The 112,602-nt window shown below is 71.6% G+C and carries 107 protein-coding genes and 1 pseudogene (2 of these 108 cut by a window edge); 59 read left to right on the forward strand and 49 right to left on the reverse strand.

The annotated features are described in order from the left end of the window. Positions 1 to 738 carry the 5' portion of a quinone oxidoreductase family protein gene (locus tag ACWED2_RS20925; RefSeq protein WP_449692136.1) on the reverse strand. The gene continues 225 nt to the left of window position 1, outside the view, so the window shows 738 of its 963 coding nt (coding positions 1–738); the start codon lies at positions 736 to 738; its stop codon lies beyond the left edge, outside the window. A gap of 82 nt (positions 739 to 820) precedes the next feature. Here ACWED2_RS20925 and ACWED2_RS20930 point away from each other — a divergent pair, with 82 nt between their 5' ends. Then, positions 821 to 1,123, forward strand: coding sequence for a hypothetical protein (locus tag ACWED2_RS20930; protein WP_449692137.1), 303 nt, complete (start codon positions 821 to 823; stop codon positions 1,121 to 1,123). Continuing rightward, on the forward strand, positions 1,120 to 1,983 hold the full coding sequence (locus ACWED2_RS20935; protein ID WP_449692138.1) for an ATP-grasp domain-containing protein: 864 nt from the start codon (positions 1,120 to 1,122) through the stop codon (positions 1,981 to 1,983). Before ACWED2_RS20930 ends, ACWED2_RS20935 begins: the two co-directional genes overlap by 4 nt. A 319-nt stretch (positions 1,984 to 2,302) precedes the next feature. On the opposite strand, the gene ACWED2_RS20940 is transcribed toward ACWED2_RS20935, so the two are convergent. From ACWED2_RS20940 to ACWED2_RS20955, 4 genes are all read right to left on the reverse strand, one after another. Beyond that, positions 2,303 to 2,536: a hypothetical protein gene (locus tag ACWED2_RS20940; protein WP_449692139.1), complete on the reverse strand. Its 234-nt coding sequence runs from the start codon at positions 2,534 to 2,536 to the stop codon at positions 2,303 to 2,305. An 84-nt stretch (positions 2,537 to 2,620) separates the two neighbouring features. Next, positions 2,621 to 3,538: an acyl-CoA desaturase gene (locus ACWED2_RS20945; RefSeq protein ID WP_449692140.1), complete on the reverse strand. Its 918-nt coding sequence runs from the start codon at positions 3,536 to 3,538 to the stop codon at positions 2,621 to 2,623. Between the two features lie 63 nt (positions 3,539 to 3,601). Continuing rightward, the gene (locus tag ACWED2_RS20950; protein ID WP_449692141.1) at positions 3,602 to 4,567 is read right to left on the reverse strand and encodes a COX15/CtaA family protein; all 966 of its coding nucleotides are present in this window, start codon (positions 4,565 to 4,567) and stop codon (positions 3,602 to 3,604) included. Between the two features lie 113 nt (positions 4,568 to 4,680). Continuing rightward, positions 4,681 to 4,971, reverse strand: coding sequence for a hypothetical protein (locus tag ACWED2_RS20955; RefSeq protein ID WP_449692142.1), 291 nt, complete (start codon positions 4,969 to 4,971; stop codon positions 4,681 to 4,683). Positions 4,972 to 5,117: 146 nt separating this feature from the next. On the opposite strand from ACWED2_RS20955, the gene ACWED2_RS20960 reads away from it, so the two are divergent. Beyond that, positions 5,118 to 5,999 carry a hypothetical protein gene (locus tag ACWED2_RS20960; protein ID WP_449692143.1) on the forward strand — a complete coding sequence of 294 codons (882 nt, stop codon included), beginning with the start codon at positions 5,118 to 5,120 and terminating at the stop codon, positions 5,997 to 5,999. Here ACWED2_RS20960 and ACWED2_RS20965 read toward each other — a convergent pair. From ACWED2_RS20965 to mptB, 3 genes are read right to left on the reverse strand one after another with little or no spacing between them, the layout of a single operon-like run. Next, complete coding sequence (locus tag ACWED2_RS20965; protein ID WP_449692144.1) at positions 5,992 to 6,774, reverse strand: ABC transporter permease; 783 nt, start codon at positions 6,772 to 6,774, stop codon at positions 5,992 to 5,994. The two genes, ACWED2_RS20960 and ACWED2_RS20965, sit on opposite strands and share 8 nt — an antisense overlap. Then, on the reverse strand, positions 6,771 to 7,697 hold the full coding sequence (locus ACWED2_RS20970) for an ABC transporter ATP-binding protein (protein WP_449692145.1): 927 nt from the start codon (positions 7,695 to 7,697) through the stop codon (positions 6,771 to 6,773). The genes ACWED2_RS20965 and ACWED2_RS20970 overlap by 4 nt, the downstream gene beginning before the upstream one ends. A gap of 6 nt (positions 7,698 to 7,703) precedes the next feature. Beyond that, complete coding sequence (mptB, locus tag ACWED2_RS20975) at positions 7,704 to 9,335, reverse strand: polyprenol phosphomannose-dependent alpha 1,6 mannosyltransferase MptB (protein ID WP_449692253.1); 1,632 nt, start codon at positions 9,333 to 9,335, stop codon at positions 7,704 to 7,706. Between the two features lie 160 nt (positions 9,336 to 9,495). Here mptB and ACWED2_RS20980 point away from each other — a divergent pair, with 160 nt between their 5' ends. From ACWED2_RS20980 to ACWED2_RS21030, 11 genes are all read left to right on the forward strand, one after another. Next, positions 9,496 to 10,275, forward strand: a complete 780-nt coding sequence (locus tag ACWED2_RS20980; RefSeq protein WP_449692254.1) for a helix-turn-helix transcriptional regulator — start codon at positions 9,496 to 9,498, stop codon at positions 10,273 to 10,275. Further along, on the forward strand, positions 10,272 to 11,720 hold the full coding sequence (gene sufB, locus ACWED2_RS20985) for a Fe-S cluster assembly protein SufB (protein ID WP_449692146.1): 1,449 nt from the start codon (positions 10,272 to 10,274) through the stop codon (positions 11,718 to 11,720). Before ACWED2_RS20980 ends, sufB begins: the two co-directional genes overlap by 4 nt. 2 nt (positions 11,721 to 11,722) lie before the next feature. Beyond that, a complete protein-coding gene (sufD, locus tag ACWED2_RS20990; RefSeq protein ID WP_449692147.1) occupies positions 11,723 to 12,895 on the forward strand; it encodes a Fe-S cluster assembly protein SufD in 1,173 nt (390 codons plus the stop codon). Positions 12,896 to 12,924: 29 nt separating this feature from the next. After that, entirely contained in the window at positions 12,925 to 13,695 is a 771-nt protein-coding gene (gene sufC / locus ACWED2_RS20995; RefSeq protein ID WP_449692148.1) for a Fe-S cluster assembly ATPase SufC, read from the forward strand. A 43-nt stretch (positions 13,696 to 13,738) separates the two neighbouring features. After that, on the forward strand, positions 13,739 to 15,028 hold the full coding sequence (locus tag ACWED2_RS21000; protein ID WP_449692149.1) for a cysteine desulfurase: 1,290 nt from the start codon (positions 13,739 to 13,741) through the stop codon (positions 15,026 to 15,028). Further along, positions 15,025 to 15,474 carry a Fe-S cluster assembly sulfur transfer protein SufU gene (sufU, locus tag ACWED2_RS21005; RefSeq protein WP_449692150.1) on the forward strand — a complete coding sequence of 150 codons (450 nt, stop codon included), beginning with the start codon at positions 15,025 to 15,027 and terminating at the stop codon, positions 15,472 to 15,474. The genes ACWED2_RS21000 and sufU overlap by 4 nt, the downstream gene beginning before the upstream one ends. Beyond that, the gene (locus ACWED2_RS21010; protein ID WP_449692151.1) at positions 15,471 to 15,866 is read left to right on the forward strand and encodes a metal-sulfur cluster assembly factor; all 396 of its coding nucleotides are present in this window, start codon (positions 15,471 to 15,473) and stop codon (positions 15,864 to 15,866) included. The genes sufU and ACWED2_RS21010 overlap by 4 nt, the downstream gene beginning before the upstream one ends. A gap of 96 nt (positions 15,867 to 15,962) precedes the next feature. Further along, the gene (locus ACWED2_RS21015) at positions 15,963 to 16,295 is read left to right on the forward strand and encodes a YnfA family protein (protein WP_449692152.1); all 333 of its coding nucleotides are present in this window, start codon (positions 15,963 to 15,965) and stop codon (positions 16,293 to 16,295) included. Positions 16,296 to 16,324: 29 nt separating this feature from the next. Further along, entirely contained in the window at positions 16,325 to 17,092 is a 768-nt protein-coding gene (gene lepB, locus ACWED2_RS21020; RefSeq protein ID WP_449692153.1) for a signal peptidase I, read from the forward strand. 127 nt (positions 17,093 to 17,219) lie between these two features. Then, the gene (locus tag ACWED2_RS21025) at positions 17,220 to 17,753 is read left to right on the forward strand and encodes a snapalysin family zinc-dependent metalloprotease (RefSeq protein WP_449692154.1); all 534 of its coding nucleotides are present in this window, start codon (positions 17,220 to 17,222) and stop codon (positions 17,751 to 17,753) included. A 126-nt stretch (positions 17,754 to 17,879) separates the two neighbouring features. Beyond that, positions 17,880 to 18,584 (forward strand): class I SAM-dependent methyltransferase, encoded by a 705-nt coding sequence (locus ACWED2_RS21030; RefSeq protein WP_449692155.1) that lies wholly within the window; start codon positions 17,880 to 17,882, stop codon positions 18,582 to 18,584. A gap of 3 nt (positions 18,585 to 18,587) precedes the next feature. Here ACWED2_RS21030 and ACWED2_RS21035 read toward each other — a convergent pair whose 3' ends face one another. From ACWED2_RS21035 to cysD, 4 genes and pseudogenes are all read right to left on the reverse strand, one after another. Continuing rightward, positions 18,588 to 18,959: a VOC family protein gene (locus tag ACWED2_RS21035; protein ID WP_449692156.1), complete on the reverse strand. Its 372-nt coding sequence runs from the start codon at positions 18,957 to 18,959 to the stop codon at positions 18,588 to 18,590. A gap of 38 nt (positions 18,960 to 18,997) precedes the next feature. Beyond that, positions 18,998 to 19,890: pseudogene (locus tag ACWED2_RS21040) on the reverse strand (IS982 family transposase). Positions 19,891 to 19,987: 97 nt separating this feature from the next. Continuing rightward, positions 19,988 to 21,799, reverse strand: coding sequence for an adenylyl-sulfate kinase (gene cysC / locus ACWED2_RS21045; protein WP_449692157.1), 1,812 nt, complete (start codon positions 21,797 to 21,799; stop codon positions 19,988 to 19,990). Further along, complete coding sequence (gene cysD, locus ACWED2_RS21050; RefSeq protein WP_449692158.1) at positions 21,799 to 22,731, reverse strand: sulfate adenylyltransferase subunit CysD; 933 nt, start codon at positions 22,729 to 22,731, stop codon at positions 21,799 to 21,801. The genes cysC and cysD overlap by 1 nt, the downstream gene beginning before the upstream one ends. Positions 22,732 to 22,770: 39 nt before the next feature. Between cysD and ACWED2_RS21055 the strand changes: the two genes are divergently transcribed. Genes ACWED2_RS21055 through ACWED2_RS21070 form a run of 4 tightly spaced genes read left to right on the forward strand, consistent with a single transcriptional unit; the run spans position 22,771 to position 26,391 of the window. Then, on the forward strand, positions 22,771 to 23,250 hold the full coding sequence (locus ACWED2_RS21055) for a nuclear transport factor 2 family protein (protein WP_449692159.1): 480 nt from the start codon (positions 22,771 to 22,773) through the stop codon (positions 23,248 to 23,250). Continuing rightward, complete coding sequence (locus tag ACWED2_RS21060) at positions 23,247 to 24,437, forward strand: hypothetical protein (RefSeq protein WP_449692160.1); 1,191 nt, start codon at positions 23,247 to 23,249, stop codon at positions 24,435 to 24,437. The genes ACWED2_RS21055 and ACWED2_RS21060 overlap by 4 nt, the downstream gene beginning before the upstream one ends. After that, complete coding sequence (locus ACWED2_RS21065) at positions 24,434 to 25,222, forward strand: SDR family oxidoreductase (protein ID WP_449692161.1); 789 nt, start codon at positions 24,434 to 24,436, stop codon at positions 25,220 to 25,222. Before ACWED2_RS21060 ends, ACWED2_RS21065 begins: the two co-directional genes overlap by 4 nt. Positions 25,223 to 25,230: 8 nt before the next feature. Further along, positions 25,231 to 26,391, forward strand: coding sequence for a sulfotransferase family protein (locus tag ACWED2_RS21070; RefSeq protein WP_449692162.1), 1,161 nt, complete (start codon positions 25,231 to 25,233; stop codon positions 26,389 to 26,391). A gap of 32 nt (positions 26,392 to 26,423) precedes the next feature. Here the strand turns inward: ACWED2_RS21070 and ACWED2_RS21075 are convergent, their stop codons facing one another. After that, entirely contained in the window at positions 26,424 to 27,638 is a 1,215-nt protein-coding gene (locus ACWED2_RS21075) for a glycosyltransferase (protein WP_449692163.1), read from the reverse strand. Positions 27,639 to 27,676: 38 nt separating this feature from the next. Here ACWED2_RS21075 and ACWED2_RS21080 point away from each other — a divergent pair, with 38 nt between their 5' ends. Beyond that, the gene (locus tag ACWED2_RS21080) at positions 27,677 to 28,297 is read left to right on the forward strand and encodes a TetR/AcrR family transcriptional regulator (protein WP_449692164.1); all 621 of its coding nucleotides are present in this window, start codon (positions 27,677 to 27,679) and stop codon (positions 28,295 to 28,297) included. A 1-nt stretch (position 28,298) separates the two neighbouring features. On the opposite strand, the gene ACWED2_RS21085 is transcribed toward ACWED2_RS21080, so the two are convergent. Further along, positions 28,299 to 29,966 (reverse strand): EAL domain-containing protein, encoded by a 1,668-nt coding sequence (locus tag ACWED2_RS21085; RefSeq protein WP_449692165.1) that lies wholly within the window; start codon positions 29,964 to 29,966, stop codon positions 28,299 to 28,301. 128 nt (positions 29,967 to 30,094) lie between these two features. Between ACWED2_RS21085 and ACWED2_RS21090 the strand changes: the two genes are divergently transcribed. From ACWED2_RS21090 to ACWED2_RS21120, 7 genes are all read left to right on the forward strand, one after another. Continuing rightward, entirely contained in the window at positions 30,095 to 30,442 is a 348-nt protein-coding gene (locus ACWED2_RS21090) for an ArsR/SmtB family transcription factor (protein ID WP_449692166.1), read from the forward strand. Further along, complete coding sequence (locus ACWED2_RS21095; protein ID WP_449692167.1) at positions 30,439 to 31,071, forward strand: SRPBCC family protein; 633 nt, start codon at positions 30,439 to 30,441, stop codon at positions 31,069 to 31,071. The genes ACWED2_RS21090 and ACWED2_RS21095 overlap by 4 nt, the downstream gene beginning before the upstream one ends. Before the next feature lie 193 nt (positions 31,072 to 31,264). Next, a complete protein-coding gene (locus ACWED2_RS21100) occupies positions 31,265 to 32,827 on the forward strand; it encodes a deoxyguanosinetriphosphate triphosphohydrolase family protein (RefSeq protein WP_449692168.1) in 1,563 nt (520 codons plus the stop codon). A 348-nt stretch (positions 32,828 to 33,175) separates the two neighbouring features. Continuing rightward, positions 33,176 to 36,061, forward strand: coding sequence for a S8 family serine peptidase (locus ACWED2_RS21105; RefSeq protein WP_449692169.1), 2,886 nt, complete (start codon positions 33,176 to 33,178; stop codon positions 36,059 to 36,061). Between the two features lie 57 nt (positions 36,062 to 36,118). Continuing rightward, positions 36,119 to 36,766, forward strand: coding sequence for an acVLRF1 family peptidyl-tRNA hydrolase (locus tag ACWED2_RS21110; protein ID WP_449692170.1), 648 nt, complete (start codon positions 36,119 to 36,121; stop codon positions 36,764 to 36,766). A gap of 138 nt (positions 36,767 to 36,904) precedes the next feature. After that, complete coding sequence (locus ACWED2_RS21115) at positions 36,905 to 38,533, forward strand: ABC-F family ATP-binding cassette domain-containing protein (protein ID WP_449692171.1); 1,629 nt, start codon at positions 36,905 to 36,907, stop codon at positions 38,531 to 38,533. Positions 38,534 to 38,710: 177 nt separating this feature from the next. Beyond that, the gene (locus ACWED2_RS21120; RefSeq protein WP_003071237.1) at positions 38,711 to 38,920 is read left to right on the forward strand and encodes a helix-turn-helix domain-containing protein; all 210 of its coding nucleotides are present in this window, start codon (positions 38,711 to 38,713) and stop codon (positions 38,918 to 38,920) included. Here the strand turns inward: ACWED2_RS21120 and ACWED2_RS21125 are convergent. Together ACWED2_RS21125 and ACWED2_RS21130 are read right to left on the reverse strand one after the other, a co-directional pair. Continuing rightward, entirely contained in the window at positions 38,907 to 40,259 is a 1,353-nt protein-coding gene (locus tag ACWED2_RS21125) for a hypothetical protein (protein ID WP_449692172.1), read from the reverse strand. The genes ACWED2_RS21120 and ACWED2_RS21125 overlap by 14 nt on opposite strands. Before the next feature lie 32 nt (positions 40,260 to 40,291). Next, the gene (locus ACWED2_RS21130; RefSeq protein WP_449692173.1) at positions 40,292 to 41,143 is read right to left on the reverse strand and encodes an LLM class flavin-dependent oxidoreductase; all 852 of its coding nucleotides are present in this window, start codon (positions 41,141 to 41,143) and stop codon (positions 40,292 to 40,294) included. A gap of 72 nt (positions 41,144 to 41,215) precedes the next feature. Here ACWED2_RS21130 and ACWED2_RS21135 point away from each other — a divergent pair, with 72 nt between their 5' ends. Both ACWED2_RS21135 and ACWED2_RS21140 read left to right on the forward strand, forming a co-directional pair. After that, the gene (locus tag ACWED2_RS21135; RefSeq protein ID WP_449692174.1) at positions 41,216 to 41,647 is read left to right on the forward strand and encodes a MarR family winged helix-turn-helix transcriptional regulator; all 432 of its coding nucleotides are present in this window, start codon (positions 41,216 to 41,218) and stop codon (positions 41,645 to 41,647) included. Positions 41,648 to 41,745: 98 nt separating this feature from the next. Beyond that, positions 41,746 to 43,617 carry an ABC transporter ATP-binding protein gene (locus ACWED2_RS21140; protein ID WP_449692175.1) on the forward strand — a complete coding sequence of 624 codons (1,872 nt, stop codon included), beginning with the start codon at positions 41,746 to 41,748 and terminating at the stop codon, positions 43,615 to 43,617. 136 nt (positions 43,618 to 43,753) lie between these two features. Here ACWED2_RS21140 and ACWED2_RS21145 read toward each other — a convergent pair whose 3' ends face one another. Both ACWED2_RS21145 and ACWED2_RS21150 read right to left on the reverse strand, forming a co-directional pair. Next, positions 43,754 to 44,920, reverse strand: coding sequence for a serine hydrolase domain-containing protein (locus ACWED2_RS21145; protein ID WP_449692176.1), 1,167 nt, complete (start codon positions 44,918 to 44,920; stop codon positions 43,754 to 43,756). A gap of 108 nt (positions 44,921 to 45,028) precedes the next feature. After that, entirely contained in the window at positions 45,029 to 45,757 is a 729-nt protein-coding gene (locus ACWED2_RS21150; RefSeq protein ID WP_449692177.1) for an SIS domain-containing protein, read from the reverse strand. Positions 45,758 to 45,872: 115 nt separating this feature from the next. On the opposite strand from ACWED2_RS21150, the gene ACWED2_RS21155 reads away from it, so the two are divergent. The 4 genes from ACWED2_RS21155 to ACWED2_RS21170 all read left to right on the forward strand — a co-directional run bounded on the left by ACWED2_RS21155 (position 45,873) and on the right by ACWED2_RS21170 (position 49,804). Then, positions 45,873 to 46,565, forward strand: coding sequence for an alpha/beta hydrolase (locus ACWED2_RS21155; RefSeq protein WP_449692178.1), 693 nt, complete (start codon positions 45,873 to 45,875; stop codon positions 46,563 to 46,565). A 95-nt stretch (positions 46,566 to 46,660) separates the two neighbouring features. Further along, entirely contained in the window at positions 46,661 to 47,914 is a 1,254-nt protein-coding gene (locus tag ACWED2_RS21160) for a class I SAM-dependent methyltransferase (protein ID WP_449692179.1), read from the forward strand. Between the two features lie 88 nt (positions 47,915 to 48,002). Beyond that, positions 48,003 to 49,211 (forward strand): LCP family protein, encoded by a 1,209-nt coding sequence (locus ACWED2_RS21165; RefSeq protein WP_449692180.1) that lies wholly within the window; start codon positions 48,003 to 48,005, stop codon positions 49,209 to 49,211. Positions 49,212 to 49,249: 38 nt separating this feature from the next. Beyond that, the gene (locus ACWED2_RS21170) at positions 49,250 to 49,804 is read left to right on the forward strand and encodes a GNAT family N-acetyltransferase (protein WP_449692181.1); all 555 of its coding nucleotides are present in this window, start codon (positions 49,250 to 49,252) and stop codon (positions 49,802 to 49,804) included. On the opposite strand, the gene ACWED2_RS21175 is transcribed toward ACWED2_RS21170, so the two are convergent. The 4 genes from ACWED2_RS21175 to ACWED2_RS21190 all read right to left on the reverse strand — a co-directional run bounded on the left by ACWED2_RS21175 (position 49,770) and on the right by ACWED2_RS21190 (position 54,812). Next, positions 49,770 to 50,231 (reverse strand): peroxiredoxin, encoded by a 462-nt coding sequence (locus ACWED2_RS21175; RefSeq protein WP_449692182.1) that lies wholly within the window; start codon positions 50,229 to 50,231, stop codon positions 49,770 to 49,772. The genes ACWED2_RS21170 and ACWED2_RS21175 overlap by 35 nt on opposite strands. A gap of 73 nt (positions 50,232 to 50,304) precedes the next feature. Continuing rightward, complete coding sequence (locus tag ACWED2_RS21180) at positions 50,305 to 52,122, reverse strand: putative bifunctional diguanylate cyclase/phosphodiesterase (protein WP_449692255.1); 1,818 nt, start codon at positions 52,120 to 52,122, stop codon at positions 50,305 to 50,307. Between the two features lie 237 nt (positions 52,123 to 52,359). Beyond that, positions 52,360 to 53,820: a cytochrome P450 gene (locus tag ACWED2_RS21185; RefSeq protein ID WP_449692183.1), complete on the reverse strand. Its 1,461-nt coding sequence runs from the start codon at positions 53,818 to 53,820 to the stop codon at positions 52,360 to 52,362. A 17-nt stretch (positions 53,821 to 53,837) separates the two neighbouring features. Continuing rightward, positions 53,838 to 54,812, reverse strand: coding sequence for an AraC family transcriptional regulator (locus ACWED2_RS21190; protein ID WP_449692184.1), 975 nt, complete (start codon positions 54,810 to 54,812; stop codon positions 53,838 to 53,840). 76 nt (positions 54,813 to 54,888) lie between these two features. Here ACWED2_RS21190 and ACWED2_RS21195 point away from each other — a divergent pair, with 76 nt between their 5' ends. Then, complete coding sequence (locus tag ACWED2_RS21195) at positions 54,889 to 55,293, forward strand: pyridoxamine 5'-phosphate oxidase family protein (RefSeq protein WP_449692185.1); 405 nt, start codon at positions 54,889 to 54,891, stop codon at positions 55,291 to 55,293. A gap of 13 nt (positions 55,294 to 55,306) precedes the next feature. On the opposite strand, the gene ACWED2_RS21200 is transcribed toward ACWED2_RS21195, so the two are convergent. The 6 genes from ACWED2_RS21200 to ACWED2_RS21225 form a co-directional block, all read right to left on the reverse strand. Then, on the reverse strand, positions 55,307 to 55,801 hold the full coding sequence (locus ACWED2_RS21200) for a hypothetical protein (protein ID WP_449692186.1): 495 nt from the start codon (positions 55,799 to 55,801) through the stop codon (positions 55,307 to 55,309). A gap of 8 nt (positions 55,802 to 55,809) precedes the next feature. After that, the gene (locus ACWED2_RS21205; protein ID WP_449692187.1) at positions 55,810 to 59,361 is read right to left on the reverse strand and encodes a hypothetical protein; all 3,552 of its coding nucleotides are present in this window, start codon (positions 59,359 to 59,361) and stop codon (positions 55,810 to 55,812) included. 166 nt (positions 59,362 to 59,527) lie between these two features. Then, a complete protein-coding gene (locus ACWED2_RS21210; RefSeq protein ID WP_449692188.1) occupies positions 59,528 to 60,601 on the reverse strand; it encodes a ribonucleotide-diphosphate reductase subunit beta in 1,074 nt (357 codons plus the stop codon). 16 nt (positions 60,602 to 60,617) lie between these two features. After that, a complete protein-coding gene (locus ACWED2_RS21215) occupies positions 60,618 to 63,515 on the reverse strand; it encodes a ribonucleoside-diphosphate reductase subunit alpha (RefSeq protein WP_449692189.1) in 2,898 nt (965 codons plus the stop codon). Between the two features lie 224 nt (positions 63,516 to 63,739). Beyond that, positions 63,740 to 64,324 (reverse strand): acetoacetate decarboxylase family protein, encoded by a 585-nt coding sequence (locus tag ACWED2_RS21220; RefSeq protein ID WP_449692190.1) that lies wholly within the window; start codon positions 64,322 to 64,324, stop codon positions 63,740 to 63,742. Further along, positions 64,321 to 65,160, reverse strand: a complete 840-nt coding sequence (locus ACWED2_RS21225) for an enoyl-CoA hydratase-related protein (RefSeq protein WP_449692191.1) — start codon at positions 65,158 to 65,160, stop codon at positions 64,321 to 64,323. Before ACWED2_RS21225 ends, ACWED2_RS21220 begins: the two co-directional genes overlap by 4 nt. A gap of 140 nt (positions 65,161 to 65,300) precedes the next feature. On the opposite strand from ACWED2_RS21225, the gene ACWED2_RS21230 reads away from it, so the two are divergent. The 11 genes from ACWED2_RS21230 (at position 65,301) to ACWED2_RS21280 (ending at position 78,301) form a co-directional block, all read left to right on the forward strand. Continuing rightward, positions 65,301 to 66,092 (forward strand): TIGR03084 family metal-binding protein, encoded by a 792-nt coding sequence (locus tag ACWED2_RS21230; protein WP_449692192.1) that lies wholly within the window; start codon positions 65,301 to 65,303, stop codon positions 66,090 to 66,092. After that, complete coding sequence (locus ACWED2_RS21235; RefSeq protein WP_449692193.1) at positions 66,089 to 67,777, forward strand: acyclic terpene utilization AtuA family protein; 1,689 nt, start codon at positions 66,089 to 66,091, stop codon at positions 67,775 to 67,777. The genes ACWED2_RS21230 and ACWED2_RS21235 overlap by 4 nt, the downstream gene beginning before the upstream one ends. Beyond that, positions 67,774 to 68,922, forward strand: a complete 1,149-nt coding sequence (locus ACWED2_RS21240; protein WP_449692194.1) for an acyl-CoA dehydrogenase family protein — start codon at positions 67,774 to 67,776, stop codon at positions 68,920 to 68,922. The genes ACWED2_RS21235 and ACWED2_RS21240 overlap by 4 nt, the downstream gene beginning before the upstream one ends. Beyond that, positions 68,919 to 70,517 (forward strand): acyl-CoA carboxylase subunit beta, encoded by a 1,599-nt coding sequence (locus tag ACWED2_RS21245; RefSeq protein ID WP_449692195.1) that lies wholly within the window; start codon positions 68,919 to 68,921, stop codon positions 70,515 to 70,517. Before ACWED2_RS21240 ends, ACWED2_RS21245 begins: the two co-directional genes overlap by 4 nt. 7 nt (positions 70,518 to 70,524) lie before the next feature. Further along, entirely contained in the window at positions 70,525 to 72,501 is a 1,977-nt protein-coding gene (locus ACWED2_RS21250; protein ID WP_449692196.1) for an ATP-binding protein, read from the forward strand. Then, entirely contained in the window at positions 72,498 to 73,664 is a 1,167-nt protein-coding gene (locus tag ACWED2_RS21255) for an acyl-CoA dehydrogenase family protein (protein ID WP_449692197.1), read from the forward strand. Before ACWED2_RS21250 ends, ACWED2_RS21255 begins: the two co-directional genes overlap by 4 nt. Before the next feature lie 8 nt (positions 73,665 to 73,672). Further along, positions 73,673 to 74,509, forward strand: a complete 837-nt coding sequence (locus tag ACWED2_RS21260; protein ID WP_449692198.1) for an SDR family oxidoreductase — start codon at positions 73,673 to 73,675, stop codon at positions 74,507 to 74,509. Further along, entirely contained in the window at positions 74,506 to 75,144 is a 639-nt protein-coding gene (locus ACWED2_RS21265; RefSeq protein ID WP_449692199.1) for a TetR/AcrR family transcriptional regulator, read from the forward strand. Before ACWED2_RS21260 ends, ACWED2_RS21265 begins: the two co-directional genes overlap by 4 nt. 385 nt (positions 75,145 to 75,529) lie before the next feature. Then, complete coding sequence (locus tag ACWED2_RS21270) at positions 75,530 to 75,787, forward strand: hypothetical protein (RefSeq protein ID WP_449692200.1); 258 nt, start codon at positions 75,530 to 75,532, stop codon at positions 75,785 to 75,787. A 75-nt stretch (positions 75,788 to 75,862) separates the two neighbouring features. Next, complete coding sequence (gene murJ / locus ACWED2_RS21275) at positions 75,863 to 77,644, forward strand: murein biosynthesis integral membrane protein MurJ (RefSeq protein ID WP_449692201.1); 1,782 nt, start codon at positions 75,863 to 75,865, stop codon at positions 77,642 to 77,644. Between the two features lie 156 nt (positions 77,645 to 77,800). Next, on the forward strand, positions 77,801 to 78,301 hold the full coding sequence (locus ACWED2_RS21280; protein WP_449692202.1) for a hypothetical protein: 501 nt from the start codon (positions 77,801 to 77,803) through the stop codon (positions 78,299 to 78,301). Positions 78,302 to 78,383: 82 nt separating this feature from the next. Here ACWED2_RS21280 and ACWED2_RS21285 read toward each other — a convergent pair whose 3' ends face one another. Further along, the gene (locus ACWED2_RS21285) at positions 78,384 to 79,343 is read right to left on the reverse strand and encodes a chitinase (protein WP_449692203.1); all 960 of its coding nucleotides are present in this window, start codon (positions 79,341 to 79,343) and stop codon (positions 78,384 to 78,386) included. Between the two features lie 217 nt (positions 79,344 to 79,560). Here ACWED2_RS21285 and ACWED2_RS21290 point away from each other — a divergent pair, with 217 nt between their 5' ends. Beyond that, positions 79,561 to 80,847 (forward strand): diguanylate cyclase, encoded by a 1,287-nt coding sequence (locus tag ACWED2_RS21290; protein ID WP_449692204.1) that lies wholly within the window; start codon positions 79,561 to 79,563, stop codon positions 80,845 to 80,847. A 37-nt stretch (positions 80,848 to 80,884) separates the two neighbouring features. Here the strand turns inward: ACWED2_RS21290 and ACWED2_RS21295 are convergent, their stop codons facing one another. Beyond that, on the reverse strand, positions 80,885 to 81,847 hold the full coding sequence (locus tag ACWED2_RS21295; RefSeq protein WP_449692205.1) for an isopenicillin N synthase family dioxygenase: 963 nt from the start codon (positions 81,845 to 81,847) through the stop codon (positions 80,885 to 80,887). Positions 81,848 to 81,899: 52 nt separating this feature from the next. After that, positions 81,900 to 82,358 (reverse strand): nucleoside deaminase, encoded by a 459-nt coding sequence (locus ACWED2_RS21300; protein WP_449692206.1) that lies wholly within the window; start codon positions 82,356 to 82,358, stop codon positions 81,900 to 81,902. Between the two features lie 111 nt (positions 82,359 to 82,469). On the opposite strand from ACWED2_RS21300, the gene ACWED2_RS21305 reads away from it, so the two are divergent. After that, on the forward strand, positions 82,470 to 83,426 hold the full coding sequence (locus ACWED2_RS21305; protein ID WP_449692207.1) for a helix-turn-helix transcriptional regulator: 957 nt from the start codon (positions 82,470 to 82,472) through the stop codon (positions 83,424 to 83,426). 169 nt (positions 83,427 to 83,595) lie between these two features. Here ACWED2_RS21305 and ACWED2_RS21310 read toward each other — a convergent pair whose 3' ends face one another. The 3 genes from ACWED2_RS21310 to ACWED2_RS21320 form a co-directional block, all read right to left on the reverse strand. Next, entirely contained in the window at positions 83,596 to 84,687 is a 1,092-nt protein-coding gene (locus ACWED2_RS21310; RefSeq protein WP_449692208.1) for a winged helix DNA-binding domain-containing protein, read from the reverse strand. A 39-nt stretch (positions 84,688 to 84,726) separates the two neighbouring features. Then, positions 84,727 to 85,341: a TetR/AcrR family transcriptional regulator gene (locus ACWED2_RS21315; RefSeq protein WP_449692209.1), complete on the reverse strand. Its 615-nt coding sequence runs from the start codon at positions 85,339 to 85,341 to the stop codon at positions 84,727 to 84,729. Between the two features lie 150 nt (positions 85,342 to 85,491). Next, the gene (locus tag ACWED2_RS21320; RefSeq protein WP_449692210.1) at positions 85,492 to 86,964 is read right to left on the reverse strand and encodes a non-reducing end alpha-L-arabinofuranosidase family hydrolase; all 1,473 of its coding nucleotides are present in this window, start codon (positions 86,962 to 86,964) and stop codon (positions 85,492 to 85,494) included. Positions 86,965 to 87,352: 388 nt separating this feature from the next. Here ACWED2_RS21320 and ACWED2_RS21325 point away from each other — a divergent pair, with 388 nt between their 5' ends. Then, positions 87,353 to 88,828, forward strand: coding sequence for an RICIN domain-containing protein (locus tag ACWED2_RS21325; RefSeq protein WP_449692211.1), 1,476 nt, complete (start codon positions 87,353 to 87,355; stop codon positions 88,826 to 88,828). 232 nt (positions 88,829 to 89,060) lie between these two features. Next, a complete protein-coding gene (locus ACWED2_RS21330) occupies positions 89,061 to 89,639 on the forward strand; it encodes a dihydrofolate reductase family protein (RefSeq protein WP_449692212.1) in 579 nt (192 codons plus the stop codon). On the opposite strand, the gene ACWED2_RS21335 is transcribed toward ACWED2_RS21330, so the two are convergent. Further along, positions 89,627 to 90,220: a hypothetical protein gene (locus ACWED2_RS21335; protein WP_449692213.1), complete on the reverse strand. Its 594-nt coding sequence runs from the start codon at positions 90,218 to 90,220 to the stop codon at positions 89,627 to 89,629. The two genes, ACWED2_RS21330 and ACWED2_RS21335, sit on opposite strands and share 13 nt — an antisense overlap. A gap of 211 nt (positions 90,221 to 90,431) precedes the next feature. Here ACWED2_RS21335 and ACWED2_RS21340 point away from each other — a divergent pair, with 211 nt between their 5' ends. Continuing rightward, entirely contained in the window at positions 90,432 to 91,655 is a 1,224-nt protein-coding gene (locus ACWED2_RS21340; protein WP_449692256.1) for an Ig-like domain-containing protein, read from the forward strand. A gap of 70 nt (positions 91,656 to 91,725) precedes the next feature. Here ACWED2_RS21340 and ACWED2_RS21345 read toward each other — a convergent pair whose 3' ends face one another. Further along, positions 91,726 to 92,235: a hypothetical protein gene (locus tag ACWED2_RS21345; RefSeq protein WP_449692214.1), complete on the reverse strand. Its 510-nt coding sequence runs from the start codon at positions 92,233 to 92,235 to the stop codon at positions 91,726 to 91,728. Between the two features lie 65 nt (positions 92,236 to 92,300). Between ACWED2_RS21345 and ACWED2_RS21350 the strand changes: the two genes are divergently transcribed. Next, entirely contained in the window at positions 92,301 to 93,116 is an 816-nt protein-coding gene (locus ACWED2_RS21350; RefSeq protein ID WP_449692215.1) for a hypothetical protein, read from the forward strand. On the opposite strand, the gene ACWED2_RS21355 is transcribed toward ACWED2_RS21350, so the two are convergent. Continuing rightward, the gene (locus tag ACWED2_RS21355) at positions 93,113 to 93,532 is read right to left on the reverse strand and encodes a hypothetical protein (RefSeq protein WP_449692216.1); all 420 of its coding nucleotides are present in this window, start codon (positions 93,530 to 93,532) and stop codon (positions 93,113 to 93,115) included. The two genes, ACWED2_RS21350 and ACWED2_RS21355, sit on opposite strands and share 4 nt — an antisense overlap. A 64-nt stretch (positions 93,533 to 93,596) precedes the next feature. Here ACWED2_RS21355 and ACWED2_RS21360 point away from each other — a divergent pair, with 64 nt between their 5' ends. Both ACWED2_RS21360 and ACWED2_RS21365 read left to right on the forward strand, forming a co-directional pair. Beyond that, positions 93,597 to 94,085 carry a MarR family winged helix-turn-helix transcriptional regulator gene (locus tag ACWED2_RS21360; protein WP_449692217.1) on the forward strand — a complete coding sequence of 163 codons (489 nt, stop codon included), beginning with the start codon at positions 93,597 to 93,599 and terminating at the stop codon, positions 94,083 to 94,085. Between the two features lie 89 nt (positions 94,086 to 94,174). Continuing rightward, the gene (locus tag ACWED2_RS21365; protein WP_449692218.1) at positions 94,175 to 94,414 is read left to right on the forward strand and encodes a hypothetical protein; all 240 of its coding nucleotides are present in this window, start codon (positions 94,175 to 94,177) and stop codon (positions 94,412 to 94,414) included. A 47-nt stretch (positions 94,415 to 94,461) separates the two neighbouring features. On the opposite strand, the gene ACWED2_RS21370 is transcribed toward ACWED2_RS21365, so the two are convergent. From ACWED2_RS21370 to ACWED2_RS21390, 5 genes are all read right to left on the reverse strand, one after another. Next, positions 94,462 to 96,543 (reverse strand): iron ABC transporter permease, encoded by a 2,082-nt coding sequence (locus ACWED2_RS21370; RefSeq protein WP_449692219.1) that lies wholly within the window; start codon positions 96,541 to 96,543, stop codon positions 94,462 to 94,464. Between the two features lies 1 nt (position 96,544). Then, complete coding sequence (locus ACWED2_RS21375; RefSeq protein ID WP_449692220.1) at positions 96,545 to 97,519, reverse strand: ABC transporter substrate-binding protein; 975 nt, start codon at positions 97,517 to 97,519, stop codon at positions 96,545 to 96,547. A 21-nt stretch (positions 97,520 to 97,540) separates the two neighbouring features. Continuing rightward, complete coding sequence (locus ACWED2_RS21380) at positions 97,541 to 98,359, reverse strand: ABC transporter ATP-binding protein (protein ID WP_449692221.1); 819 nt, start codon at positions 98,357 to 98,359, stop codon at positions 97,541 to 97,543. A gap of 98 nt (positions 98,360 to 98,457) precedes the next feature. Further along, positions 98,458 to 99,627: a hypothetical protein gene (locus ACWED2_RS21385; RefSeq protein WP_449692222.1), complete on the reverse strand. Its 1,170-nt coding sequence runs from the start codon at positions 99,625 to 99,627 to the stop codon at positions 98,458 to 98,460. Between the two features lie 252 nt (positions 99,628 to 99,879). Then, positions 99,880 to 100,398, reverse strand: a complete 519-nt coding sequence (locus ACWED2_RS21390) for a MauE/DoxX family redox-associated membrane protein (RefSeq protein WP_449692223.1) — start codon at positions 100,396 to 100,398, stop codon at positions 99,880 to 99,882. Positions 100,399 to 100,531: 133 nt separating this feature from the next. Between ACWED2_RS21390 and ACWED2_RS21395 the strand changes: the two genes are divergently transcribed. From ACWED2_RS21395 to ACWED2_RS21415, 5 genes are read left to right on the forward strand one after another with little or no spacing between them, the layout of a single operon-like run. Then, complete coding sequence (locus tag ACWED2_RS21395) at positions 100,532 to 101,215, forward strand: hypothetical protein (protein WP_449692224.1); 684 nt, start codon at positions 100,532 to 100,534, stop codon at positions 101,213 to 101,215. Beyond that, positions 101,212 to 101,727, forward strand: coding sequence for a hypothetical protein (locus ACWED2_RS21400; protein ID WP_449692225.1), 516 nt, complete (start codon positions 101,212 to 101,214; stop codon positions 101,725 to 101,727). Before ACWED2_RS21395 ends, ACWED2_RS21400 begins: the two co-directional genes overlap by 4 nt. Next, on the forward strand, positions 101,693 to 102,259 hold the full coding sequence (locus ACWED2_RS21405) for a hypothetical protein (RefSeq protein ID WP_449692226.1): 567 nt from the start codon (positions 101,693 to 101,695) through the stop codon (positions 102,257 to 102,259). The genes ACWED2_RS21400 and ACWED2_RS21405 overlap by 35 nt, the downstream gene beginning before the upstream one ends. Then, entirely contained in the window at positions 102,256 to 102,429 is a 174-nt protein-coding gene (locus ACWED2_RS21410) for a hypothetical protein (RefSeq protein ID WP_449692227.1), read from the forward strand. The genes ACWED2_RS21405 and ACWED2_RS21410 overlap by 4 nt, the downstream gene beginning before the upstream one ends. A gap of 18 nt (positions 102,430 to 102,447) precedes the next feature. Next, positions 102,448 to 103,011 carry a hypothetical protein gene (locus tag ACWED2_RS21415; protein WP_449692228.1) on the forward strand — a complete coding sequence of 188 codons (564 nt, stop codon included), beginning with the start codon at positions 102,448 to 102,450 and terminating at the stop codon, positions 103,009 to 103,011. Here ACWED2_RS21415 and ACWED2_RS21420 read toward each other — a convergent pair. The 3 genes from ACWED2_RS21420 to ACWED2_RS21430 form a co-directional block, all read right to left on the reverse strand. Then, entirely contained in the window at positions 102,986 to 106,303 is a 3,318-nt protein-coding gene (locus tag ACWED2_RS21420; protein WP_449692229.1) for a S8 family serine peptidase, read from the reverse strand. The two genes, ACWED2_RS21415 and ACWED2_RS21420, sit on opposite strands and share 26 nt — an antisense overlap. A 205-nt stretch (positions 106,304 to 106,508) precedes the next feature. Further along, complete coding sequence (locus tag ACWED2_RS21425) at positions 106,509 to 107,402, reverse strand: LacI family DNA-binding transcriptional regulator (protein ID WP_449692230.1); 894 nt, start codon at positions 107,400 to 107,402, stop codon at positions 106,509 to 106,511. A 146-nt stretch (positions 107,403 to 107,548) separates the two neighbouring features. Then, on the reverse strand, positions 107,549 to 108,418 hold the full coding sequence (locus ACWED2_RS21430; protein WP_449692231.1) for an alpha/beta fold hydrolase: 870 nt from the start codon (positions 108,416 to 108,418) through the stop codon (positions 107,549 to 107,551). A 138-nt stretch (positions 108,419 to 108,556) separates the two neighbouring features. Between ACWED2_RS21430 and ACWED2_RS21435 the strand changes: the two genes are divergently transcribed. After that, on the forward strand, positions 108,557 to 109,624 hold the full coding sequence (locus tag ACWED2_RS21435; RefSeq protein WP_449692232.1) for a 4Fe-4S binding protein: 1,068 nt from the start codon (positions 108,557 to 108,559) through the stop codon (positions 109,622 to 109,624). 6 nt (positions 109,625 to 109,630) lie between these two features. Here the strand turns inward: ACWED2_RS21435 and ACWED2_RS21440 are convergent, their stop codons facing one another. Further along, positions 109,631 to 110,200 (reverse strand): TetR/AcrR family transcriptional regulator, encoded by a 570-nt coding sequence (locus ACWED2_RS21440; protein WP_449692233.1) that lies wholly within the window; start codon positions 110,198 to 110,200, stop codon positions 109,631 to 109,633. 130 nt (positions 110,201 to 110,330) lie between these two features. After that, on the reverse strand, positions 110,331 to 110,963 hold the full coding sequence (locus ACWED2_RS21445) for a TetR/AcrR family transcriptional regulator (RefSeq protein WP_449692234.1): 633 nt from the start codon (positions 110,961 to 110,963) through the stop codon (positions 110,331 to 110,333). 77 nt (positions 110,964 to 111,040) lie between these two features. Here ACWED2_RS21445 and ACWED2_RS21450 point away from each other — a divergent pair, with 77 nt between their 5' ends. Further along, positions 111,041 to 111,844, forward strand: a complete 804-nt coding sequence (locus ACWED2_RS21450) for an SDR family NAD(P)-dependent oxidoreductase (protein ID WP_449692235.1) — start codon at positions 111,041 to 111,043, stop codon at positions 111,842 to 111,844. Between the two features lie 54 nt (positions 111,845 to 111,898). Here ACWED2_RS21450 and ACWED2_RS21455 read toward each other — a convergent pair whose 3' ends face one another. After that, positions 111,899 to 112,333, reverse strand: a complete 435-nt coding sequence (locus tag ACWED2_RS21455; protein ID WP_043788152.1) for an OsmC family peroxiredoxin — start codon at positions 112,331 to 112,333, stop codon at positions 111,899 to 111,901. Positions 112,334 to 112,358: 25 nt separating this feature from the next. Next, a protein-coding gene (locus ACWED2_RS21460) for a MarR family winged helix-turn-helix transcriptional regulator (RefSeq protein WP_449692236.1) crosses the window boundary here: on the reverse strand, positions 112,359 to 112,602 show its 3' portion. It continues 200 nt past the right edge of the window; only the last 244 of its 444 coding nucleotides appear in the window; its start codon lies beyond the right edge, outside the window — the gene reads right to left on this strand; it ends in the stop codon at positions 112,359 to 112,361.

Raw genomic sequence — 112,602 nt, forward strand, 5'->3', positions numbered from 1 at the left:
CTGCGGGTCCAGGGGCGGCACCGGGCCGCTGGAGGCGCCGAACAGCGCGAGCAGGCCGCGGACCTTCAGGCTGGCCAGGCTGCCGTCGACGGTGTCCTTGCCGACACCGTCGTAGACGACGTCGACGCCCTCGCCGTTCGTCAGCTCGCGGGTGAGCTTGGCGAAGTCGTCGCGGTCGTACCGGATGACCTCGTCGGCGCCGGCTTCGCGGGCGAGCTTCTCCTTCTCCTCCGTCGACACGGTGCCGATGACGCGGGCGCCGCGCGCCTTCGCCAGCTGCACCAGGAGCAGGCCGACACCGCCCGCGGCCGCGTGCACCAGCACGTCGTGGCCCGGCTTGACCTCGAAGGTCGAGGCGACCAGGTAGTGCGCGGTGATGCCCTGCAGCATGGTCGCGGCGGCGGTCTCGAGCGAGACGCCTTCCGGGACCTTCACGGCGACCGACGCGGGGACGAGCTTGCGGGCGGCGTAGCTGCCGATCGACCCCTGCCAGGCAACGCGGTCACCGGGTTCGAACCCGGCCGCGGCTTCGACGACCGTGCCGGCGCCTTCGAGGCCCGGCACGAACGGCAGCTCCATCGGGTAGATGCCCTGACGCTGGTAGGTGTCGATGTAGTTGACCCCGGCCGCGGCGACGTCGACCAGCAGCTCGCCGGCCTCGGGGGCGCGGACGTCCACTTCGGCCGGTTCGAGCACTTCCGGGCCGCCGGTCTTCGTCACCTGCACTGCGGTGGGCATGGGGCTCCTCCTCCGGGTCGGGTTCTCCCGGTGCAACTATGGCCGAGGCCACGCTGTTCCGCGTTCCGGCCGGTTCTTGGTTATGGTTCGGAGCGTGTCAGAGACAGTTTCGCCGACCAGCGCACAGCTGGGCGCGGCCCGCAAGTTCGTGAAGGCGCACGGCAAGCCGTCCCGCGCGGTGGTGGAGAACATCGGCCGCGCGGGCGCCCGGGTGGTCCTGGTCGGAGCCGACGGCGCTCTTGGTGACGTGGTGGTCCCTTCGGTGGAGACGGGCGAGGCGCTGATCGAGGCGGTCGAGGACCTGTCCCCGGCGACGTGGGACGCGGAGACGGTGCAGGCCACGAAGATCGGCCCGGAGCACCGCCGCAAGATGGCGGGCAAGTGAGCCGCACGGCGGTCCTGGTCAGCTGCGCGGAACTCCCCTCGGGCGACGGCGACGACGACGCTTTGCTGCCTGCTTTGTCGTCGCTGGGCTTTTCGGTCTCGTGGGCGCCGTGGGATTCTGCGTTCGACTTCGCCTCGGCGGACGCGGTGATCCTGCGCGCCACCTGGGATTATGCCTCCCGCCGCGCCGAGTTCCTGGCGTGGTGCGAGTCGGTGCCGTCACTGTTCAATCCGGCTGACGTGGTGCGGTGGAACACGGACAAGTCGTACCTCGTGGAGTTGCTGGACGCTGGGGTGGCGGTGGTGCCGACCTCGCTGGTCTTGCCGGGTTCTTCGGCGTCTTTTCCCGCTGGTGAGTTCGTGGTGAAGCCTTCGGTGGGCGCGGGTTCGCGGGGTGCGGCTCGGTTCGCCGGGGGTGATTCGGGTGCTGCCGCTCATGTGGCCGGGTTGCACGCCGAGGGACACACGGCGTTGATCCAGCCGTATCAGTCCAGTGTGGATAGTGCTGGTGAGCTGGCTTTGGTGTATCTGGGTGGGATCTACTCGCATGCGTTCACGAAGGGCGCGATGCTGGGGTCCACAATGGATGCTTCGGGGTTGTATCTTTCGGAGTCCTTGGCGCCGGCTTCGCCGCCTGAGGATGCGGTGGCGTTGGCTGAGGACGTCCTGGACGCGGCTTCGGCTTTGCTGGGGATCCTGCGGGCCGAGCTGTTGTACGCGCGGGTGGACGTGGTGCGCGGGGCGGACGGGAAGCCGTTGCTGCTGGAACTGGAGCTGACGGAGCCGTCACTGGGCTTCCGCCAGACGAATCCGGCGGCGGCGATGCGGTTCGCCTCGGCGGTGCGGCAGCAGCTGGCGTGAACGGGAATGAGGCCACACCGCGCCGATGTGGCCTCATTCTTACTGGAAGAGCCGGCGCCGGGCCGGTCTCAGTTCCCGGTGTTGCCCCCTCCGTCGATGCCCCGGCTTGGCGCCGACCGTTCAATCGACATCGCGCATCCTTCACTGGTGCTCTACCCACCCTTCTGTGTACTAGTACACCAAGTCGATATCGGTGACAAGTCGTGTGCGCGGGGAGCTGGTCGAGGGGGCCAGTGGATCAACGAGAAATCCCCGCCACCGAGCGAGTTCACGCTGGGTAACGGGGATTTCCGCTCGTCCGTTCGGCGGGCCGCCTCGTTCAGTCGCTGGTGTTGCCGCCGCCTTTGACCCCGTCGACGGACACGTCGTTGCCGGTGTTGCCGCTGAGGTCCACGCTGTTGCCGGTGTTGCCGCCGCCTCCCCCGAGGTCCTGGAAGTTTCCGGTGTTGCCGCCGCCTTCTCCGCCGCCCAATGCGATGACCGCGACCGCCAAGAACATCGTGGCCGCTCGCCTGGCGCGGCTGCCAACTTCTTCGCCGCAGTTGCGCTTCACTCGCCTTGTCCCTTCGCTGGTCGTAACGCGAAGTTACTGGACGGCTTCTGACACTCCAGAGACGGCCTCGGCTACTCAGGGTGATCAAATCCGCTTGGCGGCCAGCTTTTCCATCCGCGGCCACCGCACGTTCGTGGCCCAGCCGAACCGCTCGAACGCCCAGATCACCCGAGCTGAGATATCCACCTGCCCCCGCAGCACCCCGTGCCGCGCACACGTCGGATCAGCGTGGTGGGAGTTGTGCCACGACTCGCCCATCGACAGCAGCGCCAGCGGCCAGAAGTTCGCCGCCTTGTCGCGGCTGGCAAACGGCCTCTCGCCGATCAGGTGACACACCGAGTTCACCGACCACGTCACGTGGTGCAGGAACGCGATCCGCACCAGGCCCGCCCAGAAGAACGCCGTCACGACGCCCCACCAGGACCACGAGATCAGGCCACCGAGCACCGCCGGCAGCGCCAGGCTCAGCGTGATCCACAGCCAGAAGTAGCGGTTCACCCAGCGCACGTCCGAGTCCGCCACCAGGTCCGGCGCGAAGCGGTCCGCGTTGGTCACCTCGCGGCCGAACATCCAGCCCATGTGCGCGTGCCAGAACCCGCGCAGCAGCGCCGACGGTGACGTGCCGAACAGCCACGGCGAGTGCGGGTCGCCTTCGCGGTCTGCGAACGCGTGGTGCCGCCGGTGGCTCGCCACCCAGAAGATCACCGAGCCCTGCACCGCCATGCTGCCCGCGATGGCCAGCACCACCCGCAGGGGCCGGGACGCCTTGAACGCGCCGTGGGTGAAGTAGCGGTGGAAGCCCACCGTCACCCCGAGCGTGGCGAACACGTAGAACGCCGCCGCGAGGATCAGGTCTATCCAGCTCATGCCCCAGCCCCACACCAGGGGGACCGCGACGAGCAGCGCCAGGAACGGCACCAGCAGGAAGGTCTTGAGCACGATCATCTCGCCGGTGCCGCGGCGGTGGGAGATCAGCGGCTTGGGCGCGGTGCGCGACGTCATGGCGCGAACAGTAGCTCACGAACCGGACACCCACGCCGACGCCGAGTTAAGCGGGCGTTGCCTTCAGGCTGCGGTGAGCTCCCGCGGCGCGGCGGTCAGCGACGTCACCGGGCCGCGGTCGCGGCTGCCCGTCCACAGCGTCGCCGTGGCGATGATGACCGCCATCGCGCCCAGGACGTGGAACGACACCATCGCCTCCGGCACGCCCAGCGCGTACTGCAGCGAACCGAGCGCCCCCTGCGCGACGGCGACCACCCAGACCGCCGTGTAGCGCTGCCAGAGGCTCTTCGGGGCGCCGACGCGCAGCAGCTGGAGGCCGAACACCGCGAGCAGCAGCAGGTAGAGCACCAGCAGGCCGCCGTGGACCTGGGCGAGCGCCTCGACCGGGGCGTCGAGGCGGTGGGTGTTGATGTCGCCACTGTGCGGGCCGGCGCCGGTCACCGTGGTGCCCGCCGCCAGCACCAGCCACATCACGACGGCGAGCAGGACCAGGATCGTGCGGCCGGCCGCCGGGACCAGCAGGCGCGGGGTCTCGTCGCCTTCGCGGAACGCGCGCAGCAGCAGCACCGCCAGCCAGACGAGCGGGGTCGTCGCGAGGAAGTGGATCGCGACCGTCCACCACTCCAGCTTCGCGAGCACGGTGAGACCGCCGACGACGGCCTGCAGCACCACGCCGCCGGGCATCGTCCAGGCCAGCTTGACCAGGCGCTTGCGCTCCGGGTGGTCGATCTGCACGCGCCACGCCGTGACGACCGCGACGGCGGCGATGACGATGACGACGCCGGTGAGCAGCCGGTTGCCGAACTCGATCCACTGGTTGAGCGCGTCGATGCCGGAGTCGTGCTTCGGGACGAGGCTGCCGGCCACGCACTGGGGCCAGGTCGGGCAGCCGAGCCCGGACCCGGTGACGCGCACGATGGACCCGGTGACGCCGATCAGCGCCTGCGCGAGGACCGCGGCGATCCCGACGGCCCGCTGCACGGCGGCGGAGGGAAACGGCAGGCGGGCGACGAGGCTGGTGAACGGCACGGCATCGATGGTAGAGCGCGCGGAAAACGTGCTTCCGGCAGGTCCGGACGCTCAGAGTGCGGGGATGGCCGCAAGGGACCTTGGTCCTGACGGCGGAATCGGCGGGCATCCGTTCACCGCCGTTTCTTCGGGTCGCGTCCCGCACCTTTCCCGCGCCCGCGCGACCGGTCCGGGAGGACGTCGTTTCGCGGGTTCCCGGCCAAGAACGTCGCCACCGCCACCAGGGCGTTCAGCAGCGCTGCCATGGCTGCGCCGGAAGTCAGGACCGCGACGGTGAGCGATTCGCCGTCCAGCCAAGCGATAAGGCAGGCTGCCGAACCCAGTGACACGACGGCCGCCCCGCCGAAGGTGACCAAGGTTCGTGCTCGTGCGGTGCGCGACGAAGATCGGTTCGACTTGGGCATCGGGGTACTTCCTTGTTCGCAAACGACGTAGGCGAACAACGATGGCAGCAAACGTAAGATCAGGTGAAAAATCCACCGTTACGGCGGTTTACAGTAGTTTTACAGCGTCTTACGGTGGGCCGTCACACCCTGTGGGGAGGTGGCCCATGACGCCGGAAGAGCTACTCGCGGCGACGCTCCGGAAGCTGCACCTCAAGGCGGGAAAACCGAGCACCCGGACGATCGCCGCCGCCGTCGGCGGGGTCAGCCACACGACGGTCAACGAAATGCTGCGGGGGTCCCGGGTCCCGGCTTGGACGCTCGTCGAGAAGGTCGGCCGCTTCCTGGAGGGTGACGAGGCCGAGCTGCGAGCGCTGTGGATGGCGACGCAGAAGACACCGCTCCCGCGCGGGGAAGCGCACAACGACCTCTGGGACCCGGTGTACCTGGACCGCCTGGTCATCACCTCGTTCGTCAGCGGGAAGGGAACCCGGGAGGTCCGGACCGCCGAGCGGTGGATCAGGGCCACGAGCGACGGGGTCGACCGCTTCCGCGTCCGGGCGGCGGCGCTCCAGGGGATCTCTCACGCCGGAAGCGGCCGGGTCAACGTCGAGCCGTACCTCAACTGCACGATCGGCAAGGTCAAGCCCGTCAAGATCTCGGAAGAAGGCGACGCGTTGCTCGTCGACGTGCTGCTGGCCGTTCCGCTCGACGAAGGGGAGTACGGGTTCTTCGCCACCAGGAGCCGCTACGAACACCCCGCTCGCTTCACCAGCTACACCGAAACCACGATCACCTGCCAAGGAGCCCGGGAAGTGTTGGTCAGGGTGCAGTTCTCGAGCGACAGTGTGCCCTCGAAGTGCTGGCGCTACGTGGGATCATCCGAGATCGACATGCAGGAAGAGCCGCCGGCGGGCTCGCGGCGGATCCTGACGGTTTCGTCGTCGAGGTACGTCGACCTGAACGCCCGTAGCCTGCCGCCGGGGGCGCGGGTCGGGGTGGCTTGGAAGTGGGACCCGAAGACCGTGCCCGGACTGGTCGTCAGGTGAGCTTCGTCGTCCGCGAAGCCACCGCTCCGGCGACCACCGCCCACACCGCCAGAACGAGCATGGGGCCGGGCGCGAAAGCACCATCCACCAAAGCGGCGCGCATCCCCTCCGCCAGCGCCCCCGACGGCAGCAGCTCCACCACCCGAGCCAGCCCCGAAGGCAGTGACGACGGCGCCAGCAGGATCCCGCCCGCCAGCAGCAGCACGAACCACACGATGTTCGCCAGCGCCAGCACTGCCTCGGCCCGCAACGCCCCGCCCAGCAGCACACCCAGCGCCCCGAAGGCGAGCGTCCCCAAAACGAGCAGAACCACAGCCGACAGAAGACCCGAAAGCGAAGGCGACCACCCCAGGAAAGCCGCCACCACGCCGATGATCACCGACTGCAGGGCCACCACCACCAGCGCCGCCGCGAGCCGGCCCGCCACCAGCAGCCACCGCGGCAACGCCGTCGCCGACAAGCGCTTCAGCACGCCGTAACGCCGGTCGAAGCCCAACGCGATCGCCTGGCCGGTGAACGCCGACGACATCACCGCCAGCGCCAGGATCCGGGGCGTGATCCAGTCCACGCGCGGGACCGAACCCAGCGAAGACGCCGGCAGGATGTCCAACAGGGACAGCCCGATCAGCAGCGCCAGCGGGATCAGGAGCGTCAGCAGGACCTGCTCGCCGTGGCGCAACGTGAGACCGACCTCGATGCGCGCGTGCGTGCGCAACATGCGGCCCAGCGATCCCCGTCCGGGCGCCGGGGTGAACGTCCCAGGAGCAAAAGTCATGCCCGCAGCTCCCGTCCGGTCAGCTCCAGGAAGACCTCTTCCAGGGTCCGCTTGCCCACCTGCAGCTCCTCCGGCAGCACGCCCTGCTGGGCGCACCACGCCGTCACCGTCGACACCACCTGGGGGTCGACCGAGCCCACCACCACGTACGTGCCCGGCGCCGACTCGCGCACCGCGTAGCCCTCCGGCAGCGCCGCGGTCAGCAGGGCCGTGTCGAGCCGGGTGCGGGCCTTGAACCGCAGGCCCGCGCTGCCCGTCTCGTCCATCGTCAGCGACTGCGGCGCGCCGGACACGACGACCTTGCCGTGGTCCATGATCACCACCGTGTCGGCCAGCGCCTCGGCCTCCTCCATCAGGTGCGTGGTCAGCAGCACCGAGACGCCGTCGGCGCGCAGCGCGCCCAGCAGGTCCCACACCAGGCGGCGGGCCTGCGGGTCCATGCCCGCCGTCGGCTCGTCGAGGAACACCAGCTCCGGGCGCCCGACCAGGGCGCACGCCAGCGAAAGCCGCTGCTGCTGCCCGCCGGAGAGGCGCTTGAACGGCGTCCGGCGCACCGAAGCCAGCCCGAGGACCTCCAGCAGCCACGCCGGGTCGAGCGGGGCCGCCGCGCACGACGCCACCAGGCGGAGCATCTCGTCCGCCCGGACGCCCGGGTACGCGCCGCCGCCCTGGGGCATGATCCCGACGCGGGGACGCAGCGCCGAAGACTCGCGGACCGGGTCGAGGCCGAGGACCCGCACCGAACCGGCGTCAGCGCGGAGGAAGCCCTCGCAGAGCTCGACGGTGGTGGTCTTGCCGGCCCCGTTCGGGCCGAGCAGGGCGAGCAGGCTGCCGCGCTCCATCCGCAGGTCGAGGCCGTCGACCGCGCGGGTGGAGCCGTAGCTTTTGACCAGCCCGGTGATCTCGACGGCAGGGGCACTCACATCGGGTCACGATACGGCGTCGACCGGCTCGGGCAGCCGCGGGGACGGCTTGGCGAGCAACACCGGGGCGAGCCGCCGCACGATCAGCATCCCGCCGCCGCAGACGACGATCGCCGCGACGTAGGCGAACGGCAGCACGTACGGGCGGCCGTCGAAGGTGCTGCCGGTCGGCGGGAGCAGGAACGGCAAGGCCGCGCTGATCACCGTCGCGGCGACGCGGAACCTCGACGTCCCGGCCGCGGCGGCCAGCGGGATCACGGCCCAGAGCACGTACCAGGGCTGCAGGTTGATCTGCAGGATCATCACCGCTCCCATGGAGACGCCGAGCCCGATGATCGGCCGGTAGCGCCACTTGAAGCTGTCCCAGAGGAACTTGAAGGTGATCCCGACGGCGACCAGGTAGCCCAGCGCGCCGAGGATCGGGACCAGCGCGTTCGTGTGGTTGCCGAGCCCGAGCGCGATGCCGAGGACGCCGGAGAGGTTGGCCAGCTCGGCGGTGGGGGAGATCCAGGAGCGGACCAGGCCGGGGGTGTTGAACGTCGCCCCGAACCAGCCGAAGCCGAGGCCGGTGCCGAAGCAGACGGCCACCAGGACCACGCCGAACCACAGCGCCATCGGCACGCCGGCCACGAACAGGTCCTTGAGCCTGCCGTGCCAGCGCCGCGCCACCATCACCGCGAAGAACGGCAGCGCGAACACCGCGGGCAGCTTCACCGCGACGCCGAGGGTGATGATCGCGACGCCGAGCCCGATGTACAGCAGTTCGCCGCGGGCCAGCGGGGGTGGCGTGTCGCCCTTCACCCGGATCGGCAGCCGCCGGATGCCGATCTCCAGCCCGGCCAGCATCAGGCCGACGGCGAGCGAGTCGTTGTGGGCGCCGGCGACGAAGTGGAAGATCAGCAGCGGGTTCAGGGCGCCGAGCCACAGCGCGGTCGCGGGCTGGACGCCGAAGCGGCGGGCCAGCCGCGGCAGCGCCCAGACGATGAGCACCACCCCGGCGAGCGCGAGCAGCCGCTGCAGCAGCACGCCGACCGCGATGCTGTTGCCCGCCAAGGGCGCCAGCCAGCCGCCGAGGCGCAGCACCAGCGGCCCGTACGGCGCCGGCGTCTCGCGCCACATGTTCGACACGCCCGCGGTGAACGGGTCGGCGACGCCGAGCGCCTGCGCCGGGCCGAGGACGTACGGGTCCATCCCGCGGTGCACGATCTCGCTCTGCGCCAGGTAGCTGTAGACGTCGCGGGAGAACAGCGGCGGGATGACCAGCAGCGGCAGCACCCACAGCGCGGTGGTGCGCGCGAGCTGGCCCTGCGACGCCAGCCGCTCCCGGCTGGGCTGGGCGAACCGGCCGAGCATCAGCCAGCTCAGCACCAGGATGCCCATCCCGGAGATGGCGATGGCCAGCGACACCGTCGGGATCCGGGTGAACAGCCGCAGCACCGGGATCTCCTGCACCGGGTTGATCACCGGGGCGGCGCCGGCGCCGAGGGAGCCGAGCGCGAGGAACAGCGACCCGACCGTGCCGAAGCGGCGGACGACGTTCAGCCCGCGCTGCTCGTCGGCCTCCAGGGGGAGCGGTTCGCGGGGGCGGACGGGCGAGAGCGTCACCGGGTGGGCACTGCCGGTTTCGAGCCGTGCCACTTGCTGCTCCTGTTCGCCCACTGCCACGCGTGCAGGGTATCGGCCCCCCTGGCGAGTGAGTCGGGTCACTGCCGGACACCCCGCCTTTGCGGGTCACCCGGAAATAAGACACACTTGTGTTGTGAAAAAGACGGAGGCGGGTGACCAGGCGGGCGGCGACATGCCCCGCGCCGCACACCCGCACGTCCCGTCGCAGGTCAGCGCGGAGGGCAAGACCCGCCACGAGGTCGCCCGGCTGCTGCTGGAACAGGGTCCCATGACCGCCGTCGTGGTCGCCGAGCAGCTCGGGATCAGCCCCACCGCCGTCCGGCGGCACCTGGACGCGTTGCTCGCGGACGGCGAAGCCGAGACGCGGGACGCGCCGCGCCGTGGACCCCGAGGTCGGGGTCGTCCGGCCAAGCTCTTCCTGCTCACCGAGCCGGGCCGCGCCCGCTTCGGGCACGCCTACGACGACCTGGCCGTCTCCGCCATCCGCTTCCTGGCCGAGCACGCCGGGGAGGACGCCGTCCGCGCCTTCGCCGAGCGGCGCATCGAGAAGCTCGTCGGCCCGCACCGCTCGGCGATCACCGAACCGGGTGAGCCGGCGGCGCGCGCGGAGGCCCTCGCGGCCGCGCTGAGCAGGGAAGGCTACGCTGCGTCGACCCGCCAGGTCGGTGCCCCGGCACCAGGACAGAACGTGGGCGCGCAGCTCTGCCAGCACCACTGTCCGGTCGCGCACGTCGCCGCGGAGTTCCCGCAGCTGTGCGAGGCCGAGACGGAGGCGTTCGCGAAGCTGCTGGGCACCCACGTCCAGCGGCTGGCGACCATCGCACGCGGGGACTCCGCGTGCACCACCCACGTACCCGTCACGGCGGGTCAGCCGGCCCATCCCGAGCCGGCCAGAACGGTGTCCCCCGAGGGGCACACAGCACGGATCCCGAATGGAGGGAAACCCGCATGACTGCCGCTGCCGAGCAGCGCACTCCCACCACCGCGCCACTGAGCCAGGAAGAGACCATCGAGTCCCTTGGCAAGTACGCGTTCGGCTGGGCGGACTCCGACGAGGCGGGCGCCAGCGCCCGTCGCGGGCTGAACGAGGACGTCGTCACCGACATCTCCTCGAAGAAGTCCGAGCCGGAGTGGATGCGCGAAGCGCGACTGAAGGCGCTCAGGCTCTTCGAGAAGAAGCCCATGCCCAACTGGGGGGCCGACCTCTCCGGGATCGACTTCGACAACATCAAGTACTTCGTGCGGTCCACGGAGAAGCAGGCCACCTCCTGGGAGGAACTGCCCGAGGACATCAAGAACACGTACGACAAGCTCGGCATCCCCGAGGCGGAGAAGCAGCGCCTCGTGGCCGGCGTCGCCGCGCAGTACGAGTCCGAGGTCGTCTACCACCAGATCCGCGAGGACCTGGAGGAGCAGGGCGTCCTGTTCCTGGACACCGACTCCGCGCTCAAGGAGCACCCGGAGCTGTTCCAGGAGTACTTCGGCTCGGTCATCCCGGCCGGCGACAACAAGTTCTCCGCGCTGAACACGGCGGTGTGGTCCGGCGGCTCGTTCATCTACGTGCCGAAGGGCGTGCACGTCGAAATCCCGCTGCAGGCCTACTTCCGGATCAACACCGAGAACATGGGCCAGTTCGAGCGCACCCTGATCATCGTCGACGAAGGTGCGTACGTGCACTACGTCGAGGGTTGCACGGCGCCGATCTACCAGTCCGACTCGCTGCACTCGGCGGTCGTGGAGATCATCGTCAAGAAGGGCGCCCGCTGCCGCTACACGACCATCCAGAACTGGTCGAACAACGTCTACAACCTGGTCACCAAGCGCGCCAAGTGCGAAGAGGGCGCGACCATGGAATGGATCGACGGCAACATCGGTTCCAAGGTGACGATGAAGTACCCGTCGGTGTTCCTCATGGGCGAGCACGCCAAGGGCGAGGTCCTGTCGGTCGCGTTCGCGGGCGAGGGCCAGCACCAGGACGCGGGCGCCAAGATGGAGCACCTCGCGCCGTATACCTCTTCGACCATCGTGTCGAAGTCGGTGGCGCGCGGCGGCGGCCGGACGTCCTACCGCGGCCTGGTCAAGGTCGCGAAGCGGGCGCACCACTCGCGCTCCAGCGTGGTCTGCGACGCGCTGCTGGTGGACACCATCTCGCGCTCGGACACGTACCCGTACGTGGACATCCGCAACGACGAGGTGTCCATGGGCCACGAGGCCACGGTGTCCAAGGTCAGCGAGGACCAGCTGTTCTACCTGATGTCGCGCGGGCTCGACGAGGCCGAGGCGATGGCGATGATCGTGCGCGGCTTCGTGGAGCCGATCGCCCGTGAGCTGCCGATGGAGTACGCGCTCGAGCTGAACCGCCTGATCGAGCTCCAGATGGAAGGGTCCGTCGGCTAGTCATGTCGGTCACTGAGAACAACGTTTCCGAGGCTCTTCGCGAGGGGGCGGTCATTCCGGCCGCCTCCCGCGCGGAGCGCTTCACCTCCTACGACGTCGAGGCCTTCGAGGTCCCCGGCGGTCGTGAGGAGAACTGGCGCTTCACGCCGATGAAGCGCCTCCGCGGCCTGCACAACGGCACCGCCGCCGCCACCGGCGAGATCACCCTCGACGCCGAAGCCGCACCCGAGCTGAAGATCGAGTCGGTCGGCCGGGACGACGAGCGGCTGGGCGCCGCGGGTGTCCCGAGCGACCGGATCGCCGCGCAGGCGTACTCGGCGTTCACCAAGGCCACCGTCGTGACGGTGCCGAAGGAGACGAAGGCGTCGAAGCCGTCCGTGCTGCGGATCCACGGCCCGGGCGAGGGCGAGGTCGCCTACGGGCACCTCCAGGTCCGCGCCGAGGCCTTCGCCGAGGCCGTGATCGTGCTCGACCACGTCGGCTCCGGCACCTACGCCGACAACGTCGAGTTCGTCATCGGCGACGGCGCCAAGGTCACCGTGGTCAGCGTCCAGGACTGGGCCGACGACGCGGTGCACGTCTCCGAGCAGCACCTGAAGCTGGGCCGCGACGCCGCGCTGCGGCACACCGTGATCACCCTGGGCGGTGACCTGGTCCGCATCTCGCCGACGGCGACGTTCGCGGACAAGGGCGGCGACGTCGAGATGCTCGGCGTCTACTTCGCCGACGCCGGCCAGCACCAGGAGCACCGCCTCTTCGTCGACCACGCGGTGCCGAACTGCAAGTCGCGCGTGATGTACAAGGGCGCGCTGCAGGGCGAAGACGCGCACACGGTGTGGATCGGCGACGTCCTGATCCGCGCCGCGGCCGAGGCCACCGACACCTACGAGCTCAACCGCAACCTGGTGCTCACCCCCGGGGCGCGCGCGGACTCGGTGCCGAACCTCGAGATCGAGACCGGCGAGATCGAAGGTGCCGGCCACGCGAGCGCGACGGGAAGGTTCGACGACGAGCAGTTGTTCTACCTGCAGTCGCGCGGGATCGCCGAAGAAGCCGCGCGGCGCCTGGTCGTGCGCGGGTTCTTCCACGAGATCCTCGTCAAGATCGACGTCCCCGAGGTGCGCGAGCGCCTCGAAGCCGCGATCGAAGCCGAACTCGAAGCCGTCGGTGCCTGACCGCCCTCTCTGACTTAGGAAACGAAGAAATGGCTACCCTGGAAATCAAGGACCTCCACGCCTCGGTCACGACCGACGAGGGCGCCAAGGAGATCCTCAAGGGCGTCAACCTGACCATCAAGTCGGGCGAGACGCACGCGATCATGGGCCCCAACGGCTCGGGCAAGTCCACGCTGTCCTACGCCATCGCCGGGCACCCGAAGTACGAAGTCACCTCGGGCGAGGTGCTCCTCGACGGCGAGAACGTCCTCGAGATGAGCGTCGACGAGCGCGCCCGCGCGGGCCTGTTCCTCGCGATGCAGTACCCGGTCGAGGTGCCGGGCGTGTCCATGTCCAACTTCCTCCGCACCGCGGCCACCGCGGTCCGTGGCGAGGCCCCCAAGCTGCGCCACTGGGTCAAGGAGGTCAAGGAGGAGATGGGCAAGCTCGAGATCTCGCAGGAGTTCGCCGAGCGCTCGGTCAACGAGGGCTTCTCCGGCGGCGAGAAGAAGCGTCACGAGATCCTGCAGCTGGCGCTGCTCAAGCCGAAGTTCGCCATCCTCGACGAGACCGACTCCGGTCTCGACGTCGACGCCCTGCGCGTCGTGTCCGAGGGTGTGAACAACTACAAGGCTTCGAGCGAGGTCGGCGTCATGCTGATCACGCACTACACCCGGATCCTGCGGCACATCACGCCGGACTTCGTGCACGTCTTCGCCGGTGGCCGCATCGTCGAGTCGGGCGGCAAGGAACTGGCGGACGAGCTGGAGGAGAACGGCTACGTCAAGTACGTCGGCAAGCCCGAGCCGGCCGCTCTCTGACGCTTTTCCCAGTACGACACCGAGAACGAGAGGAGTCGGCCCGATGACCACCACCTCGGCCAGCTCTGTGCCACTCGACGTGGCGGCCCTCCGGGCCGACTTCCCCATCCTGTCGCGCACCGTTCGTGACGGGAAACCCTTGGTGTACCTGGACTCGGGGGCGACCTCGCAACGCCCGACCGCGGTGTTCGAGGCCGAGCGCGAGTACGTCTTCACGTCGAACGCCGCCGTGCACCGCGGTGCGCACCAGCTGTCCGAAGAGGCGACCGACGCCTACGAGTCCGCGCGGGCGAAGATCGCCGAGTTCGTCGGCGCCGACCCCGAAGAGCTGGTGTTCACCAAGAACGCCACCGAGGGCATCAACCTCGTCGCGTACTCGATGAGCAACGCCGCCACCGCCGGTCCCGAGGCCGCGCGGTTCGTGGTCGGCCCGGGTGACGAGATCGTCGTCACCGAGATGGAGCACCACGCGAACCTCGTGCCGTGGCAGCAGCTGTGCCAGCGCACCGGGGCGACGCTGAAGTGGTTCAAGGTGACGCCCGGGGGCAGGCTCGACCTGTCCGATGTGGATGAACTGATCACGCCGCGCACCAAGGTGGTCGCGTTCGCGCACCAGTCGAACGTGCTCGGCACGGTCAACCCGGTCTCGCTGCTGGTCGAGAAGGCCAAGGCGGCCGGCGCGCTCACCGTGCTCGACGCCTGCCAGTCGGTGCCGCACTTCGCCGTCGACTTCCACGCGCTGGGCGTCGACTTCGCGGTGTTCTCCGGGCACAAGATGCTCGGCCCGTCCGGCATCGGCGTGCTGTACGGCCGCACCGAGCTGCTCGAAGCGATGCCGCCGTTCCTCACCGGCGGGTCGATGATCGAGATGGTCCGCATGGAGGGCTCGACCTTCGCGCCGCCGCCGCAGCGGTTCGAGGCGGGCGTGCCGATGACGTCGCAGGCCATCGGCCTCGGCGCGGCCGTCGACTACCTCTCGGCCATCGGCATGGACCGCGTCGCCGCGCACGAACACCAGCTCGCCGCGGCCGCGATCGAGGGCATCGGCGCGATCCCCGGCGTCCGGATCATCGGGCCGACGGACCTCGAGGACCGCGGCGCGACCGTGTCGTTCGTGATCGACGGCGTGCACCCGCACGACGCCGGCCAGGTGCTCGACAGCCTCGGCATCGCCGTCCGCGTCGGCCACCACTGCGCGTGGCCGCTGCACCGCGCCTGCAACGCGCAGGCGACCGTGCGCGCGTCGTTCTACCTCTACAACGACCTGTCCGAAGTGGACGCCCTGGTGGCCGGGATCCGCGAGGCGCAGAAGTTCTTCGGGGTGGGGCAGTGAACCTGGAGAGCATGTACCAGGAGATCATCCTGGACCACTACAAGCACCCGCACGGGCGCGGCCTGCGCGACCCGTTCGACGCCGAGTCGTTCCAGGTCAACCCGACCTGCGGCGACGAGGTGACGCTGCGGGTGAAGATCGACGACGGGAAGGTCGCCGACGTCTCCTACGACGGCCAGGGCTGCTCGATCAGCCAGGCTTCGACGTCGGTCTTGACGGATCTCGTCGTCGGCCACACGCTGGAGGAGGCGTTCACCACCATGGACGCCTTCGTGGAACTGATGCAGGGCAAAGGAAAGGTCGAGCCCGACGAGGACGTGCTGGAGGACGGGGTCGCCTTCGCGGGCGTCGCCAAGTACCCGGCCCGCGTGAAGTGCGCCCTCCTCGGCTGGATGGCTTTCAAGGACGCCGTCGCCCGGACGAGCAGTGGAGATGGACAGGCATGACCGAAGACACCGCCACGCGTGAGGGGCGCACCGCCGCCGACCTCGACGCCGAGACCACCGCGAAGCAGGACCTCGACCTCGCCAAGATCGAGGACGTCGAGGAGGCCATGCGCGACGTCGTCGACCCGGAGCTCGGCATCAACGTGGTCGACCTCGGCCTGGTCTACGACATCCGCGTCGAACCGGACAACACGGCGACCCTGGACATGACGCTGACGTCCGCGGCCTGCCCGCTGACCGACGTCATCGAAGACCAGACGTCGGCGGCGCTGACGTCCGGCGGGCTGGTCAAGGACTTCCGGATCAACTGGGTCTGGATGCCGCCGTGGGGCCCGGAGAAGATCACCGAGGACGGCCGCGAGCAGCTGCGCGCCCTCGGCTTCACCGTCTGAGTTCTCCTTCGTCGAGCGGGTCACCCTCCGGGGTGGCCCGCTTTGCGTATAACGGCCTATACCGCGCCTGGAGCGGGCCCGGGTTAGCATCCCGGGGTGATCCTGCGGTCGATCCTCCTGTTCCTGGCCGCGGCCGGCTGCGAAATCGGTGGCGCCTGGCTGATCTGGCAGGGCATCCGCGAGCACCGCGGCTGGCTCTGGATCGGCGGCGGCATCGTGGCGCTGGGCGTGTACGGCTTCGTGGCCACCCTCCAGCCCGACGCCCACTTCGGCCGCATCCTCGCCGCGTACGGCGGGGTGTTCGTCGCCGGTTCGCTGGCCTGGGGGATGGTTGCGGACGGTTACCGCCCTGATCGGTACGACGTGCTCGGTGCGCTGCTCTGCCTGGCCGGGGTCGCGGTGATCATGTACGCGCCGCGCACGGGGTGACGACGCAGGTGAGGGGGCGATAGATCGTCGTGACCGAACTCGCCGTCCCGCCCGCGCCGCCGGAACCGCGGCGGTCTCCCGCGCTCGCGGTCTGGGTCGCCGTGGCCCTGCTCGGCCTCGGCGCCGCCATATATGGCGGGGGCACGGCCGTCGCCGCCTACCGGGCCTATCGGGTGCCGGGCCCGGTGATGAGCCCCGCGTTGAAGCCGGGTGGCCAGGCCGTCGTGCGCACGTCCGGCGGCGAGGAAGTCCACCGCGGGGACGTGGTCATGTTCGACCGCGGCGCGTTCGCCCACCCGGACTCCTCCGGGCTCGCGGCACTGCGCGTGGTCGCGGTCGGCGGCGACATCGTCGCCTGCTGCACCGCAGGGCGGCTTTCGGTCGACGGCAAGCCGATCACCGAGGACTACCTGGCCCAGGACGAGTACGCGCACGACGCGGCCGCCACCACGCCGTACCTCGTGCGTCTGCACGAGGGCGAGCTGTTCCTGCTCGGGGACGAGCGCGGCCGCGCCCGCGACTCGCGCTTCTTGGGTTTGGTGCCGGTTTCCGCGGTCACCGGGTTCGTGGCCGGCACCAGAGGCCTGTTCCACCCGGCGCCCTTGGCGCGCCCGACCGCGTTCACCGACGCGGGTTTGCCCGGCGCGCCGTTCGAAGATGCCACGTACCCCGCGTTGCGTTGGTGGCTGGTCACGGGCGTGGGCGTGCTCGCCGCCGGAATCATCGGGCTGATCGTGACGCTCGTCCGGACCGCCGGAAGACGACGAAACGCAGCCGCAGTCCCACCAACGCACTGATCGACGGCAGGGTGCAAGCCTTCCCGCGGGGGAACGACTTTCGGCCGTGGCCGCCCCGGTGGTGGCCTTCTAACCTGATCGCGCGAACCACGGTGAAGTGCTCTCTGAATCGGACGAAGGAGACACGATGAACGGACGCGTGCTCGGCCGGGTGGCCGCCCTGGCCATCGCGGCCCCGCTGGCCCTGGGCTTGTCGACCGCCCCGGCCGCTTCGGCGGCGGCGGTCACGACGCTGTACTACAGCTCCTCGGGCGCGCCGGACTACCTGGCCCAGATCGACCAGGGCGCGGCGAACTGGAACGCGGCGGTCACCGACGTGAAGCTGGTCAAGCGGAGCACGGGCGCGACGATCGTGTTCCACGAGGTGCACAGCGGCGGGTCGTACACGAACACGAACGGCCACGGCCGCGGGCAGATCTACCTGGACACGAGCCAGGTGGCGGAGGGCTACGACCCGACCCGCATCGCGGCGCACGAGCTGGGGCACAACCTCGGGCTGCCGGACCACTACAGCGGGCCGTGCACGGAGCTGATGTCGGGCCACGGCCCGGGAACGGCGTGCAAGAACGCCAAGCCGTCGGCGGCCGAGGCGGCGAAGGTGCAGTCGTTGTGGGTCAACGGGTTGGTGGCCCAGGCGGAAAGCCGCGCGGTGGCTTACTGATCGGTTCTCGGGTGGCCTTCGATCCGGAGGCCACCCTTTGCCGGGTAGCCGTGACCTGCAGCGCCCACATGGCATTGCGACCCGGGCTTCGTGGCACCCTCGTGCCGGTTCGGGCAGCATGGCCGCATGACTGCCGCCTACGACGACTTCGCCGGAGCGTACACGGCCGAGAACGAATCCAGCCTGATGAACGCCTACTACGAGCGGCCCGCCACCCTCGCGCTCGCCGGCGACGTGGCCGGACGCCGGATTCTCGACGCCGGCTGCGGCTCGGGCCCGCTGTTCGCGGCGCTGCGGGAGAAGGGCGCCGTCGTCACCGGGATCGACGAGAGCGCCGGAATGCTGGAGCACGCGAGAACGCGGCTCGGCGAGGACGCGGACCTGCGGGTCGCCGATCTGGCGGACCCGCTGCCGTTCGCCGACGGGGAATTCGACGACGTGGTGGCGTCCCTGGTGCTGCACTACCTGCGCGACTGGGGCCCGGTGCTCGCCGAATTCCGGCGCGTGCTGAAGCCCGGCGGCCGGCTCATCGCCTCGGTCAACCACCCGATGATGGTCAACCTCACGCACCGCCACGAGGGGCCCCGGCCGGACTACTTCGAGGCCTACACCTGGACCGACGAGTTCGAGCTGCACGGCCGCAAGGCGCGGATGACGTTCTGGAACAAGCCGCTGCACGCGATGACCGACGCCTTCACCGCGGCGGGCTTCCGGATCGCGGTGATCAGCGAACCGCACCCGGTGCCGGCCGCGCGGGAGCTGTTCCCCGGCGACTTCGAAATCCTCGACACCTTCCCGAGCTTCCTGTTCTTCGTGGTGGAAGCCGGGTAGGAGTCAGTCGAGGCAGAACTCGTTGCCCTCGATGTCCTGCATGTTCTGGCACGATTCGTTTTCCTCGTCGGCGAGCAGGAGCTGCCCGCGGACCGCGCCGAGCTTCTCCAGCCGCGCACACTCGGCCTCGAGCGCCGCCAGCCGCTCTTCGCCGACGAGCCCGGTGCCGACCCGGACGTCGAGGTGCACGCGGTTCTTGACGACCTTGCCTTCGGGCACGCGCTGGAAGTACAGCCGTGGGCCCACGCCCGTGGGGTCGGCGCAGGCGACTCCGCTGCTGTGGAGTTCGTACCCGAGCACCTCGCACCAGAACCGGGCCACCCGCTCGGGATCCGCGCAGTCGAAGGTGACCTGGACCTGCCTGACCGGCGTCATGAGGCCCACCCTAGATGGTTGATTCCGTGAAGTTGGTGTTAGTGGTCGTAGGCGATGAGTGAGCGTTTGCTGGTCAGGCCGGTGTGGTCCAGTTGTGCCAGATGGCCGCAGCCATGGCCAGCAAGCGCTGCGCGACCCTGGTGAACACCCCTGCCGGGGTGCGTCCGCCGTGGGCTTCGAGGTCGAGCTGGCCTTTGAGGGTCTGGTTGACCGACTCGATCCGCTGACGGATACCACCGAGGTCACCGTTGCGGTAGGTCTCGTCGCGGCGGTCGGGGCGCAGCAGCTTCAGGCCCATCGCCTCGGTCAGCTGCTTGAACTCCTTGCCGGCGAACCCCTTGTCCGCCAACAGAATCTGGCCGTGCCGGATGAGGTGCTGGTTGTCCTCGAGCAGGGCGGCCAGCACCTCGCGTTCACCGAGTTTCGGGTTGGCCAGGCACCACATGACCGGCATCCCGTCACCGGTGCAGACGAGGTAGAGCTTCAGGCCCCAGTACCACCGGGAGTGCGACGCACAGTAGCCGTAGCTGGCGTGCCCGGCCAGGTCGGAACGCTTCACCGTCTCCCGCGACATGCCGCAGGGAACCGCGGTGGCGTCAGTGATCCACAGGTCGTCGAACCACGACGGACAGCTCGCAGCCAGCGTGAGGATCGCCCTGCACAGCAGCGGTTGCGCGGCTTTCAACCGTTTGTGGTAGCCGGACTGGGTCAGCATCGCCGGGAACATCGCGCGCCACCCGGCGTCGGCGTGGATGTGCCGGATCCAGCGCCGCTCGCTGTCGTAGCGTTGCAGCACCTGCGCCACCGCCATTGTGATCAGCTCACTGTCAGTCAGCTCCGGTCGCCGGCCACGGCCAGCACGGGGCGGCACCACGTGGTCGTCGATCAGCACGTAGAGTGCGGTCAGGAGGGTGTTCAGTTCTTTCGTCACGGTTTGATCTTGGACACCCTCCTCCCACGACCGCACGGCGGCTCCCTTCACGTGATCTTCACGGAATCACTCATCTAGGGGGCGTGTGCAACAGAATTCAGCCGAGGTCGTCGAGCAGGGCCTGGATCGCCGCCGCCATCGCCGCCGGGTCGCCGTCGCCCGGGCGCAGCACCAGATCGGGCGACGCAGGGCGCTCGTAGGGAGCGTCGATGCCGGTGAACCCGGTGATCTCCCCGGCGCGCGCCTTCGCGTACATGCCCTTCGGGTCGCGCGCCTCGCACACCTCCAGCGGCGTGTCGACGAACACCTCCACGAACGGCAGCCCGTCGTGGGTGGCGCGAGCCTTGGCGCGGTCCGCCGCGTACGGGCTGATCAGCGACGCGATCGCGACCACGCCCGCGTCCGCGAACAGCCGCGCCACCTCCGCCACCCGCCGGACGTTCTCCGCCCGGTCCTCCGGGCTGAACCCCAGGCCGGCGTTGAGCCCGTGGCGCAGGTTGTCGCCGTCGAGCAGGTACGCCGGGCGGCCCGCCGCGACCAGCCGGCGTTCCAGCTCGACCGCCACCGACGACTTGCCCGACGCCGAGAGCCCGGTGAGCCACACCGTCGCGCCGCGGGTCGGGCGGTCCTCGCGGCGCACCGCCGCCGTGTGCCAGACCACCGGGGAGGCGACCGCGCCGGTGATCATGCCCGCGGCGACCGTGTCGCCGGTGTGCTCGTCGACCAGCAGGAAGCCGCCGGTGGCCCGGTTGCGGCGGTAGGGGTCGAACAGCAGCGGCGAGCGCGTGCGCAGCCGGATGCGGCCGATGTCGTTCAAGGACAGCGCTTCCGCCGTCTCGTCGCGGTGCAGCGTGGTGACGTCGAGGCGGTATTCCAGCCGCTCCACCGTGCCCCGCGTCTCGGTGGTCGTGTGCCGCACCGCGTAGGTCGCGCCCGGTGTCAGGGCGGCGCGCTCGGAGAACCAGCAGACCAGGGCGTCGACCTCGCGGGCCGATTCCGCGCGGTTGCCGGGGCGGCACAGCATGGCCCCGCGACCCAGGTCGAGGTCGTCGGCCAGCTCCACCGCCACCGCCTGCCCGGTGAACGCCTCTTCGAGGGGCTGCCCGCCCGGGCCCCAGACCGCGCGCACCTTCGACGTGAAGCCCGACGGCAGCGCCACGACCTCGTCGCCCGGCTTGAACACCCCGCCGGCGATGGTGCCCGCGTAGCCGCGGAAGTCCGACCGGCGGATCACGTACTGCACCGGGAACCGGGCGTCGATCAGGTTGCGGTCGGAGGCGACGTGCACCTCTTCCAGCTGGTGCAGCAGCGAAGTGCCCTCGTACCACGGCATGCTCGCGCTGCGGTGGACCACGTTGTCGCCGTGCAGCGCCGAGACCGGGACGAACGTCAGGTCGGCGACGTCGAGCTTCATCGCGAACCGGCGGAAGTCCTCGCGGATCTCGTCGAACCGTTCCTGGGACCACTCGACGAGGTCCATCTTGTTCACGCACACCACGAGGTGCCCGATCCCCAGCAGCGAGGCGAGGAACGCGTGCCGCCGCGACTGCTCGAGGACGCCTTTGCGCGCGTCGACCAGGATCAGCGCGAGGTCGGCGGTGGACGCGCCGGTCACCATGTTCCGCGTGTACTGCAGATGCCCCGGCGTGTCCGCGATGATGAACTTCCGCCGCGGCGTGGCGAAGTAGCGGTGGGCGACGTCGATGGTGATGCCCTGCTCGCGCTCGGCGCGCAGGCCGTCGGTGAGCAGCGCGAGGTCCGGGTAATCCTCGCCGCGGTCGCGGCTGGCGCGTTCGACGGCGGCGAGCTGGTCGGTGAAGATCGCCTTCGAATCGAACAGCAGCCGCCCGATCAACGTCGACTTGCCGTCGTCGACGCTCCCGGCGGTGGCGATCCGCAGCAGCTGCATCAGAAGTAACCCTCTCGCTTGCGGTCTTCCATGCCGGCTTCGGAAATCCGGTCGTCGGCGCGGGTGGCGCCGCGCTCGGTGACGCGGGTGGCGGCCACCTCGGCGACCACTTCGGACGGCGTCGTCGCCGAGGACTCGACGCAGCCGGTGCAGGTGGCGTCGCCGACGGTCCGGAAGCGCACGGTCGCCTCGTACGGCGTCTCGCCGTCCACAAGGGACAGGAAGCGGGTGGCCGCCAGCAGCATGCCGTCGCGCTGGACCACCGGGCGCTTGTGCGCGTAGTACAGCGGCGGCAGCGCGATCCGCTCGTCGCGGATGTACTGCCAGATGTCCAGCTCGGTCCAGTTCGACAGCGGGAAGACGCGGATGTGCTCGCCGCGGCGGTGGCGTCCGTTGTAGAGGTTCCACAGCTCCGGGCGCTGCGCCCGCGGGTTCCACTGGCCGTGTTCGTCGCGGAAGCTGAACACGCGCTCCTTCGCCCGGGCCTTCTCCTCGTCGCGGCGGGCGCCGCCGAACACGGCGTCGAAGCCGCCCTCGCGGATCGCCCGCAGCAGCGTCACCGTCTGCAGCCGGTTGCGGCTGGCGCCCGGCCCGGTCTCCTCGACCACGCGGCCGGCGTCGATGTCGTCCTGCACACTGGCGACCTCGAGACGCAGGCCGAGGGCGGCGACGGTCTCGTCGCGGAACCGGATGACCTCGTCGAAGTTGTGGCCGGTGTCGACGTGCAGCACGGGGAAGGGCAGCGGCGCGGGCCAGAACGCCTTCGCGGCGGCGTGCAGCATCACCACCGAGTCCTTGCCGCCGGAGAAGAGCAGGACGGGGCGTTCGAAGGTCGCCGCGACTTCGCGGAAGACGTGCACGGCCTCCGCTTCGAGCGCGGCCAGGTGCGAGAGCTCGTACGAGGTCACGGACACCGGAAAAAAGTAGAACATGTTCTTGTCTTTGGTCAAGCCGTGCGGGACGCTGGTGACATGGACCTGGTCGTACTCGAAGAGATCAAGCGGCTGAAGTACCGGTACCTGCGCGGGGTGGACCTGAAGCTGTGGGACGAGGTGGCCGACACCTTCACCGTCGACGCCACGGCCGACTACGGGACCCGCGCGGTCGGGAGTGAGGGCAAGCAGTTCGAGGGGCGCGACGCCATCGTCGAGTTCCTCACCCAGAGCCTCGGCAACGGCATCATCACCGTGCACCACGCAGCTCAGCCCGAGATCGACGTCGACGGCGACACCGCGACCGGGCGGTGGTCGTTCACCGACAAGGTCATCGTGCCCGACCACCGGATGATCGTCGAAGGTGCCGCGTTCTACGAAGACACCTACCGGCGCGACAGCGACGGCGCCTGGCGGATCTCGCACATCGGGTACGTCCGCACCTACGAGACGCTGACGAGCTTCGACAGCATCCCGGGCTTCAAGCTGATCGCGAACCGCTGGGCTGTCCCGGCATGATCGAGAACGAGTTCTCGTTGACCCGGTCGTTCGCCGACGCCATCGTCGAGGCCGAGAAACTGATCGCCGAAGCGCCGCCGGCGCAGACCGAGCAGGGGCTCCTCGAGGGCTACGACTACCTCGCCGGCAGCATCCGGGCGTCGCTGCAGATGGCCTGGGCCTACCAGCGCGACTTCCCGTACTTCACCGCGTCGACCGGGCCCTACACGAAGATGGGCCTGGACAACCCGGACACGCTGTACTTCAACGCGAACATCCGGGCCGACCGCGAGTACCTGGTCACCGGCGTCCGCGGCACCACCGCCGACCTGAGCTTCCAGGTCCTCAACGGCGACTACTCGCCGGTCGAGGTGCCCGACAGCCTGGCCGCGTTCGACGACCGGGCGATCGAAATCGGCGAAGACGGCCGGTTCGAACTGCGTTTCGGCCCGGCTCGCGACAACCCGCCGCCGAACTACTTCGTCCTCGGCGAGGGCTCGTCGATGCTCGTCGTGCGTGAGGTCTACAGCGACTGGGCCACCGAGCGGCGGGGCGAGATCCGCATCCAGTGCGTCGACACCGCGGGCCAGGCGCCGCCGGTGCCGGACCGGTCCGCGCTGGCCAAGCGCTACGGCGTCACCGGCAAGATCCTGCTCAGCCGGCTCAAGACGTTCCTGGCCTTCCCGAAGTGGTTCTACTACGACCTGCCGGTGAACACGCTGACCGAGCCGCGCTCGACCCCGGGCGGGCTGACGACGCAGTTCTCCTCGGCCGGGCACTACGAGCTCGGCCCCGAAGAGGCGATGATCATCACCGTGCCGCGCTGCGCGGACGCCCCCTACCAGGGCATCCAGCTCGGCAGCCTCTGGTACGTCTCGCTCGACTACATCAACCACCAGACCAGCCTCACCGCCGACCAGGCGCGCGTCGACCCGGACGGCAAGATCCGGTTCGTGGTCGCCGAACGCGACCCCGGCCTGGCGAACTGGCTCGAACTCACCGGCCACGACCGCGGGTACCTGCAGATCCGCTGGCAGCGGCTGGCCCGCGACCTCGGCCCGGACGACGGCCCGGTCGTCGAGGTGGTCAAGACCGACGAACTGCCCGACCGGCTGCCCTGCTACGAGGACGCGCGGGTGACGCCGGAGCAGTGGGCGGCGCGGATCGCGGCCCGGCAGGACGCCGTCGCCGCCCGGATGCTGGGGTGAGCGTGGAGAACGTGTTGCAGGGCAAGGTGGTCGTGGTCTCGGGCATCGGGCCCGGGCTCGGCCGGTCGATCGCCGTGCGCAGCGCGCGGGCGGGCGCGGACGTCGTGCTCGCCGCGCGCACCGAATCCCGGCTGAGCGAGGTCGCGAAGGAGGTGACCGACCTCGGCCGCCGGGCGGTCGCGGTCCGCACCGACATCGACGACGCGGACTCCGCGGCGAACCTGGTGCGCGAGGCGGTCGAGGCGTTCGGCCGGGTGGACACGGTGGTGCACAACGCCTTCGCCGTCCCGCCGTTGACCGATCTGGCCACTGTGGATCTCGACGCGGTCCGCGCGGGGTTCGAGACGGCGGCGATCTCGGTGCTCCGGCTGACCCGGCTGTTCCTGCCCGCGCTCAAGGAGAGCAAGGGTTCGCTGGTGATGATCAATTCGGCGGTGCTGCGGCATTCGCGGCGGACGTTCGGCGCCTACAAGATGGCGAAGTCGGCGCTGCTGTCGCTGTCGCAGAGCCTGGCCAGCGAGCTGGGGCCGGACGGCGTGCGCGTCAACACGGTGGCGCCCGGCTACATCTGGGGCCCGAACCTCCAGTGGTACTTCGCCTACCTGGCCAAGGAACGCGGCATCACGCCGGAGGACGTCTACGCCGAAACCGCGTCCACGATCGACCTGCGCAAACTGCCCGAGCCCGACGAGATCGCCGACGCCGTGGTGTTCCTCGCCTCGCCGATGGCGCGCGCGATCACCGGGCAGTGCCTCGACGTCAACGGCGGCGAGTACCACCACTAGGAGGATCCATGCGCCCCGGCCGGGAAGACGTCGGCACCTTCGACGACCTGCACGCCTCGGCGTCGAAGCTCACCGGGCTCGACGACTTCGGCGCGGACGAGTACGCCGAGGGGCTGCGCGTGCTGCTGGAGTCGTACGAGGCGGAGGAAGAACTGACGCCGTACGGCAACAAGGTGCACCGGGCGTTCCTGCGCGGCGCCTTGGTGGCACGGCTGCTGAGCGAGGCGTCCTGGAAGCAGAACCCGGCGTACGCGGACGTCCGCATCGAGCGGCCGATCTTCGTCACCGGCCTGCCCCGCACCGGCACGACCGCGCTGCACCGGCTGCTCACCGAGGACCCCGCGCACCAGGGGCTCGAAGTGTGGCTCGCCGAGGTCCCGCAGCCGCGGCCGCCGCGGGACTCGTGGGCGGACAACCCGATCTTCCGGGGCATCCAGGCCGGCTACGAACGCCACCACGTCGAGCACCCCGAGTTCATGGGCGTGCACCACATGTCCGCCGATCAGGTGGAGGAGTGCTGGCAGCTGCTGCGCCAGTCGATGCGGTCGGTGTCCTTCGAGTGCCTGGCGAACGTGCCGCGGTACTCGCGCTGGCTGGCCAAGCAGGACTGGACGGACGCCTACGCCCGGCACAAGCGCAACCTGCAGCTGATCGGGCTGCCGGACGCGGGCAAGCGCTGGGTGCTCAAGAACCCGAGTCACCTGTTCGCGCTGGACGCGCTGATGGCGAACTACCCGGACGCGCTGGTGATCCAGACGCACCGGGCCCCGAGCACGATCATGGCGTCGGTGTGCAGCCTGACCGAGAAGGCCGCGGACGGCTGGTCTTCGAAGTTCCGCGGCGAGGTGATCGGCCGCTCGCAGCTCGACCTGTGGTCCCGCGGGGCGGACGAGTTCGGCTGGGCCCGCGCGCGGCACGACCCGGCGCAGTTCTGCGACGTGCGGTACGAGGACTTCGTCGCCGACCCGATCGGCACGGTGTCCATTGTGTACGACCACTTCGGACTGGAGTTCACGCCCGAGGCGCGGGCCGCCATGACGGCGGTGCACGAGGCGAGCCGGACGGGGGAGCGCAAACCGGTGCACCGCTACAGCCTCGCGGACTTCGGCTTGACGGCCGAGGAAGTCGACGAACGCTTCGCGAGCTACCTGGCCGCCCACGGCTCGTGAGTGGTAATTCGGGTTAGAACCCTAATTACCACTCACGACAAGCCGCGGCAGACTCGGCCGGTGATCAGTTTCACGACCTCGGCCATCGTCGGTCCGGCCGCCATTTCCGCGGCCAGCTCCTGCGCCCGGGTGCGGTAGCGCGGTTCGGCCAAGACCCGGTGCACGTCTCCCCGCAGCGTCCGCGGCGAGGCCTTCGCGCGAGCGCGGCCGATCCCGGCCCCCGACCAGGTGACCCGGGCCGCGACCTCGCGCTTGTCCTCGCTCGCCCCGACCACGACCAGCGGCACCCCATAGCGCAGGGCGTGGTTGACCCCGCCGTAGCCGCCGTTGCTGACCATCGCGGCGCAGCGGGGGAGCAGTTCGTCGTAGGGCAGGAAGTCCGCCACCCGGACGTTGTCCGGCAGCGGGCCGGGCCGCAGCCGCCCACCGCAGGTCGTCGCGACGACCAGGACGTCCTCGCCCGCCAGTGCGTCGATCGTCGGCTCGACGAGACGGCCGAGGTCGTCGTTGGCCACCGTCCCCTGGGTCACGTGCACCACCGGGCGGCCGCCGTCCAGGTCCGCCCACCACGGCGGCAGCGGGTGCTCGCTCGCCGCGCTGACCGTCGTCGGCCCGACGAAGTGCAGGGGAGCGCCCGGCCGCGGGTATTCGAAGCCGGGGCAGGTCGTCTGCAGCACGCCGTCACTGCGCAGGGGCCAGTCGGTGAACAGCAGGCCGGGGTCGCCGCCCAGCAGGTCTTTCGCCAGTTCCTGCGCCGGTCCGGTGACCCACGGCGCGAGCGTCCTGAGGATCGCGCCGCGCACGGGGTGCCCGGGCGGGCCGGTCGGGACCGGCGGCATGAAGGGCAGGAAGCCCAGGGTGAGCAGGCGCGGCCGCTGTGGGCGCCGGACCAGGGCCAGCCCGGCCATCATCAGCGGATCGCAGAGCACGACGTCGGCCTGCTGCTCGTCGATGACGCTCAGCTGCGCGGGCATCGCGCGGACGAAGTGGGTCAGGTCGAACCGGGCGAGCTTCAGCCCGCGCAACCCGGCGCGGCCGGGGATCGAGCCGTTCAGGTCCGTCTCGTCGAAGTCGGCCTCGGCGGGCAGGACGGCAACGGTCGCTCCGAGCTTCTCGAACGCCTCCCGGTAGCGCGCGCCGGTGACGACGGCGACCTCGTGACCGGCGGCGACCAGCGCCTCGACGACCGGCTTGGTCGGCCCGACGTGACCGCGGGCGGGCTGCACGCAGACGAGGACGCGAGTCATGGCAGCCCCTTTGATCGATACGCTGTACCATCCAATTGATGACGATACCCGAAGGTCCGCGGCGGCGGTACGAGTCGCCGGTGCGCGAGGCCCGCGCCCGGCGCACCCGGGCCCACGTGGTGGCGACGGCCGCGAAGCTGTTCGCCGCCCGGGGTTACGCGGGCACGAGCATGCGGCAGATCGCGGCGGAGGCGGGGGTGAGCCTGGAGACGGTGACGCAGACGGGCCGCAAACCGCAGCTGCTGCTGGCCGCGTTCCGCGATGGCTTCGCGGGCGACCCGGACGCGATGAACCTGGACGCCGTCGCGGGCCCGGCGGGTCCGGCGGACCTGCCGTCGGTGGTGTCCCGGGTGGCGGCGGGGATGCGCGCGTCACTGCCGATCTGGCGCGCGTTCACGACGGCGGCCGCGGCCGACGCCGAGGTGGCGGCGGTCCGCGCCGAGCTGGCCGTGGTGCGCCGGGCGGACATCGCCGGGCGCTTGACGGCGGCGGGCCTGGCCGGCGGCGAGGCGATCGGACGGCTGGCGGACGCGATCGGGTTGATCATGTCCCACGAGGCCTACGACCACCTGACGGCGGTGTGCGGCTGGGCGCACGAGGAGTACGTGACCTGGGCGGCGAAGGCAGTCCAGGCGCAGCTGACGCTCGACTGGCCGTGAATCAGCCCGCGGCCGCCTGCAGGCCGCGGGTTCCGATGCCGCGCAGCACTTCCACCCGGTCCGAACCCGGGCGGCTCAGCACCCAGCTCGACCCCGGCACCGCCTTCGCGCGCTTCTTCAACGGCGCCAGCAGCCGCGAGACCTCCTGGTACGACCCGATCGCCCCGCTCGCGCAGACCAGCGTCGCCAGCGAGACCGTCACCGGCAGCCCCTCCGCCGTCCACGTCCGGTCCAGCAACACCCCGGCCACCGTGGCGATCTCGTCGACGTCGCACACCACCAGGAAGTCGTCGCCGCCCACGTGGCTCACCCGCATCCGCCGCAGGCCGCCGGCCAGCTCCGTCAGTGCCGCGCCCAGCTCGCGGATCAGGTTGTCGCCCGCCGCGAAACCCGCCGTGTCGTTGATCGTCTTGAACCCGTCGATGTCCAGCCAGGCCGCCACGAACGGCTCGCCGATCGTGATGCGGCGGGCGACGTCGCGGGCGATCGTGTCGCTGCCCGGCAGCCGCGTCAGCGGGTTCAGCGCCGCGGCCGCCTCGACCTTCGCCTCGGCCACCCCGCGGACCACCTCGGTCACCAGCACCACGCCGAGGCAGCGGCCGAGCTCGTCGACCACGACCACGTCGTCGCCCGTGCGGCCCCAGTCGGCGTCGGTGACCAGCTCGAGGAACTCCATCGCGCCCGCGCGCGCCTCGATCGTGTGCGGGGTGTCCGCGAGCCGGGCCGCCGGGCGCTTCGCGTGCAGCGCGTGCCCGTACGGGCCCGTGACCGCCACCAGGAACCGGGTCCGGTCGACCGACCAGCGCGGCCGGTTCAGCTCGTCCACCCCGACCACGCCGCTCGGCGCGTCGGCCGCCGCCAGCACCGCGCGGACTTCGTCGCAGGTCGCCGTCTCCGGCAAGGTCGTCGCCGGGCGGAGGAAGTCGCCGACGCACGGTGCCGGCGCCCCGGTCGAGGGACGGCCGCGGGTGAGCAGGGCCGGCGCGGGACCGGCGGCGGTCGGCGGCGCGAGGAGGTGGCCCTGCGCGATCCGGACGCCCAGGCCGCGGACGGCGTCGAGCTGCGCGCCGGTCTCCACGCCGGTCGCGACGAGCCGGGTGCCGGTGCGGTTCGTGTAGTGCAGCAGCGCCTCGACCACGGCGACCGAAGCCGGGTCGTCCGGCAGCCCGCGCAGCACGGTCCGGTCGAGCTTCACCAGGTCGATCGGCGCCTCGACGAGCAGGCCCAGCGGCAGGTCGCCGCGGCCGAGGCCGTCCAGCGCGATCCGGAAGCCGAGCTCGGTGAGCTCGCGCATCCCGGCGAGCGCGCGGCCGGCGGGCAGCGGGGCGAACGGCGGCCCGATCTCGAGGACGACGTCGCGGGTGCGGCGGCCCGCGTCGCCGAGCTCCTCGAGGAGGTCGTCGTACATGGCCTGCGGCGCGGCCAGGGTGCGGGCGGAGAGGTTGAGGTGCAGGGGCAGCGACGTCGGGTGTTCGGCGTCCTGCCGGACGGCGGCCACGGCGAGCCCGAGGTCGGCTTCGGCGAGCCTGCCGTCGCGGCGGGCCTGGGCGAGCAGCTCGGGGACGGTTCCGCGGCCGGGCATGGCCAGCGCTTCGCGCGCCACGACGCCTCCGGTGTGGAGGCTGTACAGCGGCTGGAAGGCGAAGCGGACCGCGCGTGGCGACTTCACGGCCCCGATCGTCGCGGGTCGCGCGGCGGAGCGGAACCGATGTCGACTGATGTTCACCGGGGGTTACTCACATCGGCCCAACTGTTTCAGTGTTGACTTATATAAGTCAACGCTTGTAGCTTGGCGGGGTGCACGCGTTCGACGTCCTCGGCGATCCGGTCCGCCGCCGGATCCTCGAGCTGCTGGCCGACGGCGAACGGGCCGCCGGCGCGGTGACCGACGTGATCCGGGCCGAGTTCGGCATCTCGCAGCCGGCCGTTTCGCAGCACCTGAAGGTGTTGCGGGACAACGGCTTCGCCGTCGTCCGCCAGGACGGGGCCCGGCGGCTGTACGCGGTCGGTCACGCACCGCTGCAGGACGTCGACGTCTGGCTCGACCGGTTCCGCCGGTACTGGGCGCCACGGCTGGACGCGCTGGCCACCGAAATCGCCCGCGGCAAGCGCGAGCGCCGCTTCGACCAAGGAGAAGGTTCGTGATCGACGTCAGCCACCAGATCAGCGCCGTCCGCCGGACGCTCGGCGACCGGGTGCTCGAGGGGAAGGAAGCCCGCGTCCTGACGATCAGCCAGGTCTACGACACCGACGTCGACGACATGTGGGACGCGGTGACGAACCCCGAGCGCATCCCGCGCTGGTTCCTGCCGGTCAGCGGCGAGCTGAAGGTCGGCGGGAAGTACCAGCTGGAGGGCAACGCGGGCGGCACGGTCGAGCGCTGCGATCCGCCGAAGAGCTTCGCCGCGACCTGGGAGTTCGGCGGCAACGTCAGCTGGATCGAGGTCCGCCTGACGCCGGAGGGGGCGGGCACGCGGTTCGAGCTGGAGCACGTGGCGCACGTCGACGAGCGCTGGGACGAGTTCGGCCCGGGCGCGGTCGGCATCGGCTGGGACTCGGCGCTGGTCGGCCTGGTCCTCCACCTGTCCGCCCCGGGCACGGCCGTCGACCCGGAGGCGGCGATGGCCTGGATGATGTCGCCGGAGGGCATCCGCTTCATGACGGCGTCGAACGACGCCTGGTACGAGGCCGACGTCGCCGCGGGCGCGGACCCGGCCCAGGCCCGCGCGGCGGCGGACCGCACGCTGAAGGCGTACACGACGCCGCCCGAGTGATGCCCGGCGGAACTCGCGTGATCCAAGCCGGAACTCGCGTGATTGAAGCCGGAACTCGCGAGTTACGGCTTCAATCACGCGAATCACGGGCCTGATCACGCGGGATACGTGTTCGAACACCCGAGACCAGAGGGTCGACACGGTGGCGGGCGTCGGCCGCCGTTCAGGTGAACCTGCGGATAAGGTCGGGCGCATGGATCAGGAGACCGACCCGCGGGCCGCGCGGCGCGATCCCGTGGCGAACGTCGGCGGGTTCACCGACCTGGCGACCAGCCCGTTCCGGATCGACCGCGACCGGATCGCCGCGTCGCCGTTCTTCGCGCGGCTCGGCGGCGTGACGCAGGTCGTCAGCGCCGGCGGGGCCGGGCTGCTGCACAACCGGCTCACCCACAGCCTCAAGGTCGCGCAGGTCGCCCGCGCCATCGCCGAGCGCATCACCAGCGGCCCCGACGCCGGCCTGGCCGACAAGCTCGGCGGCTGCGACCCCGACGTCGCCGAAGCCGCCGCGCTCGCCCACGACCTCGGGCACCCGCCGTTCGGGCACCTCGGGGAGCAGACGCTCGACCGGATCGCCCGCCACCGCTTCGGCCTCGCCGACGGCTTCGAAGGCAACGCGCAGACGTTCCGGATCATCACCACCACCGACGTGCGCGGGCCGTCGGCGATCGGGCTGGACCTGACCGCCGCCGTGCGCGCCGCCGTCCTCAAGTACCCGTGGCTGCGGCTGCACCACCCCGCGCCGCACCCCTCGGAGCTGGCCGTTCCCCCGCGCGGCGCGGCCGAGCCGGGCGACCTGCCGGGCACCGGCGCGGCCAAGTTCTCCGCCTACGCCACCGAACTCGACGACTTCGAGCAGGCGCGCGCCGCGTTCGCCGGTCGCGTCGAAGGCTGGCAGCAGACCGTCGAAGCGTCCGTGATGGACACCGCCGACGACATCGCCTACGCCATCCACGACCTGCAGGACTTCCACCGCATCGGCGTCCTGCAGCACGCGCCGGTCGCCGCGGAGCTGGGGGAGTGGCTCGAACACGCGGGGGAGCTGGCGTCGCTGGACGACGAGACACTGCACGCGGACCTGCGCCGCCCGGGCCGGTCGCTGGAACGCCTCCGCCGCCGCATGCACGCCAAGGACGCGTGGATCGTCGACGACGACGCGTTCGCCGCCGCCGTCGCGCGGGTGCGCGCGGAGCTGGTCGACGGGCTGCTGGCCGGGGAGTTCGACGGCTCGATCGAGGCGGAGCAGAGCACGGCGGCGTTCTCGGCGAACTGGACCGCCCGCCTGGTCGACGGCGTGTTCCTGCTGGCCTCGCCGTCCACCCGCACCGGGCACGTCTCGCTGCGGCCCGCCCAGTGGCACGAGGTCCAGGTGCTGAAGTTCGTGCACCGCCGGTTCGTGCTGCTGCGCCCGGACCTGGCGCTGCACCAGCGCGGCCAGGCCGGCGTGGTGACGAGCCTGGTCGACGCGCTCGACGCGTGGCTGCTCGACCGCGACGAGGTGTCCCGGCTGCCACGCCGGCTGCACGACCTGGTCGAGCTGGCGCGGGCCGAGTACGCCGGGCTGGCGCGCTCGGCACCGGAGCTGCTGGTGGGGGCGACGGGCGAGCCGGTGACGGGAGCGGACGCGGTGCGCGGCCTCGCGCGCGGCCGGGCGGTGGTCGACTTCGTGGCTTCGCTGACGGACAAGCAGGCGGTGACCCTGTTGGACGCGCTGTCCGGGCGGGCCGCGCAGCCGTGGTCGGATTCGTTCGTGCTCTGAGCGTCCGGGCGGACGGTAACGAACTTCGCCCGTGGCCCCGCCGGTTACACGGCCCCGCGAGTTGCATGTGGACATCCCACCGGGTGGTCGGGGTGGCGGACGATCATTTGTCCGGCGCGTGTCCGGTGACTGGTTCACCGCTGCGCTGAACGGCCTACATCGTCCGGACCATTCGGGAAATTATCCGTCCTTTGTCACTCGAACGGCTGATGTTTACGGAGAACCCGCGGTACTTGACTGGGTTCAGCCGGTGATCACCGGCGTCGGTCAGCGTGAGTCGGGGCACGCGCCTTGGAGAATCGGAGGGCGCCCGTGCGTCGTACCCGTTCCACGAGATCGAGATCCACTGTGTTCACCGCCGGAGCCGCGGCCCTGCTCGCCGCGCTCGGCCTGGTTTCCCCGCCCGTCGCGGGGGCCGCACCCGCGTCCGGTCCGGACGCGTTCAGTGAAACCGCTCAGCAGCAGATCGCCGCCCTGCAGGCGGTCAAGGCGGGCCGCACCGCCGCCGAGTCCAAAGTGGACAGCAAGCTGCTCGTCGCCACCAAGGGCGTCGCGAAGCAGCTGAACAGTTTGCAGTCTGGGGCCACCGTTTCCGCGGCCGGGACCGTCCTGGTCGACATCCGCGCGAGCAAGGTCTCCCCGGACCTCCTCGCCGGGCTCACCAAGGCCGGGGCCGGCATCCGCGCGGTGTCCGACCGCTACGGCAGCGTCCGCGCCGAAGTGCCGCTCGACAAGGTCGGCGAGATCGCCGGCCGCGACGACGTCAAGCGCGTCGAACAGGCCGACCAGGCGATGACCGCCCGGGAACTGGCCACGCCGGCGACGACGCCGGGCAAGACCGACACCAAGACCGAAACCAAGCAGCAGAAGGCCGATCGCATCGCCGGCGAGCTGCAGAAGGCTGTGGCCGCCAAGTCCCAGCGGAGTGCCGCCGCGCTCGCACCGCTGGTCAGCGAAGGCGACCGCGCCCACAACGCCGACATCGCGCGCCAGCAGTTCGGCGTCACCGGCGTCGGGGTCAAGGCGTGCGCGCTGTCCGACGGCGTCGACTCCCTGGCCGCTTCCCAGGCCCGGGGCGAACTGCCGGACGTCGACGTCATCGCCGGCCAGGAGGGCGACGGCGACGAGGGCACCGCGATGCTCGAGATCATCCACGACCTCGCGCCCCGCGCCGCGCTCGGCTTCGCGTCGGCGTTCAACTCCGACGCCAGCTTCGCGGACAACATCCGCAAGCTGCGCTTCGAGTCGCACTGCGACGTCATCGTCGACGACGTCATCTACTTCAAGGAATCGCCGTTCCAGGACTGGATCATCGCCCAGGCCGTGAACGACGTGACCGCCGACGGCGCGCTGTACTTCTCGTCCGCGGGCAACGAAGGCAACGTCGCCAGCGGCACCGCCGCGCACTGGGAAGGCGACTTCGTCGACTCCGGCAAGTCGGTCGGCAAGTTCGCCGGCGCCGCGCACAACTTCGCCGGCGCGGCGGGCAACCAGATCTACGAGCCGATCTCGAACAATTCCTCGGCCGGCGTGCCGGTGACGCTGCACTGGTCGGACCCGCTCGGCGCGTCCGCGAACGACTACGACCTCTACCTGCTCAACTCCGCGGGCGCGGTCGTCAGCTTCAGCCAGGACGTCCAGACCGGGACCCAGGACCCGTACGAGCGCGTCAACACGCCGACGTTCGGCGGGACCGGGCTGCGCCTGGCCATCGTGAAGTTCTCGGGCCAGAACCGCTACCTGTCGCTTTCGGCGCTGCGCGGCCGGTTCTCCGACTCGGCCGACGGCCTCAAGGCCTACAACACCCCGGGCGTGACGGTCGGCCACTCGGCCGCGCGGGACGCCTTCAGCGTCGCGGCCGCCCCGGCGGCCAAGGCGTTCGGCCGGGCCCTCGAACCGGGCGACCCGGCCAACCCGGCGGGCCCGTACCCGGGCGCGTTCACCGGCGCCACCAAGGCCGAGCGGTTCACCTCCGACGGCCCGCGGCGGGTGTTCTACGAGGCGAACGGCACGCCGATCACCCCGGGCAACGTGTCCTCGACCGGTGGTGAGGTCCGGAACAAGCCGGAGATCACCGCGGCCGACGGCGTGCAGACCAGCGTGACCGGGTTCAACCCGTTCTTCGGCACCTCGGCCGCCGCTCCGCACGCGGCCGCCATCGCCGCGCTCGTGCTGTCCGGCAACCCCGGCCTGCCGCCCGCGGAGGTGCGCGAAGCGCTGATCAACACCGCGATCGACATCGAGACCCCGGGCCGCGACAACTTCACCGGGTCCGGCGTCATCCTCGCGGACAAGGTGCTGGCCTACACCGGCGCCAGCCCGCAGCCCCTCGCGGTGGCCAAGCAGCCGACGGTCACCCCGGCCGACGGCGGCTCGGCGCTCGACCCGGGCGACACCGCCAAGGTGACGCTGCCGGTGACCAACGACGGTGACGGCACCGCGGTGTCCACCAGCGTCGTGCTCACCAGCCCGACCCCGGGCGTCACGGTGGCGCCGCGCTCGAAGTCCTACGGCACCATCAGCCCGGGACAGACCGGCGTCAACGACTTCACCATCACCGTCCCGGCGAGCCAGCAGCTCGGCGCGCCGGTGGTGCTGAACGCCCGTGTCAGCTTCGCGGGGGCGCACTCGCCGACGACGACGTCGTTCTCGCTGCCGGTCGGCACCCCGTCGCCGGTCGCGCAGGACTTCGCCTACGCCGGCGCGCCGGTGGCGATCCCGGACAACAGCCCGGTCGGGGCGTCGGTGACCATCCCGGTCACCGGGGTCGGCCGCGCGTCCAAGGTGTCGTTCTCCGTGGACGGCACCACGTGCAGCACCGACCCGACCTCGACGACGGTGGGGCTGAACCACTCGTACGTCGGTGACCTGGTCGGCACGCTGACCGCGCCTTCGGGTGCGAAGGCCACGGTGTTCCAGCGCAACGGCGGTTCGGGCAAGAACCTGTGCAAGGTCGTCTTCGCCGACAGCGCGGCCACCGCGTTCAGCACGGTGACCTCGGCCAACGCGCCGTTCACCGGCAGCTGGCGGCCGACGCAGGCCCTGACCGGCAACCTCGCCGGCGCGGCCGTCGACGGCACGTGGACGTTCGCCGTGGTCGACGCGGCCGGCGGTGACGACGGGTTCATCCGCTCGGTCGCCCTGCACATCAACGGGTTCGTGCAGCCCACGGCGGCCGGAGCGCCGTCGAACGTCCGGGGCGTGACCAACAACGGCCCGGTGCACCCGCTGTAAGCAGCACCCGATGCGGGGCCGTCGCGATGATCGCGGCGGCCCCGTACCGTTTTCCGGGTGAAGGCACGGGAAGCGGCGGGCGGCGGCCGCACGGTCGAGGTGCCGCCCGAGCGGCTGGCGGGGTTCTTCGCCCGGTTCGCCGAGCGGCACGGCGGGATCACGGCGACTTCGGGCACAGCGCACGAAGTCCGGGTGACCGCGGCCGACGGCAGCTCCGCCGCCGCCACGGTCCGGTTCGGGCCACTCGGCGAACCCTCGGTTGCCGCGCTCGTCGCCCATGCGCTCCTGCCGCGGCGCATCGCCCTGGTGATCGTGCGACGCGGCGGGCACAGCGTCGGGATCGCGCGCGGCGGCCGGATCGAGGTCTCGCGCACCGACCGGCACCTCGTGCAGGGCCGCTCGGCGGCCGGTGGCTGGTCGCAGCAGCGCTTCGCCCGGCGTCGCGCGGGCCAGGCCCGGCACGCGCTCCAGGACGCGGCGAAGGACGTCTTCGAAGTGCTCGTCCCGCGGTTGTCCGAAGTGGACGCCGTGGTGCTCGGCGGCGACCGGCGGGCCCTCGACGAGCTGCGCGACGACCGCCGGCTGGCGCCGCTGTTCGCCCGCGCGGAACCCCGGGTGCTGGACGTCGGCGAACCGAGCCGGGCCGTGCTCGAGGAGGCCGCGGTCCGCGCCCTGTCCGTGCAGGTCACGCTGCGCGACGGGTGAGACCGCACACGTCCGGAAAATCCGGTGGACCGTGGCCCGTACACTGGGTTGCGTGGATATCCAGCTGGAGTGACGCCGCGGCCCGAGCGGGCCGCCTGCTGCTGTCCTCTGCACGCCCCCTTTCCACGGGAGTTCCCCTTGATCACGGCCACCGGCCTTGAGCTGCGCGCGGGTTCGCGCATCCTGCTCAACGGCGTCACCCTCCGCATCCAGCCCGGCGACCGCATCGGCCTCGTCGGCCGCAACGGCGCCGGCAAGACCACCTCGCTGAAGGTCCTCGCCGGCGAAGGCGAGCCGCACGCCGGCGACGTCCGCCGCACCGGCGAGCTCGGCTACCTGCCGCAGGACCCGCGCGAAGGCGATCTTTCGGTCACGGCGAAGGACCGCGTGCTCTCCGCGCGTGGTCTGGACAAGCTGATGCGCGACATGGAAAAGGCGCAGGCCTCGATGGCCGAGCTCGTCGACGACGCCGCGCGCGACAAGGCCATCAACCGCTACGCCCGGCTCGAAGAGCGCTTCGCCTCCCTGGGCGGGTACGCCGCGGAGAGCGAAGCCGCGCGGATCTGCTCCAACCTGGGCCTCGCCGACCGCGTCCTCGCGCAGACGCTGCAGACGCTTTCCGGTGGTCAGCGCCGCCGCGTCGAGCTGGCGCGGATCCTGTTCGCCGCGGCCGAAGCCGGCGCGGGCGGCAAGTCCGAGACGATCCTGCTGCTCGACGAGCCGACCAACCACCTCGACGCCGACTCCATCAACTGGCTGCGCGGCTTCCTCAAGCAGCACGACGGCGGCCTGGTCGTGATCAGCCACGACGTCGAGCTGCTGGCCGACGTGGTCAACAAGGTCTGGTTCCTCGACGCCACCCGCGGCGAGCTGGACCTGTACAACATGGGCTGGCAGCGCTACCTCGACGCGCGCGCCACCGACGAGAAGCGCCGCCGCCGTGAGCGCGCGAACGCCGAGAAGAAGGCGTCGGCGCTGCAGCAGCAGGCCGCGAAGCTCGGCGCGAAGGCCACGAAGGCCGTGGCGGCCAAGAACATGGCCCGCCGCGCCGAGCAGATGCTGTCCGCGCTCGAGGACACCCGGCAGGCCGACAAGGTCGCCCGGATCAAGTTCCCCGAGCCCGCGCCCTGCGGCCGCACCCCGCTCACCGCGGAGGGGCTCTCGAAGTCGTACGGCTCACTGGAAATCTTCACCGGTGTCGATCTCGCCATCGACCGCGGTTCGAAGGTTGTCGTACTCGGGCTGAACGGTGCGGGAAAGACGACTTTGCTCCGGCTGCTCGGCGGAATGGAAACCCAGGACACCGGATCCGTCGTTCCGGGTCACGGATTGCGTTTGGGCTATTACGCACAGGAACACGAAACTCTTGATCATGACGCGTCGGTGTGGGAAAACATCCGACATCTCGCTCCGGACACCGGAGCGCAGGAGTTGCGGAACCTGCTCGGCTCGTTCCTCTTCACCGGCGAACAACTCGACCAGCCGGCCGGCACGCTTTCCGGCGGCGAGAAGACCCGGCTCGCGCTGGCGGGCCTGGTCTCCAGTGCTGCCAACGTGTTGCTGCTCGACGAGCCGACGAACAACCTCGATCCGGCCAGCCGGGCCCAGGTCCTGGACGCCTTGCGCAGCTTCGCCGGCGCCGTCGTCCTGGTGACGCACGACCCGGGCGCGGTCGAGGCGCTCGAGCCCGAGCGGGTCATCCTGCTGCCCGACGGAACCGAGGATCACTGGTCGGCGGACTACCTCGAACTTGTCCAGCTTGCGTGACGGTGCGTCCATTCGGGTGCAAGATCACTCGCCGTAGAGCACTGGAATGGCCCAATGTGATCGCAATTTCGGCTGTTTCGCGTCTGTCGTCTGGCATTCCGGCGCTCAGTGTTCGATCATTGCCCCGGCAGGGGCCGATATGTGGCCCAGAACACTCTCGGCGGGAAGGCGATCGACGTGGCTGATCTCAAGAAAGGCGCGCGGATCACCGGCAACACGCGCGACAAGCTGGCCGCTGACCTGAAGAAGAAATACGAGAAGGGCTCGAGCATCCGGGCGCTGGCGGAGTCGACGGGGCGGTCCTACGGGTTCGTGCACCGGGTGCTGTCCGAGTCGGGTGTCCAGCTGCGGGGGCGCGGCGGGGCCACCAGGGTCAAGAAGAAGTAGTCGCGGACTGCTGCGCGGGGGGCGCAGCGGGAACTTCGGCCACGCGGAACGCCAGGTGGGCCCCGAGCAGGACCAGCGGGTACACCAGGTAGCCGTACCGGGTGGCCGGGGTGAGCAGGATCAACGCGCCGAGTCCGACGGCGATGCGCAGCAGTGCACCGGAGCCGTTCGCGGGGGGCCGGCGCACCAGCCACAGCACCATCGCCACGGCCGCGGCGCCGACGAGCACGAACGCCGCCACCTGACCGAACGGGCCGGTCTCGGCGATCAGGTGGCCCGGCAGCGGGCTGGCCGCGGGCGAGCGCACGACGCCCATCCCGAGCGGGAACCGGAAGACGTGCTCGACGAACGCCGCCGGATCGACCAGGTACACCGGCAGGTGCAGCGCGGCCGTCGTCGCCACCAGCGCCGCCCCGAACCGGGCCAGCGCCGCCCCGTCGAGACCTGAGCCGCGGCGCACCAGCACGAGCACCGCCAGGACCGCGGCCGCGGGCGCGACGATGAGCTTCGCGCTGACGACCAGCGCCAGCACCAGGCCCGACCAGGCGACCCGCCCGGTGGCCGCGAGCGCGCAGCTGAGCACCAGCAGACCCACGATGGCCAGGTCCGGCCCGGCCACGGCCCACGTGAGCGCGGTGAGCGGGCACGCCAGCGCGAGCTGCGCGGCACCGACCGGCACCTTCGGCCACTTCAGCAGCTTCAGCGTGCCCAGCACGCACGCGCAGGCGGCCAGCGCGAACATCCAGCGGGCGTCGGTGAGCGCGTCGGTCAGCGGCGTGCCGCCGAACAGTGCCCGCGGCAGCCCGAAGAGGGCCATGACCGGGCCGTACGGCGTGTAATCGTTTACCACGGGCGCCCGGCCGAGCGCGGTGACGTCGACGTACGGGGTGCCGTGGTGCAGCAGCAGATCCGCGGACCGCTCGATCACCCAGACCTCTGGCTGTGCGGCCCAGGAGAACGGCGTGATCAGCCAGTCCACTCCGGTCAGCCGGCGAATCACCAGAAGCGCCAATGGGAGGATCATGGCCAACAGCGCGACCGCGGCGATGCTGCACCAGCGCGAGCCGGGTACGCCACGCGGCGTACGCCCGCGGCGTGCGAGCAGCAGCAGGTAGCCGCTGTGCGCCGCGCCCAAGGCGTACGCCACCGTCGCGAAGTTGCCCCAGACGCGGTAGCCGTAGAACTCGGACGCCAGCGCGGTCGGCAGTGCGAAAGCCAGGCAGGCCAGGTAGAACCCCAGGTCCCAGCGCAGGGGCCCGGCCTCTTCGGTGCGCGACGGTGCCGTGAAGAGCCGGGCCGCGCGCCGCCATGCGGGCGCCTGGCCCACCTCCGTTTCCACGTCGTCAGGCTACCGAGGGCCCGCCGCCCGGTTCAGCCGACGTCTCGCAGGCGGGCCAGCAGCTTCGCGGCGGCTTCGGACGCCCCGACGACGTCGGGCCCGGTGGGCATCAGCACCAGTTCGGTGAAGCCGGCATCGACGTAGCTCTGCGTGAGGCGCAGGGCGCTGTCGGCATCGGAGGGCAGCCGGAACTGCACGGCCCGCCGGATGGCCGCCGGATCCCGGCCCACGGCCGCGCAATGCGCGTCGAGCACCCGGGAAAGCCGTTGCAGCTCGGCGATTTCCGTGCCCGGCAGAGCCGCGTTCAGCCACACGTCGGCGTGTTCCGCGACGACGCGCAGGCCGCGCTTTTCGCCGCTGCTGCCCAGCCACAGCGGGGGTTTCGGTTGCTGCACCGGCTTGGGGTCGCTGATTGCGCGGGTCAGGGTGTAGTGGCGGCCCTGGTGGGTGGTTTCCGCCCGCGTCCACAGCAGACGGAGGATTTCGCAGGTCTCGGCCAGTCTTTCCACGCGTTCCGCCGCGGACGGCGTCGGCGTGCCCATCATCGCGTCCGTCGTCGTGTCCCCACCCGCGCCGAGGCCGACGTCGAGCCGGCCGCCGGAGAGGTGGTCGACGGTCGCGGCGATCTTGGCGAACGTGCCGGGGTGCCGGTTGGTGTTGCCCGAAACCAGGCAGCCGATCCGCACCCGTTCCGTCGCTTCGGCCATCGCGGCCAGGAGGCTCCAGCCGTCGAAGACGTCGCCGGTGCGGTCGGGGCCCATCGGGGCGAGGTGGTCGAACACCCAGCAGCCGTCGAAGCCGGCGTCGTCGGCGATCGCCCAGATCTCGCGCAGGGCGGCGATGCCGATGTGCTGCTGGGGTGGTTTGAGTCCGATGGTGGTCATGCGGTGCTCCTGATCGTCAGTTTAAGAAATTATCAGTCAAGCTGACGATCAGCGTAGGTGTAGAGTCCGGGCATGTCCAGCGCGCCCCTCGCCGTCACCCAGCGGCTCGGCTACCTGCTCAAGCACGCCCAGCTGCGGCTCGCCGAGCTGGCCGAACCGCTGTACGCGCCGCTCGGCGTCACCGGGCGGCAGCTCGCGCTGCTCACCCTCTTCGGCGACGGGCCGGCGCGGTCGCAGCAGGACGGCGCGGCCCGCCTGGGCGTGGACCGGACGACGATGGTCGCGCTCGTCGACGAACTGGAGGCCAAGGGCCTGGTCCGGCGCGAGGTCGCGCCGGGGGACCGGCGCAAGCGCCTCGTGCTGCTGACGCCCGAGGGCGAGCGCGTCCGCGAGGAGGGGGCGGAAGTCACGCGGCAGGCCGAAGCGCTGCTGCTGGCACCGCTCTCCGCCGAGGACGCCGAGCGGCTGCGCGCCGCACTGCACCGAGTTGTTCGCGTCGAGTGAACGGCTTCGGGAAGCAAACGGACAACGGGGGCGTTGTCCAGGTCATATCCGGCGAAAACCTCGGCTTTGGTAGAGGTTTCTGATCCTGGGGGTTTCCCGTGGACAACATGTGGGGGCTGTGGAGCTCGGCGATGCGCGCCGGTGACGCACCCAAGGCGCTCACCCGCGGCACGCTGAAACGCGTCGCGCGGTTCGCCCGGCCGCATTGGCGGCGCCTGCTGGCCTTCCTCGTGCTCACCGTGGTCTCGGCGGTGCTCGCCGTGACGACACCCGTGCTGGCGGGCAAGGTGGTCGACGCGATCGTCGGCGGCCACGACGTCACGGTCGTGGTCTGGCTCGCCGTGGTGATCGCCGCGCTGGCCATCGCCGACGCCGGGTTCGGCCTGATCGAGCGGTGGCAGTCCGCCCGCATCGGCGAGGGCATCATCTACGACCTGCGGCGCGCGGTCTTCGAGCACGTCCAGCGCATGCCGATCGCGTTCTTCACGCGCACCCGCACCGGCGCGCTGGTCTCGCGGCTCAACAACGACGTCATCGGCGCGCAGCGGACGTTCACCGCGACGCTGTCCGGGCTGGTCACCAACGTCATCCAGCTGGCGTTGTCGCTGGCCGTCATGCTCACGCTGTCCTGGCAGGTCACGCTGATCGCGCTGGTATTGCTACCGATCTTCGTCATCCCCGCCCGCCGGCTCGGCCGCCGGATGGCCGGGCTGCAGCGCGAAGCCGCGAACCTCAACGCCGGGATGACCACCCAGATGACCGAGCGGTTCTCGGCGCCGGGCGCGACGCTGGTGAAGCTGTTCGGCCGTCCGGTGCAGGAGGCGGACGACTTCGGGGTGCGCGCGGGGCGCGTGCGCGACATCGGCGTCCGGACCGCGATGCTGACGCGCTGGTTCATGACCAGCCTGACCCTGGTTTCGGCGCTGGCGCAGGCGCTCGTCTACGGCCTCGGCGGGTACCTGGCGCTGACCGGGGCGTTGGCTCCGGGCACGGTCGTCGCGCTGGCGCTGCTGCTGACCCGGCTCTACGCGCCGCTGACCGCGCTGGCCAACGTCCGCGTCGACGTCATGACCGCGTTGGTGTCCTTCGAGCGGGTCTTCGAGGTGCTCGACCTGGAGCCGATGATCAAGGAAAAGCCGTCCGCGCGCGCCCTTTCTGCTTCGGGTGGCGTCTCGGTGGAGTTCTCGGACGTCCGGTTCGGCTATCCGGCGGCGGACAAGTACTCGCTGGCGTCGCTGGAGGACGTCGCCACGCTCGACCACCGAGGCGGCGAGGAAGTGCTGCACGGGATCTCGTTCCGGGCCGAGCCGGGGCAGATGGTGGCCCTGGTCGGGTCTTCGGGGGCGGGGAAGTCGACGATCGCGTCGCTGCTGCCGCGGCTGTACGACGTCGACTCCGGTTCAGTCCGGCTGTCCGATGTGGACGTCCGGGAGCTGAGTTTCGCGTCCTTGCGCGAAACTGTCGGCGTCGTGACGCAGGACGGGCACCTCTTCCACGACACGATCCGCGCGAACCTGGCGTACGCGCGTCCCGGAGTCACCGACGAGGAGATCTGGGAAGCTCTGGAGCGGGCGCGGCTCGGCGAGCTGGTCCACGCGCTGCCGGACGGCCTCGACACGACGGTCGGCGAGCGCGGCTACCGCCTCTCCGGCGGCGAGCGCCAGCGGCTGACGATCGCGCGGCTCCTGCTGGCCCAGCCCAAGGTCGTCATCCTCGACGAGGCGACCGCCCACCTGGACTCGGAGTCCGAAGCGGCGGTCGGCGAGGCGCTGACCCACGCCCTGGCGGGCCGCACGGCCCTGGTCATCGCCCACCGCCTCTCGACGGTCCGGGCGGCCGACCAGATCCTGGTCCTCGAACACGGCGAGATAGTCGAGCGCGGAACCCACGAGCAGCTCCTCGCCGCCGGCGGCCGCTACGCAACCCTCCACGCCACCCAGTTCGCCGACGAAGAACCCGCCGTCGCGTGATCAGCGGGGCATCACCCGTGATCCGGGAGGCATCACGTGTGATTGGAGGGGCATCACCCGTGATTGGAGGGGCATCAGCCTGATGCCCGCCCAATCACGCGAGTGTCCCCTCCAGTCACGCGTGTGTCCCTTCTGATCACGCGTGATGCCCCTCGACGCACGTGTAGAGGGCGGTGACCAGGGCCATTTTGCGGGGGTCGTCGCGGATCAACGGGCCGAGCTGGTTGAGGGTGTAGCCGAAGGCGATGGCGTTTTCCGGGTCGGCTCCGCCGGTGGAGCCGCCGAGGCCGTCGTGGCCGAAGGCGGTGGGGTTGGGGCCGAAGCCGCGGGCGTCGCTGCCGAGGTAGAAGCCCAGGCCCCATTCGTTGGGGAGGCCGAGCACCGCGTCGATCTCCTTGCCCTGGCTCTCGCGCGCCCGGGCCAGTGCGGCGGGGGACAGGAGCGTGCCGTCGGTGAGGCCGGCGTAGATCGTCGCGATCGCGCGGGCCGTGCCGTGGCCGTTCAACGCCGGCATGACCGCCTGCCGCCAGGCCGGCTCGTTGGCGTCGTGGCCCTGCAGGCGCGGGTTCATCAGCGCGGCCTGGGCGACCGGGCCGGCGGCGGCGAACGCCGTGGCCAGCGCGTTCGCCATCTCCTCGGTCATCACCGGGTCGACCAGGGTCGCGCAGCGGTCGAGGTCGGCCGGAGACGCCAGGCCGATCGAGAAGTCCGCGCCCAGCGGCCCGGCGACCTGCTCGGCGAAGAACTCGCGGATGCCCTGCCCGGCGACCCGGCGCACGACCTCGCCGACGAGCCAGCCGTAGGCCAGCGCGTGGTAGCCACCCGCGGACCCGGGCTCGGTCAAGGGTTCCTGCGCCGCGTAGAGCGACGTCATCAGCTCCCAGTCGTACAGCTCCTCGATCGCCACCGGCCGGTCCAGGCCGATCCCGGGCACGCCGGAGCGGTGCGAAAGCAGCCACCGCACCGGGATCTCCGACTTCCCGGCCGCGGCGAACTCCGGCCAGTACTTCGCGACCGGCGCGTCCACGTCGAGCTCGCCCGCGTCGGCGAGCCGGTGGGCGCAGATCGCGGTCATGCCCTTGGTCGTCGACCAGACGTTGGCCAGGGTGTCCGGCTGCCACGGCCGCGCGCGGTCCGGGCCGGACCAGCCGCCCCACAGGTCCACCACCACTTCGCCGTGGCGGATGGCGGTGAACGCGGCTCCCAGTTCGCCGCGGGAGCGGAAGTTCTCCTCGAAGGCTTCGCGCACCGGCTCGAAGCCGGGCGCGCACTCGCCGTGCACGGTCGCCGTGGCGCTGTCCATCGGACCTCCTCCAGGAACGACCGATCCACACCGACCAGTCGGTATGTTGACGTTAGGGCGACCGGGCGCGTCCGTCAAGACGTGCCCGGGCGGTGCTTTCCCACCGATTCACCGCAGGCGCGGGACGATTTCCCCGTACTTCGCGAGCAGCCCGGCGTTCGCCTCGTCGCCACCCTCCACATTGGAGCTTCGCCACAGCGGGACGTCGAGGCCCTCGGCCGTTCCGCGGTCGTAAACCTCGGCCAGCACGAGGTTCCACAGGAACGCGTTGACCACTGTGGACAGCGGCGCGGTGCGCGGGGCGGCCGGCGGGTAGCTCGCGTCACCGGGGACGACCAGCGAGTCCAGCACCACCGTGCCCTGCTCGACCAGCGTGCTCGACGACCGCCGCGGCGCCGCCGCCACGCACGCCCGCGACGTCACCGCGATCACCGCCGCGCCCCGCTTGTGCGCTTCGAGGCACAGCTCGACCGGGTAGGGGTTGACGCCGGAGGTCGAGAACACCACCAGCACGTCGTCCGGCCCCGGCGCGCGCTCGGCCAGCACCTCCGCGGCCAGGCCGCTGCGCCGCTCGGTCTGCGTGCTGGACACCGCGCCGTGCAGCGGCAGCAGGTCCGGGTGGTAGAGCGGGTAGACGCACGCGAGCCCGCCGGCCCGGTAGAACGTCTCGGCGACCGCGGCCAGCGAGTGCCCGGCGCCCGCGGTGTAGACCAGTGCGTCGGCCCGGATCACCCCCAGCACCAGGTCCGCCGCGGCCCGCACCGCTTCGGTGTTGGCCCGCTCGACTTCCGCCAGCTGCTCGGCGACGCTGCCTGCGATGTCCGTGGCGCTCACCACACCCACCCTTCCGTCGGGGATCGGGCGCCGAATCTACCGTGCGGACCACTTCGCACGGTGGAATAGCCGGACGGGGGACCGAGGTTGACCCGGACACGGGGGAACAGGAGGACGGGTGGTCGAGGTGGATCCGGCGGTGGCCGTGTGGCGGGCGCGCGGGCAGGCCCGGGCCGTCGTGCTCGTGCTGCACGGCGGAGCGGAGCGGGGCACCGGCAGCGTGCCCCCGTGGAAACTGGCCTACCTCAGGATGGTGCCGATCGCGCGCGCTCTGCACCGGAACGGCCGCAAGACCGGCGTCGAGGTGCGGCTGCTGCGCAACCGGCGCTACGGCTGGAACGCGCCCGCCGAAGACCCCATCGACGACGCCCGCTGGGCCCTCGACCGCATCCGCGCCGACCACCCCGGCCTGCCGGTCGTCCTGGTCGGTCACTCGATGGGGGCACGGGTGGCGCTGCGGGTGGCCGACGACCCGGCCGTGCGCGGGGTCTGCGCCCTCGCGCCGTGGACACCGCGGGGCGAGCCGGTCGAGGCCGTCGCCGGGCGGTCGGTGCTGATCGTGCACGGCACCCGCGACCGGATGACGAGCCCGGCGGAGTCCCACGCCTTCGCCGAACGGGCCGCGGGCGTCGCCGCGCGCCTCGCCCGCTTCGAAATGGCCAACGAGGGCCACGCGATGCTGCGCCGCGCCCGGGTCTGGACCCGGCTGACGGTGGCCTTCACCCTGGACCTGCTGGCCGGGGACGACGGCGGGACCCTCCGCGGGGCCTGGGCGGCGCCCGGTCCGCAGCGGCTGCGGATACCGGTGTGAAAACGCCCCGAACAGGGCATTCGGCGACACGCGCCGCGGGGGTGCGGCGACTAGGATCGATCACCGGCGAACCTGGCCGGCCGGAGGGAGCACCCGTGACCACTTCGAGCGCTGACCGGGCGTCGGCCCGGGACGTCCCGGACGGGACCCGGTGGCCGGGCCTGGCCACCCCGCCGCACTCCGCACTGCGCGCGCGGATCGCCGCCGCGCTGTTCCGCCACGCGGTCCGCCCGCTCGACGTCCGGGTGACCTTCCCGGACGGCACCGTGCTCGGCGCGGGCGGCCCCGGATCGCCCGAGATGCGCATCCTGCGCCCGGAGGCGTTCTTCCACCGCCTCGGCGTCGACGCCAAGATCGGCTTCGGCGAGTCCTACATGGCCGGTGACTGGACCGCCTCCGACCTCGCCGAGGTGCTGACGCCGTTCGCCGAGCGGATGGCCACGCTCGTCCCGCCGGCGCTGCAGAAGTTCCGCCGGCTCGCCGAGCGGACGCAGCCGCCGTCGGAGGAGAACACCCTCGAGGGCGCGCGGGCCAACATCCACCGGCACTACGACCTGTCCAACGACCTGTTCGGCGCCTTCCTCGACGAGTCGATGACGTACTCCTCGGCGCTGTTCGGCCTCGACGACGACCTCACCGCCGCCCAGCACCGCAAGATCGACAGCGTGCTCGACTACGCCGGGGTCCGCGAAGGCAGCGAAGTCCTCGAAATCGGCACCGGATGGGGTGAACTCGCCATCCGCGCCGCGGCCCGCGGCGCGCACGTGACGTCACTGACCATCTCGGAGGAGCAGCGCGCGCTGGCCACCGAACGCATCGCGGCGGCCGGGTTCTCCGACCGCGTCGAAGTGAAGCTGTGCGACTATCGCGAGTCGGGCGGCCGGTACGACGCCGTGGTCAGCGTCGAGATGATCGAGGCCGTCGGCGCGTCCTACTGGCCGGAGTTCTACCGGGTGATCGGCGAGCGGCTGCGCCCGGGCGGGCGGTTCGGCCTGCAGGCCATCACCATGGACCACGACCGGATGATGGCGGCGTCCCGTGCCTACGGCTGGGTGCACAAGTACATCTTCCCGGGCGGCCTCATCCCGTCGGTGCGGTCGATCGAGGAGGGCGTCAAGGCGAACACCCGGCTCAAGCTGGCCGGGATGCGCGAGTTCGGCCAGGACTACGCGCGCACGCTACGGTGGTGGCGCGAACGGTTCCTGCACCGCTGGGCCGACATCGCCGGGTTCGGGTTCGACGACGTCTTCCGCCGGATGTGGGAGTTCTACCTGGCCTATTCCGAGGCCGGGTTCCGGTCCGGGTACCTCAAGGTCCACCAGTTCGGCTACGAGGCAACCGGCCGGTAACCGCAACCCGACCCCGGTACCGGGCGTCCTCCTTCCGAGGACGTGCGGTGTACTGACGACGACAGTTTGTCCGGATCGGGATTGGGTGATGGTGATGACGTACCGTGGCGACGACGGCGGGCGCCGGATGCCGCCGCCCCGGCCCGCCGGCCGCTCCCGGGACCACCAGCGCGCGCAGATGATGCCGCTGCCCGGGCGGGGCCGCAGCCCGTACGACGAGCGCACCCGCCCGATGGGCACCCGCGAGCCCGAGTACGCCCCGCCACCGCCGCCGCGCGACGATCCGCCCCGCCGTCCGGCCGAGGACGAGTACCCGCCCTCCCGGCCGCCGCGCCGTCGCCGCTGGAGCATCGGCAAGGTGCTCGGTGCCCTGGTGCTGGTCTTCGTCGTGTTCCTCGCCGGCATCTGGGTGTACCTCGAGTTCTCGATCAAGCGCGTCGACGCGCTGGCCGACTACTCCGGCCGCCCGGTGGCCGCGTCCGGCACCAACTGGCTGATCGTCGGCTCGGACAGCCGGGAAGGCCTGACCGCGGAGGACGAAGAGCGGCTCGCCACCGGCGACGTCGCGGCGGCGGGCGGCGGGCAGCGCACCGACACGATCATGGTCGCGCACCTGCCGGACAACAGCACCAAGCCGACGCTGCTTTCGCTGCCGCGCGACTCGCAGGTGTCGATCCCCGGGCACGGCAAGAACAAGATCAACGCGGCCTTCTCCCTCGGCGGCCCGAAACTGCTCGCGCAGACCGTCGAAGGCGCGACCGGCCTGCACATCGACCACTACGCGGAGATCGGCTTCGGCGGGTTCGCCAAGATCGTCGACGCGATCGGCGGGGTCGAGATGTGCATCGACAAGGACATGAACGACACCATGACCGGCATCAACATCAAGGCCGGCTGCCCGCAGACGCTCGACGGCCGCGAAGCGCTCGGCTTCGTCCGGATGCGCCACAGCGCGGCGACCCCGCGTTCGGACCTCGACCGCGTGGCCAACCAGCGCAAGTTCATCGGCGCGCTGGTCAGCCAGATCGCCAGCCCCGGCACCCTGCTGAACCCGTTCGACTTCTTCCCGCTGCTGTCCTCGGCGCCGGACGCGCTGACCATGGACTCGGGCGACCACGTGCACAACCTCGCCGGCCTGGCGATCGCGATGCGCGGGATCTCTTCCGGTGGCGTGGTGACCACGACGGTGCCGGTGACCAGCGGGTCGGCGGAGAACTGGGACAAGGCCAAGTCGAAGCAGCTGTTCGACGCGCTGAAGAACGACACCGAGGTCCCGGACAGCGTCATCGTGAATTAGCTCGCGTGCGGGGTCCCGGCCGGGGCACCATGAAGTGCATGGAAGCCCCGGCCGAGACCTACCGCGAGGACGGATTCACCCTGGCCCGTTGGCAGTTCGCCGACGGGCCGGAGCTCGTCGCGACGGTCAACGCGTCCCTCGAGCACCTCGGCGCGTGGATGATCTGGGCGACCGGCGGCTACACCGCCGAGGACGGCGCGGAATTCCTGCGCACCACCCGGGAGAACTGGGAGAGCGGCGAAACGCACGACTTCGCGATCCGCGTGGACGGCTCGATCGCCGGGGCCGTCGGCATCATGGCGCGCGAAGGCGGTGTCGAGATCGGCTACTGGCTCGCTCGCGGGTTCGTCGGCCGCGGCCTGATCACCCGGGCCGTCCGGGTGCTGACGGCGGAGGCGTTCCGCCTGGGCGCCGGGTACGTCGAGATCAAGCACGACGAGCGCAACGTCCGAAGTGGAGCGGTGCCCGCGCGCCTGGGGTTCACCGAGGTGCGCACCGAGCCGGCGGAGAAGCCGCTGGCACCGGAGTGCACGGGCACCAACCACGTCTGGCGGCTCGCTAGGACACCTTGTTCCGCTCCCGCAGCACCTTGAGCGCCTCGTCGGCGTGCACGGTGAAGTTCAGCTCGCTCTTGATCTTCGCGAGGACCTTCCGGTCTTCGCCGATCACGAAGGTGGCCCGCTTGGTGTGTATCGGCACCAGTTTCCGCCACACGCCGAACTGCTTCGCGACTTCACCCTCCACATCGGACAGGAGTGGGTAGTCGAAGCTGTTGGCTTCCGAGAAGGCCCGCTGCTTGGTGATGGCATCCGGGCTGATCCCGACCCGGTGCGCGCCGACGGCGGCGAACTCGGCGGCCAGGTCGCGGAAGTGGCAGCTCTCGGCGGTGCAGCCACCGGTCATGGCGGCCGGGTAGAAGAACAGGACCACCGGCCCGGTGGCCAGGAAGTCCGAGAGCGTGCGCTCCTGGCCCCGGTCGTCGGGCAGCGTGAAGTCGGGGGCGAGGTCTCCGGCGTCCATGGACGTCCTTTCTCGTCGGCGGCAGAACCCATCCTGCCGGGTGTTCGGAGCCGACGGGACACCGGCTTGGTCGTCACTTCCGCGGGTGCCGCGCGATCAGCTCGTCGACCTCGTCACCCGTGGCCGAATCGGCCACGAACGGCCCCCGCGCGGCGACCACACCCAGCTGGCGCAGCCGGGCCGCCTGCTCGTGCGTCCGGACGCCTTCCGCCCCCACCCGCAGGTTCAGCTCGCGCGCCCGGGTGATCAGCTGCGTCAGGTGCCGCAGGTCGGACTCCGCCGGGTCGTCCGTGTCCAGCGCGTCGACCACCGGGCCCGACAGGATCACGTGCCGCACCGGCAGGCGGTGCTGGGGAATCAGCTCCAGGTCCGCCGAGCCCGAGATCGTCAGCACCAGCTGGGCGCCCAGGTCGGCCAGCACCGCCAGGGAGTCCAGGACCTCGCCGCGCGGGTCGAGCATCGATTCGCGGTCGGTGCACAGGCGCAGCGCCCGTGCCGGGAGCTCGTGCTTGTCCAGCTGCTCCTTCACCAGCAGCACCAGGTCCGGGTCGATCGCCAGCCGGGCCGGGAGCCGGACGCAGACGTCCGGGGCCGCGTCGCCCAGGTGCGTGCGCCAGCGGGCCGTGGCGGCCAGCGATTCGGCGAGGAGCCAGCGGCCCAGCGGCACCGTCATGCCCGTCGTCTGGGCCAGCGGGTAGAACTCCTCGGAGCCGAGCTCGCCCTTCTCCGGGTGGTTCCACCGCAGCCCGGCGTTGACGGCGGCGAGCTCGTCCGGCCGCGCGAGCTTCACCGTCGGCTGGTAGACCAGCGAGAACTCGCCGTTCTCCAGGGCACCGGCGATCACCGCGCCCAGCTGGTAGCGGCCGCGGTCGCGGGCGTCCAGCTCCGGGTCGAACAGCATCCACTGCGCCTTGCCGGCTTCCTTGGCCCGGTGCAGCGCGATTTCCGCCGCCCGCAGCAGTTCCGCCGCGCCGCCCTCGACGGCCGCGCGCACGACGATGCCGGCGCTCGCGCTGACGCCGATGCCGTGCCCGCCCAGGTAGATCGGTTCGTTCAGGTCTTCGAGGGCGCGCTCGACCAGCCGGACGACTTCGGTGGCCGCCAGCTCGCCCCGCAGCAGCACCGCGAAACCGTCGCCGGAAAGCCTCGCCACGAACCCGTCGTGGTGGCCGGTGAAGACCGCGGACAGCTTGTTCGCGACCCCGCGCAGCACCTGGTCGCCGACCCCGGCGCCGAGGCCGTCGTTGATCACCTTGAAGCCGTCGACGTCGAGGTAGATCAGCGCGATGTCGTCGCGGGCGCCGGCGCCGAGCGCGGCCTCCAGCTTGGTGGTGAACGACGACGCGTTGGGCAGGCCGGTCAGCGGGTCGTGCACGTTCTGGTGCAGCAGCCGCTCCTGCAGCAGGTGCAGCTCGTTCGCGTCCGACACCATCAGCACCGGGTAGATCGAGCCGGGGCGGTCGCCGGGCAGCCGGGCGAGCGTGACGTCGGCCCAGAGCTGCCCGTCCTCGGTGTGGTCGAGCAGCATCCGCTCCTGGTAGCGGTCGCGCCCCCCGCGCACCTGCTCCAGGCCCTCCTCGAGCCGGGCGACGTCGTGGTCGGTCGAGCCGAGGTCGCTGATGTGCCTGCCCCGCAAGCGGTCCGGCGAGCAGCCGAGCAGCTGGCCGAGGGCGAGGTTCGCCTCGACGATGTCGCCGTCGGGGCCGGCCAGCGCGATCCCCATCGGCGACGCGGCGTACAGCGCGGTGAACCGCAGCAGCGCCCCGTCGTGTTGCGAACCGGCCTGGTCGACCGCGTCGTGGGCGACCTCCAGCAGGAGTGCTTCGAGCTCCTCCGGGGGAAGCGTTACTCCTTTGGTGTCGGCCAACGTCGCCGCCCACCGGCGCGCCACGTCCAGTAGCCCTGACGCGGCACCGGGTTCAGGCACACTCCACCTCTTCACGCACAGGTATGGCCAGGTCGGACACGGTGTCGGGGATCATGAAGCCACACCAGGCAGCCTTCGCCCACGATCGATGCCACGCCATCATGTGCGTGACAGGGTGTCTACCGGCTGAACGAGTGAACGAATCTCCACAAGCGGTAACTTTTCGTTACCTAGTGTATGCGGGGGTGGACGGGTCCCGGGTCAGCGGGGGGTCAGGTGGACCGGCAGGCCGTCCGCGGGCACCGGTAGCGAGACGTAGTCCCAGCGCGCGGTGTAACTCTCCGGAACCGACCAGTGGTACGCCCGCAGCAGTTCGTGCATCAGCAACTTCACCTCGAGACCGCCGAAGTGCAGCCCGATGCACTTGTGCGCGCCGCCGCCGAACGGCATCCACGCCATCCGGTGCGACTTGTCCTCGCGCCGCGGCTCGGCGAAGCGCTCGGGGTCGAACGCGAAGGGGTTCGTCCAGCACTCCGGCGCGAAGTGGTTGACCGTGGGGGAGACGCCGACCAGGGTGCCGGCCGGGATGTAGTGGCCGAGCACCTCGGTGTCCTTGACGGTCTGGCGGGTCAGCGACGGCACCGGCGCGACCAGCCGCAGCGCTTCTTTCATGACCAGGTCGAGGGTTTCGAGCTTTTCGACGGCCGCGATGTCGGGCAGTTCGTCGCCGAGCGCCAGGGACTCCGCGCGGGCGCGTTCCTGCCACTCGGGGTGCTTCGCCAGGTAGTAGGCCATGGCGCTGGCGGTGATGGTCGTCGTGTCGTGCGCGGCCATCATCAGGAAGATCATGTGGTTGACGATGTCGGTGTCGGAGAACCGGTCGCCGTCCTCGGTGGTGGCCTGGCAGAGCGCGGCGAACAGGTCGCCGCCGCCCGAACGTCGCTTGGCGGGCAGGGTTTCGCCGAAGTAGCGCTCGAGGACCCGGCGCCCGCGCAGCCCGGCCGACCAGCGCCCGCCCGGCACTCCGAAGCGCACGAAGGCGGTGCCGGCCCGCACCGAGCTGACGAACGCGCGGTTGATCCGGGCGGCGTCGGCGCCGCTGCGCATGCCCATGAACACGCGGGTCGCGACGTCGAGCGTCAGCTGTTTGAGCGCCCAGTACAGCCGCGGCCGCTCGCTCGAGCCCCAGTTCGCGACGCCTTCGCGCAGGGCCGGCCCCATTTCGCCGACGTAGCCGGCCAGCCGGGGCCGCGTGAAGGCCTCCTGCATGATCCGGCGGTGCAGGTGGTGCTCGCCGAAGTCCATCAGCATCAGGCCGCGCTCGAAGAACTTCTCGATGAAGAACTTCCAGCCCTCCTGGGAGAACGCCTTGTCCTTGTTGGCGAGCGCGATCTGCGTGGCTTCGGGCCCGGCCAGCGCGACGATCCGGCGGCCGAACCCGCCGGTCCACGACACCGGGCCGTAGAGCTCGTAGCGGCGCAGGCCGAACGCGGGGCCGAATCGCATCATCTCGAGCATGTGCCCGACCAGCGGCGGCCCTTCGTCGCCCAGCACCGGCTTGAGGCCGCTGCCCGCGGGCGGCGTCGCGAGTTCCTTGACCGGCCAGCGCGACCGCAGCCAGCGCTCGTCGACCTTCTGCGGCAGGGGGAGCGCGGTCAGTGGCGGCACGCGTTCGCGCAGTGCTTCGGCGGCTCGGCTCACGGTGCGCGGCAAGGTGACCATCTCCCCGTCGAGATCGGTTATCCCTCCACGATGCACCCTTGTTGACGGTCTGACAACACCTGGGTCGCCGTCCGTTCGGGTGGACTGCGCCGGTACTCGCTGGGCGTGACACCCCGGACCCGTTTGAACGCCGCGCTGAACCCGAAGGCGTCGGCGTACCCGACGCTGCGGGCGACCTCCGAGACGGTGGCGGTGGTCCGCGCCACCAGCAGGTCCGCGGCGAGCGCCATGCGGTGGCGGGTGAGGTGGGTCAGCGGCGGTTCGCCGACCAGTTCGGCGAACCGCTTGGCCAGTGTCGAGCGGGACACCCCGGCGCGGCCGGCCAGGGTTCCGACGGTCCACGGCGCCGCGGGGTCCTCGTGCAGCAGGCGCAACGCGCGGCCGACCACCGGGTCCCGCTGCGCGGACCACCACGCCGGGGCCTCGCCGCCGGGCCGGTCGAACCACTCGCGCAGCGTGCAGACGAGCATCCAGTCGAGCAGCCGGTCGAGCACGACCTGCTGCCCGGGGGTGTCGGTGGCGACCTCGGCGGCGAGGTGGTCCAGGACGGCGTCGCCGGTACCGCCGCCATCGACGCGCAGGACGGGCGGCAGGGCGTCCAGCAGCGGACGGCTGACCTCGCCGCCGGCCGGGTAGGCGCCGACGATCAGCGTGGTGGGGCCGTCGCCGTCGTCGCGCCAGCCGCGCCGGTGCTGTGTCCCGCCCAGCTCGGGGGCGGCGCAGTACTCGCCGCACGCGACGGACTCCGCGGCGGTGCCGATTTCGTCGACGAAGCGGAAGGTCCCGGGGCCGCGCACGACGACGGTGTCGTAGGCGTTCAGCGGCTCGGGCTCGCCGTGCTCGGGGACGATCCAGCCGCCACCGGAGAGCACGGTGCACAGGGTCAGCGGCGCGCCGTCGACGAAGTGCAGGGAAAACGGCGGCGTCAGGGCCGAGCTGCCGAACAGCGAGCCGTGGGCCCGGACACCGCGGAAGAGGTCGTCCACGATCACGAGGTTAGACGAATGGACAGGGATTCCGGGGTTTCACCCATGGGATCGTCCGCGCTGGGCCCGTTCAATCAAGGGCATGACCGCACTGACTCCGGACGATCTCGCATTCCTCCGCCGCCCCCTGCACGGGTTCCTGACCGTGGCCGGTGGCCGGCCCCGCCCCGTGTGGTTCGAGGCGGCCGACGACGGCACGATCCAGCTGTTCTCGGAACCGGACGCGCCCAAGGTGCGCCGCGTCCGCCGCGACCCGCGCGCGTCGATCGTGGTCGCGGCCCCGGTGGGCGAGCGGGAGCGCTGGGTGTCGGTCGAGGGCCGGATCTCGGTGGAACCCGACGGGGCGCACGAGCTGGCGCAGCGCCTGGCCGCCCGCTATTGGGACCTCGAGGATCCGGACCGGGCGGCCGACGCGAAGGCGATCCGGGACACCGACCAGGTCCGGCTCGTCCTGCACCCGGAAACCGTGCAGCGCTACGCCTTCTGAGCCCCCGCGCCGCTCAGCGGGCCAGGGCCGCCGCTGTCTCGGCTTCGAGCGCTTCGAGGGCGCTCAGTGCTTCGGCGCCGGCAGGGTCGTCGCCGGTCCCGGCGCGGAAGAACGCGAGCGCACGGCGGCCGCAGTCGTGCAACGCGGGGAGCAGCTCGGCCGCCGGGGCGGCCCAGTCCGTCGCGCCCGCGCCGTTCGCGCTCAGCACCGCGCTTCCGTGCAACCGGACCTCGGCACCGGCCGGTTCCAGGTAGTACTCGCCGGGATACCGGTTGATGTAGGCGCCGAACGGCTCGCCCGCGGCGAGCTGCGCCGGGGCCTGGAAGCACAGGCTCGCGACCAGCGGAAGGAGTTCGTCTTCGACGAAGACACCCGGGGAGTCCGTGCCTGCCAGCAGAATGCGTCCGTACCAGTAGTCCTGCCCGCCGGGCAGGCCCAGGGCGGGCCCCGGCTCGGTGGTGAACACGTCCGAGCCGGTCCGGACGCCGAACTGCGCGGTCACTGGCATGGTGAACCCTATCCCACGATCTTCGCGATGGCGTCGAGCAACGTCTTGGACAGGTGCTCGACGCCGGGGCTGCCGGGCAGCGGGAAGAACTGCCCGATGCCCGGGCTGGTGTTCGGCAGCTGGGTGCCGAACTGCACCCTGATCCCGCTCGGCAGGGTGAACCGGACCGGTCCCTTGATGGTGACGCCGGGCGTGACCACCGAGTTCGGCTGGGCACCGTTCAGCACCCGCAGCGGGGTGGGCCGCCCGAGCCCGGTCGGTCCCATGGAAATCGAATCGATCACCCCGCCCGGGTTGTCGAGCAGGTTGACCGCGCTCTGCAGTTCGGCCTGGACGTCCGCCGCGGTGTGCCCGCTGGGCCAGAAGCTCTGGCCGTTCGCGCCGGTCTTGGTGAAGTCGTAGTGCGCGATGGTGTGCTCGTCGAGGAAGTGGACCATGTTCGAGCCGGGGTAGGACCCCATCGCCGGTCCGGGGGTGGTGGGCGCCGGGGTGCGGGCGTGGAACAGCTTGGTCAGGTTGCCGAGCCGCTGGAACTCGGTCGCGTTGCCGGCCGCCTGGCCCACCAGGTCCGCCACCTCCGAAGCCGTCCTCCCGCGGGCGACCGCGAGGTCCATCAGCTCCGCGAGCATCGCGGCGCTCGGCTTCCCGCCGGCGTTGGTCAGCAGCGTGCGGAGCAGACCGCCGTCGTTGGCCAGCGCGGCGAGCATCTTGTCCAGCTGCGCGATGTCGTCGGTCGCCTTGATCAGCTCGTCCAGCAGCGGCGCGTCGTTGTGCAGGCGGGTGAGCAGCCCGGTCAGCTCGGCCGGGTTCGCGGTGCCGGCCAGCAGCCTGCCGAGCATCGGCGCGTCACCGCCGGCTCCGGTGACGATGCCGAGGAGCCGGTTGACCTCCGCGACCGAGCCCGCCTTGCCGACCATGGCCCGGATCAGCGCGGCGTCGCCACCGGCCGCGGTCACCCCCCGGACCAGCTGCGCGACCTCGGCCCAGCTCGCGGTGCCGAGGAGATCGTCCAGCAACGCGGCGTCCCGGCCGAGCGCGAGGACCACCGCGCGCAGCTCCGCCACGTTCGGCGCGAGCCGCAGCAGGCGGATCAGCCGCGGTGTCTCGCCGACCAGCGTGCGCAGCTCCAGGAATTCGGTGATGTTCGCGGTCCGGCGGACGACCAGCATGATCTCCTCGATCGTGGTGATCTCCGCGACGATCGCGCGCACCGCGACGAGGTCGCCGCGCGCCCAGATCAGCAGCATCACGAACCGGGTGCCGCCGCCGGCCGACTCGACCAGTGCGCGCAGCCACCGGGCTTCGCCGAGGAACTTCAGCACCCGGCCGGGAATCAGGATCGACAGGATGTCGAACACCGAGCGGCCGACCAGCTTCCCGCGCTCGTAGTCGGACAGGTCGTCCCGCACCCACGCCTGGTAGATCCGCCAGGCGGCCATGGCGACCAGGACGACCACGCCGATGACGGCGAGCACGATGAGGATCACCTTGATCACCGCGGCCGCGGCGGCGAGGAACGCGGCCACCGCGGCGATCGCCTCGAGCAGCAGCGCGATCCCGCCGATCGCCAGGATGACCAGGGCCGCCACGACGATCACCGCGACCACGATCAGCGCGATCCACGCGAGCACCTTGACGAAGTCCCACAGCTCCTGCAGGAAGCCGACCAGGACCCCGCCCAGGAAGTGGGCCGCCCGGCTGAGCCAGCTCTCGTCCTGGATCTCGTGGGCCCGCTTGTCGATCTGCGCGCCGAGCCCGGTGACCACCTTCTCCTGCGCGGCCACGGTGTCGTCGACCTTCTTCGCCGCCTGGGCGCGGCCTTCGTCGAGCTGCCTGCCCCAGCCCGCGTCGGCATCGGTGACGGCCTTGCCGAGCTCGCGGTCGGTGTCGGCGACCGCGGCGGCGATCCCGTCCGTCGCGTTCTTGGCGGCCTTGCCGATGGTGTCGTCGGTCTGGCTCATGGTGTCCGCGGCGTGGGTTTCGAAGTCGGCTGCCGCCTGCTCGAGCGGCCGGCCGACCTGCGCGGTGCCGGCGGAGATCCGGCCCACCGTGTCCGTGGCTCCGGTGCCGAACGCCTGCCCGGCCTGGGAAACCTGCGCCTGCTGCGCGCTGTCGAACTCGCCGAGGCCGGCCGCCAGCTGGGTGTCGGCCTCGGCGACGACCTGCGCGGCCGCGCTCGCCGGTGCGCCGCGCAGCGCGCCGGCCACCTGCGTGGAGAAGGTGTCGATCGTGGCGTTCGCTTCGGCGGTCTGCGCGTCGATCTGGCCGGCCGCGTTCTCGCCCTGCGTCCGCATCCCGGTCGCCCCGGCCTCGCCGAGCTGCTGCAGGGCGGGACCGAGTTCGGCCCGTTGCCGGGTGAGGGCCTCGGTCAGCCGGTCGGCCGACCGGCGCAGGCCGTCGATGGCGTCGTCCGCGGACTTGCCGATCCCGTCGGTCGCGGTGCGCCGCTCCGCCTCGATCTTCTTGTGCCCGGCCCGGCGGGCTTCCTCGAACTTCTCGGCGTTGTCCCGGCCCTCGCGGAGGAACTTCTCGGCGAGGTCGTTCCCGTCCTTGCGGACCGCGGCGGCGACCTCCTGCCCGGCCGCCTCGATCTTCCCGGCCGCGTCCCCGGCCATCTCGCGGGCTTCGGCCGCGATCCGGGGCCCCCGTTCGGCCGGCTGGTACTGCTGGGCCTTCTGCTCGCCGACGGCGCGGGCCCGGCTCGCGCGCGTGCCGCATTCCCGGATCGCGCGGGCGGCCTCGTCCTCGCCGGACTTCCGGGCCGCCTGCGCCCGGGTGCCGGCGGCCTTCAGCAAGGCGGCCTTGTGCCCGTCCACCGCGGCGTCGAGGGCGGTGTTCTTCTCGCGGGCGGCGTCCCCGACCTCGGCGAGCTTGGCCCGGCGCTGGGCGTTGATCCCGTCACGGGCACTGGCGAACCCGGTGCGGACGCGATCCAGCGCGGAGTCCAGCGTGCCCAGCACCGAGTCCTGCTCCGTCCGGGCCGCGGCCCGGATCACCTGACCGGCCGCCGCCGCGGCCGTGCGGACCTCCGCCCGCCGGCCGGCCGCGGCGTCGGCGACGGCGATCCGCCGGGCGGCGACCCGGCCGTCGAGCTCGCTCGAGCCGCTCTCGGTGGCGGCCTGCGGTGAGGACGATGACGCACCCGCCTCCGGGGCCGGGGCCGGGGCCGGGGCCGGCGGCTCGGCCGTCGCGACGGCGGCCTGCGGGGCGGGTGGCTCGGCGGAAGCCGGCGGCGGCGCGGCCGGCGGCGGAGGTGCGGCGGGCGGCGCCGCGGTCACCCCGGCCTGGCCGGGCGACGGCGCCGGTTCGTCCTGCCGCTGCACGCTGACGTTTTCCGCCGCCCCGGGCGCCGCGGAGGGCTGCAGCAGCTTGGCCACGGCGTTCTGCCCGGCCGCGCTCTGCAGGGCGAGGATCGCGCGAGGGCTGCTGAGCACGCGCGGACGTCCGGACCGGTCGGAGCCGGTCACCGGCCCGGGACCGGCCGGATCGGCGGTGCGGGCCCGGGTGTGCGCGGCGTCGGCGGGCTCGCCGGTCTCCGCTTCAGCCTTGTCCCGGCGCACCGGTCCATCGTGCCCCGCGTCCGGCCGCGCCGAAGGGGCCGAACGGGCAGCCGTGCGGGCAGGGGTGCCAGGGCCGGACGGAGGCAGCGGCAGCGCGGCTCGGAGCAAAAAAGCCCGGCCACGCCCCGGGCGAACCCAGGGCGTGGCCGAGCCGGTCAGGAGGAGCTCAGTCCCAGTCGAGCGCGCCGCCCGACTGGTACTCGATCACGCGGGTCTCGAAGAAGTTCTTCTCCTTCTTCAGGTCCATCGCCTCGGACATCCACGGGAACGGGTTCTCGGTCTCGCCGAAGATCGGCTGGAGGCCGATCTGCTGGGCGCGGCGGTCGGTGATGAAGTGCATGTACTGCTCGCACAGCTGCGCCGACAACCCGAGCATGCCGCGCGGCATCGTGTCGCGCGCGTACGCGACCTCCAGCTCGCACGCCTCCTGCAGCATCCCGCGGACCTCCGCCTGGAACTCTTCGGTCCACAGGTGCGGGTTCTCGATCTTGATCTGGTTGATGCAGTCGATGCCGAAGTTCAGGTGGATCGACTCGTCGCGCAGGATGTACTGGTACTGCTCGGCGATGCCGACCATCTTGTTCCGGCGGCCCAGCGACAGGATCTGCGCGAAGCCGGTGTAGAACCACATGCCCTCGAAGATCACGTAGAACGCGACGAGGTCACGCAGGAACGCCTGGTCGGCCTCCGGCGTGCCGGTCTCGAAGTCCGGGTTCTCCAGGTTCTGCGTGTACTTCAGCGCCCACGCGTCCTTGTCCGAAATGGACGGGACCTCGCGGTACATGTTGAACAGCTCGCCCTCGACCAGGCCGAGGCTCTCGCAGATGTACTGGAAGGTGTGCGTGTGCACGGCCTCCTCGAACGCCTGGCGCAACAGGTACTGGCGGCACTCGGGGTTGGTGATCTGCCGGTACACCGCGAGCACGATGTTGTTGGCCACCAGGGACTCCGCCGTCGCGAAGAAGCCCAGGTTGCGCTTGAGCATCTGCCGCTCGTCCTCGGTGAGGCCTTCTGGGGACTTCCACAGCGCGATGTCGGCCTGCATGGCGACCTCGGTCGGCATCCAGTGGTTGTTGCAGCCGGCCAGGTACTTCTCCCACGCCCACTTGTACTTCATGGGCAGCAGCTGGTTGACGTCGGCGCGCGCGTTGATCATGCGCTTGTCGTCGACGTTGATCCGGGCGGCGCCGACCTCGATTTCCCCGAGGCCGGTCGCGTCCGTCGTCTCCACGTTGGTCATTTCTGCAGGGATTCCTTTACTGGCAGGCTTCGCAGTCGGGGTCGTCGATGCGGCAGGCGGCGCCTTCGGTGGCCACGAAGTCGACGTCCGGCTCGGGCTTCGGCGACGGCGTCGGGGCGGGCACCGGCGTGGGAGCCGGAGCAGCCGCGGCGGGGGCGGGCGCCGGGGTGGCCGAGACGGCGTTCAGCTTGCCGTCGGTGCCGCGCAGGGTGCTCTTCTCCACGTGCGTCGCCGACTGCGCGCGCAGGTAGTACGTGGTCTTGAGGCCCTTGTGCCACGCGTAGCGGTAGAGCTGGTCGAGCTTGCGGCCGCTCGGCGCCGCGATGTAGAGGTTCAGCGACTGCGCCTGGTCGATCCACTTCTGGCGCCGCGAACCCGCGTCCACCAGCCACTTCGACTCGATTTCGAACGCCGTCGCGTACAGCGCCTTCAGGTCGTCCGGCACGCGGTCGATCTGGCCGAGGCTGCCGTCGAAGTACTTCAGGTCGCTGACCATGACCTCGTCCCACAGCCCGCGCGCCTTGAGCGAACGGACCAGGTGCGGGTTCACCACGGTGAAGTCGCCGGACATGTTCGACTTGACGTACAGGTTCTGGAACAGCGGCTCGATCGACTGGCCGACGCCGCAGATGTTGGAGATCGTCGCGGTCGGCGCGATCGCCATCACGTTGGAGTTGCGCATGCCGACGGTCTTGACCCGCTCGCGCAGCGGCGCCCAGTCCAACGTGGCCGAGGTGTCGACGTCGAGGTTGTCACCCTGGCGCGCGTCGATCAGCAGCTGCATCGAGTCGATCGGCAGGATGCCCTTGCTCCACAGCGAACCCTCGAACGACTGGTACTGGCCGCGCTCCTCGGCGAGGTCGGTCGACGCCGAGATCGCGTAGTAGGAGATGTGCTCCATGCTCGTGTCGGCGAACTGCACGGCGGCCTCCGACGACAGCGGCAGGCCCAGCTCGAACAGCGCGTCCTGGAAGCCCATCAGCCCCAGCCCGACCGGGCGGTGGCGCAGGTTGGAGCGGCGCGCCTCCGGGATCGTGTAGAAGTTGATGTCGATCACGTTGTCCAGCATGCGGACGGCGGTGCGCACGGTCTTCTCGAGGCGCTTCGTGTCGAGGCCCTCGGGGGTGACGTGCTTGAGCAGGTTCACCGAGCCGAGGTTGCAGACCGCGACCTCTTCGCTGTTGGTGTTCAGCGTGATCTCGGTGCACAGGTTCGACGAGTGCACCACGCCGACGTGCTGCTGCGGCGAGCGCAGGTTGCACGGGTCCTTGAAGGTGATCCACGGGTGGCCGGTCTCGAACAGCATGGTCAGCATGCGGCGCCACAGGTCCACCGCGCGGACGCGCCGGAACACCTTGATCTCGCCGCGGTCGGCCTTCGCCTCGTACTCGCGGTAGCGGGCGGCGAATTCGTTGCCGTAGAGGTCGTGCAGGTCCGGCGTCTCGTTCGGCGAGAACAGCGTCCACTGCGCGTCGGCCTCGACGCGGCGGAGGAACTCGTCCGGCACCCAGTTCGCGGTGTTCATGTCGTGGGTGCGGCGGCGGTCGTCACCGGTGTTCTTGCGCAGGTCGAGGAACTCCTCGATGTCGACGTGCCACGTCTCGAGGTACGCGCAGGCCGCGCCCTTGCGCTTGCCGCCCTGGTTGACCGCGACGGCGGTGTCGTTGGCGATCTTGAGGAACGGCACGACGCCCTGCGACTGGCCGTTGGTGCCCTTGATGTGCGCGCCGAGGCCGCGGACCGGGGTCCAGTCGTTGCCGAGACCGCCCGAGTACTTCGCCAGCAGCGCGTTGTTCTTGTAGGCCTGGAAGATGGAGTCCAGGTCGTCGTCCACCGTGGTCAGGAAGCAGGACGACAGCTGCGGGCGCGTGGTGCCCGAGTTGAACAGCGTCGGCGTCGAGGCCATGAAGTGGAAGCTCGACAGCAGCTCATAAAACTCTATTGCACGAGATTCCCTATTGTCTTCGCGGATCGCGAGACCCATGGCGACGCGCATGAAGAACGCCTGCGGCAGCTCGAAGCGGGTGCCGTCGTGGTGCTGGAAGTACCGGTCGTACAGCGTCTGCAGGCCGAGGAAGCCGAAGTCGAGGTCGCGCTCCGGGCGGATCGCGGCGGTGATCTTGTCCAGGTCGAAGCGCTGCAGCTCGCCGTCGACCAGCTCCAGCTCGATGGCGCGGCGCAGGTAGGCGCGGAAGTACGCGGGGTACTCGGCGGCCATCTCGTCCTGGCTGGCCTGGCGCGGCTTCTTCGCCAGGTAGCTCAGCGCCTCGCCGCGCAGCTTGTCCAGCAGCAGGCGGGCGGAGACGTAGGAGTAGTTCGGCTCCTGCTCGACCAGCACGCGGGCGGCCATGATCTGGGCCAGGGCGAGCTCGTCGGCGCTGATGCCGTCGTAGAGGTTGCGCTTGGTCTCGGCCAGCACCGGCTCGGCGGTGACGTCTTCGAGACCGGCGACGGCTTCGCCCACGACGTGGGAAACGCGGGCCCAGTCGAGCGGGCGCAGGACGCCGTCGGTGCCCTTGACGTTCAGCGCGACCTCGGCCGCGGCCGGCTTGGCGGCCTCGCGGGCCTTCGCGCGCTCCTCGCGGTAGAGGACGTAGGCGCGGGCGACCTTGTGGTGCTCGCCGCGCATCAGGGCGAGTTCGACGAGGTCCTGGATCTGCTCGATGTGGAGGGCGGTCTCGGGGCCGGCGTGGCGCAGCAGGGACGCCTCGACCTGCTCGGTCAGCTCGGCCACGACGTGGTGCACGCGGGAGGACGCGGCGGCGTCGCCGCCCTCGACCGCGAGGAACGCCTTGGTCAGCGCGACCGAGATCTTCCCGGCGTCGAACGGCGACACGCTGCCGTCCCGCCGGATGACCCGGATCGCGGTGGGTGAGTCGGCAGCGGAGGGCCGCTGACCGGTTTCGACTGACATGCGTGTCTCCAAATTTGGGCGCGTTCGATCGCCACACGGCCTGACGAGGCCGTGCGCTGCGGTTTTCGGAAAGCTGCCCGGCGACCCTCCGCAGCGGTCTCCCCGTCGCTGGGGGCTGCCGGTGTTGAGAGACTACATGTAGGGGTCGGTCCGCGCGCGGGACCCAAGGGATGGCGTGTCGGGCCCTCACCCTGCCGGGTTACGTGATCACCCAGAGGTGCTGCTCAGGCGCCGAACCGCAGCACGGTGGCGGGCAGGGCGAGGCTCAGGAACGGCCGGCGGCCGGCCAGGTAGCCGAGCGGGCCGCGGGGGTTGACCGTCCAGTCGGCCGCGGCGAGCCCGGGCCGGATCTTCGCCCCGACCGGGGTGCGCACGGGGGTGCCGTCGCGGTCCTGGAGGACGTCGAACCGGCTGGGGAGGGCGAGCGGCGAGCCCGGCCTGGGTTTGAAGGCCGCGGTGGCGATCCAGTCTTCGCCGGTGGCCGCGGTGTGGGTGCGGTCGGTGAACTGGAGGGCGGCGAGGTCCTTCGGGATGGCCCAGAGTTCGCGGCCGCCTTTGAGGGACACTTCGGAGTCCACCCAGATCTGCGTGATGGTGCAGGTGGTCCGCTTCCCGCGCACCGGGACGGCGGCGAGCAGCTCGTGGTAGCTGAGCTGCCCGGGCTCGCGGTAGGCGATCCAGGCGGTGAAGACGGTCGTGTACCCGGCGACGGACAGGGCGCCCGGGTGCACGTCGCGCGCGGGGACCCGCCAGATCGACACGTGGGCGTCGGCGACCAGATGCCAGGGCTGCGGGGGATAGGCGGTCATTTCTCCAGCCAGGGAAGGTAGCCGGGCAGGTCCTTCTCGACGCGCATGCCGAACGACGGCGGCCGTTTCTGCAGGAACGACAGGACGCCTTCGACGGCGTCCGGGTTCGTGCCGAGCCCGCCGATCAGCTTCGAGTCCAGCTCGTGCACCGGGAACGGCGACTCGGCGCTCGCCATCCGGTAGAGCAGCTGCCGGGTGACGGCGACGGACACCGGCGCGGTCGTCTCGACGATTTCCTTCGCGAGTTTCCGTGCCTCGTCCACCACGGTCCCGGTGGGGAAAACCTTGTGCACCAAGCCTTTTTCGAGGGCCTCGGTGGCGGGGAAGACACGCCCGCTGACCATCCAGTCGAGCGCGGTGCCCATGCCGACGAGCCGGGGCAGGAACCAGGCCGACGCGCCTTCGGGGTAGATCCCCCGGCGCGTGAACACGAAGCCGAACCGCGAGTCCTCGGACGCGAGCCGGTAGTCGCAGGACAGCGTGATGGTGAGCCCACCGCCGACGGCGGCCCCGTGCAGGGCGGCGATCACGGGCTTGTTCATGGTGAAGATCCGCTTCGAGCACCGCCCGGCGGGCTCCTGCCATTCGCTGCCGGGGCCCTCCTCGGGGTCGAAGTCGAACCCGCCCTGGGAGAGGTCCGCGCCGACGCAGAAGTCCTTGCCCGCCCCGGTCAGCACGACGACACGCACGTCCTCGTCCCGATCGGCGCGGTCCATCGCGGCGCCGAGCTCGTCGGCCATCCGGATCGTGTAGCCGTTGCGCGCTTCGGGCCGGTTGAGGGTGACCGTGGCGATCCGCTCCGCGACGGAGTAGGTGATCTCGGCGTAGTCGGCCATGGCGATGAAGCTATTGCAGGCGGACGCTACTGGCAAGATGTCAATAGTGGGATCGCAGCGTCCGGGTCGAAACAATCAGGCGTGCTTGATTTTTCTGCCCGCCGGTGCCACCCTGGCGCCAGGACGCAAGGAGGCGGGCGATGGCGGACCTCGGCGTGATCCTCGGGGATCTCGACGCGGAGACACGGACGATCGACGATGTGGTGGCGAACCTGCCGGCGTCCGACTGGGCACGCGCAACGCCCGCCGAGGGGTGGACGATCGCGCACCAGATAGCGCACCTGGCCTGGACCGACCGCAAGGCCCTGATCGCCGCCGCGCATCCGGAAGACTGGCAGGCCGAGGTCGAAGAGCTCCTCAAGACCGGCGAGACGTACGTCGACGACGGAGCGGAGGCCGGCGCGCAGCGCCCACCGCAGGAAATCCTCGAAGACTGGCGCGAAGGCCGCACACTGCTGGCCGAGGCCCTGGAAGCGGTGCCGGACGGCCAGAAACTGCCCTGGTACGGCCCGCCGATGAGCGCCGCCTCGATGGCGACCGCACGGATGATGGAGACCTGGGCGCACGGGCAGGACGTCTTCGACGCCCTCGGCGTGACCCGCGAACCGACCGCGCGGCTGTGGCACATCGCCCGGTTCGGCACCCGGACCCGCGACTTCGCCTACAAGCTCCACTCGCTCGCCCCGCCGGCCGAGGAGTTCCGCGTCGAACTCGTCGCGCCCGACGGCACCACCTGGGCGTTCGGCCCGGAGGACGCCGAGCAGAAGCTGACCGGCAGCGCGCTGGACTTCTGCCTGGTCGTCACGCAGCGGCGGCACCCGGCCGACACGGACCTGGTCGCGAGCGGTGCCGAAGTCGAAGAGTGGCTGACCATCGCGCAGGCCTTCGCCGGGCCTCCCGGGGAAGGCCGGAAGCCGGGGCAGTTCGCATGACCTACCGCATCGGCAACGCGTCCGGGTTCTACGGCGACCGGTTCTCCGCCGTGCGCGAGATGCTCACCGGTGGCCCGCTCGACGTCCTGACCGGCGATTACCTGGCCGAGCTCACCATGCTCATCCTCGGCCGCGACCGGATGAAGGACGCGACCCGCGGCTACGCCAAGACCTTCCTCCGCCAGATGGAGGAAAACCTCGGGCTGGCACAGGAAAAGGGCGTCAAGATCGTCGCCAACGCGGGTGGGCTCAACCCGGCCGGGCTCGCCGGCGCCCTGCGCGAGCTGGCGGAAAAACTCGGCCTGGACGTCAAGATCGCCCACGTCGAAGGCGACGACCTCGTGCAGCGCGCCGACGAGCTGGACCTCGGGAAACCGCTGACCGCCAACGCCTACCTCGGCGCCTGGGGCATCGCGGAGTGCCTCAACGCGGGCGCGGACGTCGTCGTCACCGGGCGCGTCACCGACGCCTCCGTCGTCGTCGGCCCGGCGGCCGCGCACTACGGCTGGGCCCGCGACGACTTCGACGCCCTCGCCGGCGCGGTCGCCGCCGGGCACGTCATCGAATGCGGTGCCCAGGCCACCGGCGGCAACTACGCCTTCTTCACCGAGCACAGCATCGGCGTGCCGGGCTTCCCGATCGCCGAGATCGAGGCCGACGGCGCCGGCGTCATCACCAAGCACCCGGGCACCGGGGGCGTGGTGAACGTCGGCACGGTCACGGCCCAGCTGCTCTACGAGATCACCGGCGCGCGGTACGCCGGGCCGGACGTCACGACCCGGTTCGACACGCTCTCGCTGAGCCAGGACGGGCCCGATCGGGTCCGCATCTCCGGTGTCCGCGGCGAAGCGCCGCCGCCGACGCTGAAGGTCGCGCTCAACACCCTCGGCGGGTTCCGCAACGAGACCACGTTCGTCCTCACCGGACTCGACATCGAGGCGAAAGCCGCGCTGGTCCGGGAACAGCTCGAAGCGGCCTTGAAGAACCGGCCGCCCGCCGACGTCCGGTGGACCCTCGCCCGCACCGACCACCGGGACGCCGACACCGAGCAGACCGCGAGCGCGCTGCTGCACGTCGCCGTCAAGGACGCCGATCCGAAGGTCGCCGGCCGGGCGTTCACCGGTGCCGCCGTCGAACTCGCCCTGGCCGGCTACCCCGGGTTCCACGTCACCGCACCGCCGTCGGACGCCTCGCCGTACGGCGTCTACACCGCGGCCTACGTGGACGCGGCCCGGGTGCCGCACGTCGCCGTGCTGCCGGACGGGATGCGTGTCGACATAGCGCCTTCGGCGTCCACTCAGGAACTGTCCGATGTGGACGAGCCCGCGCTGCCGGAGCCGCTCGACCACGGGCCGGTGCGCCGGGTCCCGCTCGGCACGGTCGCCGGCGCCCGCAGCGGCGACAAGGGCGGCAACGCCAACCTCGGCGTCTGGGTGCGGTCGGAAGAGGCGTGGCGGTGGCTGGTGCACCGGCTGACCGTCGCCGAGTTCAAACTGCTGCTGCCCGAGACCGCCGACCTGCCGGTGACGCGGTACCTGCTGCCGAACCTGTGGGCGATGAACTTCGTCGTCGAAGGCATCCTCGGCGAGGGCGTCGCGTCGCAGGCGCGGTTCGACCCGCAGGCCAAGGCCCTCGGCGAGTGGTTGCGCTCCCGGGAGATCGACGTCCCCGAGGTGCTTCTGTGACCGATCCTTTCCGGACGCCCGAACGGGCCGAACTGCGCAAGACCGTGCGGAAGTTCGTCGAGCAGGAGGTCCTCCCGCACCTCGACGACTGGGAGCGCGCCGGCGAGCTGCCGCGCGACCTGCACCGCACGGCCGGGGACCTCGGCCTGCTCGGCGTGGCGTTCCCCGAGGAGATCGGCGGCGGCGACGGCAACTACCTCGACGCGCTGGTCGTCGCCGAGGAGATGCACTACGCCGGCGGCTCCGGCGGGCTGTTCGCGTCGCTGTTCACCTGCGGCATCGCCGTCCCGCACATCGCCGAAGCGGGCGACCCGGTGCAGATCGAACGCTGGGTGCGGCCCACCCTCGAAGGGGCCAAAATCGGCTCCCTCGCCGTCACCGAGCCGGACGGCGGGTCCGACGTCGCCGGGATCCGGACCACCGCGGTCCGCGAGGGCGACGAGTACGTCATCAACGGCGCCAAGACGTTCATCACCTCCGGCTGCCGCGCCGACTTCGTGACGACGGTCGTGCGCACCGGGGGCGACGGCGCGCACGGGCTCTCGCTGATCGTCGTCGAACGCGGGACACCGGGCTTCACGGTGAGCCGCAAGCTCGAGAAGATGGGGTGGCTCTGCTCGGACACCGCCGAGCTGTCCTACGTGGACGTCCGGGTGCCGGTGGAGCACCTGGTCGGCGCCGAAAACAGCGGGTTCGCGCAGGTGGCCACCCAGTTCGTCACCGAACGGCTGTCGCTGGCCGTGCAGGCGTACGCGCACGCCCAGCGCGCCCTCGACCTGACGCTGGACTGGTGCCGGCTGCGCGAGACGTTCGGCCGCCCGCTCATCTCGCGGCAGGTCGTGCAGCACAAGCTCACCGAAATGGCGCGGAAGATCGACGTCGCCCGCACCTACACCCGGCAGGCCGCGGTCCGGCACGTCTCGGGCGAAGAGGTCATCGCCGAAGCCTGTTTCGCCAAGAACACCGCCGTCGAGGCCGCCGAATGGGTGGTCAACGAGGCCGTGCAGCTGCACGGCGGGCTCGGCTACATGCGCGAGTCCGAAGTGGAGCGCCACTACCGCGACGTCCGGATCCTCGGCATCGGCGGCGGCACCACCGAGATCCTCACCGGCCTGGCCGCGAAGCGATTGGGATACACCTCGTGACGACTTTGAGGTCCACAGTGGACACGCGGGCCGCCGGGTTCGGCGCGAACCGCGAGGCGATGCTGGAGAAGCTCGCCGAGATCGACGCCGAGCACGCCAAGGCCGTGGCCGGCGGCGGCGAGAAGTACGTCGAGCGGCACCGCAAGCGCGGGAAGCTCCTGGCCCGCGAACGGATCGAGCTGCTGCTCGACGAGGACTCGCCGTTCCTGGAGCTGTCGCCGCTGGCCGCGTGGGGCACCGACTACCGCGTCGGGGCGAGCCTGGTGACCGGGATCGGCGTCGTCGAGGGCGTCGAATGCCTGATCTCGGCCAGCGACCCGACGGTCAAGGGCGGCGCGAGCAACCCGTGGACGACGAAGAAGAGCTTCCGGGCCGCCGACATCGCCGCGCAGAACCGGCTGCCGACGATCAACCTCGTCGAGTCCGGTGGCGCGGACCTGCCGACGCAGAAGGAGATCTTCATCCCCGGTGGCCGGATCTTCCGCGACATCACGCGGGCGTCGGCCGCCGGTTGCCCGACGATCGCGCTGGTCTTCGGCAACTCCACCGCGGGCGGCGCGTACCTGCCGGGCATGTCGGACTACGTCGTGATGGTCAAGGAACGCGCCAAGGTGTTCCTCGGCGGGCCGCCGCTGGTCAAGATGGCCACCGGCGAGGAGTCCGACGACGAGTCGCTCGGCGGCGCCGAGATGCACGCGCGGACTTCGGGCCTGGCCGACTACCTGGCCGTCGACGAGCAGGACGCCATCCGGCTCGGCCGCAACATCGTGAAGCGGCTCAACTGGACTAAGCAGGGGCCGTCGCCCAAGCCGGACTACGCCGAGCCGCTGTACGACGCCGAAGACCTGCTCGGCATCGTGCCGACCGACCTCAAGGTGCCGTTCGACCCGCGCGAGGTGATCGCCCGGGTCGTCGACGGTTCCGACTTCGACGAGTTCAAACCGCTCTACGGATCGAGCCTGGTGACGGGCTGGGCGAGCATCCACGGCTACCCGGTCGGTGTCCTGGCCAACGCCCAGGGCGTGCTGTTCGGGGAGGAGTCGCAGAAGGCCGCGCAGTTCATCCAGCTCGCCAACCAGATCCACACGCCGCTGGTGTTCCTGCACAACACGACCGGCTACATGGTCGGCAAGGAGTACGAGCAGAGCGGCATCATCAAGCACGGCGCGATGATGATCAACGCCGTGTCGAACTCCAAGGTGCCGCACCTGTCCGTCCTGATGGGAGCTTCCTACGGCGCCGGCCACTACGGCATGTGCGGCCGCGCCTACGATCCCCGGTTCCTGTTCGCGTGGCCGAGCGCGAAGTCCGCGGTGATGGGCCCGGCGCAGCTGGCCGGCGTGCTGTCCATCGTGGCCCGCGCAGCCGCCGAAAGCCGCGGCCAGGAGTACAACGAGGAGCACGACAAGGCCATGCGGGCCATGGTGGAAGGCCAGATCGAAGCCGAGTCGATGCCGATGTTCCTCTCCGGCATGCTCTACGACGACGGCATCATCGACCCGCGCGACACCCGCACCGTGCTCGGCCTGAGCCTGTCCGCGATCCACAATGGACCAGTGAAGGGCGCCGATGGCTTCGGCGTCTTCCGGATGTGAGCGAGCGATGATCCAGAACCTGCTGGTCGCCAACCGCGGCGAGATCGCCCGCCGCATCTTCCGCACCTGCCGCGACGCCGGGATCGGCACGGTCGCGGTCTTCTCCGACGCCGATGCCGCCGCACCCCATGCGCTGGAGGCCGACGCGGCCGTCCGGCTGCCCGGCAACGCACCCTCCGAGACGTATCTGCGGGCCGAGCTGCTGGTGAAGGCCGCCGCCGACACCGGCGCCGACGCCGTCCACCCGGGCTACGGCTTCCTGTCGGAGAACGCCACCTTCGCGCGGGCCGTGCTCGACGCCGGGCTCACGTGGGTCGGGCCGCCGCCGGAGGCCATCGAGACGATGGGTTCCAAGGTGGAATCCAAGCGGCTGATGGCCGCGGCCGGGGTGCCCGTACTGTCCGAACTGGACCCGGCGTCGGTGACCGAAGACGACCTTCCGCTGCTGGTCAAGGCTTCCGCCGGTGGTGGCGGACGCGGGATGCGCGTGGTCCGCTCGCTCGGCGAGCTGGCCGAGGCGGTCGAAGGCGCCAGTGCCGAGGCCGGGTCGGCGTTCGGCGACCCGACCGTCTTCTGTGAGCGGTACCTGGAGACCGGGCGCCACATCGAGGTCCAGGTGCTGGCCGACACCCACGGCACGGTGTGGGCGGTGGGGGAGCGGGAGTGCTCGATCCAGCGGCGGCACCAGAAGGTCGTCGAGGAGGCGCCGTCGCCGTTCGTCGACGCGGCCATGCGCGAGGAGCTGTTCGAGGCCGCGCGCAAGGCCGCCAAGGCGATCGACTACGTGGGCGCGGGCACGGTCGAGTTCCTCGCCGGACCCGACGGCCGGTTCTACTTCCTCGAGATGAACACCCGGCTGCAGGTGGAGCACCCGGTCACCGAGAACGTCACCGGCCTCGACCTGGTCGCCCTGCAGCTGCGGATCGCCGAGGGTGAGCGCCTGCCGGCCGACCCGCCGCCGACCGTCGGGCACTCCATCGAGGTCCGGCTCTACGCCGAAGACCCGGCCGCGGGCTGGCAGCCGCAGAGCGGGACGCTGCACACCTTCGAGGTGCCCGAGGTCGACCGTGCCTTCACGCACGGGCCCGGGCTCAGGCTCGACTCCGGGTTCGAGACCGGTTCGGTGGTGGGCGTCCACTACGACCCGATGCTCGCCAAGGTGATCACCTGGGCCCCGACCCGCGCCGAAGCCGCCCGGCGGCTCGCCAAGGCACTGGCCGGGACGAAGATCCACGGTGTCGTCACCAACCGGGACCTGTTGGTGAAAATCCTCCGCCACGAAGCCTTCCTGGCGGGGGAGACGGACACGGCGTTCTTCGACCGCCATGGCCTCGACACCCTCGCCGCCCCGCTGGCCACCGAGGACACCGAGCGGCTCTCCGCCCTTGCCGCGGCGTTGGCGGACGCCGCGGGCAACCGGGCGCGAGCCACCACGCAGGGCCGGTTGCCCAGTGGCTGGCGCAACGTCCGCTCGGCCGGGCAGCGCAAGGTCTTCAGCGTGGCCGATCGCGAGTACGAGGTGGTCTACTCGCTGACTCGCGACGGCCTGCGGGCCGAAGGCTTCGAAGCCGGCCTGATCACGGCCGATCCGGGGCGGGTCGTGCTCGAAGTGGGCGGGGTGCGGCGCACCTTCGACGTTGCCCGGCACGACGGGGTGTCCTACGTGGACTCCGCACTCGGCTCGGTGGCGCTCAAGGCCGAGCCGCGGTTCGCCGATCCGGACGCCGCGCTGGCCGCCGGGTCGCTCGTCGCACCGATGCCGGGGACGGTCGTGCGGCTCGCGGTGCAGGCCGGGGACCCGGTCAAGGCCGGTGACCCGTTGCTGTGGCTCGAAGCGATGAAGATGGAACACCGCATCGCGGCACCCGCCGACGGCGTGGTGACCGAGCTGCCGGTGACGGTCGGGCAGCAGGTCGAAGTGGGCACGATCCTCGCCGTCGTCGGAGACGCGCAATCGGACACCGTGGTGGGAGAAGCAGAATGAATGCGATGAACTTCGTCGAGCCGGAGGAGCGGGTCGCGCTTCGCAAGGCCGTCGCCGAGCTGGGCGCCAAGTACGGGCACGAGTACTACGCCCGCAAGGCCCGCGCGGACGAGAAGACGCACGAGCTCTGGGACGAAGCCGGGCGCCTCGGCTACCTCGGCGTCAACATCCCCGAGGAGTACGGCGGCGGGGGCGCGGGCATCGCCGACCTCGCCGCGGTGCTCGAAGAACTCGCCGCCGCGGGCTCGCCGTTGCTGCTCATGGTGGTCTCACCGGCGATCTGCGGCACGGTGATCTCCCGCTTCGGCACCGACGAGCAGAAGAAGCAGTGGCTGCCCGGCATCGCCGACGGCACCAAGCGGATGGTCTTCGCGATCACCGAGCCGGACGCCGGGTCGAACTCGCACAAGATCACCACCACCGCGAAGCGCGACGGCGACGGCTGGGTCCTCAACGGCCGCAAGGTCTACATCTCCGGCGTCGACGAAGCCGACGCGGTGCTGGTCGTCGGCCGCACGGAGGACTCGAAGACCGGCCGGCTCAAGCCCGCGCTGTTCATCCTGCCGACCGGCACCCCGGGTTTCGAGTACACCAAGATCCCGATGGACATCGTCGCGCCGGAGAACCAGTTCTCGCTGTTCCTCGACGACGTCAAGCTCCCGGCCGAGGCGCTGGTCGGCGAGGAGGACGCGGCGATCGCGCAGCTGTTCGCGGGCCTCAACCCGGAGCGCATCATGGGCGCGTCGTTCTCGCTCGGCATTGCCCGCTACGCGCTCTCGAAGGCGGTCGGCTACGCGAACGAGCGGAAGGTCTGGGGTGCCCCGATCGGCACCCACCAGGGTCTCGCGCACCCCCTGGCGGAGATCAAGATCGAGCTGGAGCTCGCGAAGCTGATGACGCAGAAGGCGGCGTCGCTCTACGACTCCGGCGACGACTTCGGCGCGGGCGAGTCGGCCAACATGGCCAAGTACGCCGCCGCCGAGGTCGCCATCCGGGCGACCGACCAGGCCGTGCAGACCCACGGCGGCAACGGCCTGGCCACCGAATACGGCCTCGGCACGCTGGTGACGGCCGTGCGGCTGGGGCGGATCGCCCCGGTGAGCCGCGAGATGGTGCTCAACTTCGTCGGCCAGCACAGCCTCGGCCTGCCGAAGTCATACTAGGAGCCGATATGTCTACTTTGGAGGGTAAGACGATCCTGATGTCCGGCGGCAGCCGCGGCATCGGCGAGGCGATCGCGCTCCGGGCGGCGGCCGACGGCGCGAACGTGGCCTTGCTGGCGAAGACGGCGGAGCCGCACCCGAAGTTGCCGGGCACGATCCACACGGCGGCCGAGGCGATCGAGAAGGCGGGCGGACACGCGCTGCCGATCCTCGGCGACGTCCGCGACGACGACGGCGTGGCGGCCGCCGTGGCCAAGACGGCCGAGCAGTTCGGCGGCATCGACATCGTCGTGAACAACGCGAGCGCGATCGACCTGACCCCGACCGAGCAGGTCAGCATGAAGCGCTACGACCTGATGCAGGACATCAACGCCCGCGGCACGTTCCTGCTGTCCAAACTGGCCATCCCGCACCTGCGCCGGTCGGCGAACCCGCACATCCTGACGCTGTCGCCGCCGATCAGCCTCGACGAGAAGTGGTTCACCGCCGGGCACCTCGCCTACAGCATCGCGAAGTACTCGATGAGCCTGGTGACCGTCGGGCTCGCGGCCGAGCTCAAGAAGGACGGCGTCGCGGTCAATTCGCTGTGGCCACGGACGACGATCGACACGGCGGCGATCCGCAACGTCGTGGGGGCGGAGCTGGCGGCGCGCAGCCGGACGCCGGAGATCATGGCCGACGCGGCGTACGCGATCCTCACCAAGCCGAGCCGCGAGGCGACCGGCAACTTCTTCCTCGACGACGAGGTGCTGCGCGCGGCCGGCGTCACGGATTTCGCGAAGTACCGCGTCGGCGGCGCTTCGGAGGAGGACCTCCAGCTCGACTTCTGGGTGGAGCCGGCTTGACCGGCATCCGCGAACCCCAGCAGGAGCGCAGCCGCACCACGCGGCGGCGCCTGGTCGAGGCCGCGCTCGACAGCTTCGGCGAGCGCGGCTGGCACGGCGTGACGGTGGCCGGGATAGCCGAGCGCGCGGGCGTCTCCCGCGGCGCGGCCCAGCACCACTTCCCGGCCCGCGAGGACCTGGTGGTGGCGGCGGTCGACCTGCTGGGAGAGGCCCAGATCGACGAGCTGCGAGCCCAGGCGGCCGGCCTCCCGAGCGGCGCGTCGCGCATCGAGCGCGTGGTGGAGATGGTGCTGAACCTGTACACGGGCCCCCTGTTCCGAGCAGCACTCCAGCTGTGGTCGGTGGCGGCGACGGACGAGGCCCTTCGGGAGGTGCTGGTACCCCTGGAGGCCCGGGTCGGCCGCGAGGCCCACCGGGTGACGGTGGAGCTCCTGGGCGTGGACGAGTCACGGCCAGGGGTGCGCGAGCTGGTCCAGGCCACCCTGGACCTGGCCCGCGGACTAGGGCTGGCCAACCTCCTGACGGACGACACCCGCAGAAGGCGCCAGATCGTCCGCGAGTGGGCCGGGACGCTGGAGCAGCGCCTGATCGGAAGCAACCAGACAGAGGAGCGGCGAGGTCATCCCGTCGCCTGAGGCCGCAGAATCACTTTGAGCCAGGCCCGCAACCCACCACAAGAGGCAAGACAACAGCGCAAGCTTGCGGGCCTGGCTCAAAGTGATAGGCCTCAATCAGGCGACGGGATGACCTCCCGCGGCCCACAACGAGAAGCCGAGCGAACCACCCACGCCGAGGTCATCCCAGAGCCTGCCGGTCCGGCGAGGACAAGCTTGAGAACCCCGGCAGAGCCGGAAGTCTCTTTCCGTCGAAGCCCGGCAGAGCCGGAAGTCTCTGTCCGTCGAAGCCGGGCAAGAGAGGACGGAACCTCACCCCCACCCCGAACGTCATAGTGCCGTAAGTAACACAATCGGCCCAACGGGCGAATAACCCGTTGTAGTGGCGAACGAGGAAGGCAGTCCGGTGTCCGGTTCAGGAGTCGAGCTCACCCACCGTGCGATGGCCATGCTGAAGGCGGTGGCCGAGGGTCGTGCGCAGATGTCGTGCAGCTGCGAGCCCGACCTCTTCATCGACGGATTCGCCTGTTGCGATCAGATCACCGCGCACGCCCTCGCCCACGGCGGCTACCTGCGGCCCGCCGTCGAAGGCGGCACCGGGCGCGTGGCCGCCGAGCTGACCGAGGCCGGGCGGGCCGCGCTGGAGATCACCGTCGCCGCCTGAGCGTCACGGAGCGTCGTGGCGTCGAACAGGTGTTCGGTCTCCCGAAAGGACCCCTGACCTGGCAGGCTTGTCCCCATGGCGGAGCACCCACCACCGGTGGACGACGAGGCGACGGTCTTCCTCCCGCGCGAGCTGAGGGGCCCGCACTGGCCGACCCGCGACCCCGATGTCTCCCGGCGCGCCTACGACGAGTTCGCCGGCCAGATCGTCGCGCGGCCGCCCGCGTCGCCGGTCAGCGCCGGCCGCGGCGAAGGTGCCGGCTCGTCGCTGGCCCGCTCCAGCGGCCGGATGGCGGTCGCCTCGGCCGTCAGCCGGGTCACCGGGTTCGTCGCGAAGCTGCTGCTCGCCGCGGTGGTCGGGGCCGGGGTCGTCAACGACTCCTTCACCGTCGCGAACACGTTGCCCAACATCGTCTTCGAACTGCTCTTCGGCGGGGTCCTGGCCAGCGTCGTGGTGCCGCTGCTGGTCCGCTCCCACGACGACCCCGACGGCGGCCGCGCCTACACCCAGCGGCTCATCACCATGGCGCTGGTGCTGCTCGCCGTCGGCACCGCCGTCGCGGTGGCGATCGCCCCGCTGTTCACCGCGCTCTACGTCGACAAATCGTCCCCGACCGCGAACCCGGGGCTGACCACCGCGCTGGCGTACCTGCTGCTGCCGCAGATCCTGTTCTACGGCCTGTTCGCGCTGCTGTCGGCCATCCTCAACGCGCAGAACGTGTTCGGCCCGCCGGCCTGGGCGCCGGTGCTGAACAACGTCGTCGTCACCGGCACGCTCGTCGTGTTCGCGATCGTGCCGGGGGAGCTGACCCTCGACCCGGTCCGGATGAGCGACCCCAAGCTGCTCGTGCTCGGCCTCGGCACCACGCTCGGCATCGTCGCGCAGGCGGTGGTGCTGATCCCGGCGTTGCTGCGCACCGGGTTCCGGTTCCGCTGGCGCTGGGGCTTCGACCCGCGGATCAAGGAGTTCGGCGGGCTCGCCGCGTGGATCCTCGGCTACGTCGTGGTCAGCCACGTCGGGTTCGTCATCACCACCCGGGTGCTGACCGGCGGCAACAGCGGCGGTGTCACGGCCTACAGCTACGCGTCCCTGCTCTTCCAGCTGCCCTACGGCATTCTCGGTGTTTCGCTGCTGACCGCGCTGATGCCGCGGATGAGCCGCGCCGCCGCGGACGGGGACACGGTGTCGCTCGTCGGCGACCTCTCGCTCGCCTCCCGCATGTCGACGGTGCTGTTCGTGCCCATCTCGGCGGTGCTGGCGGTGATCGGCACGCCGATCGGCATCGCGATCTTCACCTGGGGCCGCGGCACCCTCGACGACGCCGAGCGGCTCGGCCAGACCCTGGCCGTTTCGGCGGTCGGGCTGCTGCCGTTCGCGCTGGTCATGCTGCAGCTGCGGGTGTTCTACGCGATGAAGGACGCCCGCACGCCGACGCTGATCATGCTCGTGATGACCGCGGTGAAGATCCCGCTGCTGCTGTTGTGCCGCGGGCTGCTCGACGGCGAGCACGTCGTCTACGGCGTCATGCTCGTCAACGGGGCCGGGTTCGTGGTCGGGGCCGTCCTGGGCCAGGTCTGGCTGTGGGTCCGGCTCGGTCACCTGCGCAGCAAGCGGTCGCTGCGGGTCGGCCTGATCACCCTCTCGGTGAGCGGGCTGGGCGTGGTGGCCGCGGTGCTCGCCGGGCACGCCGTGCCGGCGTCACTGGGGGTGATCCCCGGGGCGTGGGTGAAACTGCCGGTCCAGGGGCTGCTCGGGATGGCCGTGCCGTTCGGGTTGCTGGCGGTGCTGAAGCTCCCGGAGTTCACCCCGGTGACCCGCCGGGTGGCCGGCCTGCGGCGGCGGTCGGCGGCTCGTTGACGGCTACGGCCGGGAACGCGATCCGGTTGTCTCGAAACGATAACGAGACCGTGGCGATCAGCGCGTTTACAACTGCCGCAAGGGTTTCCTACTATCCACCCGGATCATGCCGCCGCGGGCGAGCGCGGCGGTGGGGGTATCAGGTGGAGGCCGTGCATGACGCGCAGCGCGCGCAGACGACGGGACCGGGTGACGGTCGACGAGCTGCTCAGACAGACCGGGGCGCGGCCGCGCAAACCGGGATCGCGGGCGGCCGAGCTGGCGGCACGCCGGGGCGTCGAGCCGGAAGCCGGGCCCCGCGCGGCGACGCGGATGGCGCTGGCGTCGGCGGTGATCGTCGTGCTGGGCGGCCTGGTGCTCGTGCTGGCCACGCGGCCGGACTCCGTGCCGGGCTCCACGCAGTTCCCGCAGCTGCAGCCGGCCACCGCCGCCCCGTCGCCGACCGTCCTGGCCGTCCCGACCGAGACGACCACGCCGTCCCCGGTGGTGATGCGCGCGCGCCGGACGCCGACGCCGACCCCGACGGTCACGGTCACGCTGCCGTCGCCGTCCGCGGCGACGACGAGCGCGGCGCCGCCTTCGTGGACTCCGCCGCCGTGGAACCCCTACCCGTGCTACCCGTACGGCTGCGGGCCCTACCCCGGCCCGCCGCGCTGACGGCCGGCACCCGCGAAGGCCCCCTCACCGACCCCGATGCCGGTGAGAGGGCCCCCGACAGCCCCACTACGGGTCCGGGACGTCAGCCGGTGTAGCCGGCGACGATCTTGGTGAACGCGTACTTGTCCTGCGAGATCCCGCTGCACTCGCCGCCGCCGCTGCAGTCGCGGTTGGTGGCCCAGAACGTGAAGCGGGCCAGGTGGTGGCTCGTCGCGTAGCTGCGGATCGAGTTGAAGTTGGCCACCGTGACCGTCTCGCCCGCGTTGTCGGTCTTGCCGTTCATCGAGGAGAGGCCGCTGTGCCGGTAGGCGGTGTCGTCGCTCCAGCCGAACGTGGTCTTGAGCTGGTTCTTCAGCCCGTCGACCGCGGACTTCGTGTGGGCGGCCATGTCGCCGCCGCTGGAGAAGTCGAACGGCATGACCGACCAGACGTCGACCGGGGCGCCGATCGCCTTGGCCTGGTTGATCAGGCGCTTGCCCCAGGAGTCGGGGCCGGTCGTGGTGGTGCCGATCGTGATCACCACGCGAAGGTTCGGGTTCTTCTGCTTGGTCAGCTTGACCGCGTTGAGGATGCGGTCCTGGACCGTGTTGTTCTGGAACTCGTCGGTGTTCTCGATGTCGAGGTCGATCGCCTTGAGGCCGTAGGCGTCGATCACCTTCTGGTAGGCGCCCGCCAGCGCGGAGGCCGACGTGCACTTCGAGCCCAGTTTCGTGCCGGACCAGCCGCCGAAGGACGGGATCACGTCCCCGCCCGCGTTGCGGATGTTCTGGATCATGGTCTTGTCGGAGCCGGTCAGCGACCGGCTGCCGTCCCACTTGGGGTTGCAGGTCCCGTCGGACAGGACGAAGGCGAGGGTAAACGCTTTCACGCCGGTCGCGGACATCGCCGCGGACGGGCTGGTCTGGCCGCCCCACTGGTACAGGTACGGGGAGGCGAGCACGGGGTCGACCGCGGCCATGGCCTGCGGGGCGAGCCCGACCGTCGTCGCCAGCGCGGCCGAAGCCGCGGCCGCGAGGGTGAGGAGACGGCGCACTGATTGCATGGGGGTCCTCCGATGTGCAGGTGGAGCACCTCCGGTTTGAGGCGGCGGGATCAACCCGGGAGGAGTGCTGTGTGCCACCACACAGTGGACTAGACCAATGTTGCGTGTCAACCCTCCGTCGGTCGGAAAATGACCCACGGTGCCGGGCCGCGCCGACGAGTTCGAATTCCCCTGAAGGCGGATCGACAGCGGCCCGCATTCCGGCTAGTTTGCCGAAATGGTGGGGGATTCGGTCGCCGCCGGCGGGGAACGCCGACCGGGCCGGTTCCTGGCCGCTCTCGCCCAGCGGCGCTGGGCCCCGCGGCGGTGGGCGCTGTGGCGGCTGCCGCGCCGCGGCCAGGTCTGGTACTTCGTCGGGGTCGACGCCCTCGCCGTCGCCGCCGTCGTGCTCGCCGCCCTCCGCTTCCCGCCGGTCACCGCGATGCTGACGCCGTTCGCGCTGCTCGCGGCCGGGATGCTCGGGTCGGCGGAGCTCGCGCGGCCGGTCGAGCGCCACCGCGAGGACACCCTCCTCGGGCCCGGCGTCGACACGCCGTGGGTCTTCGCCGGGGTGCTGGTGCTCCGGCCCGGTCTCGCCGTCGCGCTGGTCGTGCTCTCCGCGCTGCACCAGTGGTTCCGGGTCCGCAGAAGACCCGTCCACCGGCAGGTGTTCGGCGCCGCGGTGACGGCGCTGGCCGGCCTCGTCGCGGGCGCCTTCCTCACCGCGACCGGCGTCCGGCCGCTCGGCGAGGTCCTCGGCACCCGGACCGTTCTCCTGCTCGCCGCCGCCGGGCTGGTGTTCCTCGCGGTGAACGCCGCGCTCGTGACGGGCGCCGACGGGCCGCGCCGCCCGCGCGAAGCCGCGCCGGCCCATGCCTTCGACGCCGCGATGACCGCGCTCGGCCTCCCGCTCGCCTGGGCCGTCGTCGGCGCGCCGCTGCTGGTCCCGGTGCTGGCCGGCGCCACGGTCGTGCTGCACCGCGGCGGGCTGGGTGCCGGCCGCCGCGACCACGTCGCCCTCGATCCGGGCACCGGTGTGCTGACCGGCGCGTCCTGGCGCGCCGCCGCCGAGGCCCGGCTGGACCGCCCCGGCGGCGCCGGCCCGGCCGTCCTGCTGCTCGACCTCGACCACTTCCGCCTGCTCAACGACCGCTACGGCGTCCGCATCGGCGACGCCGTGCTGCGCGCGGTCGCCGGCACCCTGCGCGACGAGGTCCGCGCCGCCGATCTCGTCGGCCGCTCGGGCGGCGAGGAGTTCGCGGTGCTGCTGCCCGGCACCGGCCCCTTCGACGCGATGGCGATCGCCGAGCGCATCCGCCTGCGGATCGCCTCGACGCTGGTGGCGCTGAAGGCCTCGGGCGACGGTCCCCAGTTCGTCGGGGTGACGGTGTCGATCGGCGTGGCGGGCTGTGCGGACGGGCTCTTGGGCAAAGCGCTGCTGGCCGCGGAACAGGCGTTGCTGCAGGCGAAGGCGGCGGGCCGGAACCGGACGGTCTGCGCGGAGCCCGACGTCAGCTCATCGTGATCGCGTTGAATGGTTTCAGTTCCTTCAGGTACTGCGTTCAGCTCATCGTGATCGCGTCCAGCTTCTGCTTCAGGTACTGCGACGCGATCACCTCGGGGTAGGTCCGGGTGCCCAGCGGCGGCGCCAGCGACGTGATCCGGGCGTCGTGATCGGTCTCGTAGAAGAAGATCAGCGACACCAGGTCCTCGTCCGGCGCCGTCGCGGCCGGCGGGAGGACGCGGTGGCGCGTCGAGCGCCAGCGGTCGCCCGTCCAGCGGGCCATCAGGTCCCCGATGTTCACCGTGAAGGCCTCCGGGTGGAACGGCGCGTCCTCCCACCGGCCGTCGGCCGTGCAGACCTGCAGGCCGCCGACGCCGGCCTGGCGGTCGAGCACCGTGACCGTGCCGAAGTCGGTGTGCGGGCCGATCCGGAACTGGTCCGGCGCCGGGGTGCCGACGCGGCTCATCGGCGGGTACCAGTTGATGTTGAAGGTGTACGTCGGGTGCCCGGTGTGCCGGGTGAAGTGGCTCTGGGCGAGGCCGAGCGCCGCCGCGAAGATCTCCAGCAGGTGGTCTGCCAGCGCCCGCATCCGGCGCATGTACTCGGTCGCCACCTCGCCGAGGCCGGGCACCTCGTGCGGCCAGACGTTGGGCTGGAACCAGAACCCGTCCACCTCGGCGACGCCGGTCCGGGTGTCCGCGCCCGCCGAGTAGGACTCCTTGAGGTCCGGCGGGGTCTCGGTGCCCTCGGCGTAGCCGTTGGCCTCGACGCCCGGCGGCAGCCAGCCGCGGCCGCCGACCGTGACGGCGTAGCGCTGCTTGACGTCCTCGGGCAGCGCGAAGAACTCCCGCGCCAGCTCACGCGTCCGGTGCCGCAGGTCGTCCGGCACGCCGTGCCCGGTGACCAGCAGGAAGCCGGACTCCCGCAGCGCCTGGTCGATCCGGCCCGCCACTTCGGCCCGGCCCTCGGACGTGCCCGCGAACCACGGCGAAAGGTCCACGAGCGGAACGGATGACGGCATACCGGCTCCTGTGAGGCGCTGTTCTGTTCGGCACTCTTTGTCCTGCACTGTCCTATTCGGACTTCTCGACCCCGATGTCCTCGAACCACAGGTCCGGGCGCGCGGCGATGAACTCCGTCATCAGCGCGGTGCAGCCGGGATCGTCGAGCAGGGTGATCTCCACCCCGAGCCCGGCGAGCCAGTCGTGGCCGCCGTGGAACGTCTCGGCTTCCCCGATGACGACGTGCCCGATACCGAACTGACGGACGAGCCCGGAGCAGTACCAGCACGGCGAGAGCGTGGTGACCATGATCGTGTCGCGGTAGTGCGGGCGGCGGCCGGCGTTGCGGAACGCCGCGGTTTCGGCGTGCATCGACGGGTCGCCGTCCTGCACGCGCCGGTTGTGCCCGCGGCCCAGCAACGCGCCCGCGGAGTCGAACAGCGCCGCCCCGATCGGCACGCCCCCTTCGGCCTTGCCCAGCTCGGCTTCTTCGCGGGCGACGGCGAGCAGGGTGTGCGGATCGATCGGCATGCGTCACTCTTTCCGGCCGGGGCGGCGCCTGGCAAGTGTTTGCCGCCGGGACTGCACCTTCCGGCGGATCACGGACAGGAGCTGTCCGCGATGTCTGGCACACTGCGTGCCATGTACGGCACTTCGGAACGGCTGCTCAGGCTGCTCTCGCTGCTGCAGGCGCGCCGGGACTGGCCGGGTGCCGACCTCGCGGCCCGCCTGGAGGTCGACGTCCGCACGATCCGCCGCGACGTCGAACGGCTGCGGTCCCTCGGCTACCCGGTGCACGCGACGCCGGGGGTGGCGGGCGGCTACCGGCTGGGTGCGGGCGCGGCCCTGCCACCGCTGTTGCTGGACGACGACGAGGCCGTCGCGGTGGCGGTCGGCCTGCGCACGGCGGCGAGCGGCACGGTCAGCGGCATCGAGGAGGCGTCGGTGCGCGCGCTGGCGAAGCTGGAGCAGGTGCTGCCCGCCCGGCTGCGGCCGCGGGTGGGCGCGCTGCAGGCGGCGACGGTGTCGCTGCCCGGAGCGGGCCCGACGGTGGACGCCTCGGTGCTGACGGCGATCGCGACGGCCTGCCGCGACCACGAGCGCCTGCGCTTCGGCTACGGCGACCGGGCGGGCGCCTCGACACAGCGATCGGTCGAGCCGCTGCGGCTGGTCCACACGGGCCGGCGCTGGTACCTGGTCGCCTTCGACCTCGACCGCGCGGACTGGCGCACCTTCCGGGTGGACCGGATCGCCGGGGTGCCGTCGATCGGCTTCCGCTTCCCGCCGCGCGAGCCCCCGGCGCCGGACCTGGCGGAGTACGTCTCCCGCCAGATCTCGACGGAGGTCTACCAGCACCGGCTGGTCCTGCGGGTGGCCGCCCCGGCGGCGGCGCTGGCCCGGCGCATCCCGCCCACGTCGGGCGTGGTCGAGGAGATCGACGAGGGCAGCTGCCGGGTGCGGACCGGGACGAACGACCTGGACGCGGTGCCCTACCACCTGGCCCGGCTGGGGTACGACTTCGTGGTGGAGGAAGCCCCGCCGGGCCTGGTCGAGGGCCTGCGGGCGGTGGCGGACCGGTTCGCCCGGGCGGTCGGCTGAGCTGCCGGCGCCCCATGTGGCCTTCGGTGCGTTGAATCGGCACTGCGGCGCGGAGCGCCTCCGTTTGAGGCTGGTGGCGGGGGCATGGAGGGAGCAACCAAGGCGGCCTTCGGAGGGTTGGCCGCGACCAAGGCCGCCTTCGGGCGCTTGGATCGGGCGGTGGGGTGGCTCAGGCCGGTTCCACCCGGACCCGGTCGCTCTCGCCGTCGCTCAAGAACGCGGCCAGCTCGCTTCCCTCGGCCGCGGCCGCCGCGCGTTCCGCCCCGGTCAGCCGCCGCAGCGGGCGGACCACGACCGCTCCCTCCGCCACCGTCCAGGTCGCCGAGACGCGGCCGTCGACCAGCACCACCCGCTCGCCCGCCACCGACAGCCCGCGGTGGGCGTCGTCGATGATGCGGGACCGGTCGTCGTAGCCGAGGATCGCGTTGTCGAACGCCGGCAGGAACCGGACCGGGGCCGGGGTGTCCGGGGCGGGACGCGGTGCTTCGGGCAGGTCGAGCAGCTCGCGGCCCCGCTCGTCGCGGAAGGCCACCAGCTCCTCGCGCACCGCCTTCACCGCGGCCGGCAGGCCGGCCAGCCCCGACCACGCGCGCAGGTCCGCCGTCGCGGCCGGGCCGAACGCCGCCAGGTAGCGCCGGACCAGCGTCCGGCCGACGCCGTCGGCCGGGTCGAGCGGGTCGGCGTCGCGGCCGAGCCACCCGGAAAGGGGGAGGTTCCGCACGCCCGCCTTGGTCCGCCACAGCCCGCGCGGCGGCAGCTGCACCGATGGGATCAGCGCGGCGATCAGCAGCTCCCCGAGCGGGCGCGGGCCCGGCGCGGGCCACCGGTCGGCGACCGCCCGCGCCAGCTCGCCCATCGAGCGGGGTTCGCCGTCGGCCAGCACCGCCCGGCCCGCCGCGGCGAGCTCGGCGAAGTCCACGCCCTCGAGCTCGCGGCGGTAGGTGGTGACGACCCGCTGCCGCAGCATGGCATCGAACCGGCTCCGCCACGCGAGTACGTCGTCGGCGGTGAGCAGGTGGACGGTGCGGCGCATGAGGTGGGTCCGCACGACCCGCCGTCCGGTCAGCAGCGTGTCCAGCGAGGCCGGGTCGAACGCGCGCAGCCGCGACCACAGCCCGGTGAACGGTTCCTGCGGCTCCTGCGCCTGCAGGCCGCCGAGGTGGGCGACGGCGTCGAGCACGGGGAGGCCGGCGCGTTCGAGCAGCAGCTGCCGGGCGAGGGTGGCGCGGTTGAGGGCCCGCGCGTCGAGAACGTTCCGCACGAGGCCACCGTGCCACGAGTAGCGGTCAGGAAGTGTCCGCTACTCGGCGGGCACGCCGAGCATGCGCAGCACGAGCCCGCCGTACTCCTTGCCGAGCGCGGCCGGCGTCTGGCGGGCGCGCTCGCTGTACCAGCGGGCGACGTCGACGCCGAGCGAAAGCACGGCGCGGGCGGCGACGTGCGGGTCGGACACCGTGAACACGCCGCTTTCGGCGCCCTCGGCGATGACCTCGCGGACGATCCGCTCGATCCGCCGCCGCAGCGCGGCGACCACCTCGAGCTCCTGTTCGGGCAGCGCCTGCAGTTCGTACTGGACGACCCGCGCGACCGTGTGGCGCCGCGCGTGCCAGGCCACGAAGTCCTCGACGATCAACCGGATCCGCTCGACGGGATCCGATTCCTTGGCGACGACGTTCTCCACCAGCGCGAGGGTCTGCTCGTGGCCGTACCGGCTGATGGCGAACAGCAGCGCGGCCTTGGAGGGGAAGTGCACGTAGAGCGCGGCGGGGGACATCCCCGCGGCGCCGGCGATGTCCCGCGTGGTGGTGGCGTGGTAGCCGCGCTGGGCGAAGGCCTCCACCCCGGCCAGCATGAGCCGCCGGGCGGTTTCCGGCTGCACGTCCGGCCAGAGCTCGGCCGACAGCGACATCGTCATCCGGTGATCCTCCCAGCTCGCCCGGCCGCGGCCACGACGGCCGGCCCGGTCGTGCCCATTGTAAGCGGGCGCTTTGCCGGTGCCCGGGCAGTCGGCGGCCGGAGGTCACCGGCCGGTACGGGGGCGGGCGCCGGGCCCGCCCCCGTCGCGCTAACGCTGCAGGGTCAGCACGCCCGGCTTGTAGGGCAGGAGGCCGTAGTCGGTGCCGTCGGAGGCGGGGTCGCGGCCCTGGTAGAGGAACTGCAGGTTGCAGGGGTCGATGGTCTTGGTCTGGTCGGGGTTGGTGCGGACCAGGTCACCGTGGCTGATGTCGTTGGTCCAGGTGGCGCCGCTGTTGGCCTTGCCGGCGAAGGGGTTGCTTTCGGTGGCGGCCTGCGGGGTCCACGTGCCGCCCAGGCTGGTGGCGGTGAACGAACGGAAGAAGCGGCGCTCGTTCGTCCCCCGCGCCTCGACGATCATGAGGTACTGGTTCTGGCCCTGGACCTTGTAGACCTCGGGCGCTTCGAACAGGTTGACCACGCTGTCGCTCATGATCTTCGTGTAGCTCGAGCCGAAGCTGCCGGGGAAGTTCCCGATGGGCATGGTGGCGCGGTAGATGTTGCCGAGGTCGTCGGCGAAGAACAGGTACATGTTCGTGTCGTCGCCGATGAGGGTCTGGTCGATCGGGGCCCCGGTGGGGAGGCTGCCGGTGAACAGCGTCTGCGGCGCGGACCAGCTGTTGGGGTTGGTCGGGTCGCTCGAGGTGCGGTAGGAGAAGGCCGGGCCGCCCCACTGGTAGGCGAGTACCCAGATGTTCTTCGGGGCGAAGTAGAACAGCGTCGGCGCGACGGCGCCGAAGGACATGTCGCTCTGGGTCGCGGTGGCCATGTCGGACCAGTTCGTGAACGGGCTGAAGCTCGTGGACTTCCAGGCCGACCCGGTGTCGTGCGTGGTGGCGTAGACGACGTGCTTGCCGTTGTAGACGACGTTGGTGAAGTCCTTGAGCGAGACCCACCCGGACTTCGGGTTGGCCAGCGGGCCGGTCGAGCTCCAGCGGTAGGTCGAGGGCAGCGTGCAGCCGCCGCCGGTGCCGCCGTCGACCTGGACGAGCTGCCACTGCTGGTCGTTGCCGGCCGCGCTGGTCTGCTGCACGATGCCGGCGCCGTCGGCGGTCGAGGCGCCCTGGACGTCGAGGGACTTGCCGCTGTTGCGGTTGACCAGCCGGACGTAGCCGCTGCCGGTGTCGGTGAGGCTGAACTGCTGGTTGGCTCCGCCGTTGTCGGTCCACTGCACCACGGCGGCGCCGTCGGCGGTGGAAGCGCCCTGGACGTCGGCGAGCTTGCCGGAGTGCCGCGCGCGCAGCTTGTAGTAGCCGCCGCCGGCGTCCGCGAACTGGAACTGCTGGTTGGTGGTGTTGGTGCGGGTCCACTGGATGAGCCGGGCGCCGTCGGCGGTGGACGCGCCGTTGACGTCGAGGGCCTTGCCGCTGTTGCGGTTCACCAGGACGTACCAGGCGGTGGGGTCCACCGTGGCGGCCGACGCCGAGGTGGGGGCGGCGATGAGCAACCCGGCCACTGTCGCCACCACTGCCGCGGCGGCCGGCCAGGGCCGCCACCTCGCCGAACGCACGAATCCAACCGGCATGGGATCGTTCCCTTCTTCGTTGACGGGGACCATCGAGAGCAGTGTTAGCGCTAACATTTCGGCGCCGGGCAAGCCGTGGGTGAATGGTGGAGAGGAAGGGGACAGTTGGTCGACCGGCGGTGCGCCTGAACGCACCAGAGGACTGTGAACGATGACGTCGGCGGCGTCAAGACGTTGACAAGCGAGCTCCTCTTCCGGGTCCTGGTTGATCGAACCGATTCGATTCGGGCAAGCGGTGGCGATGTAAGTTTCGGTCCCTGCCCCAGGATGTCGTTGACCTGTTCCCGATGTGGTTCCTACTATTCCCGGGCGCCCTTCTAGCGAACCGGTTCGACGGTCCGGGTGGGCCGCCGGCCGCGGGCGGAACCCCCACGGAAAGGAACCCAGGATGTCCAGCTCACCGCACCGGTTCCCGCGGGAACGGGCGAACCGGCCGCTCGCTCTGCTCGTCGTCGTGCTCGCCGTCGTGGCGGGCGTCCTGGTGCCCGCGGCACGGGCGCACGCGGCGGTGAACACGTTCACCCTCGGCGCCACGCGCTACGACACCGCCGGCCGCGCGCTGCAGCTGCACGGCCTGGGCATCGTCCAGGTGGGCACCACGTGGTACGGCTTCGGCGAGGACAAGACCGGCCAGACCACCGCCAACACCGCCTTCCAGGACATCCCTTGCTACACGTCGTCCGACCTGGCGAACTGGACCCACCAGGGGATCGCGCTGGCGAAGCAGGGCAGCGGCGACCTCGGGCCGAACCGCATCGTCGAGCGGCCCAAGGTCCTCTACAACGCCACGACCCGGACGTACGTGATGTACCTGCACATCGACAACACGAGCTACTCCGAGCAGCGGGTCGGCGTGGCGACCAGTCCGACGCCGTGCGGCCCGTACAGCTACCGGGGGAGCTTCCAGCCGCTGGGCAACCAGAGCCGTGACATCGGTCTGTATCAGGACACCGACGGGTCCGCGTACCTGATGAGCGAGAACGCCGGCCGCAGCCTCCGCATCTACCGGCTGTCCGCGGACTACCTCTCGGTGGCGAGCGCGGTGGCGACGCTGCCGAACTACGAGTCCCCGGCCGTGATCAAGGTCGGCGGGACGTACTACCTGCTGGCCTCCCACCTGACCGGCTGGGCCACCAACGACAACGTGTACGCGACCGCGTCGTCGCTCGCCGGGCCGTGGTCGCCGTTCCGGAACTTCGCGGCGCCGGGCACCAACACCTACAACAGCCAGACGGCGAACATCATCACCGTCCAGGGCAGCGCGGCGACCACCTACATCTACGCGGGCGACCGCTGGACGGGCAACGCCATGGGGAACTCGCCGCTGATCTGGCTGCCGCTCACGATCCGCGGCACGACGGTCAACCTGGGCCAGTACCCGAGCTGGAGCCTGGACGCCGACGCGGGGACGTGGTCGGCGAACTCCGGGCTGCCCAGCGCCACCGCGCACGTGCTGAAGAACGCCAACAGTTCGATGGTGCTGGACGCCTCGGGCGCGTCGACCGCGGCCGGCGGCAAGATCATCCAATGGCCCGCGCACGGGGGCGCCAACCAGCAGTGGCGGCTGACGAAGCTCGCCGACAACGTCTTCACCATGGTCAACGTCAACAGCGGGCTGTGCCTCGACGTCCCGGACCAGTCGACGGCGAACGGCGTCCAGCTGCAGCAGTGGACCTGCACCGGCGCCGCCGGCCAGCAATGGACCGCGGACCTGGTGGGCAGCCTCACCGGCAGTCAGTACTTCCTCCAGAACGTCAACAGCGGCCTCGCGATCGGCGTGGCCGGCTCCTCCACGGCGAGCGGTGCGCAGGTCAGCCAGCTCGCCGGGACGAACGCCTCGAGCCAGGTGTGGACGGTCTCCTGACCCCTGATTCGAACATCCGTTCGAGGATCGGGTAGAGTGTGTGCCGGGTGGTGGTGCGGCCGCAGGGGAAGTGCGGTCCGCGCCACCACCTCCGACGCGGAACCTTCGAGCGCTGACGCCGGCGGCCGAACGAAAATCTTCGGCCCCGGCTGTCGAATCCGGCGCCCCGTGATCGACGCAGGGGTGAAAGCGGCTTCGTGCCGGGTCGAGCGCAAGTGAAGAGGTATCGCGGATGAGGACGCCACTGCGGCTCTACATGTCCATGTCGGTCGACGGGTACATCGCCGGCCCGGACGACCGCCCGGGCCAGGAGCTCGGCCGCGACGGAGGGCGGCTGTTCGATTGGCTCGACGACCGGAATTCCGAGGGGATCAACGGGCAGGTGTACGCCGAAGCCTCGTCGACCGGCGCGGTGATCTCCGGCCGCCGCACGTTCGAGCTGGCCAAGCGGTGGGGCGGCGACCACCACGACGGCGTGCCGATCCACGTGCTCACCCACGACATCGACCCGGCCGACGAACCGCCGGGCAGCGCGAAGTTCTACACGGACGTCGACGCCTGTGCCGTCGAAGCCCGGGAAGCGGCGGGAGACCGGGCCGTGCTGGTGCACGGCGCGGGCGCGGCGCAGGCGCTGCTGGCGGCCGGCCAGCTCGACGAACTCGAGCTGCACTTGATCCCGGTGCTGCTGGGCGGCGGGAGGCGGCTGTTCGAGCCGGCCGGGCTCGGTCGCGTAGAGCTGGAACCCGTCCGGCGGCTCGACGGTCGCGGCGTGACCCACCTGCGGTACCGGGTGGTCCGTCAGGGAGCCTGATCGACGCGGAACGTCCGCCGGACCGTGTAGTCGAGTTTTCTCGGCGTCCTGGTGTGGTGGATCAGGATCCTGGCGAGCAGCCGGCTGACCGGGCCGACCGGGACGTGGTATTCGAACGCCGCCCACACGTGGACCAGAACAGCTCCGGCGGGCAGCAGAAGCGGTTTGCGGTACAGCTGGGTGACGCCGGGTTGCACGAACGCGCGTTGCCAGTTCGGCGCGAACAGGAAGCCACCGTCGAGGATCAGGCGGACGTCTTGTCCCGGGCCGGTTTGCGGATCGACTCGGTGACCGAACGAGGGTTCGACTCCGTCGCGGCTCGTCGTGGTCTCGCCGTCGAGTGCGTATCGGACCCGCCCCTGAGTCTGGCTCACGTAGCCGGATCCGGGCCCGACGTTCTTGATCGTCACCACGATGTCGCCGACCTTCTGCGTGTCGTCGGCGCGCAGCAGGACGAAGTCGACGTCGAACTCGACGCACGGGAACAGGGCGCGCCGGAGCACGAACTGCACGTACCCGCCGAAGAGCGCGATCGTCGCCGCGACGGCGGTCACCACGGGGGCGAACTCGCTCCAGCGCATCAGGTACCCCACTCCCGTGCCGTCTTCGGCGGGTCACGCCGGCTATGTCGCGGAGCACGGGGAAAGTGCTTCACCGGCGCCCCCGGATTCGGCCGATCGGCCCCGGTCTTCCGCACGCCGAGTCACCTCGAAGCTGCGCCAAGTCACACTTCGCGAGAGACCTGATCGTGACACAACTTCGGGCCCGGTGGGACGTCTGATGATCGTGAGAATGATCCGCATCGCCGGGCTCGGGCTGGTGGCCCTGGTGCTGGCTGCATGTAGTGGACAGTCCGAGACCGTGGGGGCCGCGCAGCCGGCCGGGCTGGCGGGGGCGACCGGGACGACCGGGACGGCGACCGTGCCCGGGGTGCCGGCGGCGAAGGTGGTCTTCGGCCCCGAAGGCGGCGACCAGCTGAGCCCGAAGGACCCGATCGTCATCAAGGCGTCCGGTGGCACGTTGCAGGCGGTCGCGGTGACGAACCCGCAGACCGGCAACGGTGTCAAGGGCGAGCTCTCGCCGGACAAGACGACGTGGACCAGCAGTGACCGCCTCCGGTACGGGGCCACCTACCAGGCGGTCGTCACGGCGGCGAACCCGGCGGGCGCGACGAGCGAGCAGCGCGGGGAGGTGCGCACCCTCAAGCCGGCCGCGGTCGCCAGCCCCGCGCTCTTCCAGGCGGCGTCGGGCGATTTCGGCGTCGGCCTGATCATCGGCCTGAAGTTCGACCACGACATCACCGACAAGGCCACGGTGGAGAAGTCCCTCAAGGTGACGTCTTCGCCCGCCCAGGAGGGCGGCTGGTACTGGGTGGGCAAGCGCGAAGTGCACTACCGGCCCAAGGACTACTGGAAGGCCGGCTCGACCGTGAAGCTCGAGACCACGACCTTCGGCACGCCGATCGGGGGCGGCGCGTACGGCGGCCAGGACGTCTCGGCCACCTACAAGATCCACGACTCCTGGATCGCCAAGGCGGACGGCAACACGCACCAGATCAAGGCGTACCACAACGGGCAGCTCGTGCGGACCGCGCCGACCAGCATGGGCAAGACCGCCGACACCCCGCCGCGCGGCCCGACGCCGACCTTCAACGGCACGCACACCGTGCTGGGGAAGGAAGCCAGCAAGATCATGGACTCCTGCAGCTACGGCGTGTGCGAGGGCGACCCCGGCTACTACAAGGCGCCGGAGAACTGGAACGTCCGGATCTCCAACGACGGCGAGTACCTCCACGAGAACCTGAAGACGGTCGGTGTGCAGGGCAGCGCCAACGTCTCCAACGGCTGCCTCAACATGAACACCGAGAACGCCAAGTGGTTCTTCGACAACTTCAACGTCGGTGACGTCGTCGAGGTCACCAACTCGGGCGGCCCGCAGCTGGCGATCAACAACGGCCACGGCGACTGGGCGATCAGCTGGAGCGCCTGGCAGGCCGGCAGCGCCCTGCGCGGCTGAGTTCCCCCCTTGGCGAGGAGGCCTTCGGCGCACGCCGAAGGCCTCCTTTGGCGTTGTTGCGAAACCCGAGTCAGAGCGGGTCGTACTCGTCGCCGTCTTCGTTCAGCAGCACATAGCGCGGCGACAGTTCGGTCAAGGACGTGCTCAGCGACGCCAGCACCGTCTCGACGGCGACCTGGCCGAGCTCCAGCTCCGCGGCGACCTCCGAGCGGAGCTGGTCGATCTCGGGTTCGTCCTCCTTCAGCTCGGCGTAGGACGATTCGAAGGCGGCGCGCATCGCTTCGAGGTCGGGTGCGTGCACCACGACGTCCTGCCAGGTCGGTACCCCGACGACGAGGCGGATCGCGGCACCGAGGTCGGCGGCGACGATCCCGGCGGTGCCTTCGGAGCCGGCGTAGAGCACGGGGCCGCCGTCGCAGACGAAGAACGTGCCGCCCGAGGCGTCGCCGGCGACCACCTGCAGCTCGCCGCCCGAGGCCAGCCGCACCGGTTCGACGGGATCGAGGCGGGTCAAGTCGAAGTCGAACACGTCGGCCAGCAGCTTGGCGGCGTGGGCGTTGTTCCGGAGGCGATCGAGCATGCCGGAACGATAGACCGCCCCCCAACGGTTGGTGAGGGGCCCGCGAGTGCGGTACAACCGGAAGCGTGGCCGAGCGCGTCCGGCGTCCCGACCCGCACGTTTCCGTCGAGCGAGACGTGCTGGTGCGGTACCTCGACGCGTGGACGGCGACCGTGCTGCGGTCGCCGCGGGGTGGCACCTATGTCGAGGGTGGCGACTTCGCCGCCGACGCCTTCCGGGTCTTCGCCGAGTTCGCCGACCGGCTGGACGAGCACCACCTCGAAGCGGTTCTCGTCGGCCGCGCCGTGCCGGCGGGGGCCCCGGACGGCCTGGCCGTCCGGGTCGTCGACGAGCTGCGGGACGTCCGGGTGGCCGGGCCGATGCTGGCGCACGTCTCCGGTGCCTGGCCGCCGGCGCTGGTGCGGGGCAAGGCGCACGAGGTGCTGCTGTCGGACGTGGCCGGCGCGGAGCACCGGGAGCGGCTGCGGGCCGCGGGGCTCGGCTGCACGGTCGCCGTGGAGCTCGTCGCCGACGACGGAACCGCGCGGACGCTCGTGTTCGCGACCGCCGACAGCCGGCACCTCGGCACCTTCAAAACCGAACTCTGGGCGGCGGACGAGTTCGCCGGCATCCGCTTCCGCGACCCGCGTGACGCCGAGGGCACACTGGTCGACATCTCGCTCACCCCGCAGCTGCTGCCGCTGCGGCGGGCGCTGGTGGCGGAACTGGCCCGGCGAGGCCCCGCCACCCTCGCCGAGCTGCAGAACTTCACGCTGCTGGAAACCATCTACCGCGCCGAGGACGCCGTCGGCGCGCTGACGGCCGCGGTGGCGGCCGGGCAGGTCGCGCGGGAGCCGGAGAAGGGGCGGCTGAGCTCCCGGACCGTCCTTTCGGCGAGCTAGTCGGTCGGCACCGGCCGGGCGCTCCCGGCCGCCGGCGACAGGGTCGGGCGGAGTGCGGTGACGACCGCCGTCGTGACGACCAGGTGCATGAGCATCAGGCCGAAGACGTTGGCGGCCGTGGCGCCCGCGGTGAACAGCAGCAGGTCCGGGACCCACGTCAGGACGAGCACCGCCGGGACGACCACGCGCAGCGCCTGCGGGGCCCTGTGGGCGATGACGAACCAGCCGGCGGTGCCCAGCAGCAGCCCGGCGGCGGTGGCCGGCAGGTAGGACGCGGGGGACAGGCCCATGCCGATCCCGCCGTCGTCGAGGGCCAGCGCGCCGAGGGCGATGGCGGTGTTCGCCGCGGCGGCCGCCAGGAGGGCGAAGCCGAGGCGGAGGACGGTGATCGCGGTCGGTTTGAGGGTGGTGGGCATCGCTCCTCCTTGGGTTTAACACGCAACTCAAACCGTAATTTGGGTTGCGTGTTAAAGTCAAGGCGTGGGTGAAGAGGAGCCGTTCCCCCGGCTCGGTGAAGACGAGCAGCGAGCGTGGATCAACCTGGTGAAGGTCCTGCTCACGCTGCCTGGCGCGCTGGAAAGCCAGCTGCTGCGGGACGCCGACCTGACGCTGCTGGGCTACATGATCCTGGCGCGGCTCTCGAGGGTCCCGGGGGAAAGCCTGCGGATGAGCGAGATCGCGGAGATGGCCAACGGGTCACTGCCGCGGATTTCGCACGCCGTGGCGCGCCTGGAAGACCGGGGATGGGTGACGCGCGAGGTCTGCACCGGCCAGGGCCGCCGGTTCACGACCGCGACGTTGACCGCGGCCGGCCGCGCGCACCTGGCGGCCTCGGCACCCGCGCACGTCGCGACGGTCCGCCGGCTGGTGATGGATCCGCTGGGCGACGACTTCGTGGGGGTCGGCGACGCCGTGCGGCGGATCGTCGAAACCCTCGGGCTGCCCACGGAGGTCCTCAAGCCCCGGTAGGCGTTGGCGGGTATGGAATTCTCGGGCCGGCCGGGCCACACTGGTCTGCGGTTCCGGAGAAACTCCGCCCGCCCGAGGAGGGGTCAGGGATGCCCACCGCCATCGAATACGCAGTCGCCGGGCACTGGCACGAGCAGAACGGGTGCGGTGGTGGTCCGCCCGCCCAGAACTTCCACGGTGGCGCGGCCGGCCTGGCCGCCTCGGTGGTGCACCCGGACGTCGTGCCGGCGCCCGCCGAGGGGTTGCTGGTCACCGGCCTGCCCGTGGTGCTGCTCGGGGCGGCCGTGGTCTGGCGACGGCGACGCGGCGGGAAGACCACGGCCGAATAGGGGCGGCCGGCCGGTTCCGGGGCGCGGGAAATCGGAACCGGGCCGGCTCAGCGTCCCCGCGCCGCCTTCGTGCGGTGCCGGTACAGGAGCCACACGAAGTAGGGCGCGCCGATGATCGCCGTCATCAGGCCGGCCGGGAGCTGGCCGGGGGCGATGACGGTGCGCCCGGCGGTGTCGGCCGCGCAGACCCCGAGCGCGCCCAGCAGCGCCGCGGCGGGCAGCAGGCGGGAATGCCTGCTGCCCACGATCGCGCGGGCCGCGTGCGGGGCGACCAGGCCGACGAACGTCAGCACCCCGATCCCCGCGACCGCCGCGCCGGTCAGCAGGACGGCGCACGACAGCAGCAGCAACCGCGTCCGCGCCACCGGCACGCCGAGAACCCGCGGCGTTTCGTCGTCCAGCGACAGCAGGTCGAGCTCGCGCCGCAGGCGGACCAGCACCGGCGCCACCAGCAGCAGGGCCAGCGCCATCGGCACGAGGTGCGCGAAGGTCCGGCCGTAGGTCGAGCCGCCCAGCCAGGTGAGCGCCTTGGTCTCGTTCCACGGGTCGGACAGGGTGATCAGCAGCGTCACCAGCGCCTGCGCCGCCGCGTGCACGCCGAAGCCGATCAGCACCAGGCGTTCACTGGTGAAGCCGCCCCGGGCGGCCACGGCGAAGACCACGGCCATCGAGCACGCCGCTCCCAGGCCCGCGAAGCCCGTCAGCGTCCAGAACCCGACCCCGGACACGGCCGTGAGCACCGCGACCGCGCCGAGCCCCGCCCCGCCGACGACGCCGATCATCCCCGGCTCGGCCAACGGGTTGCGGGCCACCGCCTGGGTGAGCGCGCCGCCCAGCGCCAGTGCCGCGCCCGCCAGCAGCGCGGCCACCACCCGCGGAACGCGGGTGTCCAGCACACCGGTGACGATCGGGCCGGCCCGGCCGCTCACCCAGTTGACGAGGTCGCCCAGCAGCAGTTTCGCGTCACCGAGCAGGACCGCGCCCACGGCGACGCCGATCGCCGCGAGCACCAGCCCGGCGAGCACCACGCGGTACCGCACCGCGCTGACCCCGCCGCGCGCGCCGGCGGCGGGCGGTTCGGCGGGCCCGGCGGCGATCCGGGCCGTCCGGGCCAGCACCACGAGGAAGAGCGCGCCGAGGATCGTCGTCACGACTCCGGTCGGCACTTCCAGGGCGCGCTGCGGGCCGATGATCGCCCGGAGCAGCACGTCCGCGCCCAGCAGGAGGACCGCGCCGAGGGCCGCGGAGCACGGGAGCAGCGCCGCGTGCCGGTGCAGGCCCGGCACCACGGACGTGAGCAGCCGGGCCACGGCCGGCGCGGCGAGGCCGACGAACCCGATGGGGCCGGCCAAGGTCACCGCCGTCGCGGCCAGCAGCACCGCCAAGGCGATCGCACCGAACCGGACGCGTCCGATGTGGACACCCAGGGTCCTGGCGTGGTCGTCGCCGACGCGGATCAGGTCCAGCCGCCGGGCCATGCCCAGCAACGCGGCCAGCGCCACGCCGGCGACGGGCCCGAGCGTGCGGACACCGCCGAGCCCGTTCTGCTCCAGCGCTCCCTCGCCCCAGGCGAAGAGACCGCGGGTTTCCTGGGCGTACAACAGCAACAGGACCTGGGTCACCGAGATCAGGGCCAGCGCGATCGCGGTGCCCGCCAGCACCAGCCGCACGATCCCGGTGCCCCCGGTGCCGGACAGCGCCAGCACGAACACGGCCGCCGCCAGGCCGCCCGCGAAAGCGATCCCGGTCGCGCCGAGCAGGGGCAGCGAGACGCCGAACGCCGCGACGGCGACCACCGCCAGGTGCGCGCCGGCGTTGACGGCCAGGGTGTCCGGCGACGCCAAAGTGTTGCGCGACACCGATTGCAGCACCGCGCCGGCCACGCCGAGCGCGCCACCGACGACCAAGGCCGCGAGCAGGCGCGGCAACCGCGACTCGACGACCACCGCGGTCGTGTCGCCGGTCGCGCCGCCGACGGCCAGCCGCAGCACGTCGAGCGCGTCGAGGTTCGCGGTGCCCTGCGTCAGGTGCACGGCCGAACCCAGCACGATCAGCGCGGCGAGCCCGCACCCGAGCAGCGCGAGCCGCCCGCGCCGCCGGACGGCGACCGCGGGCGTCAGGGTGACCACGCTAGTTCTTCAGCGCGTCGACGGCCGCGTCGACGAACTGCGCCATCGACTTCGGCCCGCCGAACATCCAGAGCGAGTCCGGGAAGCGGTGCACCTTGCCGCTCTTGACGAACGGGAGGTTCGTCCAGATCGCGTTGCCGGCCAGCTCCTGCCGGTACGGGTCGCCGTCGGCGTTGTTGGCGATGTACCAGAACCGCACGTCGGGCAGCCGGGTCAGGCCTTCGACATCGGCTTTCGCCAGGCCGTAGACCGCGTCGCCGTCCATCGGCCAGGCGGTCTCGAGGCCGAGGCGGGCGAACACCGCGGACACCAGCGCGCCTTTGGTGTAGGGCCGGATGCTGACCGAGCCAGAGGTGACGTAGGCATCGGAGAACGCGACCTGCCGGCCACCGGCGCCCAGCTTTTCCACCGCGTCCCGGCCGGCGGTCAGCTTCTGTTCGAAGCCGGATTTCAGCTGCGCGGCCCTGGTTTCGGTGCCGGTGGCCTTGGCGATGGTGTCCAGGTTGGCGTACATCCCGGCGATCGGGTCCTTGGCGTTGCCGCCGTTGATGACGACGACCGGGACCTTCGCCTCGATCTGCTCGAGCGCCCCTTCGGTCACGCTGTCGGTGACGATCACCAGGTCCGGCCCGAGCGAGCCGAGCGTGTCGAGGCTCGGCTCGCCACGGGTGCCGATGTCCTTCGGGGTGCCGTCGAGCTTTTCGGCGCTGACCCACTGGCCGTAACCCTTGATGTCGGACACGCCGACCGGCATGACGCCGAGCGACACGAGGTGCTCGACGGCGTTCCACTCGGTCGCCGCGACACGCTTGGCCGGGCCGGGCAGCTTCACCTCCTTGCCGCGCGCGTCGACGACGGTGATCGGGCCGCCGCCGGTGGCGGCGGCGTTGCTCGTGGGCGCCTCGGTGGTGCCACAGCCGGCCACGAAGAACGTGGCGGCCGCGGACAGGCCGAGGAGCATCCGGGTGATCCGCATGTTTCTCCTGTTTCAGGTGGGTCAGACAGCCGTGGTGGCGTTGAAGCGGCCGACCGCGCGGGTGTGGATCCGCCCGTCGGCCGGGTCGGTGACGACGTCCACGCGGATGCCGTAGGCGCGGCTGAGGTTGTCCGGCGTCAGCACGTCGGCGGGCGAGCCTTCGGCGGTGACCCGGCCGCCTTCGAGCAGCACCACCCGGTCGGCGACCGCGGCGGCCTGGTCGAGGTCGTGCAGCACCACACCGACGCCGACGCCGTGCTGGTCGGCGAGATCGCGGACCACGTCGAGGATTTCGACCTGGTAGCGCAGGTCGAGGAAGGTCGTGGGCTCGTCGAGCAGCAGCAACGCGGTGTCCTGGGCCAAGCACGCAGCGAGCCACACCCGCTGCGCCTGCCCGCCGGAGAGGGCCTGCACGGGCCGGTCGGCGAGGGCGGACAAGCCGGTCAGCGCCAGCGCCCGCTCGACGGCGGCGGGCCCTTCGGGATCGCGGCCGCCCCAACGCGACCGGTGCGGGTGGCGCCCGAACTCCACCAGCTCCCGGACGCACACACCGCCTGGCGCGGTCCGGTGCTGCGACAGCAGGGTGATCCGCCTGGCAATGTCCTTTCCGGACAGCGCGCGCAGGTCGGCGCCGTCGGCGAAGGTCACGGCGCCGGCGACCGGCGGGTGCAGGCGGGCGAGCGCCCGCAGCAACGTCGACTTCCCGCTGCCGTTCGGGCCGATCAGCGCGGTCACGGTCCCGGCGTGCAGCGAGACGGAGGCGGCATGCACGACGACGTCGCTGCCGTAGGCGACGTCGACCGCACGGGCGTGCACGCCGGAGCGGGGAGCGAGGGACACACGAGGACGATAAGGTCAGGCTTACCTAACCTACAAGGTGGCGGACGGCACAATCCGGACTTCCGCCGCTTCGGTCAGCCTAGGAGTCGGCCGAGGAGTCAGCCGAGGAGCCGGCCGAGGTAGAGGTCCCGCGCGACCAGGCTGACCGCCAGGTGGTCGGCGAGCGGGTCGAAGAAGGCGCTGCGGTACTTGGCGTCGGTCACCGTCGAGGCGGCGAAGTACAGGCCGGAGAACGCGGCGATGAACAACGACACCTGCAGCAGTTCCTGGGGGATCGGCAGCTGGATGCCGAACAGCGTGCCGCTCGCGGGGTCGCGCCCGATCCACGCCTTGATCACCGCGTGCTGCACCGCGACGATGCCGAAGACCACGAAGAAGACGAACACGAGGGTGGCGAGCACGAAGGTCTGCAGCACCTGGGTCAGCACCAGGACGAGGATCATGTTCGCCCGTTCCAGCTTCGTGAGCGGCAGCCGTTCGGCGGGGACGCCCTCGGCCAGGAAGGCCGCCAGCGGAGTCTCCCGCAGCTTGTCGAGGCCGACCGGGGCGGTGCGCGACTGGGTCAGCAGGGTGACCTCGTCCTTGAGCATCGCGAGCAGGAAGACCACGGCGACCAGGGCCAGGAGCCCGACGACCAGCCACATCCGCTGCCGCGACAGGGCGGCGCCGACCTGCCAGATCTCGGTGGTGAAGAACCCGAAGACGGTGAACAGCAGCAACAGGGGCAGGGCCCGGCTGGTGAGCTCGCCGAGCAGCCGCGTCTGGCGGTACGCGGCCCGCAGCGCCCACCCGACGATCGAGCCGACCCCGACGAAGGCGGCGGCGAACAGCCCGATCAGGATCGCGAGCTGGATGAGGAGGCCGAGCGGCACCGAGCCGCCTTCGACCACCCGGTCGACCACGGGGACGACGACCACGAACCCGGCCGCCATGACCGCCGCGGGCGCGGTGCCGCCCCGGTCGACCAGCTTGCGCCGCACCCAGCGGGCGGTGAGCCAGGAGCCGAGGGCGGGGAAGACGACCAGGCCCAGCAGCAGGCCGGTGTAGCCGAGCGCGAAGAGGTTGCTTTCCAGCAGCCGGTCGAAGTCGGCATCGGTTTCGCCGTCGACCGCGGTCAGCAGGGCGGTGAGGATCTGCCAGGCCGCGATGAAGACCACGGCAGGCCCGATCCGGACCAGCAGCTGAGCGGGCCGCCCCCGCACGACGGCGGGCAGGCCTCGCCGCCGGAACCACTGCTCGACGGCCTCGACGCCGCGTTCGTCCGCCATGCTCGCCTCCCGCCCGGCGCGGCCGCCGCCGGGATGCTAGCGCGGCGCCGGGTGTGGCCGAGGAGCTGGGTCGCGCGGGGTGGGGTGGTGGGCGGCGTGGCCGCGGTGCGCGCAGGCGACCCTGACGGTGGGCCGCGACCGGTGCCTGGTCGGTCCGCGCGCAGCACCTGCCCACCGCCCTCCCGTCGCCGAATCCACAGTGGACCATTTCCGCGGCGGCCGGACAATCGACCGTCCGCAAACCTCCGGGAATCAGCGAAAAGCGCGTCCCGGGGTGCGGCCGCCGGCTCCGCGCCACGCCGGAACCAGGTGGTTCGCCATCGCGAGGACCACGCCGGCGGCCACGCACGCCCACCGGTCCGGGGCCGGTGCGGGCACGCCGAGGACAGCGCACCCGGCGCCGGCCGCGGCGAGCGCTCCGGCTCGGCACACCACCGGCCACGACACCGTCTCCGCGCCGGGACACCCGCACGGCACGCCCGGCCGGCGCGTCCGCAGCACCGCCGTGTAACCGGCGAACACGCAGTACAGCCCGGCTTGCGCGGCGGCGGGCAGTACCGTGGCCGCCGGGGCGGTGAGCAGGGTCGCGAGCATCGCCGCGCCCACGAGGGTTTCCGCGATGGCGGCCGGCGCGGCCACGAACGGCGGCAGCAGGCGGTGGACGCGCAGCACCGCGCGGTGCTCCCGGTGGCGCACCACGTGGGCCACGCCGGCCGCGGTCAGGAGAATCGCGCCGCACGCCGTCATTCCCGCGAACCAGAAGGTGAGCATGGCGCCACCTTATTCGCCGACAGAAGTACCGTCCCCGTTCGGAGCAATTCGGGAACCGTTGGAAAACGATCGTGGCCACCGGGTAATCCGTCGGCTATTCTCGCCCGGTGCGATTCCGGGAATCGGAGGTCTCATGGGGGCACAACGGCTGCGATTGGTCGCGCCGAGCGGGGGCCGGGTGACCGTGGGCCTGCCCGCGGCGGCCCCCGTTTCGCACGTCGTGGCCGGCGTCCGGTTCGTCGGCGGCTCGTACGGCACCGGGTTCCAGATCGGGTCGCGCGGCTACCACGACTTCGCGTGCACGCACGTCGCCCCGGCGGACCCGCGAGAGCGGCTGGTCGTGCACGGCCGGGAGGTGGTCGTCGCCGAGGCCCGCGACGGGCAGTCGTCCGTGGCCACGCTGCTCGGCGCCTACCACGAGCTGATGACGGTGTACGCCGGGCCGGCGCCCCGCCGCGACCGCGTGCTGGCCCTGTTCGGCTCGTTGCGCATCGAAGACCACGTCGACGGCATGACCGTCGTGCCCCGCGCCGAGACGCTGCTGGATCCGACGAACGAACACCTCGTGGTCGTGGTGAAGGACCACGGTTCGCTCTCGATCCCCGCGCCGCGCCAGGCCGCGGCCTTGCTCCCGCGGCACGCGGGCGCGCGCACGAAACACGGCGAGGTCTGGAAGTCCGGGTCCGCCAAGAGGTCCTTCGTCCTCGGCTGCCCGGCCGGCGTGGCCGAGGTGCACCTCGCGGACACGGCGGCGAAGACCGAGCGCGAACGGCTCGACTGGCTCGACGACATCGACGTGGCCTGGGACCGCCGATGACCCCGTCGACCGCGCTCACCCTCCTCACGTGGGCGGCGATCATCCTGCTGTTCTTCGGGTTGGCGGCCGTCCTGCGCGAAGTCCGGCTGCTGCGCGGGATGGTCGCCCGGAGCGCGGACGGCTTCGCGGCCGCGCCGCCCGAGCTGGTGCTCGGCCCCCGGTTCGCGGGCCGGATCGTGGCGGCGGTCGATTCGGGCTGCCCGCTGTGCCTGACCGTGGTCGAGCGGCTGGCCGGGCTCGGCGCGGAAGCGACCCTGCTGACCCACGAACCCCCGGCGACGTGGGCGGAGCTCGCGCACGGCCTGCCGGTGGTCAGCGACGGCGAAGCGTGGCGTGCGGTTTCCCACCTCTCGCCGCCGGTTCTGCTGCTGCTCGACGGCACCGGCCGGGTCCGCCGGATGCTGCTGCCGGTCCGGGCGTCCGAAGTGGACGCCGCACTGGCCGGCTGGGCCGGTCCGACGTCAGGAGGTGAAGCCGGTGACGCTGGAGTTGGCGCACATTCCCGACCTTGAGCACCCCGGGCCGGATGCCGCGGGCACCCGCGCGGGCCGGAAGCTGAAGGTCCGCGGCACGCGCCGGACGTTCCTGCGCGCGGTGGCGCTCGGCGCGCTCACGCTCGGCGCGACCGCCCTCGACTGGTCCGGCCTGTCCCGCGTCCGGAAGGCGAACGCCGAGTTCAGCCCGTACGGCATGCCGGGCTACGACCGCAACGACTGCCGGGACGCCTACCCGACCGGCTACGCCGAACTGACCGACACCAGCGGTGCCTACGTCAACACCTACGCCGCCTGCTTCGGCGGGTACTGGCGGGGGAGCACCTACTGCGACGCGGGCTGGCACAAGTACGGCACGTGGAACGAGGGCGGTATCCAGGTCGACCACCAGCCGGTGGCCAACACGTGCGGTCAGTTCGCGGGCAAGAACGCCTGGCGGTGGACGACGCCGGACCAGCAGGTCTACCGGTGCTCCGACGGCTTCTCCACGTTCTGGGGCGGCGGGTACACCGGCCAGACGTACCTGACGATCTGCCGCGCCGCCCTGTGACCGAAGGGATTCCCCGGCGCCGGTGGCACCCGCTGACGATCGCCGCCGGGCTCGTGCTGGCCGCGGCCGCGGTGACGCTCGCGCTCGCGGTCGCGCCCGGCCGGCTGCTGCCGGGTGCGTGGCTCGTCCTGTGCGCGGCCGCCGGGTTCGCCACCAGCGGCTCCAGTTGAAGCCGGAACTCGGCCTTCGTGCTGAGCTCGCCGGTCTGGCGAGGCACTCCGACACTGGCGTTCTGCGCCGGGCTCGTCTGCGGCGGCGCCCTGTCCGCGCTCGTCCTGCTCGTGGCGGGTTCCCTGCTGCGCGCGCCCCTTCCGGCGGCCGCGTCCTGGGCCGTGGTGGCCGCGGCGCTGGGTGCGGTGCTGCTGCGGGAAACGGGCGTGTGGTCGTTCCGGCTGCCGGAAAACCGGCGGCTGGTGCCGGAGACGGTGTTCCGGCTCGGCCGGCACCTCGGCCCGCTCCAGTTCGGCTTCGAAATGGGCACCGGCGCGCGCACCTACCTGCCCAGCGGCCTGCCGTACGTCGCCGCGATCGCCGTCGCCCTCACGGCTTCGGTGCCGGCGGCGCTCGGCGCCGGCGCCGGGTTCGGGCTGGGCCGCGCGCTGATGACGACGGCGAACCTGCGCTACGACGGCGAAAACGGCTGGGACGGCGAATGGCGGGCCCACGGCCGGGCACTGAGGGTCCTGACCGGGGCCGCCTTCGTCGTCCCGCTCGCCGCCATCGCCGTCACGGTGCTGTCTGGTAAGCCCTGATCACGGTCTGGCTCACCGCGTTGCCGTCCGTGTCCCGGGCGGTGATGCGCAGGGAGACGAACCCTTCGCCCGCCGGGTTGCGCACCACCGCGAGGCCGCCGTTGCCGATCCGGGCCGTGGGCACGGGTGTCCACTTCGCACCGTCGTCGGTGGACGCCTCGACGCGCAGGTCCGCCAGCCGGAACTCGCCCGAGCCCGGCTGCCGCTGCGCGGTCAGCGCGAGCACGAACGGCTTGCCCGCCGGGGCACGGCTCTGGTCGTCGACCGCGCCCTCGGCCCGGACCACCAGCAGCGGCAACGGTTTCGCCGGCGCCGCCAGGCCGGGCTCGCGGAACGTCCACGCCACGTCCACCGCGGTCCCCACGACCGACCACGGCACGCTGCGGGTGGCCACCGACCGCAGCGTGTAGGTGCCCGCCTCGTCCGGGATCGCCAGCGCCCCGGTGGCCGGGCTCGCGGCGGTGGCCAGCGCGACGCCGTCCCGTGACAGCGTCGCCGTGCCGGTGAGGCCCGCGGGGGGCGCGGTGTACTGCTCCGGATCGCTGCCCGACACGAGCGGGATCGCGTACCCCAGCTGGTTTCCGGACCGGAGCACGCCCCAACCGTCCTGTGGTGCGCCGAAAGCGGGTCCGACCGGGGCGCGGTTCCAGCCGGAGTGCTGGTACCCCGGCCGGTAGGTGCGGTACGAGTAGTGGGTTTCCGCGTCGGTCAGCGGGTCCGGGTACACCGCCACCACGTGCTGCCAGCTCACCCCGGTCGAGTAGTACTCGGTGCGCCGGCTCGGCAAGACCGGCGCGGAGAGCTGGTAGGTCCCGCTGTCGGCGCCCGGGAAGCCGAAGGTGGCGTCGTCGGCGCGCAGGCTCTGCGCTGGTTTCCCCTGGGTGTGGTACCGCGCGTCGACCACCGCGAGGTCCCGGTCGCGCACCCGGAACACGGGATCGGCCGGGACGCGGCCGCGCTCGAGGAACGCCAGCTGGTAGACGTAGTCGCCGTCGGGCCGGGCGGCCAGCGTCGCCCGGAAGTACAGCGCGTAGGTGTGGTCGGTGACCTCACGACCCGAGCTCACCGCGTACAGCTCGGTGCCCGGCTGGGCGATCCAGGCGAGCGTGTTCGTGCGGGTGCCGCCCGGGTTCCCGGACACCAGACCCAGTTCGCCGCCCTGCAGCCGGGCGTCCGCCCGGTCGACCACCGCGCGCAGCGGTTTGCCCGCACGGGCGTCCAAGGTGACCGAAACGTCGCCGGTCACCGGCTGGCCGGGCCGCGACAGCAGCGTGACGGCGGCCGGCCGGGTCTGGCCCGTCGGATCACCGGACACGTCGAAGGCGTCGAGGTCGTAGCGCCCCTTGGGCACCCGCACCACGGCCGTGCCGTCGGCGCGGAACGGCCGGACGCCGAACGCGGCCCCGGTGGCGGTGTCGACGAGCGTCGCGACGCCCGCGGTGAACCGCCCGTCCCGGCCGATCAGCCGCACGGACACGTCGTAGCTTTCCGCCTCCAGGAAGGCGCCGAGCGCGGTCTGCACGGTGACGCCGGGCGCGGTCGCGGTCAGCCGGCCGCCGTACTGCCCGGCAGCGCTCCCGCTCGCCCGGAGGGTGACACCGACGTCGGCATCGCCGTGCGCGGGCACCACCACGGACGTCGCCGAGGGCGTGAACAGCGGCGCCGGGTCCGTGGTCAGCGAAAGGGTGACGGGCGCGTCCCCGTCGTTGTGGTAGGTCACGGTTTTCGTGACGGGCCGGGTGCGCGGCCAGGCGACGAAGCCGTAGCCGAGGCTGCCGGTCGTGGCGGTGACCTGCTGGGTGACCGCCCGCCCGGCGTCGACGCGGCCGGCACCCTGCTCGACCACGTCGGCGGTGGGTTTCGCAGTGCTCGTCAACGTGGACTTGAGCCGGCCGGCGAGCCAGTCCGGGTGCCGCTGGAGCAGCAGTGCGGCCGAACCGGCGACGTGCGGTGCCGCCATCGACGTGCCGGAAAGCCGGGCGTAGCCGTCGCCGACCGGCGCGGTGTCGCCGTCGCGCGTGCCCGCGGCCCGGGCCGAGACGATGCCCTCGCCCGGCGCCGCGATGTCGGGCTTGACCGCGTGGTCGCCGCGCCGCAGCCCCCGGTTGGAAAACGCGCTGGTGGTGTCCTGGGCCGACACGCTCCCGACCGCCAGTGCGGCGTCCGCCGCGGCGGGCGCGACGACCGGTCCCGGTTCGGGCAGGTCGAGCGAGCGGTCGTTGCCCGCCGAGGCGACGAAGAGGGTGCCGTAGCGGGCGGTCAGGGTGTTCACCGCCTGGGACACCGGATCCGTGCCGTCGGTGGCGTCCCCGCCGAGGCTCAGGTTGACCACCCGCACCTTGGGCGCGATCCACTCCATGCCCGCGATCACCGCGGACTCCGGGCAGCCGTAGGCGACGCAGACCTTGCCGCTGACCAGACGGGCGTCCGGGGCCACCCCGCGGTAGCGGCCCCCGGAGGCGGCGCCGGTCCCGGCGATGATGCCGGCCACGTGCGTGCCGTGCCCCAGGTCGTCGCTCGCGTCCGGCCGGGTTCCGGTGAAGTCCCGGGCCTCGACGACCTTGCCGGCCAGATCCGGGTGGTCGGCCCGCACCCCGGAGTCGAGCACGCCGACCGTGACCCCGCGGCCGGTGTAGCCCGCCTGCCACGCGGCCGGACCGCCGATCTGCGGCACGCTGACGTCGAGGGCCGGCGCGGCCAGCCCGTCCAGCCACACCTTGCCCACCTCCGGCCGCAGCGCGGACCCGGCGGTGAGCCAGGTCCAGAACTCCGTTCCGCGGCGCCGGTCCTGGCGCAGGGCCGCGCCGCGCACGCTCGGCAGGTCCCGCACGGCCGTGGTGGCCGGTGGCGTGGCCGTGGGGGCGCCGGCGGCATAGGTGACGATCAGCGGCACGCTGCCCGTGGTGTCGGCGAGGTGCTGGCGCAGCAGCTCGGAAACGTCGAACAGCCGGGGATCGAGCCGGCCCGCCGCCACGAGCGCCAGCGCGTCCGACGGCACGACGGTGATGTCGCCGGGGCGCCCGGAGGTGTTCGTTTCGCGGACGAAGCCGATCCGGTCGCGGCCCGGGCCCGGCTCGACCACCACCGTGTTTTTCCCGCGGGAATTCGGCAGCACCCGCACCCGGTCGCCGGTGATCAGCGTGACGGTTTGTCCGGAACCGCGGGGTCCGGAACCGCGCGGTCCGGAATCGCCGGGGGCGACGGGCGGAGCGGCCGGTTGCGCCGCCGCCGGAACGGGCAGGGAAAATCCCGCCACCACCGCGGCCGCCATCGCCAGCTGTCTTCGATGCATGGGCAGGACCCCTCCGCCTGAGCTCGTATCCCCCGGATTTCGCCGCGGCAAATGCGCGCGGAAAAATAGCCGCGGTCACGTTAACACCGGCTCGGGTGGCCAGGGCAATACGTCATTTCCGTGAACCAACCGCCGATAATTGATCACCGGAATACCGGCAGTGGCAAATGGGGTGGAAGCTATTCGGCGGCGGCGGCGGCGGCGGTCAGGGCAGGCGCGGCGGCGCGGTGCTGGCGCGGGCGGCCAGCTTCGGGGCGAGGAGCCGGGTGCCGGCCGCGGTGCCGTCGTCGAGCTGCCCGATGACCGTCTCGACGGCCAGCGCACCGAGCTCCCGCGCCGGGATCGCCACGCAGGTCAGCTCCAGCAGGCTGTGCGCGGTCAGGCTTTCCGGGCAGACCGCGACGAGCGAGACGTCCTCGGGCACCCGCAGGCCGCGGTGCCGCAGGGCCGCCAGCACCGCGGGCAGCGCCGTTTCGTTGTGCACGACGAGACCGGTGACCTCCGGACAGCGGGTGAAGAGCGCGTCGAGGCCGCGGAGCGTCCGCCAGTGGGTGTCGCTCCAGGCCAGCGTCGTCGCGCGGAGGCCCCGGCGGGCGGCTTCCGCCGTGAAGCCCTGGGCGAGCCGGGTGGCGGCGCTGCTGCCTCGCCGGTACGTCGCCGGCGTGGCGCCGATCAGGGCGACGTGCTCGTGCCCGAGGCCGGCGAGGTGGCCGAAGCAGAGGGCCCCGGCCGCGGCGAAGTCGAGGTCGAGGCAGCCGAGCCCGCGCGGGGCGTCGGGCACACCGATCAGCAGGGCCGGCCGGCCCAGCCCGAGCAGCACCGGCACCCGCGCGTCGGCCGCTTCGACGTCCATCACCACGACACCGTCGGCGGCGGACGAGGACACCGCCCGGCGCAGCGCGGCGGGACCCTCTTCGGCGGTGACCAGGAGCAGGGCGTGGTCCCGGGCGCCGGCCGCGGAGATCGCGGCGGCCACGAACTCCCGCACGACGACGTCGTGGGTGCCGGCGCGCAGCGGGACGACCAAGGCCAGGACGTTCGTCCGGCGGCCGGCGGTGAGCCGGACCCCGGCGTGCTGGTGGTGACCGCGTTTGCGCATGGCGTTCTCGACTGCCCCCCAGAGACGGCGACCCGTCACTCTTCGTCGAACCGCATCGACGATATCCGAACGTAGAGTACTCATCGGGGATGTGCAAGCAGCTCGACGTGCGTTCACCGGGGCAGGTGATGATCGAACCGATTCGATCATTCGGCCGTGGTCAGCAGTCCGGCGAGCACGTCGGGGCGTTCGAGGGCGAGGAAGTGACCCGCTCCGGGCACCTGGGTGAACCCGGCGTCCGGCAGGAGGTCGCGGTCGGCCTGCCGGTCCGACGGCCGGGACCAGTCGTGCTCGCCGTAGACCAGGTGGACGGGCGCCTTGACCGCCGCGTAGCGCGCGCGGGCCGCGATGAGGCTCGGCAGGTTCCGGTAGACCCCGCGGGCCACGGCGGGGTAGCCGGGGCGGCGGCCCACCTGGAGGAGCTCCTCCAGATAGTCCTCCCGCAGGGCGCTTTTGTCGCCGAGCCCGCCGCGCAGGATCCGGCGGAGAACGGCCTTGGGTTCCACTCCGGCGATCACCGGCCCGACGCCGGGCGCGAGGACGCCGGTGACCACCGCGCGGGCGAGGAGGCCGGACCGCGCGATGCCGCCGCGGAAGTCGTAGGCGTTCACCGCGACGACGCGCCGGACCCGGTCCGGCAGCTCGGCGGCGGTGGTCAGGGCGAGCACCGCGCCCATGGATTCGCCCAGCAGCGTGACGTCGGCGAGGTCGAGTTCGGTGAGCAGCCGTTCCACACCCGCGCGCATCGCCGGTTCCTCGTACGACGCACCGGGCACGATCCCGGAGTAGCCCATCCCCGGGAGGTCGAGGGCGTACACCGTGAACCGGTCGGCGACCAAGGGGACGAGGGCGCGGAAGTGCTCGGCCTGCGTGCGCACGGTGTGCAGCAGGACCAGGGGAGCGCCGGTGCCCGCCTTGAGGTACCGCAGCGTTCCCTCGTGGCTTCCGCGCGCGGCCAGGACGTGGCCGGTCGCGCCGGGGACGTGGATCGTGGGCTGTGGTTCTGCGTCGGGCATCGCGTCGGCTCCCTCGTGGACGGATGATCGGAAACCGATCGGTTTCGCTCACTGTAAACCGATCGGTTTCCCTTGCCAAGACCCGATGCTACGGTGGGAAACCGATCGGTTTACAGGAGCCGCTTCCGAGGAGTCTCGATGACTGACGCGCACCATGCCGGAGAAGATCCCGCGTTGCCGGCGAAACTCGCGGCACACCCGTCGGTGCGAGCGGTGCTCGCCCGGCGCCGGGCCGCGGGGCCGCCGCCGGTGATCGATGCGGCGTGGCTGCGTGCGCTGTGCCTGGCGGCCGGCGCGGACGACTTGGCCGCGGTGAGCCTGGACCACCCCGACCTGGCCGGTGAACGCGAGTACGTGCTGAACGCGCTTCCCGGTACCCGCAGCCTGGTCGCGATGGCGTTCCGGATGAACCGCGACAACTGCCGCTCCCCGGCGCGCAGCGTGGCCAACCAGGAGTTCCACCAGGCCGACGAGCAGGCCAACCACGCCGCTCGCGGCGTGGTCCAGGCGCTGCAGGACGCCGGCCACCACGCGATCAACCCGTCGGTCGGCTTCCCGCAGGAGATGGACCGCTTCGGCACGGACCGGATCTGGGTGGTGGCGCACAAGACGGTCGCGGTCGCCGCCGGGCTCGGGGTGATGGGCCTGCACCGCAACGTCATCCACCCGAAGTTCGGCAGCTTCGTGCTGCTGGCCACCGTGCTGGTGGACGCGGAGGTGAGCGAGTACGGGCAGGCGCTGGACTACAACCCCTGCATCGACTGCAAGTTGTGCGTGACCGCCTGCCCGGTCGGCGCCATCGCGAAGGACGGGCAGTTCGACGGCCTGGCCTGCACCACGCACAACTACCGCGAGTTCATGAGCGGGTTCACCGACTGGGCGCAGACCGTGGCCGACAGCGAAGACGCGGCCGACTACCGCTCCCGCGTCTCCGCGGCCGAAAGCGCCTCGATGTGGCAGAGCCTGAGTTCGCCGCCCGGCTACAAGTCGGGCTACTGCCTGGCCGTCTGCCCCGCGGGCGAGGACGTCCTCGGCCCGTACCTGGAGGACCGCAAGGGATTCCTGAAGACCGTGCTGCGGCCGCTGCAGGACAAGCGGGAAACGCTGTACGTCCTGCCGGGGTCCCGCGCGCAGGAGTACGCGGAGCGCCGGTTCCCGCACAAGCCGGTCAAGGAGGTCACCGGCGGCTGGGCGCCGCCGGAGTGACCGGCGTCAGCGCAGGCCCGCCGCGTCGAGCAGGGTGGTCACGGTCGGGACGACGAGCCCCTTCAGGTCGTCGACGCCGATCCCGGCCCGGGCGCTGGCGCCGTCGAAGACCACCAGGAGCTGGCGGGCCAGCAGGTCGGGGTCGGCGGCCCCGCCCTGCTCGGCCTGCCGGCGGAAGAAGCCCAGCAGGTTCCGCTTGATCCGCCGCGCCACGCGGCTGGCGGGGTGGCGCTGGTCCTTGAGCTCGATCTGCGCGGCCAGGTAGCGGCAGCCGTGGAACCCCGGTGCGGCCGCCTGGGCGGCCAGTTGCGCGAAGACGTGCATGATCCGCTCGCGCGGCCCGCGGTGGTCGTCGGCCGGGGGCAGCAGGCCGGCGACGAAGGCGCCCGCGCCCTCCTTCAGGCTCGCCGCGAGGAGCTCGTCCTTGCTTTCGAACAGCTGGTAGAGGGAGCGCTTCGACACGCCGGCGGCCTTGCACAGCGCCTCGACCCCGATGCCGACCCCGTCCCGGTAGGTGAGCGCGGCCGCGGCTTCGAGCAGCCGCTCCCGGGAGGTGGGTTTCGCGTCGGTGGTCATCCCGCGAGGTTAACCCGGGCCACGCGGTTTGAAAACCGATCGGTTTATCGCGGACGCGGTGATCGGGGCGCTGTGCTCGTCGTGTCACCGCGCCCTGACCCGCGACGCTCGTGGCGCGGGGGCCGGGGTGTCACGCGCCGCGGAGGCCTGCCTCGGCGAAGGCGAGCACTTCGTCGACCAGGCCGGCCAGCTCGCTCGCCGCCGTCCGGGCCCGGCCTTCGCGGGTCACGTAGATCTCCCGGAGGCCGGTGACCACGGTGACGGCCGTGAGCCGGGGGAGCAGGGCGTCCGCCGGCCGGCCGAGGTCGTCGCCGATGGCCGCGGCGATCAGCACCTCGAGGTCGCGGTAGCCGGCCCGGGCGCGGCCGCGGAGGTCGTCGTCGGCCATCAGGAGATCGGCGCGGAGGGCGCGGCGCTGCCAGAGGTGCGCGGGATCGGCCCCGGACTCCCGGTCGCGCTCGTCGAGGGCGCGCATGGTCGCGTGCATCCACTCGCGGACCGCGTCGAGGGTGCTCTTCGGCTTGCGGCTGCTCAGCCACGCCCGGAGGGACTCCGGGGTGAACGGGTCGTCGGCGAAGAGCAGGTCGTCCTTGGCCGGGAAGTGCAGCGTGACCGTGCGGGTCGCGACGTCGGCCCGCTCGGCGATCTGCGCGATCGTCGTCTCGCGGTAGCCCTGGCTCGCGAACAGGTCCAAGGCCGCGTCCTGGATGCGGGCGCGGGTCTGGGCCTTCTTGCGCTCACGGCGCCCGTCGGTCGCGATCATGCCCGCTACCTTACCATCCAGCCTATTAATGCACTCCATGCTACTGTTAGCTTGCAACGTAGGAATGGAGGCAGGTCGTGGCGAAGAACTGGTTCATCACCGGCACGTCCAAGGGCTTCGGCCGCGAGTGGACCGAAGCGGCGCTCGCCCGCGGCGACCGGGTCGCGGCCACCGCGCGGGACGTCGAAAGCCTGAAGCCGCTGGTCGAGCGGTACGGCGACGCCGTGCTGCCGCTGCGGCTGGACGTCACCGACCGGGCCGCGGCCGTCGAGGTGGTCGGCCGCGCGGCGGCGGAGTTCGGTGCACTGGACGTGCTGGTCAACAACGCCGGGTACGGGCACTTCGGGATGGTCGAGGAGCTGATCGAGGCGGAGGTCCGCGCGGAACTCGAGACGAACTTCTTCGGCGCCCTCTGGCTGACCCAGGCGGCCCTGCCGATCATGCGACGGCAGGGGCGGGGCCGGATCATCCAGGTCACCAGCGAGGGCGGCATCCGCGCGTTCCCGGGCATCGGCGCCTACCACGCGTCGAAGTGGGCCGTGGAAGGGCTTTCGGAGTCCCTGCGGCAGGAGGTGGCGGCCTTCGGGATCGACGTGATCTGCCTGGAGCCCGGCCCGTACCGGACGGACTTCGGGGGCGGCAGCGTCCGGCAGAGCGACCCGCACCCGGACTACGACGCGGTCCGCGAGGCGACGCGGATCGAGTGGGACCTCGGCGACCCCCGGGCGACCCGCGAGCCGATGCTGGAGCTGGCGGACACGGAGAACCCGCCGCACCGCATGTTCTTCGGCAAGTCGTTCGCGGCGGTCGAAGCCGAGTACCAGGACCGGCTGGACGGCTGGCGCAAGTGGGAGCCGCTCGCCCTGGCGGCGTTCGGCTGAAGCCCGAGCGGACGGCCCCTCGCCGCGCAGGGCGAAGGGTCGTCCGAAGGGCTGTCAGGCCAGCGCCGCGTCCATGGTGATCGTCGTGCCCGCGAGGGCCTTCGACACCGGGCAGGTCTTCTCCGCCGTCTCCGCGTACTCCGCGAACTGCTCCGCCGTCACGCCCGGGATCGAGGCGCGCAGGGTGATCGCGATGCCGCTGATCTCGAACCCGCCGCCCGCCGCCGGGCCGAGGGTCACCTCCGCGCTCACGTCGATCGAGTCCGCCGTGAGCTTGTGGGACTCCAGCACGCCCGACAGGTTCATCGCCAGGCAGGACGAGTGCGCCGCCGCGATGAGCTCCTCGGGGCTCGTCTGGCCGTCCGGGTTGCCCGCGCGGGTCGGGAACGAGACCGCGAACGTGCCCGCGTTGGACGAGTCCAGCGTGACCTCGCCCTTCCCGCTGTTCAGTCCGCCGACCCAGTGGGTGGTGGCGTCACGGCTGGGCATAAAGCCTCCTCGGTTTCGGGATGGTTCAGTGCTCGGCTGAATAAGCGGCGGCCGACGCCGTCAGCCGCCGCAGGGTGGTGATCAGTTCCCGCCGCTCGTCGTCCTCGAGGCCCAGTGCGCAGCCGATCGCCGAGGGGACGCCGGCGGCGCGCGTGCGCACCGCCCGGCCCTGCTCGGTCAGGCTGACCACCACCGTGCGTTCGTCCGCGGGCAGTCGCGTCCGCGTCACCAGCCCGTTGGCTTCCAGGCGCTTGAGCAGCGGGGAAAGC

The organism is Amycolatopsis sp. NPDC005003 (assembly GCF_053600695.1).

Excerpts from the sequence above, each read along its gene's own strand:
- ACWED2_RS20930 (WP_449692137.1), top strand. The coding sequence starts at position 821 with ATGGTTCGGAGCGTGTCAGAGACAGTTTCGCCGACCAGCGCACAGCTG.
- ACWED2_RS20945 (WP_449692140.1), bottom strand. The coding sequence starts at position 3,538 with ATGACGTCGCGCACCGCGCCCAAGCCGCTGATCTCCCACCGCCGCGGC.
- ACWED2_RS20955 (WP_449692142.1), bottom strand. The coding sequence starts at position 4,971 with ATGCCCAAGTCGAACCGATCTTCGTCGCGCACCGCACGAGCACGAACC.
- ACWED2_RS20960 (WP_449692143.1), top strand. The coding sequence starts at position 5,118 with ATGACGCCGGAAGAGCTACTCGCGGCGACGCTCCGGAAGCTGCACCTC.
- ACWED2_RS20965 (WP_449692144.1), bottom strand. The coding sequence starts at position 6,774 with ATGACTTTTGCTCCTGGGACGTTCACCCCGGCGCCCGGACGGGGATCG.
- ACWED2_RS20980 (WP_449692254.1), top strand. The coding sequence starts at position 9,496 with ATGCCCCGCGCCGCACACCCGCACGTCCCGTCGCAGGTCAGCGCGGAG.
- sufB (WP_449692146.1), top strand. The coding sequence starts at position 10,272 with ATGACTGCCGCTGCCGAGCAGCGCACTCCCACCACCGCGCCACTGAGC.
- sufD (WP_449692147.1), top strand. The coding sequence starts at position 11,723 with ATGTCGGTCACTGAGAACAACGTTTCCGAGGCTCTTCGCGAGGGGGCG.
- sufC (WP_449692148.1), top strand. The coding sequence starts at position 12,925 with ATGGCTACCCTGGAAATCAAGGACCTCCACGCCTCGGTCACGACCGAC.
- ACWED2_RS21000 (WP_449692149.1), top strand. The coding sequence starts at position 13,739 with ATGACCACCACCTCGGCCAGCTCTGTGCCACTCGACGTGGCGGCCCTC.
- ACWED2_RS21010 (WP_449692151.1), top strand. The coding sequence starts at position 15,471 with ATGACCGAAGACACCGCCACGCGTGAGGGGCGCACCGCCGCCGACCTC.
- ACWED2_RS21025 (WP_449692154.1), top strand. The coding sequence starts at position 17,220 with ATGAACGGACGCGTGCTCGGCCGGGTGGCCGCCCTGGCCATCGCGGCC.
- ACWED2_RS21030 (WP_449692155.1), top strand. The coding sequence starts at position 17,880 with ATGACTGCCGCCTACGACGACTTCGCCGGAGCGTACACGGCCGAGAAC.
- ACWED2_RS21035 (WP_449692156.1), bottom strand. The coding sequence starts at position 18,959 with ATGACGCCGGTCAGGCAGGTCCAGGTCACCTTCGACTGCGCGGATCCC.
- cysC (WP_449692157.1), bottom strand. The coding sequence starts at position 21,799 with ATGCAGCTGCTGCGGATCGCCACCGCCGGGAGCGTCGACGACGGCAAG.
- cysD (WP_449692158.1), bottom strand. The coding sequence starts at position 22,731 with ATGTTCTACTTTTTTCCGGTGTCCGTGACCTCGTACGAGCTCTCGCAC.
- ACWED2_RS21055 (WP_449692159.1), top strand. The coding sequence starts at position 22,771 with ATGGACCTGGTCGTACTCGAAGAGATCAAGCGGCTGAAGTACCGGTAC.
- ACWED2_RS21060 (WP_449692160.1), top strand. The coding sequence starts at position 23,247 with ATGATCGAGAACGAGTTCTCGTTGACCCGGTCGTTCGCCGACGCCATC.
- ACWED2_RS21070 (WP_449692162.1), top strand. The coding sequence starts at position 25,231 with ATGCGCCCCGGCCGGGAAGACGTCGGCACCTTCGACGACCTGCACGCC.
- ACWED2_RS21075 (WP_449692163.1), bottom strand. The coding sequence starts at position 27,638 with ATGACTCGCGTCCTCGTCTGCGTGCAGCCCGCCCGCGGTCACGTCGGG.
- ACWED2_RS21080 (WP_449692164.1), top strand. The coding sequence starts at position 27,677 with ATGACGATACCCGAAGGTCCGCGGCGGCGGTACGAGTCGCCGGTGCGC.
- ACWED2_RS21100 (WP_449692168.1), top strand. The coding sequence starts at position 31,265 with ATGGATCAGGAGACCGACCCGCGGGCCGCGCGGCGCGATCCCGTGGCG.
- ACWED2_RS21130 (WP_449692173.1), bottom strand. The coding sequence starts at position 41,143 with ATGACCACCATCGGACTCAAACCACCCCAGCAGCACATCGGCATCGCC.
- ACWED2_RS21135 (WP_449692174.1), top strand. The coding sequence starts at position 41,216 with ATGTCCAGCGCGCCCCTCGCCGTCACCCAGCGGCTCGGCTACCTGCTC.
- ACWED2_RS21145 (WP_449692176.1), bottom strand. The coding sequence starts at position 44,920 with ATGGACAGCGCCACGGCGACCGTGCACGGCGAGTGCGCGCCCGGCTTC.
- ACWED2_RS21165 (WP_449692180.1), top strand. The coding sequence starts at position 48,003 with ATGGTGATGACGTACCGTGGCGACGACGGCGGGCGCCGGATGCCGCCG.
- ACWED2_RS21170 (WP_449692181.1), top strand. The coding sequence starts at position 49,250 with ATGGAAGCCCCGGCCGAGACCTACCGCGAGGACGGATTCACCCTGGCC.
- ACWED2_RS21175 (WP_449692182.1), bottom strand. The coding sequence starts at position 50,231 with ATGGACGCCGGAGACCTCGCCCCCGACTTCACGCTGCCCGACGACCGG.
- ACWED2_RS21185 (WP_449692183.1), bottom strand. The coding sequence starts at position 53,820 with ATGGTCACCTTGCCGCGCACCGTGAGCCGAGCCGCCGAAGCACTGCGC.
- ACWED2_RS21195 (WP_449692185.1), top strand. The coding sequence starts at position 54,889 with ATGACCGCACTGACTCCGGACGATCTCGCATTCCTCCGCCGCCCCCTG.
- ACWED2_RS21200 (WP_449692186.1), bottom strand. The coding sequence starts at position 55,801 with ATGCCAGTGACCGCGCAGTTCGGCGTCCGGACCGGCTCGGACGTGTTC.
- ACWED2_RS21210 (WP_449692188.1), bottom strand. The coding sequence starts at position 60,601 with ATGACCAACGTGGAGACGACGGACGCGACCGGCCTCGGGGAAATCGAG.
- ACWED2_RS21215 (WP_449692189.1), bottom strand. The coding sequence starts at position 63,515 with ATGTCAGTCGAAACCGGTCAGCGGCCCTCCGCTGCCGACTCACCCACC.
- ACWED2_RS21220 (WP_449692190.1), bottom strand. The coding sequence starts at position 64,324 with ATGACCGCCTATCCCCCGCAGCCCTGGCATCTGGTCGCCGACGCCCAC.
- ACWED2_RS21225 (WP_449692191.1), bottom strand. The coding sequence starts at position 65,160 with ATGGCCGACTACGCCGAGATCACCTACTCCGTCGCGGAGCGGATCGCC.
- ACWED2_RS21230 (WP_449692192.1), top strand. The coding sequence starts at position 65,301 with ATGGCGGACCTCGGCGTGATCCTCGGGGATCTCGACGCGGAGACACGG.
- ACWED2_RS21235 (WP_449692193.1), top strand. The coding sequence starts at position 66,089 with ATGACCTACCGCATCGGCAACGCGTCCGGGTTCTACGGCGACCGGTTC.
- ACWED2_RS21250 (WP_449692196.1), top strand. The coding sequence starts at position 70,525 with ATGATCCAGAACCTGCTGGTCGCCAACCGCGGCGAGATCGCCCGCCGC.
- ACWED2_RS21255 (WP_449692197.1), top strand. The coding sequence starts at position 72,498 with ATGAATGCGATGAACTTCGTCGAGCCGGAGGAGCGGGTCGCGCTTCGC.
- ACWED2_RS21260 (WP_449692198.1), top strand. The coding sequence starts at position 73,673 with ATGTCTACTTTGGAGGGTAAGACGATCCTGATGTCCGGCGGCAGCCGC.
- murJ (WP_449692201.1), top strand. The coding sequence starts at position 75,863 with ATGGCGGAGCACCCACCACCGGTGGACGACGAGGCGACGGTCTTCCTC.
- ACWED2_RS21280 (WP_449692202.1), top strand. The coding sequence starts at position 77,801 with ATGACGCGCAGCGCGCGCAGACGACGGGACCGGGTGACGGTCGACGAG.
- ACWED2_RS21285 (WP_449692203.1), bottom strand. The coding sequence starts at position 79,343 with ATGCAATCAGTGCGCCGTCTCCTCACCCTCGCGGCCGCGGCTTCGGCC.
- ACWED2_RS21290 (WP_449692204.1), top strand. The coding sequence starts at position 79,561 with ATGGTGGGGGATTCGGTCGCCGCCGGCGGGGAACGCCGACCGGGCCGG.
- ACWED2_RS21295 (WP_449692205.1), bottom strand. The coding sequence starts at position 81,847 with ATGCCGTCATCCGTTCCGCTCGTGGACCTTTCGCCGTGGTTCGCGGGC.
- ACWED2_RS21300 (WP_449692206.1), bottom strand. The coding sequence starts at position 82,358 with ATGCCGATCGATCCGCACACCCTGCTCGCCGTCGCCCGCGAAGAAGCC.
- ACWED2_RS21305 (WP_449692207.1), top strand. The coding sequence starts at position 82,470 with ATGTACGGCACTTCGGAACGGCTGCTCAGGCTGCTCTCGCTGCTGCAG.
- ACWED2_RS21315 (WP_449692209.1), bottom strand. The coding sequence starts at position 85,341 with ATGACGATGTCGCTGTCGGCCGAGCTCTGGCCGGACGTGCAGCCGGAA.
- ACWED2_RS21320 (WP_449692210.1), bottom strand. The coding sequence starts at position 86,964 with ATGCCGGTTGGATTCGTGCGTTCGGCGAGGTGGCGGCCCTGGCCGGCC.
- ACWED2_RS21325 (WP_449692211.1), top strand. The coding sequence starts at position 87,353 with ATGTCCAGCTCACCGCACCGGTTCCCGCGGGAACGGGCGAACCGGCCG.
- ACWED2_RS21330 (WP_449692212.1), top strand. The coding sequence starts at position 89,061 with ATGAGGACGCCACTGCGGCTCTACATGTCCATGTCGGTCGACGGGTAC.
- ACWED2_RS21335 (WP_449692213.1), bottom strand. The coding sequence starts at position 90,220 with ATGCGCTGGAGCGAGTTCGCCCCCGTGGTGACCGCCGTCGCGGCGACG.
- ACWED2_RS21340 (WP_449692256.1), top strand. The coding sequence starts at position 90,432 with ATGATCCGCATCGCCGGGCTCGGGCTGGTGGCCCTGGTGCTGGCTGCA.
- ACWED2_RS21345 (WP_449692214.1), bottom strand. The coding sequence starts at position 92,235 with ATGCTCGATCGCCTCCGGAACAACGCCCACGCCGCCAAGCTGCTGGCC.
- ACWED2_RS21355 (WP_449692216.1), bottom strand. The coding sequence starts at position 93,532 with ATGCCCACCACCCTCAAACCGACCGCGATCACCGTCCTCCGCCTCGGC.
- ACWED2_RS21365 (WP_449692218.1), top strand. The coding sequence starts at position 94,175 with ATGCCCACCGCCATCGAATACGCAGTCGCCGGGCACTGGCACGAGCAG.
- ACWED2_RS21375 (WP_449692220.1), bottom strand. The coding sequence starts at position 97,519 with ATGCGGATCACCCGGATGCTCCTCGGCCTGTCCGCGGCCGCCACGTTC.
- ACWED2_RS21385 (WP_449692222.1), bottom strand. The coding sequence starts at position 99,627 with ATGGCGGACGAACGCGGCGTCGAGGCCGTCGAGCAGTGGTTCCGGCGG.
- ACWED2_RS21390 (WP_449692223.1), bottom strand. The coding sequence starts at position 100,398 with ATGCTCACCTTCTGGTTCGCGGGAATGACGGCGTGCGGCGCGATTCTC.
- ACWED2_RS21395 (WP_449692224.1), top strand. The coding sequence starts at position 100,532 with ATGGGGGCACAACGGCTGCGATTGGTCGCGCCGAGCGGGGGCCGGGTG.
- ACWED2_RS21400 (WP_449692225.1), top strand. The coding sequence starts at position 101,212 with ATGACCCCGTCGACCGCGCTCACCCTCCTCACGTGGGCGGCGATCATC.
- ACWED2_RS21420 (WP_449692229.1), bottom strand. The coding sequence starts at position 106,303 with ATGCATCGAAGACAGCTGGCGATGGCGGCCGCGGTGGTGGCGGGATTT.
- ACWED2_RS21425 (WP_449692230.1), bottom strand. The coding sequence starts at position 107,402 with ATGCGCAAACGCGGTCACCACCAGCACGCCGGGGTCCGGCTCACCGCC.
- ACWED2_RS21430 (WP_449692231.1), bottom strand. The coding sequence starts at position 108,418 with ATGCCCGACGCAGAACCACAGCCCACGATCCACGTCCCCGGCGCGACC.
- ACWED2_RS21435 (WP_449692232.1), top strand. The coding sequence starts at position 108,557 with ATGACTGACGCGCACCATGCCGGAGAAGATCCCGCGTTGCCGGCGAAA.
- ACWED2_RS21440 (WP_449692233.1), bottom strand. The coding sequence starts at position 110,200 with ATGACCACCGACGCGAAACCCACCTCCCGGGAGCGGCTGCTCGAAGCC.
- ACWED2_RS21445 (WP_449692234.1), bottom strand. The coding sequence starts at position 110,963 with ATGATCGCGACCGACGGGCGCCGTGAGCGCAAGAAGGCCCAGACCCGC.
- ACWED2_RS21455 (WP_043788152.1), bottom strand. The coding sequence starts at position 112,333 with ATGCCCAGCCGTGACGCCACCACCCACTGGGTCGGCGGACTGAACAGC.